This is a genomic window from Bacillus sp. FSL K6-1000 (assembly GCF_038630785.1).
Taxonomy (GTDB): domain Bacteria; phylum Bacillota; class Bacilli; order Bacillales; family Bacillaceae; genus Bacillus; species Bacillus safensis.
The window spans coordinates 2,821,822-2,937,164 of record NZ_CP152042.1; the positions used below are offsets into that span (position 1 = coordinate 2,821,822).

Consider the following 115,343-nt stretch of genomic DNA (forward strand, 5'->3'; position numbering starts at 1 on the left):
GCAAATGCGGATATGGAGCGCATCTAAATACTCGATTCCTGCCGGCTTTCCCTGGCCATCTCGGAGAACTTCTAAAAAACCATTCCCTGTTTTCTCCCGGTCTTCGATGACATAGCCAAGCACCACATCAGCAGACTCATCATAGTTCATGTATTTCGTAAACTCTTCAAGTCTTGTCCATTCCTTCTCTGCTGCCTTCTTTTTTGCCGGTTTCACGCCTTCTGCATTAAAGTCAAAGGCATATTCTACACCAAAACCAAAGCCTAAAATATTGGTCTTATACGCATCAATACATTGCTGAAGAATGGTTGAATATTCTGCCATGCTTTTTAATTCATTGATATTGTAAGGCGGGGGAACAATGTCATCCTTTTCGTAGGAAAATTCATCTGCATACATTTGTTTTGTATGATCAGACATGTTTGCCTTCATAATGGTTGCTTTCAATTGTTTCATTGTATGGACCTCCTCTCTCTGTTTGGACGGACACGCTCCGAGGCAGTCTGTTTCAAATCTGTCACTTCATAATCATCCAGCGCATACCAGATGGCTGATAATGTGTGTGGATCGATTTGAAATTCATCTTCCTCTAAACGTCCATCCTTATCTGCCTTATAGGTTAGTGATTGAAGTTCATAGATGGTATATGGACATGCATCAGAACAAATAATTTTCTTAAACCGTTTGATCTTTTTTGTATACTGTAAACGTGAGCCTTGGAACTTATGTGCCGCCACCATTTGAAAGCCGCGCTGCCGAAAATAGTGAATGGTTTTAGGTTCGGCTGCATCGGCTTTAATCAGTTCTTTTGATTCAATGAACTCTTTCAAGTCAAGGGCTGTTTCATCATCTGTTTTCCCGCGGTCGTAATATTCCCAATAAATATATAAGTACTTTTTTTCATGATCGACAGCTAGCCGAATAAGCGCATTGTATGATTCAACAAATCCAAAATCCATGCCTGCTCGTTTCAGCGGTCTGTCAATCTGCTGAATGGCTTCTAATACATCAGAATGGCTTCTCACCTCAAATTGAGGAAAAACCTTTGTGCCATTAATGCCGAAATATCCCTTCCTCGCAATGCGATAGAGGTCTGGGTCATACTCTTTCAGCTCATCCAGCTGCTTCACGTAGCTTTTAGGAAGGAATAGATTATCTTCTGCCGTGGAGTGATGGTAATACGTATCCTTAATAACAACGGTTCGCTTTTTGTATAAGGTTTCATCATCTAAAACAAAACGCTTCAGCTGTTCATCTCGAAAAAAATGTCTGTACGTCCAATTATCCTGACCAACAGGATTGGTCGATAACATCATATAAAGCGGTAAGGATGGATGCCTTAGCCTTCCAAGCAGCTCTTTAAAGCCTTCATAAGAAACCTCTGAACATTCCTCAATCCAAATGATCGAGATGTTGTTGATTGATTTCAATTTTTCAGGTTTGTCCAGCCCTTTAAATAAGATGCTGCTGCCGTTTCGAAACGTCAGTGCAAGCGGCGAACTTCGGCACTTCACCACATGGTCGATGCCGAGGTCGCTGACGATCTCTTGTAATAAAGAAAAGGTTGATTCGCGGTGCGTATCATACACGTCTCGAATGACAAGTGCTGTCCGTTTTTCTTCCAGTAGCTTTAAGACGAGCTTTAAAGCAATGTGATAGCTTTTAGAGGAGCCATAGCCTCCAACTAAAAATTGAAACTTTTGATTCCAATCGAATAGAAAGTGTTCAAAGTGAGGATTGACTTCTTTTTCAATCAATGGCGTCATGAGTCGTCCTCTTTTCGCTTGATCATGATTTGAAGATCTTCCTCTTTTTCTTCACGCACTGCTTTTTTTGTTTTTTCGATCGTCAGTTCAATTTGTTTCAGCCTTAATCTTCGTTCATCCTTAGCATGTGCGAGCTCTTCAAACTGTTTTATTAAACGCCTGAGTTCACCCATTGCACGGGATTGTGCATTTAGAAACGTCGCATGCCGATCCCATGAAAATTGAAACGAATATTCTTCTGAGGTGATGTCTAGTTCTGGCTGAATGCCTTCTCCTGTTTCTTCTAATGAAGAAGGCATGTATGCCGCCTTTTTCAACTCTTTGATCATGTCCTCTTGATCTGCTACATACATGATTCGCTGCGCCCGAATAATGGCTGCATATTGAATTTGAATTTGATCCCAGATTAAATCAAGCGATGTGCGTCCATCCATTTTCTCCATGATTTCAATCGTTTCATCTGAAAGAAATTGATTGAAGATTGAGTGTGCTTGCTTTGACGAAGTTTTTTGTCTTTGCCATCCGTATCGCCTTTTCCACGATTTGACGGTATGGATCGAGACATTGTAATGATCAGCAATTTGCTGGTACGTCATCCCCTTCATATAATCCTGCTTGGCCTCTATCCGTTTATCTTTCATTTACATTCACCTGCCGCCTCCTTTTAATTCGAATGATTCCCTTTGAAGGAATCATTTGTGTAGGGCTAGCAAACATTCGTTTGGTCTTTCTAACTATAGGTGGCAACTGTAAGACAAGCCTTAGCTGATTTATTTTTGGATAGAAAAAACGCCTATTCAGCTGCTCTGAATAGGCGTTCTTGTACTTTTTTGGACATCTTCGTCCGCGCTCTTTCCATATGTTTTTGCACAGTTCCTTTTTTGACATCCAGCATGACCGCAATCTCGCTAAACGATAATCCTTGTGTTGTGTGCATAAAGAATACGTCCTTTTCTCGATCTGTTAAAACAGACAAAGCTTCATCAATTCGTTTTTTGTCTCTCTCACTGACTTCTCTTTCTTTCTCTTGAATAAGGGTATATTCATGTGATAAAGCCTCTAACACTTCTGGATTTGCAAGAATGGTGCGCTGATAGACTGAACGTCTGTCTAACCCTCTGCGCGCACCTGGCTCTCTTCCGATTTGTAGCCATTCTACTACGTATTCTAGATCGCTCACCATACTGGCGATCATTTTTTTATCATGCTTGTCTTGAACGGACAGCTGATGTTCTTCTTTTTCTTTAAATGGTTCATATTGTTTTCTAGCATTCTTTAAGGCTCTTTTATATTCAATGAGTAAATCTTGCATATTGGCTCTCTCCCTTTTTTAAGAAAATAAAAAACGGACACCAATCAGGTCCCCTTTTAACAGGGTCTTGATCAGTGTCCGCAGGCTTTCCGTCTTGGACGTATTATGATTTGATGTGTTTAGTCAGTTAGCTGATTTTAAAACCAATCTCGTGATCTACTCTTGCAAAATGACCTTTTGCCGTTTGAATAATGGTTTTTCCATGTTCAGGTACATCCATTTGATAAGCCGTTCCTACATTTCCATCTAACACGATGACTTGAATTTTTCCTTTTTCCATCTCACCGACAAATGTTTGGTTATCTTGAATGAATAGTTGTTTTGGCTCGTTCATATGCTTGTCTCCTTTTTTGGTGATGGCCTCGTGCCACCACCTACCGTATTGATAATGATTTCAACTCTTTCACACATACTATAAAACTGGGAAACTCTTAAATCGACAATCTGCTGAGGGACTTGATCGGCTATAGAATGAAGTGCTTCTTGAATATGCTGTAGACTTGGCTGTAAGATGCTGACGTGTATCGGGCGTATCAACCCTTTTTCTGCGTATGTACGCTTTTTTTGGCAGTCAGCTATGTCAAGCGGCATGTGATCAAATAAACGAATTTCAAGTGATAGTGCGCCTTCTAATTTTTGCGGGCATTGTACTTTTGCAGCTGATCGTATTCTTTTCATCAAAGTCTCTTTTGTTAACAAATGTTCATGTTCAATGATTAAATGGATGACCATGTTATGATCTCCCGTCATCCTCTGCCCACTGGCGGATATCTTGTTCGTTTTTACTCGCTTTGAGCAAGCATTTCAAAAATGTCATGATTTGCTTCCATCGTTTCACGTCGCCCTAATTCCTCCTTTTTTGTCATCGACTTAGCTTTCAGGAGGGTCATATATGTCTCTTTCTCTTCTGCTGTGGCAAAAACAAACATCGGTTTCTGTTGATAAAAGGCGATCCAGCCGCCAGCTTGGTCTAAACAAAGCTGCGCTTCTTTTCTAGCATCAAACATCAGCTGATGTCTCATCTTCTTCAGATCCCTCCAAACTGTCATCAATTTCTGTTTGGTATCCATATCGTTTCATGTCATATGACCAGTAGCTTTTTGGATAACCAAAGTCACTCATCTGTGTCACCATTGGATGTTCAATATTCATTCTGCTCGTCTCTCCTTTTCTAAGAACTGATCTTCTTCTAGAGAATTACTCTTTTTGTGTAACTTCTGACCAAAAAAAAGCTCTTGAACACCGGTATTTAGCAGATCTGCAATATGCTTTGCTATTTCTAAGCTTGGCTTCGTTCTGCCCATTTCTATATTCGCATAGCCGCTTGTGTACTTATAACCTAATTTTTTCGCCATATAGGTTTGTGTTTTTCCTTGCAATATGCGCTCTTCTCGTAAATTTTCAAGTTTCATCTTTCCACCTCTTACTCAATATGTGTAAGTTATATTCATTATGATAATATACACAAAACGAGTAAGTCAACCATATTTTTATTCTTTTTGTGTATTTATTTATCTTTTCCGTGTAATTCATGATAAAATTTACTCATAACATGAAAAAAGGTGTTTCTGATGGATAACTTGACTGGGAAGATTTTAACTGAATTAAGAGAGAAGCATGGATGGAGCAAGTCAACAGTTGCTAAAAAACTCGGATTAAAGGCGATGTCCACTTATGCAAACTGGGAATATGGCTTGAGAAAGCCCGACGGTGAAATGATTGTGAAAATTGCTGAGTTATATGGGGTCTCAACCGATTATCTTCTCACAGGTAAGGACAAAGGCAGACACGATGACGATCTTGCAGACGATCCTGATTTGCAAATTGCGTTTAAAGCCGCCTCAGATTTTTCCGAAGAAGCACGAAGACAAACCATCGATTTTATTAACTACATTAGAGAGAAAGAGAAGCAAAAAGGCCGTCAGCCAAAACAGCGAGACGACCATTGATCACTCTTTCATCTGCTTTACATTGCTGGGGTGAACCCAGCTTTTTTTATACCTCTTTTTTCCCTTAAAAAGAAAGAGCATATGAATAAAAAATCATGTGTTTTTTTAATATTCCCGATATAATATGTGACAATTTTCACCACAATTACTCTTTTTTCACATATTATAATTGACATATAATTCTATTAATATTAATATATGTATATACCAAAAAAAAGGAGTGTTACCGATGAAAAAATTCATGAAAGTCTGTACATTGTCTTTAGCTGCTTTAGGTGCTCTTACGTTCTCTCAAACTGAAGGTGCTCATGCAGCTGCACAGCCAAAAGAACCAGTCATAGCAAAAGCTCCTATTATGAATAAAGTAATTACAGTGAACCGTACACTTTCCGTAGGTTCTTCAATCGCCGTCTCTCTTCCAGCAAGCCAAATTTCTGTGTCGGGTGCAACGTATGCGATTCAATTAGATCAAACGGCTCCAAACTTCACTTGGATTCGTGCCGTACAACGCGGTTCAGTAACCGTTTCTTACTATAATTCACAAGGTGAGCTTGTCATTAACTATATTACGGTTCGATAAGCAATCTAGCTTTACATATCTGAAGGCGATGACATGGAGTCATCGCCTTTTGGTGTTTAAAGTTGGTTTCATTTGATTCGTGATTGCCAACACCTCCCCATTATGTTAACTTTTAATAAAAATAAGTTAACATAATAAAGGAGGCATTAATGATGAAAGAGCAACTGTCTTTATCTTGGGAAGCGATAGCGGAGAAGGCCATGAAAAATGAACCGATTACGGTGCAAGAGGCTTTAGACATTCTTGAAGCTGACGATAGTGAATTGTTACCTATTATGCATGCAGCCTATCAAGTACGATTTCATTTTTTTCAAAAAAAGGTGAAATTAAATATGATTTTCAACGCAAAAAGTGGATATTGCCCTGAGAACTGTGGATATTGTTCACAGTCGATGATTTCAAAAGCACCGGTTGAAAGATATTCAATGCTTGATCAAAAAACCATTGTGGCAGGGGCGCGTGAGGCTCTCAAAAGAAAAGCCGGGACTTATTGTATTGTGGCAAGCGGGAGAGCGCCTTCTCATAGGGAATTAGATGAAGTTACAGCAGCAGTAAAGGAAATCACTGAAACGATGCCTTTGAAGGTGTGTGCCTGTCTTGGGTTATTAAATGAAGACAAAGCGAAGCGGCTGAAGGAAGCGGGTGTTCATCGGTATAATCACAATATCAATACACATCATGAACATCATGCTCAAATTACGACAACTCATACATACGATGACCGCGTGTCGACCATTGAGCAGGTCAAACAGTCTGGCATGTCACCTTGCTCAGGGGTCATTATTGGAATGGGTGAAACCAATCAGCAAATCGTTGAAATGGCTTTTGCGCTTAGAGCACTTGATGCGGATTCAATTCCAGTCAACTTTCTTCATGCCATTGAAGGAACACCGCTTGAGCATCAAGAACGGACACATCCGATCAAAGCATTGAAAGTGCTGGCAATGATGAGATTTGTCAATCCAACAAAGGAAATTCGGGTATCCGGAGGTAGAGAGTTTAATTTACGGACACTCCAGCCGCTCGCACTTTATGCGGCAAATTCGATTTTCGTTGGTGATTATTTAACCACAAAAGGCCAGCAAGTCCAAACGGATCATCACATCATTGAAGATTTAGGGTTTGAAATAGAAGAATGTGCGTTATAAAAAAGTCTGCCGATTCACCGGCAGACTTCTAAGATTAGAATCTTTTATGAAAATCGACAGTTCCGCTTCCATCTTCTCTGTCAAAGCTGCCAACAAACGTCCAGTTAATATATCCACCGTCACCATTGTTGACAAACGTACCATCTTCAAATACCCAAATCCCAAACGTAATACCGTCATATTCAACACTATCATAGTAGACAACATTGTTCAGACCGCTAAAGTCGTGATCTTGGCTTAAGTTTTGGACAACTACGTTGTAGTTTTGACCTGCTTCATAGAACGCACTGTATGCCGCGTTTTTTACGAATCCATCACGATTTTGAGATGATTTTACTGCTTGTTCAATTTTATCGGCAATGGCTACTGGATCAATTGAGACACTTCCATCAACACCTGTTGTTGTAGCAGCTTCAGCCGTTTGACCAAAAGTCGTAAGAGATAGAGGGGCAGCAATCATTGACGTGGCGATGACAGAACCAACAAACATTTTACTTGTTTTTCTCATATTTTCTAACTCCTCCTTTAATTGGTATGTTTATGTACTACCCCTTTCTCTGTCTCTTAAACACTAATTTATGAAAAAAATTCTTATTCTACCAATTAAGAGGGTGTTTTTACTGTTTAATTAGGCGAAATAACAAAAAAACTACTCTTTTATAAAGAGTAGTTTACATATTACATGAACAGGATAAATAAAATCACACCTAGGATAATTCGGTATATCGCAAAAGGCACCAGTTTGATTTTATTGATCAGTTTTAGGAAGAATCGAACAACAAAGAGAGCCACAACAAACGCACTCACAAAGCCGACGATAAAGAATGGCAGCATGTCTGTTGTTAAATATTCAGCATTTTTCACAAGGGTTAACAAGCTTGCTCCCGCCATAATTGGCATCGCCATGATAAATGTAAAGTCTGCCGCAGCACGGTGATTCAAACCAAGAATAACCCCGCCTGCGATCGTCGAACCTGAGCGCGAGAAGCCTGGCCATAATGCCAAACATTGAAACAGTCCAATATAAAGCGCCTGTCTGTACGTCATGTTATCGACAGAGCTTGTTTCTGTTTTCCGTTTATTGATCCAGTCAGCGACAAGCATCAGCACTGCCCCTAAAATCAAACCGACAGCGACCGTTCTGACGTCAAATAAGTATTTATCAATATAATCTTCAAATAAGAATCCTAAAATGACGGCTGGAACAAGTCCAACAGCAATTTGGGCGATGGTCAGCTTATGCCCGCTGCGCTTTTGTTCTTCGGTGATATTTTTCTTTAAGCCCAATAAGTTTAAAATACGATCTTTAAACACGATCATGACAGCTAAAATAGAGCCTAACTGAATCACGACTTTAAATGTATTAGCCGCTTCTGGCGTAATAATTTCCTTTGATTTTAGCCAAAGATCATCGACAATGATCATGTGACCTGTAGATGAAACAGGTGCGTACTCTGTTAATCCTTCGACAATTCCTAAAACCAGTGCCACGAATAAATCCCATAGATTCATGATTTTCTTTCCTTTCAATTCTGATCTTTTAAACACGCCAAACATCTATGTCCACATAAAGACAAGCTTCCTTTATCGAAAGCTCGTCTTTATGATACTATATTTTTTTCAAAAAAAGATTATGACATCAAACCTTTTCTTCTTTATACAAATTGGACCGCATTTTAAACCAATCAAACAGGTGGGTTGTGATAACCTTCAGAACGGCATACGTCGGAATAGCGACAATGATGCCGATGACGCTGAACAATTTACCAGCTGTTAATAGAACAAAAATAATCGTAATTGGGTGAATATGAAGGTTTTTCCCCATCACCTGAGGCGAAATAAATTTACCTTCAATGAGCTGAACCACTGTCCAGACAATAATGAGTTTTAAAAGCATCACTGGTGACGTCACAAGTGCAATCACAATCGCTGGTGTAATCGCAATTGTTGGACCAAGGTAAGGTACTACGCTTGTACATGCCGCAATGATAGCAAGCAGCAACGCATAGTCAAGTCCAATGATCATATAACCGATTAACAGAAGAACACCGATACAGAAGCTGACAATAATCTGTCCGCGAATATACGAGCTCAGCCGGTGGTTCATTTCGTGAAGCACGATATGTGTATGTTCTCTCATTTTATTTGGAATGAATTTCAAGAAATAGTCAGGCAGCTTTTTGCCGTCTTTTAATAGATAAAACAGAATGAACGGCACCGTCACGATCGAGATGATAACTTCTGTGAGCGCCCCTAAGAATGTTCCTACACCGGTAAAGGTACTTTCCAAAATCTTCGTCGCTTGACTAGATGCTTTACTTACCAATTCAGACACGTTAAAGTTCATCGTTTTTTGCACTTGATTAATAAAGTTACTTCCTGTTAATTGTCTAATTTGTTCTTCTACTGTATCGACGTATTTCGGAAGATTATGAAATAGACTCATGGTTTGAGCTTGTAAAAAAGGAATAATAGACACGATGGTCACTGTAATAATCCCAATAATGACAATATATAAAAGCAAAATGGAATAGATCCGCTTGATTCTTGCTTTCTCTAACAAGTTGACAATTGGATTTAATAAATAATACACAACCCCCGTTAAAATAATCGGTAAGGCAATGGTTTTGACGAGTACAATGAGCGGTGTGAAAATAAATGATGTTTTCATGAAAACAAGGATATTCAATCCGATTAATAGCAGGACGAGTAAAAAGAGAACAAACTTGTTATCAAGAAAAAATTTTCTAAATCGACTGCTCCACATTTGCATAGAATTCATATCGTTCCTCCAAACACGGGCTATTTTATGAGTAAATTGTACACTACTTGATCATGATATGGTGATCATTGTTTCAGCTTTTTTTCCCATTTTGCAATAGACATCGCCCATATAATGAGAATCGGCTGTCCAATAAGTCTTATCCATAGCAAAGCTTGTTCTGTATTTTCTTGACCTGGAAATGGTATTCCCTCACGTGCAGCAAATAAGTTTGCCGGGAAAATGAGTACAAGATAGACAGCAATGAATTTTGCCGCTGCAATCCTGGAATCCGGCAAAAGCAGCAGCACGGCCAGCAGCCATTCAAGACATGCAGTCACATAGACCATTACATATGGAAATGGCCAGCCTGGCATCATGCGAGCAAAGCCGCCCGGCTCTATTAAATGAAAAATACCAGCCACTATGAATAAAAGCGCAAAGGTGTATGTACTTCCTATATGCAGGACGCGCTTCATGTTTCCTCCTCTCCCTTCTATCCTGAGTATTACCCGAAGAAGGAAGAAACTACCCACTTTTCGTACATTTATATCCTTTATGTAAGACGCATCAGCCTATATAAAGGTTTCATCCGCTTTTCAATAAAAAGAATATTCTTTCATACAAACGCTTTCAAAGCATGTATAATCAGAGGAAAGCAGAAGGAGGGAATCACATGATTCGATTTGCTGTCATCGGAACGAACTGGATTACAGATCGGTTCTTACAAGCTGGTGAAGGAATCGCTGACTTTACATGTACAGCCGTCTATTCAAGGTCCGCTGAAAAAGGACAGACCTTTGCCGAAAAATACGGGATTGAGACGGTTTTTACGAACTTACAACAAATGGCGGAAAGTGATACGTTCGATGCCGTGTATATTGCGAGTCCAAATGCCCTTCATAAAGAGCAAGCCATGTTGATGATGGAGCATCAAAAGCATGTTTTATGCGAAAAACCATTCGCCTCTCATCGAAAAGAAGTGGAAGAAATGATTGCCGCAGCAAAAAAACATCAAGTGTGTTTGATGGAAGCGATGAAAACGACATTTCTGCCAAACTTTCTGCAAATCAAACAGCACCTTGATCAGCTTGGATCTATCAGGCAAGTGGTCGCGCATTACTGTAAATATTCCTCAAGATACGATGCCTATCGAAACGGCGAGCTTCCAAATGCCTTTAAGCCGGAGTTATCCAATGGTTCGTTAATGGATATCGGGGTGTACCTCGTTTACCCAGTCATATCCTTATTTGGTCTGCCGAATCAAATCACCGCGAGAGGCTATAAGCTTTCTTCTGGTGTGGATGGGAATGGTTCAGTCCTTTTACAGTATGACGGGCATCAAGCACTTCTTTTTCATTCTAAAATTTCAACGTCTCATTTATCGGCTGAAATTCAAGGCGAGGATGCCACGATGGAGATTGATCAATTCCACCGGCCTTCACGAATCACGATACATCATCGTGACGGACATCAAACTGACATCTCGCTCAAAGATGATCAGCCAGCTATGTCTTATGAAATCAATCATTTTATTGAGTGCATTCAGCAGGGAATGGGGCAGTCTCCGGTCAATACATTTGCGTTATCTGTTCAAACCATGTCCGTCATGGACGAAGCAAGAAGACAAATGGGCGTGATGTATCCTGCCGACAGACAAAATGTATAGGGCATGAAATTGATGAAAAAAGGGCGGATTATTTTTTGGTTCGCCCTTTTTTTACGTTTCGTGTCAGTCGCTTATTTTGCCGCTAACACATCCGCAAATGCTTTCACATACGGCGGAAGGTCCGGCGGACGTCTGCTGGAGATGAGGTGGCCATCTGTGACGACCGCCTCATCAAACCAGTCCGCACCGGCATTTGTCATATCATCTTTAATACCAGGTGTACTTGTCACTTGTCTGCCTTTCAGGATTCCTGCTGAAATCAGCACCCAGCCGGCATGGCAAATCTGCCCGATTGGTTTTGCCTTCGCATCAAATGTACGGACGATGTCTAATACTTCTGGATAGCGGCGCAGTTTATCAGGCGCCCATCCGCCAGGGACAAGCACAGCATCATAATCATCAGCTTGAATGGAATAAAAATCTGCATCAGATACTGCCGGCACACCATACTTCCCGATGTACTCATGATTTGCTTTTTCACCTACAAGATGGACAGTCGCCCCTTCTTCTCTTAAACGCAGAACTGGATACCACAGCTCTAAATCTTCAAAATCATCACTGACAAACGCAATAACCTTCTTATCTGATAAACGCATTCTATCTCTCCTCTTCTTTCGATTTCCTCTATTGTACGAGATGTCCTCTTAAAAAGAAAAGCGGTTCCCCTCGAGGAGAACCACTTGACCTTATTCGCTGATCTTGAATTTTTTAATTAAATCGCGTAATTCTTCCGCCATTTGGGAAAGAGTCGTGGATGAAGAACTAATCTCCTCCATCGAAGCAAGCTGTTCTTCTGCTGAAGCTGCGATATCTTGGATGCTTGCTGAACTCTCTCTTGATACATCTGCAATTTCATTCACTGCTTTAGAAATTTGTTCAGATCCTTTCGACAGCTCGCGCACTGTTGTATTCATTTCATTCATTCTTGCTGCTATTTCCGCTGTTTGCTCATTTATTTGTGAGAAGCTTTCTTTCGTTTGATCTGTAATAGTAAGACCGTTCTTTACTTCTTCATTCACTGCTTTGAACATATTTTGAGATGTTTCAATTTCAGAGACGATTTCATTCACAAGCTTTTCAATCTCTTTTGCTGAATCTGATGATTGAACCGCTAGTTTACGCACTTCTTCCGCAACAACAGAGAAGCCTCTGCCTGACTCGCCTGCGCGTGCTGCTTCAATAGCGGCATTTAGTGCAAGTAAATTCGTTTGATCCGCTATGCCGTTAATCACGCCTAGGATGTTTGTGATATCTTTTGATTTATGCTCGAGTCCGTTGATCACGCCTTCAGCTTCTTTCACTGAATGGTCAATCGTCTTCATTTGGCCGACAGTTTGCTCCACAAGCTGGCCGCCTGTTTCTGCGACTGTTTTTGATTGAACAGATGACGCTGTGATGACATCAGACGTTTCGGCAACTTCGTTCAGTCCTTCATTCATTTGTTTTAAATGAACTGCGCTTTGCTCCACCATTTCGCTTTGATTTTCATTGCCGTTTGAGAATGTTTCAATAGACGATGTAATATGTTCGGTTGCTTTTGTTGTTTGACCTGCACTTGCCGTCAGTTCTTCAGATGATGAAGCGACATTCTCAACAGATGTTTGTACAGCTTGAATGACATCTCTTAGAGACTCACTCATTTCATTAAAGCTTGTGCCAAGCTGTCCAATTTCATCTTTTGAGTGGACATCAATTTTTTCTGTCAAATCTCCCTGACTGATCTTCTTCGAAGAAGAGACAAGAGTGGAAAGTGGTTTTGTAATGGAACGGATGATAAAGAAGATCAGAATCCCGCCAATGATAAGCGCGCCGGCTAAAATGATGGCGGCCATATTAAAAACTGGCTGTGCAGCTTCTTCTACTTCACTGACAAACATCGTCCCGACAATCTTCCAGCCAGTCGCCTTGTTTGTGGTGAACTCCATTTGCTTTTCTTTCCCTTCAAACATATAACTCATAGATCCTTTATCTTGTGAATACAGCTTTTCTAACCATTCATCACCAGATAATTTGGTTCCAGCTTTTTTCTTTGGATGTGCCACATATGTGCGATCTGGACTTGAAATAAAGGCATAGCCTTGTTTCCCAATATTAATGCTATTGGACTCTTTTACTAGATTCTCAATGTCTAGGTTCATCGCAATAACGCCTGATCCATCCTCTAGTTTTTTAGAAATTGTGACCACAAGCGTACCGGTCGAAGCCGTTGCATATGGTGCTGAAACAGACAGCTCACCGTTTTTCGCCCAGCCGTCTTTATACCAATCCCGCTCAGTTGCGACATAATCGGCAGGCATTTTTTGATTAGGATATCTTGAAAACACTTTGCCGTCACTTGAAGCGACAAAAATACCTTCTGTGTCATCATTCATACTCATGAACTGCTCAAAGCGTCCTTGAATATCGGTCGTGCCTTTTTGCTTGAGCTTTTTCTCCGTGATCCATTTGCTAAAGAAATCGGCTGCGTCTGTTTTCACTTTTACAACCTTCGTAATATTTTTATCTAGCTGCTCTACATTTTCCTTTGCGCTTTGCATAATTTGATCATTTAAGGAGGTGCTTGCCGTATGATATGAAGAGAATGCCAATACGATGATTGGGCATAAAAGAATAAATAAGAAAGAGAATACGAGCTTTTTTGATATAGATGGCTTTCTGAAATACTGTATGAATTTCATAAAAAAGAAAACTCCTTTTCGTAAGATAGTATATATATCGGAAGTACTACTAGGTTCTTTACTTTTTTAACTTATTAAAGTCTAAATAAGTCCAAATTACCCAATTTATATGCATTGAATGGAAAAACACCTGACGTTTTGGCGTCAGGTGTTTCGCTACTCTCTTACATTTTAAATTGTTTAATGAGCTCTCTTAGTTCTTCTGCCATCTGAGATAAAGTGGCAGAGGAAGAACTGATCTCTTCCATAGATGCAAGCTGCTCTTCTGCTGAAGCTGCGATATCTTGGAAGCCTGCTGAGCTTTCTCTTGAGAGCTCTTTGATTTGATTCACCGCATGAGAAATATCATTTGAGCCATGTGATAACTCTTTGGCTGATCCGTTCATTTGTTTCATTTGTTCTGTCATTTCTGATGTTTTATCAGTGATTTTCTCAAAGCTCACTTTTGTTTCATCTGTAATGTTTAATCCAGACTGTACTTCCCCTGCTACTTGTTTAAACATTTTCTGCGATTTTTCTATTTCCTCCACAATTTCGTTCGTCAGGCTTTCAATTTCTTTTGAAGAGCTTCCTGACTGCTCTGCCAGCTTGCGGACTTCTTCTGCGACAACAGAGAAGCCTCTGCCAGCTTCACCTGCTCGTGCAGCTTCGATCGCAGCATTTAAAGCAAGGAGATTCGTTTGATCCGCAATACCGTTGATGACCCCCAGAATATTTGTAATATCCTTTGATTTCTGCTCTAAACCTGCAATGACAAGCTCTGCTTCTTTTACTGCCTGCTCAATGGTTTGCATTTGACCTGCTGTTTTTTGAACGAGTTCTCCTCCAGCCTGAGCGGTTTTGCTCGATTCGATCGACGATTCCATCATATGAGAGGTCGTGTCGACCATATGCGATAGGCTGCGATCCATTTCGTTTAACTGAACTGAGCTTTTTTCGATCATATCATTTTGATGTTCAGTGCTGTTTGAGAACTGTTCAATAGAGGATGTGATATGCTCGGTCGCTTGAGCTGTCTGTCCTGCACTTGCCGTTAATTCTTCAGACGAAGCAGCCACATTTTCAATCGAATTTTGAACAGCTTGAATGACTTGTTTCAGCTTTGCTGACATGTCGTTAAAGCTTTGCGCAAGTTTACCTATTTCATCGTGCGTACGAACTTCAATATGCTGGGTCAAATCACCTTGACTGATTTTCTCAGCCGATTCAGAGAGCTCTATCAGTGGCTTTCGAATCGATTTAATAATAAAATAAACCGCGATTCCGCCAATGACAATCGCAGCCGCAAGGATGATCATTGTTAAGTCGAGCACTGGCTGAGCGGCTTTTTTTACTTCATTCACATACATCGTTCCAGCAAGCTTCCAGCCTGTTGCTTCATTTGTGTCAAAAAACATTTGCTTCGGCTGGCCATTGTATTCATATTCAAAGCTGCCTTGTTTTTTATCATACAATTTCGAGATAAAGTCACCAGTCAGCTTTGTCCCAGCCTTATCGGTTTTATGGGCAACATAACGCTGATCTGAGGTGGCGATAAACGCATAGCCTTCTTGGCCAATTTTGATGCTGTTTGTATCTTTTATAACCGTATTTAATCGTACATTTACCCCGATCACACCAGATCCATCTGCTAATTGTTCTGATATTGTGATGAGCAGGTCATCAGATGACTTACTTGTAAAAGGATCTGAAATAATGAGTTTCTTATCTCCCATCGATTGCTGAAACCATGGTTCATTTTTTGCGCTCTTTGCATTATCTTTGTGTATCTCGGAATATTCAGTTAGTTTACCATTTTGATCTGCAACAAATACTTCTACTACATCGTCATCTGTTTCCGATAATTGCTCTAATTTCACTTTGAGTAAATCTTTGTTTTTAGCAGCCAATTCACTCTTTTTGACCGATTTGGATAAGTATGAAACAATGTCAATTTTAGGCTGTATATCTTTATTAATGAGTTCATTTAATTGTTGAACACCATTTGCAGCGCTAGACATAATCTCATCATTGAGAGACTTTGATGCCACTTCATAAGAAAATGCGGCCAATACGAGAATTGGCACTAGGAGAATCGCTAAAAATGCAGTAATTAATTTCTTCGACATCGTAAAGTGCTTAAAAAAGTTGATTTTTTTCATAACTCTACTCCTTTTGATTTATGATTTGTGGTCTTTCTCTTCTATTCTTAGGTAATATGAATTATTTTTCAAGGAATAATGTTCAAAAAAACCAAAAAATAAGTACAATTACCTATTTCTTTTTATTCAATAAATAAAAAGAGCCTCTAGTTGGAGGCTCTTTTCTTCATGTCTATTCAACTTTAAACTTGCTAATTAAATCGCGTAATTCTTCTGCCATCGAAGAGAGTGTGGCAGAGGATGAGCTGATTTCTTCCATTGATGCCAGTTGTTCTTCTGCTGAAGCAGCAATGTCTTGAATATTTGCTGAGCTTTCACGTGATACGTCTGCGATCTCACGAACAGCCTCTGACACATGTGCAGAGCCTTTTGAAAGCTGGACAACGGTTTGATTCATTGTTTGAAGCTGGTTAGAAATTTCTTTTGTCATGTCGAAAATATTGTGGAAGCTTACTTTCGTTTGTTCAGTGAAGCTTAGGCCTGATTGAACTTCTCGATTCACCGCAGTGAATACTTCCTGGGATACGTCGATGTCTTGCACGATTTCATTGATCAAATTCTCAATTTCTTTTGCCGAGTTAGCAGATTGAACCGCAAGTTTTCTTACTTCTTCTGCTACAACGGAGAATCCTCTGCCAGATTCACCAGCTCTTGCTGCCTCAATTGCTGCATTTAGTGCAAGTAAATTCGTTTGATCGGCAATTCCATTGATGACACCGAGAATTTGGGTAATGTTTTTAGATTTATTTTCAAGCGCCCTGATGACGTTCTCTGCTTTTTTCACGGACTGATCAATGACATTCATTTGAGAAGCCGTTTTTTCAACAAGCTGTCCGCCTTCTCCTGCGATATCTGTTGATTTGATCGATGAAGCCGTAATAGACTCAGCCGATTCATTCATATTTTGAAGACCACGGTTCATTTCCTCTAACTCGACTGAGCTCAATTCGACTTTATCATTTTGGCTTTCATTTCCGCTGGAGAATTGTTCAATGGCTAGTGTAATATGCTCAGTTGCTTTACTTGTCTGTCCTGCACTGGCAGTCAGTTCTTCTGATGAAGATGCGACATTTTCGACTGAAGTTTGAACGGCTCCAATGAGGGATCTCAATGAATCAATCATCGTATTAAAGCCTTTCCCAACTTGTCCAATTTCGTCATCTGACTGGATCTGAAGCTTATCGCGCAAATCACCATCGCTGACTTTTTTCGAGAAACGGGCAAGATTGGATAATCTTTTTGAAATAGAGCGGACGATAAAGAAAATAAGGGTTCCTGCTACAATGAGTGTGACACTGAATACGATAATGGCAGTATTGAAAACGGGCTTTGCCGCTTCTTCTACTTCAGATACGAGCATCGTTCCACCAATTTTCCAGCCGGTTAATTCATTGGTGACATATGCAACCTTTTTATCTGTTCCTTTGAGGGTATAGCTGCCGCTTCCTTCTTTGTTTTTATAAATAATACTGGCCAGATTTTCATTGACCTGACTTCCTGACTTTTGGGTTGGATCTGCTAAAACCGTTTGATCTTTCTCCATCATGAAAGCATAGCCTTTTTGCCCAATTTTGATTTCTTTTAGTTTTTGGAGCAGGCTGTCAATTTCCATATCAAGACCAATGACACCTGAACCATCTTTCGTTTTTTGGGCAATTGTGATCACCATTTTGCCTGTGGATGCTGCTACATATGGTTTTGTGATGACTTGTTTGCCGTTTTCTGCTTTCAATGCCTCTTGATACCAAGGACGTTCTCTTGGATCGTAGCCATCCGGCATCTTTTGGACTGGGTATTGCATAAACAATCCCTTTTCAGAGCCTGCATAGATCGCAGAAACATCTTTTTCATTAATTTTTCCAAATTGCTGTAATTCTTTAATGGTTGCATTTCTATTTTTTTCTTGAAGATTAGACGCTTTGAGTGAATCTGAGAACAGTGTCACAGCATCTGATTTGTTTCCAATATTCTCATTGATTAAGGTATCAAATGCATTGACCTGACTCATCGCACTGCCCATAATCTGTTTGTCTAGCTCTGTCTTTGATGTAAAAAACGCACTAATTGTCAGTGCCACGGTTGGCAGGATAAGAACTACCAAGAAGGCAATGATTAATTTTTTTGAAATGGATGGTTTTTTGAACCATTGGATCATTTTTCCCATTTTAACTTTCCCCCTTTACTTCTCTAAAGTTAATATCGGATGAAAGGTGTATTTTTAGAGACTGGAAATGACGTTTAAAAATAAAAAAAATACCCAGACAATTCTGGATATTTTTTCATCATTATTTAATTAATTTTAAATTGACTTGTGAGCTCTTTTAGCTCCTCTGCCATGTTGGCAAGTGTTACAGAAGAAGACGTGATTTCTTCCATAGATGCTAGCTGCTCTTCTGCTGAAGCCGCAATGTCCTGAATGTTTGCTGCGCTTTCTCTTGAGACTTGGCGCATCTCCTGCATCGCTTGTGAAACAAGCTTTGAACCGCTCGATAGGTCAATGGCTGTATCGTTTAATTGTGACAGTTTTTTCGACATTCCTTCTGCCGCCTCATAAATGTGCTGGAAGCTTTCTTTAGCTTCTTCTGTCATACCGAGCCCTGCGTTTACTTCTCGATTGACTGCTTTGAACATATCTTGAGATTTAGCAATTTCTAACACAATTTCTTGGATAAGCTTCTCAATTTCTTTCGCTGAATCTGCGGATTGGACAGCTAGTTTTCGCACTTCTTCGGCAACGACGGAGAAGCCGCGTCCTGATTCACCTGCTCTTGCTGCTTCGATTGCTGCATTAAGCGCAAGTAAGTTTGTTTGATCCGCAATGCCGTTAATGACATTTAAAATACTCGTAATATCTTTAGACTTGTATTCTAATTCTTTCATGACCTGTTCTGCTTCTTGTACGGATGTATCAATATGTTTCATTTGGCTCGCTGTGCTTTCAACAATTCGCCCGCCTTGACCAGCCGCCTCTGTTGATTGAAGTGAGACAGCAGCTACTTCAGATGAGGTTTGTGACATATCTTGTAATCCTTCGTTCATTGCCACAAGCTGATTCGTACTAGATTCTACTTTCTCGTTTTGTGCTTCATTTCCATTTGAAAATTGTTCAATCGACATCGTGATATGCTCTGTTGCTTGACTCGTTTGACTGGCACTTGCCGTCAGCTCCTCTGAAGCCGAAGCCACATTGTCGACAGATTGCTGTACAGCACGAATGACGTCACGAAGAGATTCACTCATCTTGCTGAAACTTCTTGTGAGATCTCCTATTTCATCCTTCGATTTCGTTTCGAGGGTTTCTGTTAAATCCCCTTCACTCACTTTTTCTGAGAAATCAACAAGCCTTCTCAGTCCAATTGTGATCGAGCGAACGATGAAGAAGATAGCGACACCACCAAGGATAAATGAAGAAATTAAAAGAATAATGGCAGAATTCCAAACTGGCTGTGCTGCTTCTTCTGTTTCTGAGACAAACATCGTTCCAGCAATTTTCCAACCTGTTAAATCATTTGTTACAAAAACGAGGCGTTTTTGTTCTCCTTTATTCTCATAAGTTGATGTTCCTTCTTTGCCGCTGTAAAGGATAGATGAAATATTTTCTGTGACCTTAGATCCTGATTTTTCTTCTGGATGGGCTACAATTTGTTTGTTTTTATTTGCAATAATTGGATATCCTTCTCGTCCAATTTTAATATCTTTTATTTTATTTACAATGTCTTGCACATCAATATCGATTCCGATGACTCCCGACCCATCCTTCAGTCGCTGAGCAATCGTGACAACCATGCCGTTTGTTTTGGAAGAGCCCTTTCCGTTTGTTGTGGCAGAAATGTATGGATTGGAGACAACAGGCTCACCTTTTTCATCCTGCATCGCTAGTTGATACCAATCACGTGTTGTTGGATCATAGCCTTTTGGTATGTCTACTTTAGGAAACTGAATGAAATCACGATTTTTACTTGCTGCATAAAAACCTACTACATCATCTTCATTGATTTTGCTGTATATCTCAAAATGCTCATACAGTTCGTCCTGGTTTTTCTTTTTAAAGTCTGCAGCAGTAGATGTTTCAGCAAAGAGTTTCACCGCTTTTTCCTTATTCGAAAGCTTTTGCTCGATCATGTCATTCAGTTCATTGACTCTTGCATTTGCTCCGTACATGATTTCATGATCTAGTTCTTCTTTGGCAATCTGATATGAAATCGTACTGAGTGTAATAATGGGCAAGACGAGAACAAGTGTGAATGAAATAATCAATCTTTTAGAAATCGATGGTTTTTTCAACCATTTTATGACACTTTTCATGTTTTTCCTCCTTTTAAACGTTATTTTATATATCGGACGGCTTGATATTATTTTCATGTTTTTCAAATAAAAAGGATGACTTTTTGTTTATTTTCACAAATTGATTCCTTGCCCAAGCACCCTGCATACGCTAATACTAAAGGGGGCGCTTTTCATATGATTATCCTTTCAGGACAGCCAGTGACTAATGAGCAGCTGGCATCGTTTCAGCTAGAAGGACAAAAGCGGATCATTTTGATGCAGTTACAGGCCTCGAATGGTACGTTCCGCTATAGGCAAGCATCTGATTTGTTATTTGAGGTCACTTTAAGATCGAACATTATGAATGCTGCAAGAGATTTGAATAAAAGCGGTGCCTCATTTGCCATCTTTCAAAGATCGCGTGCAAATGATGCGTTTTGGCGTGTATCGGAAGCAGGAGCACTAGAGCTGCGCTATCAAGTGGAGCCATCTAGAGGCATTAAAGACATTTTTGAAAATGGTTCAAAATATGCATTTGAGTGTGCAACGGCGATTGTCATTGTGTTTTATATGGGGGTCTTGCAAACAGTAGGCGAGGAGAAGTTTAACCGAAGACTTCGCAGTTTAACACTGTATGACTGGCACTATGATACTTTGTCAATTTATACAGAGCGCGGAAATGATTTTATCTATGGAGATTGTTTATATTTCGAAAATCCAGAGTTTAGCTATCAGCAGTCGCAGTGGCGCGGGGAAAATGTGATTTACTTAGGAGAAGATCAATATTACGGTCATGGGCTTGGAATTTTAACAGCGGCAGAAATTATCGACAAACTGAATAAGAGAAGACGGCCAGGTGCAGTTCAATCCGCTTATTTATTACCGCAGACTACCCGGATGGATGTGATTTATCTCAGGCAAATGTTTGGCAGCTAAAAAAAGCCTCTTGTCTATTGGTTATGACAAGGGGCTTTTGTATGCCTTGCGTTTACGATAATTTTGGAGTGTGCCAAGCATCGTGTTCGCAAGGATCTCCATTTCTTCTAAATCTTTTCTTGTGACCGGTGGATCGTGCCTGCTCCACTTCACATATCGAACAAAATAGTAATGACGAATGGGCGTAAGGACGGCAGGAGAATGAGGAAAATCATCAAACCAAAATTCAATCTGACCTTTTTTTCGGTAGGAATGTTTTAAGATGTCCATCCTGTCACACCACCCGTCATGATTTTATCTCTTCGTCAGTTCGTGCATGATGTCTTCAACGGTTAAAATCGAGTGAATACGTCCAACGCCCTGTCCTGCCCACAGAGCCATTTGTTCAGGTTTACCGCCGGCAGCGGCTGCTTTTCGCATCGGTGTTGTCCATACATGCTGAACTGGATAAGGAAGAACCCTATCTTCATGCAGGCTTTCATCCTCCATCCACTGATTCACAATACCTCTCGCTCTTTTCCCAGAAAAAAGCCTTGTCACCCTTGTTTCACTGCCTTCTGCCTGTAAAATGGCCTTCTTGTATACCTCTGCCGCAGCACTTTCCTGGCTGGCTAAAAACCTTGTGCCGATTTGAACCGCATCTGCTCCAAGCGCCAGCACTGCTTTCACACCTGCTCGGTCCGTGATGCCTCCGGCGGCAATCAATGGCACGCGACAGAGCGGTTTGACATCAGAGATCAAACTGATCAGTCCCATCAGTGCGTCTCCTTTTGCACGTAAAAATGTGCCGCGATGCCCCCCTGCTTCACTTCCTTGCAGAACAATGGCATCCATTCCTTTTTCCTCTAAAAGAAGTGCTTCCTCTTTTGTTGTGGCCGTTCCGATTAAAAAGGTTCCCTTTTGTTTTAAGCGGTGAATCGTTTGTTCTTTTGGACAGGCGAATGTAAAGGAAACAATCGGAACGTCTTCTTCCAGAAGAATGTTGATTTTTTGTTCAAAATCATCCCACAATTCTTCTTCGTTTGGCATCCTATCTGCTGACGGGCGTGCAGGCAGTCTCTTTTCCCAAAATGCCACATCCTCTTTTTTCACTTCTGGAATTGGCTCTGGTACAAACACATTGACCTGAAACAGACGGGATGTCAGTTGTTTGACTTCTCTAATCTGCTGTCTTAAATGGTCAGGCTGCACATATCCACTTGCCAGGCTTCCAAGCCCTCCGTATTCCGAAACAGCGGCTGCCAGCTGCGGTGTCACAGCTCCTCCTGCCATTGGCGCTTGGATGATTCCATGTTTAATCTGCAGTAACTTTTTGATATCCCCCATTTACTTCCCCCATCTCTTACTCGTTTGACGACACTTGTACATAAAAATGACGATGTCTCGGCCCGTCAAACTCACAGAAATAGATTCCCTGCCACGTGCCAAGTACAAGATCTCCATCATGAATGAGAACATGCTGAGACGCCCCCATATAACTCGCTTTCATATGCGCTGCCGTATTCCCTTCCATATGGCGGTCCTTTGGATGTTCCCACGGGAAGACTTCATCAAGCCGGCGAAGCATATCCCGTTTCACATCTGGATCCGCATTTTCATTAATGGTAATCCCTGCTGTCGTATGTGGACAATAGACGATGACAGTTCCGTTTTGTATGCCTGTTTCCCTGACATATTGGAGAACCTCGTGTGTGACGTCGATCATGCCATCGCGTCTGTCTGTTTGTACATTGATTTTTTTCATATGAGCTGCCCCTTTTTGACGTTTCTATAAATTCATACCCTTTTTATGTGAAACAAATCTTCTTACCTAAAGTTTACCAAGCAAAAAAACCTCGTCAAGCAGTACGAGGTTTTTAAGAAAAATGAACCTTTTTGACTTCAATGGTTCGAATATGGTGGTCTTCAGCATCAATGATCGTAAATTCACAGCCTTCTGCTTCAATCGTATCTCCAATGTCAAAATCAAATTTATGCGTCATCATCCAGCCTGCAATTGTATCAACATCATCATTCTCAATGGCTAAATCCAATAAATCATTTACTTCGTCAATTAACGCTTTCCCATCCATCACATAATGGAAATCACCTTTTTTCACGATGTGAGGTGTTTCATCCTGATCATATTCATCTCGAATCTCTCCGACAATTTCCTCTAATATGTCCTCCACTGTGACAAGTCCCGCTGTACCTCCGTATTCGTCTACGAGCACTGACATATGGATTCGTTCCTTTTGCATCAAAATGAGCAATTCTTGAACAGGGGTGCTTTCAATGACTCGGATCACCGGACGCATTAAGTCTTCAATAGATACATCTTGATTTAGGAAGCTCGCTTTAAATACATCTTTGCTATTGATAACTCCAATCACATGATCTTTGTCCTCTTTAATAACAGGGTAGCGTGTGTACCTTTCGTTCAGCATATAATGAGTCACATCTTCTAAGGTCTGTTCAATCTCTATAGCTGAAATTTCTGTACGCGGGATCATGATCTCTCTCGCCACTCGGTTATCAAATTCAAAGATTTTATTCACATATTTGTACTCAGATTGGTTAATCTCACCCTTCTCATAGCTTTCAGATAAAATGAGTCGCAATTCTTCCTCACTGATCGCCACTTCATGTTCTTTGACAGAATGATAACCAAATAATTTCACGATGCTTCGTGCAGCCCCATTTAATGCTTTAATAAACGGGTACATGACTTTATAGAAAAAGATGAGTGGTTTTGCTGTCACAAGGCTGACGGCCTCTGCCTTTTGAATGGCAATTGTTTTAGGCGCGAGTTCTCCAACAACAACATGTAAAAACGTAATGATCACAAATGCGATGATAAACGAAAGGATGTCAGTTAATGCGGAATGAAGCCCGATTTTTTCAAAAAGCGGATGCAGAAAATGCTCCACCGTCGGCTCACCCAGCCACCCTAAGCCTAAAGCTGTGATGGTAATTCCAAGTTGGCAGGCGGACAAATATTCGTCCAGATTTGATATCAGCTTTTGAACATGGATGGCCCTTTTATCACCGCTTTCAATCAGCTGGTTAATTTTAGAGCCTCTAATTTTCACAATCGCAAATTCAGTGACAACAAAAAATGCTGTCGCAGCAATGAGTAATATGACTAAAAATACGTTTAAAATGTACAAAAAAACCCTTACCTAACACTGGTAAGGGCTCACCTCCTCTGGCATCAATTAATCATTACGGCCATTTAGGAAGATCATTACAAAACGGAGCAATTCAAACAGGGAGACAAGGGCTGCTGCTACATACGTAAGAGCTGCAGCATTTAACACCTTGTTCACACCTCTTTCTTCACTGCTTCTAATGATTCCTTCTGAAACAATGATATCCTTTGCACGAGAACTTGCATTAAACTCGACAGGCAATGTCACAAGCTGAAAGAATACAGCTGCTGAGAACAAAATGATCCCAAGCCCGATTAAGTTAAGGCTGCTGAGCAAAATTCCACCAAGGAAAAGAAGCGGAGCAACACCAGATGCAAAGTTCACGACAGGAAAGATCTTATGTCTCAAAACAAGCGCACCATAGGATTCCTGATGCTGCAAGGCATGTCCAACCTCGTGTGATGCGACTGAAATGGCCGAAATGGAGTGGCCGTAGTACACAGGTTCAGATAAACGAACCACACGCTGCGTCGGGTCGTAATGATCAGTCAAAGTTCCTCTTACCGGTTCAACGGGCACATCGTATAACCCGTTGCGATCTAAAATATATCGAGCGGTTTCAGCACCTGTTTTCATGCTGGATGCTTCCACCTTTGAATACTTTTCAAAATTATTCTTCACTTTAAATTGTGCCCAAAATGATAATCCCAATGCGGCAAATGTTAAAAAATAAAAAAACAGCATGCTCATCAGCTTCCTTTTTATTTTATATATTTATTTACAATTTTAATGACTTTTATGTACCATGTACAGCAAAAAGCACTAGGTCTTTTTCAGGGGAATGACCGCACCAATGAAAAAGAAGAACACACCTAAGCAAGCTGTATAAAAGGTCACTGTACCATAAAGGTCTTGAAAAAAGTGCAGCCATGAAAAATCACTCATAAAATGATTCACAGCATTTAAATCAAACACGAGTAAGATGACAGCTGATGATAAAAAGTGCACACCAATAAAAAGAAGTACGGTCTTTTGAACGAACGACATTCGAATTCCCTCCTTCTTCTCCCTTATTTTAAGATATGGGTTCTATTTCAATACATGACGAAGATGAAAAAATCTTTCCTCAATCGGGCATACTGACATTAGCATTCTCCTGAAAGGAAGAGTCCGATGAAATCAAACCGTATCTTTATCGCTTGGCTAAGGTGGCCGCTTTATCTTCGAATTGCTATTATCATTTGTTTCTTGCTTCTTTTTTTTGGACAATTAATCGTTTTACTAGAACCGAAGCAGTATCATACGATCTTTGATGGGATCTGGTGGGCGCTCATTACAGTCTCTACGGTTGGCTACGGTGATTTTGTGCCGCAAACCATGCCAGGGCAGGTGGCGGGTATGGCACTCATTTTTATCGGAGCCAGCTTTGTCACCGCTTATTTCGCCACACTTGCCGCCGCTGTGTTCAGCAAGCAGCACCATTATGTTGAGGGCAAGGTAGCCTTTAAGGGGGAAGGACACCTGATTATCGTCGGCTGGAATGAGAAGACGAACAAACTGCTTCAGTCGTTTCAAACGATTGATCCAGCCATGCCGATTGTGCTGATTGATGACTCCTTGAAAGAGGGGCCTCTTTTGGAAAATGTTCATTTTATTAAAGGACATGGGACCGAAGACGGCACACTCCGGAAAGCCAATATTACCGGTGCAGATGCACTGATGATTACCGCAGATCAGCATGAAAATGAAGTGACAGCCGATATGCAGAGTGTCTTAACCTTACTTGCTGCAAAAGGCTTAAACTCTTCGCTATATTGTTTAATCGAAATCTTAACAGATCGTTACGTGAAAAATGCCGAACGTGCTGGTGCCAACCAAGTCATTCATACCTCTGATGCTGTCAATCATTTAATGGTTGAACATTTTCTAATAAAGGAACAGCTTACAGCGTTAACAAAAAAACGACAAATGACCTTGCATAAAAACGTCACGATCATACCTGTACCAGCTTCATTGGCTGGAGAAACCTTCTTAACAGCGCTCCATCACTTTTTAGAGCATCATGTGATCATCGTTGGCGTACAAAAAAAAGAAGGACCCATGATGAATCCTCCCTTTGGCTATGAGCTTCATCCAGAGGATGAACTGATCAGCCTTTAAAGCAGTGCGTCTTCTAATTCCTTGACGAGCGAAAAGCCAATCTCAGCATAAGCCTTTGATACATCTCCATCTTTCTCTTTTGGTTCTTGGAATTGGTTAAAGGATGCGCCCACATTTCCAACCATCGCATGATCATCTAACTTGTCTTGATATACATGCTTTAAGAGAAATGGATGTCCCATTTTCACCACAACCCCTGGCTGATCCAGCTGGCCTTTCTCGGCTGTAAATGGAACTCTGAGAAAGGTATAGCCATCACGGTTATCAATTTTATAATCAAAATATCCGTGATCATAATCCCAGTTGCCATTAATGACATAACCGAGCGGCTTCATTGTTTCTTCTAAATGGTAAAGTGAAAAGCTTTCACCAGGCAGTCTGGATGGTACATGAATCATACGAAACCCTCCTTTTTTATTAGGGTTCGTTAAAGAGAGGAATTCATACATTTCCTCTCGCGATTTGTACATTGTTTGTAAACGCGGCATCAAATAAGCTTTGATTGGTTGATTGATTCGTCTCGTTATCGCTGCCGGAACCTGCTGTTTCCTTCGTAGCACTCTTAGAACAAATGCGTCCGACATTGCCAAAGTTCACGATTGCCTGGCCAGAAATATCATGAATATAGACATGATTCGTCCTCATTTTTCACCCTCCTCCATTTATTATTCTATGTACAGTACACAGGAAAGCTTGCACAGGAACCTGAAGAAAACAAAAAAGGCACACCTTTATGTAAAGGTGTGCTTTTTCGCCTTATGATTGTTTTAAACGGCTTTCAAGCTCTGCTTTTTTCTCTTCGAAGCCCGGTTTGCCTAGTAAAGCAAACATATTCACTTTATAAGCTTCTACTCCAGGCTGATCGAATGGGTTGACGCCTAGTAAATATCCAGACATCGCACATGCTTTCTCAAAGAAGTACACAAGGTATCCGAATGTATAAGCATCCATCTCAGGAATTGTCACGATAAGGTTCGGTACTTTTCCATCTGTATGGGCAAGCATCGTTCCTTCAAATGCTTTTTTATTGACGAAATCAACCGTTTTTCCTGCTAGATAGTTCAAGCCATCAAGGTCTTGTTCTTCTGCTTCAATTATAAGCTCATGTCGAGGCTTGTCTACATTGACGATTGTTTCAAACAAGTCTCTTCTTCCTTCTTGAACATATTGGCCAAGTGAATGAAGATCTGTTGAGAAGTTAGCAGATGAAGGATAGATTCCTTTTTCATCTTTCCCTTCACTTTCACCGAATAATTGCTTCCACCATTCTGCGAAATATTGGAGGCCTGGCTCATAGTTAATCAGCATTTCAATCGTTCTGCCTTTATTGTAAAGGACATTGCGGACGACAGCATATTGGTAAGCCGCATTTTCAGAAAGCTCAGATGAAGCGAAGTCTTCGCTTGCTTTTGCCGCACCTTCCATCATCTGATCAATGTCCGCTCCGCTCACAGCGATTGGCAAAAGACCGACTGCTGTTAATACAGAATAGCGTCCACCTACATCATCAGGGATGATAAATGATTCATAGCCCTCTTCAGTTGCTAATGTTTTCAGTGCACCGCGTGCCTTGTCAGTTGTCGCATAAATACGTTTTTTCGCTTCTTCAGCACCGTATTTTTCAATGAGGAGCTTTTTAAAGATGCGGAACGCAATGGCTGGCTCTGTTGTTGTACCAGATTTTGAAATCACATTAATGGAGAAATCTGCATCTTCCAATAGATCCATCACATCTGTTAAATAAGAAGAACTGATGTTGTTTCCAATAAAAATGATTTGTGGTGTCTTGCGCTTGCCTTTTGGCAAAGTGTTATAGAAAGAATGGTTCAAAAACTCAATCGCCGCACGTGCACCAAGATATGACCCGCCGATTCCGACAACAAGCAGGACGTCAGAGTCAGACTTAATTTTATCTGCACTTTTTTTAATGCGGGCAAATTCTTCGCGGTCATATTGCTTCGGCAAGTCCACCCAGCCTAAATAGTCACTGCCTGCACCCGTTTGTTCATGAATATTATGATGGGCCACCTTCACAAAATCTTTTAAATATGTAAGCTCATGTTCTTGAAAGAAAGGTAACGCTTTCGAGTAGTCAAATTGAATATGTGTCATCGCTTGTAAGCCCTCCATTACGTTAGTTCTGTCACTTTCACTTTAGCGGAACTAGCTTTTGAAATCAAGTGATCGTCACTGGCATAACAAAAAGCCGCTTCTCATTCGGAGAAGCGGCAATCTGAATTATAAAGAAGCTTTCAAAATCGATAGAATGTCATCACGGTTAAGTTTCATAAAGTTTCCAAAACCACCATATTCCATTTCTTTTGCTGCAATGTCAGCAATTTTGTCCAGCTGATCCTCACCAATGTCATAATCAGCTAAACGGCTTGGTGCACCAAGGCTTGTCCAGAACGCTGACAATTTGTCGATTCCTTCTAATGCGATGTCACGATCTGACTTTCCTTCTGTTTCGATGTCAAACATGTTCAGCATAAGGTTTTTAAAGCGTTCGACATTATGATCGAGCGTGTGGCGCATCCAGTTTGGGAAGAGGATAGCAAGCCCGCCTGCATGGGGAATGTCATAGACAGCCGATACAGCATGCTCAATCGTATGGGACGCCCAATCGCCAAAGTAACCCATTTGCAGCGTGCCATTTAAAGCAATCGTTCCTGCATAGAGAATCGTTTCACGATGCTCATAGTTTTGTAAGTCCTCCAGCAGTTTTGGTGCTGTCTCGATGACCGTTTGAAGAACAGCAAAACACATCCGATCCTGTAAAGGCGTGTTTTTTACATTATGGAAGTATTGCTCAAAAACGTGGCTCATCATATCGACCATACCATACACTGTCTGGTTTTCTGGCACAGAATACGTATGCTCAGGGTCTAGAATCGAAAAAGCAGGGTGAGTGACTGAGCTGCCCCACACATATTTTTCATTCGTTTCCCAGTTTGTGATGACAGAGTCCGGGTTCATTTCTGAACCAGTTGCCGCAAGTGTCAGCACTGTGCCAAACGGCAAAGCTTTTTGAGCGGTTGTTTTCTTTGAAATAATATCCCACACATCACCGTCATACTCTGCTCCGGCTGCAATTGCTTTTGTACAGTCGATCACACTCCCGCCGCCAACGGCTAATAAGAAATCAATGTTCTCTTTTTGGCAGATATCGATTCCCTTTTTCACTGTTGTGAGTCGCGGGTTTGGTTCAACGCCAGACAGCTCAAACACTTCAGCATCTGCTTCATTTAACGCACGGATGACATTGTCATAAAGACCATTTTTCTTAATGCTGCCGCCGCCATATACAAGTAACACTCGTTTTCCATAACGAGCGAGTTCGCTTTTGAGTCCTTCTAGTTGTCCTTTTCCAAACATCAATTTTGTTGGATTGTAGTAAATAAAATTCTCCATCTGTTGAAACATCTCCTTACAACGAATATATCCAAAAACATGAAAGACTACTGTAACATATGTACACGATGAACTCAAAAAAAGATAACTGCCCGCAAGCAGCTATCTTTTGTTGTTCAATTATAAAGAAGCGTTCAGAATGGCTAAAACATCTTCTTTGTTTAGCTTTTTAAATTGACCAAATTCACCGCGTGCCATTGCACGGTCTGCAATTAAATCAATTTTCTCATCGTTGATATCATAATCCGCTAAACGGCTTGGCGCACCAAGACTTGTCCAGAAAGCTGACAGCTTGTCGATTCCTTCTAAGCCGACTTCTTCATCTGTTTTGCCCGCAGGATCTACATCAAATACACGCACCGCTAATTGTTTAAAACGGCCTGGGTTTTCTTGAATGACATGTTTCATCCAGTTCGGGAACAAGATTGCAAGTCCGCCTGCATGAGGAATATCATAGACAGCAGATACTGCATGCTCAATGTTATGAGATGCCCAGTCACCACGTGCCCCCATTGAAAGCATTCCATTAAGCGCAATTGTACCAGTGAATAAAATGGTTTCACGCAGCTCGTAGTTCTCTAGATCGTCGATCAACTTCGGTGCCGTTTCAATGACAGTGCGAAGAAGTCCTTCACACATACGATCTTGATAAGGTGTATTTTCTGTGTGATGGAAATATTGTTCGAACACATGTGACATCATGTCAACCATGCCATAAATCGTATGGTTTTTAGGCACAGTGAATGTGTTGACTGGATCCAGAATAGAGAATTTCGGGAAAACTGCTGGACTTCCCCAGCCATACTTCTCATTTGTTTCCCAGTTTGTGATAACTGATCCAGAGTTCATTTCAGAGCCTGTTGCGGCAAGTGTCAACACAGTACCGAACGGAATAGCTTCCATAGGAACGTGCTTACGTGTCACGATATCCCAAGCATCTCCATCGTACTTCGCACCAGCAGCGATGGCTTTTGTCGCATCAATGACACTGCCGCCGCCAACTGCCAAAATAAAATCAATATCGTTCTCTTTGCAAAGCTCGACCCCTTTTCTTACTGTTGTTAAGCGCGGGTTTGGCTCTACGCCAGCAAGTTCAGTGATGGCAGCTCCTGATTCTTTTAGGATGCTGACAACTTGGTCATAAAGGCCGTTTCGTTTAATACTGCCTCCACCATATACAAGTAATACGTTTTTTCCGTAGTGTTTGAGTTCATCTGAAAGGGCTGATACTTCTCCCTTTCCAAAAATTAATTTCGTTGGGTTCCAATAAGTAAATCGATCCATGTGATCTCCTCCTCGCGCTACATTATGCGCCTCATTCATTCCAAAAGTAAAGTAATTTGCTTTCATCCATTTTCTTACGCATAGTTTGGCTAAAAATCTGCAAAATATAAATGTATTGATGCTGTAGCGAAAGGAGGAATCACGATGAGTGCTATTCAGCGTATTGCCCTCGTGCTCACGATTATCGGTGCTATTAACTGGGGACTAATCGGCTTTTTTCAATTTGACTTAGTAGCAGCGATCTTTGGCGGACAAGGTTCTGCATTATCACGTATTATTTATGGTCTTGTTGGAATTGCAGGTCTTGTCAACCTTGGTCTGTTGTTCAAGCCAAGCGAAGAAGCTGTTCGCCGTGACGAGCCGAATCCAGAGGTTCGTTAAATAAAAAGGCTGCCTACATGAGGCAGCCTAAGGCACCGTTTGAAGCGGTGCTTTTTTATTATTTCTTGATAAGGTCTTTACGGTTTGATTGCTCAATCCACTCTTCAAGTTTATCTTTAAGCGTATTGAAACCTTGTGGTGCAGCAGCTTCTTCTTTCACTTGCTGTGGTCTTTGTTTCTTTGGTTTGCTTTCTTTTCTTTCAGGTGCTTCTTGTGTCGCACGGATAGAAAGGCTGATTTTACCTGCATTTTCATCAACAGAAAGAACTTTTACTTGTACTTCGTCACCAATTGAAAGGTGCTCATTGATGTCTTTTACAAAGCCATGTGTTACTTCAGAAATATGCACAAGTCCTTGAGTTTCTTCATCTAATGCAACAAACGCACCATACGCTTGTAATCCTGTTACTTTACCAGTGTAAACACTGCCTACTTCAAACTTTGTCGCCATGATAACAACTCCTAAATAAATGTTTTAATATTCGTTTATACGCAATTAAAAACTATATCACAGAACGGGCAGTTACGCAAAATATTTTTTAAATGGGTTTAGATTAGATCAAAAGGGGGAATACCTGAAAACAAGAATGCTTTCTAGTATTCCCCCCTAATTTGTGAGGCATGAGTCCATTTGGATTGATGCCTTTTTTTATTTTAAAATGGCTGATGCTTCTTCCTTCACTTGTCGAGCCTGCAAAAAGCGCTGAATTCTTGAAAGTGATTCCTGAAGATGATCAAGTGATGAAGCGTATGAACAGCGAATATGACCCTCACCGCTCGGTCCGAATACATTCCCAGGAACAACAGCGACTTTTTCACTTAGGAGCAGCTCCTCAGCAAATTGTTCTGATGTCATGCCTGTGCTTTTAATCGATGGGAACGCGTAAAACGCTCCGTTTGGCTGATGGCATGTGAGTCCTAGTTCATTCAGGGAGCCGACAAACAAATTACGGCGTCTTCTATAGCTTTTCTTCATTTTCTCTACATCTTCAAGCCCATTTTTTAATGCTTCTTCTGCCGCATATTGTGCCATCGCCGGCGCGCACATCATAGAATATTGATGTATTTTCAGCATGGCATCGCGCAGTACAGGTGGTGCTGCCACATATCCTAAGCGCCAGCCCGTCATGGCAAACCCTTTAGAAAAGCCTGAAATCAAGATCGTTCTTTCTTTCATATCCTGAATAGCCGCCACGCTTGTAAAAGCTTCATCGTATGTCAGCTCTGCATAAATCTCATCCGTAATAATGAGCAGGTCATGCTCTTTCGCAAATTGAGCAATATCTTCAAGCTCTTCCTTTGAATAAACAGACCCCGTTGGATTTGATGGCGAGCAAAGCAAAATGGCTTTTGTCTTCGGCGTCAGCTTTGTGCGAAGATCAGCAGAATCCGCTTTGAAATCTTTTTCAGCGGATGTACTTAAATAGACAGGCACTCCGCCTGCTAGTGTCGTAAGCGCCCCGTATGCTACGAAACAAGGCTCTGGAATGATCACTTCATCTCCGCTGTTTAAAATCGCACGAAAGGCCAAATCAAGTGCCTGGCTTCCGCCAACTGTGATAATGAGTTCTTCTTCTGGACTGTAGTCAATGTGAAACCGCTTATATAAATAGTGGCTCAGTTCTTTTCGCAAAGAGATTAAACCTGCATTCGCCGTATAGGAGGTCAGTCCTTGTTCTAATGACATAATACTTGCTTCTCTTACATTCCAAGCTGTCACGAAATCTGGCTCTCCGACTCCAAGGGAGATAACTCCCTCCATTGTGGCAGCCAAATCAAAGAATTTCCGAATACCTGACGGCTGAATGCTTTGTACCGTTTCAGATAAATAAGACTTTTTCATTTAAGGAGACACCACGATTCTTTTGTCATCGTCTCCTGTTTCAAACACTTTCCCATCATGTTTATATCTTTTCAAAATAAAGTGGGTAGTTGTTGAAACAACGGAATCAAGTGTCGATAATTTTTCAGATACGAAGCGGGCAATATCAGACATTGATCTTCCGCGGATCACAACGGAAAGATCATAAACACCTGACATGAGATAGACAGACTCCACTTCCTGAAACCGATAAATCCGTTCAGCAATTTCATCAAATCCGACGCCTCTTTTTGGTGTCACTTTTACATCAATCATTGCTGTAACGCCTTCATGGCCATCCACTTTTCGCCAGTCAATCATAGTTGAATAATCAATAATAACTTTTTGATCTTCAAGTTTTTGAATGATGGCTTCGGCTTCTTCTGTTGTCACGCCTGCCATTTTTGCTATTGTATTTAAATCGGCGCGGCTGTTTTCATCTAAAATCTCTAATATTTCAGTTTCTTTTTCTGTTAGTTTCATTTGATTTCACACCTCAGATTATAAAAGCTAGTTTTAAAAAATCTTCTGAACATTATAGCACGTTTTTCCCATTATGCTAAGCAGGGAAAAGATTCTAATGATAGCTTAAAATCCACTTTTTAGGGTACAATACAGTCACCTAACAGAGAGAGTATCAAGTATCGGAGTGAAGAATGTGGACATTGTTCAGCCAGCTTATATGAAAAGTACATTCGGTTTAGACATCTATTACGAGCACTATCCAAATGAGGGCAAGAAGACATTGATCTTAATTCACGGTCTCTTCTCTTCTACCTTCAGCTATCGAAAACTCATTCCGCTTCTAAAGCAGGACTTCAATTTAATTGCGATAGATCTGCCGCCATTTGGACAGTCCGAGAAGTCGAATACGTTTATTTACAGCTATCGCAACATGGGAAAAATTATTATTGAGCTAGCTGGTTATTTACAGATTCAGCATGCGATTCTAGTAGGCCATTCAATGGGAGGACAGATTGCCTTATACGCTGCCACTGAGCGGCCGGACCTATTTGAAAAGGCGGTTCTTTTATGCAGCTCTGGATATTTGAATAAGTCAAAAAGATCACTTGTTTACAGCACATATATTCCTTATTTTTATCTGTATCTAAAAAGAAAGCTTTTAAAGCAGGGCATTATGAAAAATTTAACTGCCGTTGTGCATGATCACTCCATCATTGATCAAGAGATGGTCGACGGATATTTAAAACCGTTTTCAGATGATCAAATCTTTCGGGGAATATTTCGTTTGATTCGGCACCGGGAAGGAGATTTAACCTCGGACGTTTTAAAGAAAATGGAAACACCCGTGCTGCTTATTTGGGGCGAGGAAGATCGAATCGTTCCCATTCAAATAGGCGAAAGACTGCACAAAGATCTGCCGAATTCGACCTTACATGCATTAAAAAAAACCGGGCACCTCATTCCTGAGGAAAATCCGGTCTTTGTGTCTGATCAAATCGGACATTTCAGCCTGTCTTAGCGTGAACAGGAGCTGCTGTCTCGCAAGACAAAAAGCTGATTTGCTATATGCTGACAGCTCTCTATCGGAAGAAGCTGTTCAAATGAGTGATGGTAGATGGCTTGAATCTCTTTTGCTAAAGATAACGGGTCTTCTGCGTCGTATAATGCACTGATGACGTCAGCAGGCTCCGTTTCATAAAAATCCTCTCCATAATGAAAAGGGTCCCATGCCTTAATGAATTGAATCATCTCTTCTACAGCTTGACTATCTTTCATCGGTATCACCGCTTATAATAAATTTTGTGATGTTTATTTTAGCACAACCAAGAATGGTTGAAAAACAGCTAGAGGTGGGTTTCATGAATTTCGACGAACAGATCATACGTAAAGGTTCAAAATCAGTGAAATGGGATCAAGCAGAGTCTTTGTTCCTGACAACAGATGCCCTCCCGATGTGGGTGGCCGATATGGATTTTAAAGCGCCGCAGGTCGTCCTTGATGCATTGAAAGAGCGATTAGACCATGGTGTATTTGGCTATGCATTTCAAGATCAGGATACGCAGCAGGCAGTAGCTGGATGGCTCAAAAGAAGACACGGATGGACCATTCAGACAGAAGCGGTCACTTTTACACCAGGCATCGTAACGGCACTTAGTTTTGCTGTTCAAGCCTTTACAGCACCGCATGACGAAGTAGTTATACAGTCACCAGTGTATACACCTTTTTATCAAATGATTGAGCGAAATGGACGTACAGTCTCAACCAATCCTTTAAAAATAGAAAACAACCGTTATATGATGGATTTTGATGATTTAGAGAAAAAACTGAGCAGACCACAAGCAAAGCTCATGTTCCTATGTCACCCGCATAATCCGTCTGGAAGAGCGTGGTCAAAAGAGGAATTAAAGCGAGTTGGAGACCTCTGTGTGAAGCATGGAGTCACAGTCGTTTCAGATGAGATTCATTCTGATTTGATGCTTTACGGGAAGCAGCATGTGCCCTTTGCCAGCCTTTCTGACGACATTGCACATATTACAGTAACGTGTATTGCGCCGAGTAAAACCTTTAATCTAGCGGGGCTCCAGGCATCTGCTATTATCATTTCAGATGAACAAAAAAGAACCCTTTTCACCAATGAATTGCAAAGAAACGGACTGTCCAAACTGAATGCATTTGCGATTCCAGCGATGGAAGCAGCATACCGCCACGGGGATGAGTGGCTTGATGCCCTTGTTCTTTATCTCGAAGGCAATATGAAGATGGCGATGGACTATATTGACGAAAATCTTCCAAATATGCGTTATATGAAACCAGATGCTTCTTATTTATTGTGGCTGGACATTCGGGATTATCAATTCAGTCAAGCGGAATTAAAGCGGAATCTGCTAAAGAAAGGGAAAGTGATCCTAGAGCTTGGCCACGTGTACGGACACGAAGGAGACGGCTTTATTCGGATGAATCTCGGCTGTCCTGCTTCAACAGTCAAAGAAGGACTGAAACGTCTTCATCAAGCGTTCACGCTATCAGCTGAATAAGATCTATACGGTAGAAAGAACATCCTAACGGGTGTTCTTTTTAAAGAAAAAAACCCTCCTTTTATCATATCTACTTTGTACATGAAATGATATAATGAGAGGAATTACTATTATTTACGAGGAGAGCATTTAAATGGAAATGTTCAAGGATTTTCTGCTCCATGTATCTTTTATTCTATTTCCAATCTTTTTATATCATGCGCTATGGCTAAGCCGGACCCCTGCTCATTTCCCAAAAACGAATAAACTGCTCATCACAGTATTCGCATCCATCTCTTCAGCACTATGTATTATGTATCCAGTTGGTTCGATTTTAGATTTGCAGACTGGGCTTCAATCCATTCCCCTTGTACTTGCTATTTTATACGGAGGATACATGGCGGGGAGCGTTGCCATCTTGATAAGCATCATTGTCAAATTCGTGATGTATGGCTCTTTCTTATGGATTGGACTCATTGTTGTCCCAATTTACTTTTTCATCCCGTTCCTGTTCTACCGAAAATGGCATCAATATTCGAAGCCAAATAAGCTTTTTTACGGAGTGCTTATCGGTTTATCCAAAGGATTCTTTATTTACATTGGACTGCTTGCGGTCAGCTTACTGGAATACAGCCCAGCTTTTATTATGCAGCAAAAGCTCCTTGAGTTATTTTTCTCAACTCTTTACTACATATTCTTTCTTGTGCTCAGTATCTATTCCATTGAATTCGTTAAAGAAAATGCGGAAATGAGAACACAGCTTGTCCAGTCAGAAAAACTGACCATTGTAAGTGAACTTGCTGCAAGTGTCGCCCATGAAGTACGCAATCCGCTGACAGTTGTGAGAGGATTTATTCAATTGCTCTTTTCGAGTGATCATACAAAAGAGCCGCCTGCCAATAAAGATTATAAAAATCTTGTTCTATCCGAATTAGACCGGGCGCAGGACATTATCACGAGTTATCTTGACATCGCAAAACAAAACTATTATCAAATTGAATCACTCAATCTATCTAAATTACTTGAGGAATGTGCATCACTGATGACATCCTATGCGAATTTTAAATCGGTCACGATTCATCAATCCATTGAACCTGACTTATACATTCAAGGTGACGTAACGAAGATCAAGCAAGTCATGATTAATTTAATCAAAAATGCGATAGAAGCAGCTCCCGAACATGAAGGAAAGGTTGAACTTTTTGCTTCGAAAGAAAATCATAAAATCTGCCTTTATTTCGTTGATAATGGTGTAGGTATGACAGAAAGCCAAATGAAAAAGCTTGGCGAACCGTATTACACCTTGAAAAACAAAGGGACAGGGCTTGGGCTGACAGTGACTTTTTCAATTATTGAAAATCACCATGGAACCATACGTTTCAAAAGCTCGCTGCAGTCTGGAACAACCGTCACCGTAAAATTTCCTGAAGATACAAGAAGAAAATGATTAATCCATTTTTTTTGTTCTTTTTTCATCTATCCGCTCCTGCTTCTTAGACGCACGCACGATGAGACGAAAACAAATAAACGCAGCAATAAAGAACATCACCGTGGTGATCGCCGCCGGGATGTACTCCCTTTTATCTTCAGGAAAATATAGTAGAAAAAGTACGATGAATGACATCTCGCCATTCCCCCTTTTGCTCGTTTACTTCACTATATTGGCTAAAAGAAATGAAATACCTTCCTATGAGAAGGAAATGGAGGAATTTCACATGACAGACATTCAAATTGGACAAGTTGTGAAAGGTTTTTATAAAACAGGTGTATACGTTGGGGAAGTGACAGCAGTGAAACCATCGACCTATCTCGTTCAAGTAAAAGCCATTCTGACACATCCCACTCAAGGCGACCTGCATCATCCGAAAGAAGCAGACGTGCCTTTTTTCCAGGAGAGGCGGGCTTTGGCCTATAGAGAACAGACCAATATCCCTCATCATATGGTGAAACCTTTTGATGGCGATATACCTGATTATGAAGAGTCACTGAAAGAAGCTGTAGATAAATTGAAACAAGCACTCCATGCGGATGATTCCAAATGGGCTGAAAAATCAAGAGCGTGCCTATCTTCTCTTGAGAAAGATTATTTTCCAGAAGACGTCCGCTAATCAGCCGAATCAAAAAAATGTGAGAAATCGATCAGCTCACCAATTTTGGTCGTTTGCGGATTTTCCACATAGGCTCTGTCTTTTTCAAAAAGGGTTAACAGCTGATAAGTCGTCATGGCATCATCGAGTGCTTTATGATGCTTACCAGCTCCTTCACTGCCATATTCCTTTGCCGCTTTTCGAAGCCCTGTCAGTGTGCGGTCACCAAAAAAGGTTTTATATTCAAAGGCAAGATCCCTCAGTTTCCCCTTAAAAGGAAAGCTAATATGATTAAGCATACAATTTTGCTTCAATACCTTCATGTCCATGTTGCCCCACGTAATAATCTCACAATTCTCTCCCCCATCAAGTGACACGAGCTTCTCGATAAACACCTCAAATGAAATCCCGCTCTCTACATCCTCCTGCGTAATTCCGAGGAATGATTTACAGCGCTTCGTCAGCTTTGGGAACTTTTTCGGTTTGACGTAGCTGGAGAATGTGTCTATGATCGTTTCATCTGTTGCTTTCACTACCCCAGCTTCAATAATTTCAGGAAAAAAGTTTTGTGGATGATATTTTCCATCAGGCATCGTAAATTCAAAATCGACCACAAGCACCGTCTTCTGTTCCACCAGTCTCACCTCACTTTTTCGTCAGTTTTCATTCTCATACCATTATATTAAGGTGGACCTTGAAATCACTTCATTTTCGTGAAAATAATGCAGATTCACTACGCCCAACCTATTCATCTGATGAAAGATCGTTTATTTTCCTTTATAATTATTAAGGAACACGAAATAAATAAAGAAGGTGGTCTCTATCACAAACAGGAAGAAAAACTTGTACATCATGTGGTTTGTGAACTTTTTTGTATCTGCGAGCATTACAATGATCGTCCCTTTTTTATCACTTTACATAGAATCTCTTGATAGCAGCTATTCAAATGAATTTGTTCAAAGATGGAGCGGCTATGTCTTTGGGGTCACGTTTTTAACGGCCTTCCTGATCTCTCCAATTTGGGGGCGGATTGGCGACCGGCATGGCTATAAAAAGATATTATTAATTAACGGTATTGGCATCGCCACAAGCATTCTATTAATGGGGCTTGTGCACACCGTGTATCAGCTATTCGCATTAAGGCTCTTCATGGGGCTTGTCACAGGCTTTATCTCGACTTCAATGGCACTGATTTCTGCACAGACCGAAAAGGCAACTGCCGGTAAAACCCTTGGAACGATGCAGATGAGTAATGTCGCCGGAGGATTGTTTGGCCCATTAATGGGTGGATTCATGGCAGACAGCGTCGGATTTATTTATACGTTTTTCCTCACAGCGGCTGTCATTTATGTGTCAGCTATTGTGATTATCTTCGGAGTGAAGGAACAGCCGATCCGGTCAAAAGAAGCAAAGCGTGTTTCTTACTCACGGAAGGATGTACTCTTTCACATTTTCAAACAGCCTTTACTTATAGTCACGATGCTTTTAACGTTTATTACACAAGTAGGGAACTTTAGCATTCAGCCGCTTTTGGCTTTATACATTCATGATTTACATGGTCCTGTCAATCTCGCTTTTTATGCGGGGCTTGCATTTTCTGCAACTGGACTTGGCAATTTGCTGTTTACGCGAAAATGGGGAGATCTCGGAGATCGAATTGGTCATGATAAGGTGCTGCTTGCCCTTCTCATCCTCTCCTCTATTTTATTCATCCCGCAAGCGATGGCGGATTCGTACGTGATGTTAGTCATTTTCCGTTTCCTATACGGCATGGCACTTGGCGGCATTATTCCGTGTACGACGGCGTATATTCGGATCAAAGCACCTACTTCTATGCAAGGGGAAGTGCTCGGATACAATGTCAGCTTCCGCTTTCTTGGGAATGTCGTCGGTCCGGTAATCGGCGGCATTGTGGCGAGTCATTACGGGATTCCAGCTGTCTTTTATGTCACTGCCGGCATTTTTCTGTTTGGCGCTTTATTTTTATGGGTGGTCCGCTCGCATGCGAAGACAAAGGAAAGGAGTGTCTGATCATCTTCAGACACTCTTTTTTTCTTTCAGAAAAGCCTTATTCACTAGACTTCACGCCCATTCTTTTCTAAAAATAACCTTCTCGTATTCGCAAAAGAATGGTACGATATGGCTAGAAAATTGAAGAAAGTGAGTGACCTCATGTTTCGTGCAATCATTGGTTGGTTATTACTTGCTGCCCTCATCCCATTATTTGCTCTGACTTTTTATCTATCAAAGGAAGAAGCTGCAAGTGTAAAGCCTGTTAACGAAGTGCTTGATCAAAAAATCAAGCTGGAAAAGATAGATTTTTCCCAAAACAGTTATATGTATGACCGGGATGGTTCTCTTATCTCCGAGATCGTCTCAAACGATGAGAACCGAGTGTTTGTGAAATACGATAAAATTCCTGAACCTGTGAAGGAGCTGTTCCTTCGTTCTGAGGACCGCAACTTTTATGACCATAAAGGAATTGACTTTATGGGTGTGGTTCGTGCCCTTGCTGCAAACGTCAAAAACCATGGCATCAGCCAAGGAGCGAGTACGATCACACAGCAGCTGTCCCGCAACTTATATTTAAGCCATGAACGTTCGTTCAGCCGAAAGTTTACAGAGCTGCTCTATTCCTATGAACTTGAGCGGAAATTCTCGAAAGATGAAATTCTCGAAAGCTATTTAAATACGATTTATTTCAGTAATGGTGTTTACGGTGTCGGTTCTGCGGCTAATTACTATTTTGATAAGCCGCTTAGTTCTTTAACACTCGCACAAATGGCATTTATCTCTGCTATTCCAAACAACCCAACACTGTATGACCCATTAAAACAGTTCAAGCACACAAAGAAACGCCAAGAACGGCTGCTTGGTATTTTGAAGAAAGATGGCGTCATCACCAAAAAGCAATACAAAAAAGCCGTTAAAGAAAAAATCAGCCTATCCTTAAGTGAAAAGAAAAACCTTTATCCTGACTATGTGACATATGCCAATGAAGAGTTTACCGATCTTGTGTCTGATCAGGAGGGCTTTACAAAACGATTGAAGAAGGCCAAAACGGCTGAAGCAAAAAAGGCGATTCAAAAAGAATTATCTGAAAAGGTCAGTGCTCTGCTCCAGGATGGCGTGAAGATTTATACGGCGCTTGACCCTTCCTTACAGCAAAGAGCTGTCTATCAGCTCAATGCTCAATTGCCTTACCAAGGGGTCGAAGGCGGATCAGCCGTCATTAATCATGAAACGCATCAAATTGTTGCACTTGCTGGCGGAAAAAATTATAAGAAATTTGATTTTAACTATGCTTATCAAGCGCAAAGACAGCCTGGTTCTGCGATTAAGCCGCTTTTAGACTATGCGCCTTATATTGATCAAACCGGTGCAACGGCTTCAAGCACTATCAGTGCCGGCAAGTTTTGCAGCAGCGGATACTGCCCGCAGAACTATAATCATAAAACGTATGGAACAGTCACACTTGAAACAGCCTTTAAAAATTCTTACAATACCCCTGCGATCCGAATGCTGGATACAGTAGGTGTCAAAAAAGGCTTCAGCTATTTAGAGAAGTTCTCATTCGAGCATATCGTAGCAGATGATTACCGCCTTCCTTCTGCACTTGGCGGATTTACGAAAGGCTTCTCACCGCTAGAAATAACAGATGCGTACACCGTTTTTGGCAACCAAGGAGCCTACACACAAAGTCATTCGATCACAAAAGTGACAGACTTAAACGGCAAGACCCTTTACAAGTGGAAAGAGTCGCCAAAGCAAGTATATTCTCAGCGGACAAATGAAACGATGCGTAAGCTGCTTTCCTCCGTTGTAAAAAGTGGAACAGGGAAAAAAGCGAATTTCAATGCCCCTTACATCGGTGGTAAAACAGGAACATCCAATGACTACAAAGATATTTGGTTTGTGGGACTGACAGATCAGTACACAATGGGTGTTTGGGTCGGAAGAGATAGAGGAACGGTTGAATCGATATATAATTCAAGCCCACACTTACGTATTTGGAAAAATACGATGCAATACGCCAGATAAACAGGAGGTTTGATTGCGATGCATTCAACACATCCACCCCATTTAATTTTATTTGATGGTGTCTGCAACGTGTGCAGCGGAGCTGTTCAATTTGTGATTAAGCGCGATCCGAAAGAACGGATGATGTTCGCTTCATTACAATCAGATACAGGACAACGTATCTTAAAGGAAAACGGTTTGCCTTTAGAAGAGTTCAATTCATTCATTTATATTGAAAAAGGAACCCTTTATACGAAGTCAACAGGCATCTTAAAAGCCGCGCGGCATTTAAAAGGGATCTACAGATGGAGCTTTTTACTCCTTGCCATACCTCGCCCAATCCGTGATTGGTTTTATGAGCTGATTGCAAAAAATCGCTACAAATGGTTTGGTCAAAAAACATCTTGTATGATGCCTACACCCGATATTCAAAAACGGTTTCTTTCATAAAAAAGCATCCTCCAATGATAGGAGGATGCTTTCTTTGTCTGCTTACGAAGGCAGACTTGCCATCACACTGTTATAAAGCTTAATAAATAAGTACAAAATACCGATCAAAAACGTCGCCCAAAACAGCAGAATAAACATCATAAATCCAATCAAATTCAGCATATTAAGCGATTGATAAATGCGAACCACAACCCAGATAAAATAGACAAGACTTGCTAATGCAAAAAGTCCGACTAGCAGAATGAGCTGCTGCGTCAACAGAAATGCAAGCAAGCTGGCAAATAAATAAACAACAGATGCAATCCGAATTTTCTTTAAGTTCTCCCCTTCAGGGTCCTTAGCGAAAAAGAGTAACGCCAGCTCTAATACCGTATCTGCAATCAGTTTTAAGGCAGATAAGATCATAAAATAAACAAGTGCAAAAGCGGCAAAAAGAGCAAGACGGATGCCCTGTTCTGAGAAAAATTCCAGCATTCCTTTTAAAATACCTGCTTGAGTCAAGAAATCAGTTGTGATACCTACTGTAAAAATCGAAAAAGCAGAGCTGAATAGTAAGATTGAAATCAGCGGAAAATATCCAGTCAAATATGTATTTTTCATAAATAGTTCCTTTCTCATAAGCTCACATTTATTATGGCTCACTTAAAACGGATTGACAAGATGCTTTCAAAGTAAACTGACAGCAAAATCAAATTTATGATTTTGCACGTACATTCCTTCACAAACTTACATTTTCCCGTTAAAGTATTACTGTTACGAAAAAAATCGCGCGTTAGGGGTATACTCGTGAAAAAAACTTTAAGACTGCAAACACGGCTGACGATCTTTGTGTGTATCGTTGTCCTGATCTCCCTTTGTATCACATTCTTTACGATATGGTCGGAAACAGCCAAGAACATTCATCAGCAGGAGCGTGACATTGCTCTGTCTACTGCCAAAATGGTCGCAGAGGCACCGATCACAGCACAATCATTAGAAGATCATTCATATTCAGCATTACGAAAATATACAACAAATGTTCAGCAAATCACCAAAACCGAATTCGTTGTCGTCATGGATATGAAAGGTATCCGCAAAACACACCCGAATCCGCAGAAGATTGGGAAACGGTTTGCCGGCGGTGATGAAAAAGCAGCATTACAGGGAAAAGAACATATTAGTACGGCTTCTGGAACACTCGGCAGATCCATGCGTGCTTTTGTTCCTGTTTATGATCAAAATGGTAAGCAGCTCGGGGCTGTAGCAGTAGGAATTACGTTAAAGGAAATTGACTTGATTATTCATCAAAGCTTACTTCCACTCTACTTCGTCACATCACTCAGCCTCCTATCTGGCATCATCGGGGCACTCATTGTGGCAAGAAAAGTGAAGAAGATTATGTTTGGACTTGAACCGGATGAGATTGCCACATTGCTAAAAGAACGAAGTGCCATGCTAGAATCAACAAAAGAAGGGATTCTTGCCGTCGATCAGCACGGTAAAATCAAGCTGGCCAATGCAGAGGCAAAACGACTCTTTCATAATATGGGCATTATGGTTGATCCTAGAGAACAAGATGTTCAAACTCTCCTCCCTTCAAGCGGCTTAAAACAGGTCATTGAAACACGCAAGCCACTGCTTGATCGTGACGTGAGAATGAATGGACTGGAGCTCGTTTTTAATGAAGTACCAATTACAGTAAATGATGAGATTGTCGGGGCCATCGCCACCTTCCGTGACAAAACAGAAGTCAAACACCTGGCTGAGCAGCTTAGCGGGGTCAAAATGTATGCGAATGCCCTCCGTGCCCAGTCACATGAATTTATGAACAAGCTTCATGTCATTTTAGGTTTGGTCCAGCTCAAAAACTACGATGACCTTGGCACCTACATCAAAGATATTGCCATTTATCAGCAAACGGAAACAAATGAAATCATCAACCATGTGAAAAACTCTGTTTTAGCAGGATTTTTACTAGGAAAACAAAGCTATATCAGGGAACAAGGCGCTTCCTTGGAGGTTATTTGCAGCACACAAGTGCCAAATACAGAGGACCCGGCAGTGACGCATGACCTCATTACCGTGATTGGCAACCTGTTAAATAATGCACTCGATGCGGTTTCACATACTGAGACGAAAAACATCTCGATCTCCTTCAGATACGTTCAGGAGCAGCTTCACATTGAAATCACGGACACAGGTGTTGGTCTCACAAAAGAAGAACAAGACATCATGTTTGATCAAGGCTTTTCAACTAAAGGAGAAGACCGAGGTTTCGGACTCTACTTCGTTGACCAAAGCATCAAGAAATTGAATGGACATATGATTGTCACGAGTGAAAAAGGAGAAGGAACGACCTTTAGTCTTCGCATTCCGTATAAACAAAAGGAGGATTCACATGATTAATGTGTTAATAGTAGAAGATGATCCAATGGTTGGGGAGCTGAACAAACGCTACCTGACCCAAATCGATGGCTTTGAGTTAAAGGGGATTGCCACCTCTTTTCAGCAGGCGCTTGAAGTGTTAAAAACAGAAGTCATTCACCTCGTACTGCTCGATATTTATATGCCAGGTCAAAATGGGCTGGCTTTACTAACAGAAATTCGCCAGCAAAATCATGCCGTTGATGTCATTGTCATTTCGGCTGCAAATGAAGTGGACGTTGTTCAGCAAACGATGCGAAACGGAGCGGTTGATTATTTAATCAAACCTTTTGAGTTCGAACGATTCCAATCAGCACTGGCAGAGTATAAACGGAAACACGCCCTGTATCAATCCATGAACAGCATTTCGCAAAATGATTTAGATGCGAAGCTTTTTCATAAAAAAGCAGAGGCGGAAAAAGTCCTCCTGCCAAAAGGCCTGACCAAAAGCACACTCAAACTCATATGGACAAGCATTCAATCATTTGGTCAGCAGGCTTTCACGACCGAAGACCTAGCCAATCATACAGAAATCTCTCAAGTCTCCATTAGAAAATATTTGAAATTCCTTGAGGACATCGAAGTGGTGGATGTTGAAATGGCTTATGGGACAATTGGACGTCCTGTTTTCCAATATAAACTGAACACGAGCAATATGAATTTGATTCAGCAATATCTTTAAACTGTTACATCTGACCTTCACGAAAGGCCAGATGTTTTTTTATGGCATACGATGTAACAAACCCCTTGATATCAGTGGTTCTACTGTAATAGAGCACATCACAAAAGCGGCATTATATCATATTTCGGCAGATAAAAAGACATCAAATAAAGCCATTTAACATTTTTTTAAAAATAAAACAAATTTCTATTTATTTATTCGATGGGAAATGATAAATTATGATTGATTAGTTCAACGAGATATAAGTCTGATGTCTTACATCTTCTCTCCTGCCCTCCATAAGTTTCATGAGAAAGCAGGATAAAATACCCTCTTTAGGGTGAGAAGAAGATAGATCGGTCTTTTTTCGCGAGACTTTTCTGAAACTTTTAAATTTTATAGGGGGTTATGTTTTGAAGAAGCGCAAAATTGGACTAGCATTGTCCTTAGTCGTAGCAGCAGGAACCATCCTTGGAGCATGCGGCAACTCTGGCTCAAACAGCGGTGAAAGCAAAAAAGATAAAGATCAATTCACTGTTGCAATGGTAACTGATGTCGGTGGTGTCGATGACAAATCGTTTAACCAATCAGCTTGGGAAGGTTTACAAGCATTTGGGAAAGACAACAATCTAAAAAAAGGTAAAAACGGCTTTGATTACTTACAATCTAAATCAGATGCTGACTATACAACAAACTTAAACACACTTGCTCGTGAGAAATTCGATCTGATTTACGGAATTGGTTTCTTAATGGAAGATGCTATATCTGAAATTGCGGATCAACGTAAGAAAAACCACTTTGCTATCGTTGATGCAGTCGTGAAAAAAGACAACGTGGCCAGCATCGTTTTTAACGAAAACGAAGGATCATTCCTTGTGGGTGTTGCGGCTGCTCTTACAACAAAATCAAACAAAATTGGTTTTGTCGGCGGCGTTGATTCTGAATTAGTCAGAAAATTCGAAGTCGGTTTCCGCGCAGGTGTTGAAGCTGCTAACCCGAAAGCAAAAGTTGAAGTGAAATATGCTGGTGCATTCGATAAGGCTGACATCGGTAAAGCAACAGCTGAAAGCATGTACAAATCTGGCGTCGACATCATCTATCATGCTGCTGGCGGCACTGGAACTGGTGTCTTCACAGAAGCGAAAAACCTGAAAAAAGCAGATCCTAACCGTAAAGTTTGGGTCATCGGTGTAGATAAAGACCAGTATGACGAAGGAAAAGTACCTGGAACAAAACAAAGTGTCACTCTTACTTCTATGGTTAAGAAAGTAGACACAGCGGTACAAGACTTAACAACAAAAGCAAAAGATGGTAAGTTCCCTGGCGGCGAAGTGATCACATACGGTCTGAAAGAAGGCGCTCTTGACATCTCTCCATCTAAGGAAAACCTTGATAAAGATGTATTAAAGAAAGTGGAAGAATGGAAACAAAAAATCATCAAGGGCGAAATCAAAATCCCTGCAACACGCGATGAATTAAAAGATTTTAAAGCTTAATTTGAGCATCGGGATAAGCGCGCCTTATCCCCTTGCCTCTCCTTTACCTCCTCTTTATTCGTAAAAGGTGGTAAAAGAAAAGCTGCAGCCTCGTTTTGCAGCTTTTCTTTTGCTAGTTTTTATCTTCATCAGCACCCTAAAAAAGGAGCGGTTAAACCTGTGGATTATGTCATTGAAATGTTGAATATACGCAAAGAATTCCCTGGCATTGTAGCAAACGACAACATTACGCTGCAGCTAAAAAAGGGCGAAATTCATGCGCTGCTTGGTGAAAACGGCGCTGGAAAATCAACGCTCATGAACGTGCTTTTCGGACTGTACCAGCCTGAAAAAGGTGAAATCAAGGTACACGGAAAACCCGTGACCATCTCTAGTCCAAATGATGCTAGTGATTTAGGCATCGGAATGGTGCATCAGCACTTTATGCTTGTCGATACCTTTACTGTCGCTGAAAACATCATTTTAGGTAAAGAGCCAAAGAAGTTTGGAAAGATTGACAAAGAGCAAGCCATACAGCAAGTACAAGAGCTTTCTGACCGCTATGGTTTAAAAATAGATCCTGCCGCAAAAGTATCTGACATCTCTGTCGGTATGCAGCAGCGTGCAGAAATCTTAAAAACACTTTACCGCGGCGCTGACATTTTGATCTTCGACGAACCAACGGCCGTTTTAACACCTCAAGAAATCAAAGAACTCATACAAATCATGAAAAACTTAATCAATGAAGGCAAATCCATTATTTTAATCACCCATAAGCTGAAAGAAATTATGGATGCCTGTCATCGCGTGACCATTATCCGAAAAGGTCAAGGTATTCGTACACTTGATGTGGAAAGCACAAATAAAGACGAACTTGCAAGCCTCATGGTTGGTCGTGAAGTGTCATTTAAAACAGACAAAAAAGCTGCTTCTCCTGCTGAGGAAGTTCTTCAAATTCAAGACCTCACAGTAAAAGACGCCAGAGGAATTGAAGCGGTCAAACAGTTAAACCTCTCAGTAAAGGCTGGCGAAATTGTTGGAATTGCTGGGGTAGACGGCAATGGCCAGTCTGAATTAATTGAAGCCATTACCGGTCTAAAAAAATCAGAATCTGGCACGATCATGCTAAACGGGAAAGCCATTCAAAATCTCCCGCCTCGTAAAGTGACCGAATCTGGGATTGGACATATTCCTCAGGACCGTCATAAACATGGACTTGTACTCGATTTTTCAATTGGAGAAAACATTTCCTTACAAACGTATTATCAGCGTCCTTATTCAAAATTCGGCTTATTGAATATGAAGAATATTTATCAAAAGGCAAAACGAATCATTGCGGAGTATGACGTCAGAACACCGAGTGAATATACAGAAGCGCGCGCCCTGTCAGGCGGTAACCAGCAAAAAGCCATTATCGGCCGTGAAGTGGACCGCAATCCTGATTTATTAATTGCCGCTCAGCCGACACGAGGACTTGATGTTGGTGCGATTGAATTTGTTCATAAACGTCTCATTGAGCAAAGAGACTCTGGCAAAGCCGTTTTGCTCATCTCCTTTGAGCTTGATGAAATTATCAATGTTAGTGATAAGATCGCTGTCATTTTCGAAGGCAGCATTGTGGCCATTGTTGATCCAAAAGAAACAACAGAGCAAGAGCTTGGCCTATTAATGGCTGGAAGTACGCAACAGGAAGTGGGGAAAGAAGCAAATGTCTAATCGCTTAACAAATCTGCTGATTCCGCTTATAGCCATTGTACTTGGTCTTTTGGTTGGGGCCATTATTATGCTGGCAAGCGGTTATAGTGTCATCGAAGGCTATGGCGCCCTTTGGAATGGCGTTTTCGGTGAAACCTATTATATGGGAGAAACCATCAGGCAAGTGACACCTTATATTTTATCAGGTCTTGCTGTTGCCTTTGCATTTCGGACAGGCCTGTTTAATATCGGTGTCGAAGGTCAAATGCTTGTTGGCTGGGTAGCTGCTGTATGGATTGGAACAACTGTCCATGCACCTATGTATATTCATCTGCCGCTTGCACTCATCACCGCAGCTGCTGCAGGTGCTTTATGGGGCTTTATTCCCGGATTTTTAAAAGCTCGTTTTTATGTGCATGAGGTCATTGTCACCATCATGATGAACTACATTGCCCTTCATGTCACAAACTATTTAATCTCAAATGTCTTAACAGATAATAAAGATAAAACAGATAAAATCGATGCCACTGCCTCTCTTCGCTCTGGATTTTTTGAGCAGATCACTGATTTCTCCCGGATGCATAACGGTATTTTTGTTGCCATTATTGCGGCGGTCGTGATGTGGGTCATTATTCAAAAAACTTCTAAAGGGTTTGAATTACGGGCTGTTGGAATGAATCAGCAGGCATCACAGTATGCTGGCATGAATGTTCGCCGCAATATCATTTATGCGATGCTCATTTCAGGTGCTTTTGCAGGTCTTGCAGGCGCTATGGAAGGCCTTGGTACATTTGAATATGCCTCTATTAAAGGCTCGTTTACAGGCGTAGGTTTTGATGGAATTGCTGTCGCTTTATTAGGTGGAAATACGGCTGTTGGTGTTGTCCTTGCTGCATTATTGCTTGGTGGACTGAAGGTCGGTGCATTAAATATGCCGCTTGAATCAGGCGTACCGACTGAGGTTGTTGATATTGTCATTGCGATCATCATTCTTTTCGTCGCCTCAAGCTATATTATTCGTCTTGTGATTCAACAAATGAAGAAAAAGGGGGGAAAATAAGTGGGATTTCTGCAAATACTTGAAATCATCGTCCCAGCTACACTTGTTTATGCTGCACCACTTATTTTAACCGCTCTTGGAGGCGTCTTTTCAGAAAGATCAGGTGTTGTCAATATCGGTCTTGAAGGTTTGATGGTCGTCGGAGCATTTTCCAGTATTATCTTTAACTTATTTTTTGCTGATACGTTTGGAGCCTTGACCCCGTGGCTTGGGCTTCTCGTTGGAATGGCCGTTGGCGGATTGTTCTCACTGATTCATGCAGTGGCGACCATTACCTTCCGAGCTGATCAAACGGTCAGTGGTGTGGCCATTAACATGCTGGCACTTGGCGCTACATTGTTTGTCGTAAAACTGATTTACGGAAAAGCACAAACTGATAAAATTACAGAACCTTTCTATAAAGGAGATATTCCCCTTTTAAGTGACATTCCGATCATTGGTGATATTTTCTTTAAAGATGTTTATTATACGTCCATACTTGCTTTAGCCCTTGCGGTGGTTGCATGGTTTGTTTTATTTAAAATGCCATTTGGTCTTCGTCTTCGTGCAGTTGGAGAGCATCCAATGGCAGCTGATACAATGGGAATCAAAGTGTACCGGATGCGTTATATCGCTGTCTTCATTAGTGGACTGTTTGGCGGTCTTGGCGGGGCTGTTTATGCCTCAACGATCGCGCTTGATTTCTCCCATGCCACCATTACTGGACAAGGCTTTATCGCACTAGCTGCGCTTGTATTCGGTAAATGGCATCCATTCGGCGCAATGGGAGCTGCTTTATTCTTTGGATTTGCTCAAAGCTTAAGCATCATTGGTTCTCTCCTGCCGCTGTTCCAAGATATACCGAATGTGTATATGCTCATAGCACCATATGTGCTCACCATTTTAGCACTTACTGGCTTCATTGGACGTGCCGATGCACCTAAAGCACTTGGTACACCTTATTTAAAAGGAAAACGATAAATACGATGTATGATCAATCCCCTGAAGGACAAACTACCTTCAGGGGATTTTTGTATGATAAAAAACTCAAAAACTCCTGTTTATTTTACTTTTATTACACTTATTTTAGTTTAATAAATAGATGAGTGTCACAGAATCTTCTACAATTGAGACAAATAGCATTTGGGGGTGTTTATGTGGCTAATGCACAACAATTGAAATCGATTACAGACGATTCTGACAATAATAAAAGCGTTTTCCGTAAGATCATGTCTTGGAAAATTGGTGTTATTGATCTACCTGTGTATTTAGTACTTGCAGCGATTATTTTAACTGCCGCTTATTTTAATAAAATTCCAGCAAATATGCTTGGTGGTTTCGCTGTTATTATGATTTTGGGGATTTTCCTTGGAGATGTAGGACAACGTATTCCAATCTTAAAAGATATTGGTGGACCGGCGATTCTTTCTTTATTCGTACCATCGTTCCTGGTCTTTTTTAATGTTCTAAATCCGAACTCATTGGAAGCGGTTACGTCTCTGATGAAAACGTCGAACTTCCTTTACTTCTATATTTCTGCTCTTGTAGTAGGAAGTATTCTTGGCATGCAGCGAACTGTTTTAGTACAAGGCCTTATTCGTATGTTTGTCCCTCTAGTTGCAGGTACAATTGCAGCTGTGAGTGCTGGTATCCTTGTTGGCCTTTTAGTTGGTTACACACCGCATCATTCATTCTTCTTTATTATTGTACCGATTATTGCCGGTGGTGTTGGAGAAGGGATTTTGCCATTATCTATCGCTTATTCACAAATTCTTGGTGTATCAGCAGAGTCATTAATTTCTCAATTAATTCCTGCGGCTGTCATTGGGAACGTCATTGCCATTATCTGTGCTGGCGCAATGAAGAAGCTTGGTGAGAAACGTCCTGAACTGAATGGGAATGGCCGTCTTGTGAAATCTAAAGAAGCAAACGAAATTTTCGAACAGCCAGATATGGATGCAAAAGTTGATTTCGGGTTAATGGGTGCTGGTGTACTCGTTGCTTGTACAACCTTCATCTTTGGTGGTTTGTTAGAAAGCTTTGTTCATATTCCAGGTCCAATCTTAATGATTGTTCTTGCTGCTTTAATCAAATACTTAAACGTGATGCCTCAGCATCTTCAAAATGGCTCACAGCAGTTCTACAAGTTTGTATCAAGAAGTTTTACATGGCCGCTAATGGTTGGTCTTGGTATTCTATACATTCCACTTGATGATGTAGCAACTGTCATCTCAATTCCATTCGTATGCGTATGTATCGCTGTTGTACTCGCAATGGTTGGTTCTGGTTACTTCGTTGGAAAACTAATGAACATGTATCCAGTAGAATCTGCTATTGTCACTGGCTGTCACAGCGGACTTGGCGGTACTGGTGATGTTGCCATTCTTTCAGCTTCTGGAAGAATGGGTCTTATGCCTTTCGCACAAGTATCTACACGACTTGGCGGAGCAGCAACTGTTATCTGTGCAACGATCTTACTCAGAATGTTTAGTTAAACTACCACACATAAAAAGCATGAGCTCTCACATGGGCCCATGCTTTTTTTATATTTCTTTTCTCCTATAGGATCTCTTATTCATCAGCTAATACAATTCGTAAATATTCCCTGGGCTGAAAAGGATACAGCTTGGTTTCTTGATAGCTCATGTGAAGAAGATGCTCAGAAAATAGCGGCCATTCACTCCCGGCCTGCCACCTTTTTTGATCATTTCGGTCAATCAAGAATGCTCCTCCTAAAATCGTGCAGAATAGGCTTAAGCTGATGGCGATCTTTCGTTTCATTTGATCAGCTCCTTTAAGAAAAGCATGTACGAAAAACAAAACAATATACAATGAGTGTCATTTTTGATAAAATTATTTTTGTGGTCAAAAGAACCTAAAACAAATACAGTTTGCTTGAAATCGTTTCAAACCAATGCACTATGGCTGTATTTACGCTATAATTTTAATTACCAGTTCTTTAGAACGTGAATTTATATTGATCAAAGGAGGTTCATTTTCTTGCAGCTTATTCACTTCGCCATCCTATCACCTTTTTTACTCGCTTTTGTTGTACCTTTCCTTTACAAATATGTGAAGCGTATACATACAGGATGGTTTGTTCTCATCTTGCCGATTCTTTTATTTACCTATTTCATCCAAATGTTACATATCACTTCGAATGGACGAACGCTTTTCTCACAGGCTGAATGGATTCCATCTTTAGGGATGAATTTCACTGTGTATGTCGATGGTCTCAGCCTGTTATTTGCTTTATTAATTACAGGTATCGGCGCACTTGTGGTACTGTACAGTATTTTCTACTTATCAAAGGAAAAAGAACAGCTTGGCTCTTTCTACACGTATTTGCTCATGTTTATGACCGCGATGCTGGGTGTCGTTCTTTCTGACAACATGGTGGTTCTATACTTGTTTTGGGAGTTAACGAGTATCTCTTCCTTCCTCTTAATTGGGTATTGGTATAAGCGTGAGCGCTCTAGGTATGGAGCAACGAAATCACTGCTTATTACTGTTTTTGGCGGATTAGCTATGCTTGGTGGCTTCATCCTCATTTACCTGATTACTGATTCATTCAGTATTCGTGAAGCAGTCAATCAGCTTCAGCTCATTATGGCATCACCTTACTTTATCCCTGCCATGATCCTAATCTTATTAGGTGCCTTTACGAAATCAGCGCAGTTCCCATTCTATATCTGGCTGCCTGATGCAATGGAAGCACCGACCCCTGTGAGCAGTTATCTGCATTCTGCTACGATGGTGAAAGCCGGTATTTATCTTGTTGCCCGCTTCAGTCCAATCTTTGCTATATCAGAGGTATGGTTCTGGACCATTTCCATTGTTGGACTTGTCACATTATTCTGGGGATCATTCCACGCCGTCCGGCAAAACGATTTGAAAGCCATTCTGGCCTATTCGACAGTGAGTCAGCTCGGTATGATTATGCTCATGCTTGGCGTCGGCGCAGCTGCGATTCATGAAAACAATCCTGCCTTTTTTGGCGCAGCCATTCTTGCAGCTATTTTTCACCTCATTAACCATGCTACGTTTAAAGGAAGTCTCTTTATGGCAGCTGGTATTATCGATCATGAAACAGGAACTCGTGACATTCGAAAATTAGGCGGATTAATGACGATCATGCCGATTACCTTCACAATTACGTTAATCGGTACATTTTCAATGGCCGGATTACCGCCATTTAACGGTTTCTTAAGTAAAGAGCTATTTTTCACAAGTATGATACGAATTTCTGACATCAGCTTTACGGACGTTTCAACATGGGGTGCTATCATCCCAGCACTTGCTTGGCTCGCTAGTGTCTTTACGTTCATTTATAGTATGATGCTCCTCTTTAAAACTTTTAGAGGCCGTCTGAATATAGACCAATTGGAGAAAAAACCGCATGAAGCACCGATCGGCATGCTCATTCCGCCAATCATTCTCGCTGCACTTGTGGTCACCTTCTTCTTTTTCCCTAATATTCTTGCCTATTCTGTCATCGAACCCGCAATTGCGGCGATCATTCCTGAAGCGATTGAAACAGGAAGCCGTTTTTCTGTGAAGATTGAAGCATGGCATGGCTTCCAGCCAGAGCTCTATATGACAATAGGTGTTGTTGTACTCGGCACAATCGGCTACTTGACGCTTTCAAAATGGCGTCCAATGTACAACATCTTTAAGGAAAAATGGTCATTTAACGCTTTATACGACCGCTCTCTTATCGGTTTGGAAAAAGGGTCATACCGCCTGACCAACAGTTATATGACTGGTTTTCTTCGTGACTATCTTGTCTATGTGTTTGGGTTCATGATTATCGTCATTGGCGGCGTCATGTTTTATCAGCAGGCCTTTTCATTTCAAACAGATCAGGCTGCCTCAATTGGCACGTATGAGGTGATTCTTTCACTTGTGATGGTGGCGGCGACGATTGCAACAGTATTCGCAAGCTCACGATTAACAGCTATTATTGCTCTAGGTGTCATGGGCTACACGCTGTCATTATTCTTCGTGATTTTCAGAGCACCTGACCTTGCGCTGACGCAGCTGATTATTGAAACGATTTCTGTCGCACTGTTTTTGCTTTGCTTCTATCATTTGCCGAAGCTGAGCTTAAAGCAAAAAACGAGAAGATTCAAAATGACCAATTTCATCATTTCATTAGGTGTTGGGGTTGTTGTCACTTGTCTAGCTTTCGCTTCCACAAGTCAGCAGTCACTTGACACTATCTCAACTTACTTTATTGAAAACAGCTACAAACTTGCTGGCGGTGACAATATTGTCAATGTCATTCTTGTCGATTTCAGGGGCTTTGATACCCTTTTTGAAATCACTGTGCTCGCCATTGCGGCACTTGGTATTTATGGGTTATTAAAAACACAAGCAAAACGGAAGAGAGGTGTGCGGCGATGAGAAAGATTGATACGAATGATATGCTTTTGCAAGTCACAACAAAAATCACAGCATTCATCATCTTGCTCTTCTCCCTTCACCTATTTCTTGCGGGGCATAACAATCCTGGCGGCGGATTCATCGGCGGCCTGATGAGTTCTGCGGCTGTCGTTCTTCTGCTTTTAGCCTATGATCTGAAAACAGTAAGACGCATTTTACCCTTTGACTTTATTTATGTAGCTGGAGCCGGTTTGCTCGTTGCGATCCTGACAGGTATGGGATCCTTTCTATTCGGTGCACCTTTTCTATCACATGCATTTGATTATTTCCAATTACCGTTTTTAGGAAAAACAGAACTGGCAACAGCCGTCCTGTTTGATATCGGTGTGTATTTGGTCGTTGTTGGTGTCACCATGACCATTATTCAAATGATTGGAGAGAAGGAATAATGGAATTTCTAATGTCTATTATCGTCGGAATTATTTTTATGGCGGCGACCTATTTGATGCTGTCAAAAAGCCTTCTGCGGGTCATCGTCGGTACTGCTGTTTTGAGTCACGGCGTCCACTTGCTTCTTTTAACAATGGGCGGCTTAAAAAAGGGAGCGCCTCCCGTTCTAAAAGAGGGGCTCACATCCTATGTAGATCCATTGCCGCAAGCATTAATTTTAACAGCCATTGTCATTGCTTTTGGTGTGACATCCTTATTACTTGTCATGGCCTTCCGAGCCTTCCAAGAGCTGCGAACAGATGACATGGATCAAATGAGAGGAAATGATCAGCATGAATAATCTCGTGATCCTGCCTATTTTAATTCCATTACTAGCTGCTACACTATTGATCTTTATGAATAAAAACATCATGCTGTCAAGAGTTTTTAGTGTCTTGGCATCTCTCTCAGCCATTATATGTAATGCATATTTGGTTCAAACGATTTTCACAAATGGGATACAAACCCTTTATTTAGGCGGCTGGAAAGCGCCATTTGGGATTGCCCTTGTGGCCGATCAATTTGCTGCACTCCTTGTGCTGACCGCTTCCGTTGTCGGGCTTGTGACAGTCCTCTTCTCCTTTCAAACGATTGGGAAAGAAAGAGAGCGGCTCTTCTATTATTCTGGTGTGCAGTTTTTGTTAGCTGGCGTGAGCGGAGCCTTTTTAACGGGAGATATATTCAACCTGTTTGTCTTCTTTGAATTACTGCTGATGGCATCTTATATGCTCATTGTATTAGGCGGGTCAAAGCCTCAGCTTCGTGAATCACTCAAATATATTGTGTTTAATATCATCTCGTCGGCATTATTTATTGTCGGAGTTGCCTGTTTATATGCAGTGACGGGTACGCTCAATATGGCTGATTTAAGTGTGAAAATAGCTGAATCAGGGCAAACAGGGTTAATCACTGTTATTTCCATCCTGTTCCTCATTGTATTCGGCTTAAAAGCTGGGATCTTCCCGCTTTATTTCTGGCTGCCAGGATCGTATCATGCGCCGCCAGCAGCGATTTCAGCTCTTTTTGGGGCTTTGCTCACAAAGGTTGGCTTATATGCGATTGCCAGAGTCTTTACATTAATTTTTATACATGATACAGGCTTCACCCATACACTCATGGCGTGGCTTGCCGCACTGACGGTGATATTCGGTGTGATTGGCTCAATCGCCTATTCTGATGTGCAGAAGATCGTGATTTATAACATTGTCACAGCAGTTGGGGTCATTTTGTTTGGATTTGCAGCCAACACACCTGCATCACTCCAAGGAGCCATTTATTATCTCATTCACGACATGGTGATCAAAGGGGCTTTATTTATGCTGGCAGGTGCCCTCTTTGTGTACGCTGGCACAAACCAACTGAAAAAAATGGGCGGACTGATTCAATCCCAGCCTCTATTAGGATGGATGTTTTTCATATCGGCTTTATCGCTTGCAGGAATTCCGCCGCTGAGTGGCTTTGTTGGAAAACTAAAAATTGTGGAAGGTGGATTTTCTGCTGGACACATGACGTTTTCTATCCTGGTCTTACTGTCCAGTCTCCTTGTCCTCTACTCTATTATGAAGATTTTCATGTCCGCATTTTGGGGCGAGGAACAGGATATGCGAAGAAGAAAGCCGTCAATTAAAGGAATGGTGTATCCTGGCGTACTGCTTGTCGTCTTATCGCTTGCCATTGGGTTAGGGACAGAGTTCATTGCCCCTTATATCAATCAAGCAGCGGAAATGCTCTCTACACCAGAAAAATATATTCAAGCTGTGCTGAAGGAGTAGATGAACATGGCCTTTCAAATATTATTAAACGCTCTCCTCGCCTTTACATGGATGTTTATGAATGATACATACAGAGCTGCAGACTTTGTATCAGGGTTTGCATTAGGGATGATCGCCATTTTTATGCTGCGGCGATTTTTCCCGCAGCGTTTTTACGGCTATGCCCTTTATGCGATTTTCAAGCTTATCATCATTTTTATTCGCGAGCTGCTTCTTGCCAATTTAAGTGTATTAAAGACCGTATTATCTCCAAAGCTCACGATTAAACCCGGAATTTTCGCCTTTCGTACGGATTTGAAAACAGATTGGGAAATCACCATACTGGCCAATATGATTACATTGACACCAGGTACACTAGTGATTGATATTTCCGACGATCGTTCCATTTTATACATTCATGCGATGGATATTGAAGATGCTGAAAAAGCCATTCACGATATCCGGGTTTCATTTGAGAAAGCGATTCAGGAGGTGAGCGGTAAGTAATGGAACTCATTTTGCAAATTTCACTTGGCATTCTTGCGCTGTCTACCTTGCTTTTTGTGATACGAGTGATCAAAGGTCCCTCTATTCCTGATCGTGTGAGTGCGCTTGATGCGATAGGAATCAATTTAATTGGGATGACAGCCATCGTTTCAATTTTACTGAAAACCACTGCATTCTTTGAGATTATTTTACTGCTCGGTATCCTTGCCTTTATCGGTACTGTCGCTTTTTCCAAATTCCTTGAGAAAGGGGAAGTGATTGAAAATGATCGTCATCGCTAAAGCCATCGTCATTTTCTTTATCCTGCTAGGCGCTACCCTCTGTTTGATTTCAGCCATTGGTGTCCTTCGCCTGCCGGATGTTTACACACGTATGCATGCTGCATCAAAAGCATCGACACTTGGCGTTGTTCTGATTTTAGTAGGTGTGTTTTTTCATGAATGGTTTCTTGCAGGCGTTATTTCTGCAAAAATCCTTCTCGGCATCGTATTCATCTTCCTGACAGCACCAGTCGGCGCACACTTAATCGGAAGAGCCGCCTACAATACTGGTGTTAAGCTCGACAAACGCAGTGTCCAAGATGATTATGGCGGTTTCCGTAACTTTGTGATTAAGCGGAAAGAAGATTCTTATTTATAAACAGCGAAAAAAAATGGCCTGACATGTTAGGCCATTCTTTTTTTATCGCTCAACGTGCATATAAAAAAAGCTTCCGCTGCACCGGGAGCTTTTTTATATGCGATCAATGACAGCAAGTGTGCATCTTGACGTACAGATGTGCCGGTCTCGATCATCTTTTATATCGATTTGAAATACCATTGTACGCCGTCCTACATGCACAGGAACAGCTGTCGCTGTCACAACTCCATCGCGTACAGATTTTAAATGATTGGCATTGATTTCAATACCTGAGCAAACTTGCTGCGTTAAGTCTAAATGAGCCGCAGCCCCCATGCTCGCCACTGTTTCTGCTAGAGCAGCAGATGCTCCTCCATGCAGTAGTCCAAATGGCTGTTTTGTTCTGTGATCGACTGGCATTGTTGCAACGCATCGTGATTCATTGCACTCTACTATCTCAATGCCTAGTGCCTCAAGCAGTGTATTTGATCCGCTCACATTCATTAAGGCCCTCTCCCTTCACACGTTTACAGCACACTTTCTGACTTGGCAATTAACACCGCTTCTGTACGAGATCCAACATTCAGCTTATTAAAGATGGATGTCAAACTGTACTCAATTGACCGTTTGCTCAAATGAAGCACATCGGCAATCTCCTGGTTCGTGTATCCTTTTTCCACTTCTCTAAGGATCAAACACTCCCGTTCGGTTAAGAGATCGTGATCAGTCTGCTGCGCCTGTTCTGGTTTTTCTTGCTGCTGTGAAATTAATTTCTTTAAATAGGACAGCTGAATGACAACTTCCCCTTGCAATGTCCGGTGTATGTATTCAATAATTTTGTCTTTCGTCTCTGTTTTGCTGATTGCACCGTGTAATCCAGCCCGAATAGCCTCTTCAAAATAATCATCTACTTCATACCCTGTATAAATGATAATTTTCACTTGATGGTTGGTTTCTAAAATTTGTTTCGCAATGTCCATTCCATTGATATCCCCGAGATTTAAATCCATTAAAATCACATCATAGATGGAAAAGTCATGCGTCTTTAAAAAGGCGGCTTCTGCATCAGGACTTAAACAATCGACTGATAGCTGCTGGTCTGATTCTAATATGCTTTTTGTCCCTTCCATGACAGCCGGATGATCATCAATGACCAATATCTTCTTCATGTCTTCCTCCCTTTAAATCACTCACTTCCATTTTATATAAAAGACTTGGCTGATGCCAAGTCTTAATCCTTAATAAATCGTTACAATTCCATTTCAATTTTCACCTTGAGCCCTTTTTCCGGGGCTGTGTGAATTTGAAGCTTTCCATTTAACGCTTTGACTCGTTCTCTAATACCCGATAGCCCCATGCTCATTGTATGCTGATCAAGATGACTGGCATCAAAACCGACTCCATCATCCTCATAGTGAAGAACAACCTGATCTTTAATACAAATTAGCATCACTAACACTTGAGTGGCCTTAGAGTGCTTCAGGGCATTAGATAACAGTTCCTGAACAATGCGGTAAATATTCAGCTGTGAATCAATATCAATGTCCAATTCTTTATCAAAGCGTGTCGTATTCAGCCTAATATGAAACGGTGCTTCCTCCTGAATTTGAGAAGTTAGCTTCGATATCGCCTTTACTAAACCTAAATCATACAGCAGCTGAGGCCGAAGCTCATGACATGTTTCTCTCGTCGTTTGAATCACTTTAGACATTTGATCGTTCCATGAGATAAGCGAATTTTCAATAGATGTCGGGCATTGATTGCTTTGGAAATTCGTTAAAAACATCTCTGACTGTCTTTTTAGTGATATCAAGTCCTGCAGCACGGAATCATGAAGATCCCTTGCTAAATCTGAGCGCTGCTTTTCTTCCATGGCAAACATGATTTTCTTTAGCCAGGCAGGATTGGCCTCGCGCTGTTTCAAATCGTCAAGATGCTCCATCAATTCTTCAATCTTGACGACATTTTCTAAACTGACACTTGTATAAAAGGCCAATGTTTTCAGCCAAGAAATTTCATCACGCGTTAATTTCGGTGTCTGTATATTGGATAAGCAGCAAATGATAAACGAGTGACCGCCCCGCTCGCCAATTTTCATCATAAACCCTTTATCAAGCTCGATGATTTTCCCAACTTCACCTAAAATATCTTGAAATTGATCCACGTATTCTTTCCATAGCTTACTATCATTTGTTGATTCATCAATTTCAATAATTTGTCCGTCAGCCTTTACCTCAAGCACAAAGGCTTTATTCACAACAAGCACTTCTAAAATGGTGTATTTCAAATGATACAGCACTTGATGAAGTGAGGACGCCTCACGAATAAGCTGCGTAAATTTAAACACGCTGTCCTGGTAATTATGCTTTTCTGAAAAACGCTTCAGACGGAAGCGGAAATCTAGAATTTCTTTGAAATAGAAAACAGCCAGCATGAGTGTATAGGTAATTATTGCGAGCTTCAGTGTGTACTTCAAATCTTCTGGTTTTTGCAGAATATAAAACGTGACAACAACAAAAATGGTCGGTGTAATGGCAAGAAATCCATAGTATTTCAGTCTACTAATCAAAAAATCCATATTGTAAAGTTTGTTCGTCATGAATTGATACACGAGTGAAAAAGGAATGAGCAAGACAAAAGAAGTTAAGAAAAAGGGATCTACGACATAAATACGAAACAAAACATATGGAATTGCAAATAAAAAGATAAATGGACAAAATGCTATGATATTTATCATGACAAAAAACTTTAAAACAGACCCCTGCTCTGTCTCTTTATATTTCCGCATTCCATTGATAATCACTTTGAATGACATGATAATAGAAGCGAAAAAGAATAAAAGATTTAAACTTGGCATGTATCTGGCTATCGCCGAATCAATTGGAACAATTAACTCTATTACTAGATTAATTATAGGAAGGCTATATAAAAAGCGAATCGTTTTTTGAGTCGTTATATGCAGGTCAAACTCTTTGAAATATTGATAAATGAAATGAATATAAAAGATAAATACACTTGATAAACAAAATACGATCACGTAATGGCTAAATCTCTCACCAATACCTGAAGTACCTGCACTAAGATATCCGATACAAATCGTTAATAAAAATAAAACTAATAGAAATGCTGATTTTCGTTGGGCCTCTTTGTTAATTCGAATGATAAAGAAGATACAAAATAAACAAATTGAATACAGGATAAGAGGAATTAAATAGACAAATAAACTTTCTTGACCAATCAATGTCTTATTTTTTAGGGTGATCATTTGGTTGCCTCTTTGAATATCAATTCTTTGCACATTCCTAAGCTCACCATTGATCAAATGATCTTTGTTGTTAGCAGGTTCCCCATTGATTTTAAGTATAATATCTCCTTCTTCTAATCCTGATGTGTAGGCTAAAGAAAGATATTCAACTTTGACAACTTCTGCTTGACCGTTCTTGTTCTCCGCTACACGTGCTCCATTAAAAATATCAAATACATAAATATATGAAACATAGATCACAAATAAAAAAGACAGAAAAACCAAAAAAGCAGATAGTTTCGTATAAGTTATCTTCATGTATAAAACATCCTTAACTGGAGAACTTTTAAATCATTTTTTAAATGAATAGTATCATTTATAGTACCATATATAATCTGCAGACATTTGCCCTTTTTTAATGCCTTGAATAATTACTTTCATGGTTTGCTCATCTGTGTGAATTAAACTTGCATTCCCTAAGTCCAATTCATTCACAACACCAGGATTTTTCACTAAATATGCAATAACATTTTGAATGTTCAACCATTGCCCTCCTTTGTCATAAATGCACATAATTGTTCCTTCTTCTTCCCAGGTAAATCAAGTTGTTCCATTCCTCGCTTCATTTTTAACAGCATAATCTCTCTCATCGATACCATGTACTGAGTCAAACCAGCTTCAAGTAACTTCTGCTTCAGTTGAAACGGCTTTTGCTCAGACTCATCCAGCCGATTAGAAAAGAAGGAAAGAAGCTCTTGACTGGCATCGTTAAAACGTCTTTTTAAATAACTGAATGCCAGCGTTTGTTTTTTTTGAAAATCTCCGTTTGATTTTGAAAATAACGCAAAAAAATCGTTACTGATCTGTTCAGCAACACCATAATATATCGAATAAGATTCCACAGTGGCGTTTATTTTTCCTGTCGCTAAATAAACACCCAGTACGCTAGAAAGAGCTGTTAAAGATCCTGATTTTTTCCTTAAAACCTCTACACACTCTTCTTCTGTTCCATGCAAATGACGCAAATCCTCGTGCTGCCCTTCCATTGACATTTTGATGAAATGGAACAATTTCTCTATTAGTTGAGAATTATTTTCACATATAGATGTGATGAATTGGATACTCACCGTATACAAATACGTAGATGCATTGATGGCCACTCCTTGGTCGACGTTCATCCAAGGATACGAGTCATTGTCCTGATCTTCAATATCATCTAATATATCGGCAGATAAAATGAGAAGTTCAATCCCCGCTGCCAGTTTTGTAATCGCTTGCTTGTCTTGTCCGCCAAATGCCTCATAATGCTGGTAAGCCAGTTGACCAAGAGGAAATTCTTTTTTTCTATCTGTAAATTTCAGAAGCAGCTTTTGTAAATCATTCTGCCTGACTGCATGTTGAATAAAATCAGACATATTCTGCTTGATTTTTGTATTCTCTAGATAGTTTAGCATACTCGATCTTGTACCTCACCCTTTCGTCTTTTATTTTACTAAAAAGACATGAGCAAATGTCCACTGACATCGCTATTTAACAATTATATAATAATATATCCTTTTTTTGTATGTATTTGGATAAAAAAAAGACTTGATGATTATCAAGTCTTTAAGAAATTTTCACATATTCATATTTGTCGTATTGATCAATGCTTTTGTTAATGTTATGAAGAGAAGCCGTTGTTTCTCTGATTTCGTTTTCAAGTTTCCATAATAATTGTTTAAGTTCTTCGATTTCATACTTTTCCATCGATTCCACTCTCCTTTTTTGGAAGATCAATGTATTTGTGTATGGTGATTGGGTCATAAGTATTTGATCTGTTACTAACAGTGTAAATGTAATTGAGTATTTTTTCACCGAAAAGTATGCACAAAACGTGTGCGCGATACCGCAAAATTCAATAGGTCTTTTTTCATCATTTTCTGACTTTTTAAATCATACTTTTATCTCAATTTCAAGGGAATTGCGTCATTTTTGCGACAGGAATAGGCATCATTCGTCACACTTTCCTCCCAACAGAACGTACGATCCCCTCTATATCTTCGGTTTTGCGTGTCATAGGTCAGACGACAGACGCTATTGTGGACACCGCAATTTTTTGGCGACATTCACCGAAATTGACCGCAAAAGTACCTATTTTTATGCTGGAATTACAAAGATAGAAAGATCATTTTGATTCTTTATTCTGATTTTCTACATACATTTAGAACAGATATCCGTCCAATTTCACGCCAATGAGAGAAGAGGTGACCATGTGTTTTACTATGTACCTTATCCTGCTTTGCAGGTTCCCGCAATGAGCAACGCATACCCGCCGCGCACGCCAATGACTTTTCCTCCAGTTGATGCCCACTCATTTCAACGAGCCGCAAAGGAATCAGCCCGTCTCGTTGCTGATGCTTCACTCATCACGCAGCAAATTTCCAGCTCTCTTCCGTTTGCGCAGCGCATCATGGAGGCTGCTGAGCGATCTGATTCGACAAGTGTCATCCGAATGCTGAAGCAAATCGGGGTGAAAAGCGGTATTGATATCCGCTTTAGTCCAGAAGGCATTCGAATCTACTTGTCTCTTGCCTCCAGCAGACTTTTCCTTCTTTTACAGTGGGCATGACAAAGAAAAAGCCGCTCTCACACGAGCGGCTTTTCTTAAGATTCAAACATTTTATGGCACCATTCAATGGCTTCTATATAACAGCCATAGGCTTCCTGTTTCGGGAGATTTCCATCAAACATTTCATCATCCCATTCATTTCGTTCAATACGTTTGGCCACACCTAGCACAAAAGAATAATCATTTTCATAGCCAAGCAGTGCCTCGCCAACTTCATCAGAAAGCGGCAGCTCCTTCACAAGTTCTGTGATATCTGCCCTGACAAGTGTATCAATGAGAGAAAACATGCCTGTCAGCATATAAGAGGCAGGGTGCTCTCGTTCAGTCCGATAAGCAATCAGTTCACACGTTTTGGCACGAATGAATGACATTTTGATAATTTCTTTTTGGCTTGAGTTAGCTTGGACATTCAGTTCTTTAAATGAAAGGATAAAGATCCAGCGCCGAATTTCATTAAATCCAAGCAGGATAATCGCCTGCCGGATACTCTTAATTTGATATAGACGTCTCATGCCGCCTGAATTCAGCATTTTTAATAATTGATATGATAGCGAAAGGTCACTTTCAATAAAATGGGTCACGGTCTGGATATTCGGCTGGTCCTTGCTTAACTCATTTAAAAGCTGATGGTACGCATGGAAGCTGGTCGATAATGCTCGTCCTGATATCACATGCGGCTCACTAAAGAAATACCCTTGAAACAGGTGGAAGCCCGCTTCTAGCGCTTCTTCATATTCTCTTCTCGTTTCTACTTTTTCTGCTAGAAATCGAAGGCGATACTTTTTATACGTATTCAGAATAGCTCTTCGTTCTTGCGTTGTTGTTTTCAGAAAGTCAATTTTTAAAATATCAATGCAATAGAGGAGTTCCTCAAGCAGCTTGTCACTATAATGTGTTCCGTTTAGGAAGAAATCATCGAGTGCAATCGTATATCCCCATTTTTTTAACTGCTTACATCTCATAATAAGTGCCGGGGTAATCGGTACATTTTCTAATATCTCGATCACAAGCTGATGCGGATCAAAATAGGTGAGCAGATCAGATGAAAGCAAGCTTTCGGTGAAATTAATGTAACATCGTTTTCCTTCTGTCAGTGTTTCGATGCCGATATTTAGAAAACTGTTGATAATGAGGTCCGTTGTCGCTTGATCACCGTCTTCAGCGCTATATGTATTGGTTTCACTATCTCTATAAAGCAGCTCATATGATACGACTTGTTCTTTTCTGTTAAAAATAGGCTGTCTCGCAACAAACACCCTCAACTGCTCCAATCCTCCTTTATGCCATGACAAACAAGATGTGCTTTCAGTATACCAAATGATTGCGCTTTTAGTTCATTTTCAATCGGTCAAAATTAAAAAAAGAGACCATCTGGCTTGATGATCTCCCTTTCTTCTAATCATTCGCTTTCATAAAGCTCTTTTTTGATTTTATTTTTCACATCATGGATAAACTGCATTTTATTATCCCAGCATTTTTGACTCAAATCGACTGGATATTCTTCTGGTTTGCTGATTCGTTTGTATTCCTCCCAGAAGAGTCCAAGACTGTCCTGCACGTAGGCTTGAATCGTTTGAATATCTGGATTGTCATAGACAAGTTTACCTTGTTCAAAAATCGGTACGTGAAGATCTTTCGCCACAAAGTTTGTCACGAATTTACTAATAAATGTATGCACGGGATGGAACATTTTTAGTTTATCCTCACTATGAACATCTTCCTCTTCAAGCGCAATGTAGTCACCTTCAGAATGATGGTTCAATTGATTGATAATGCGGTACACCCGTTTACGGCCAGGTGTTGTCACTTTCTCTGGGTTGGATGAAATTTTGATGGTATCATTCATTTTACCGTTTTCTTCAATGGACACCAGCTTATACACTGCACCGAGAGCTGGCTGATCGAATGCTGTGATCAGTTTTGTCCCAACACCCCACACATCAATTTTGGCGCCCTGTGCCTTTAAATTCATAATGGTGTGTTCATCAAGATCGCTTGATGCAATGACTTTTGCATCATGGAATCCTGCTTCATCCAGCATTGTTCTAGCTTTTTTAGACAAGTATGCAAGGTCCCCGCTATCAAGTCTGACACCGATGAAGTTGATTTTGTCTCCAAATTCTTTCGCTACCTTAATCGCATTCGGAATACCTGATCTGACAGTATCATACGTATCGACTAAAAAGACACAGTCTGTATGTGTTTCAGCATATTTTTTAAATGCTGTATATTCATCGCGGTATGCTTGTACAAGTGCGTGAGCATGTGTTCCTGATACAGGGATGTTAAAGCGTTTCCCAGCACGAACATTACTTGTTGCCTGGAAGCCACCGATGAGTGCCGCTCTTGCTCCCCACATCGCCGCATCCATTTCATGTGCCCGTCTTGTTCCGAATTCTAATGCTGTCTCATCTTCAATGATTCCTTTAATCCGAGCCGCTTTTGTTGCAATCAGCGTCTGGAAATTCACGATATTAAGCAATGCTGTTTCGATTAACTGGGCTTCAACAAGCGTTGCCTCGATGCGCATAATCGGTTCATTCGCAAAGACAATTTCCCCTTCTCGCATTGAATGAAGTGTACCTGTAAAGGACAATCCGCTTAAATAGTCAATGAAATCGCTTTTATAACCAAGTTCATCTTTTAAATACGCGAGATCGCTTTCAGTGAAGGAAAAGTCCGATAAATATTCAATCGCTTTCTCTAAGCCAGCAAATACAGCGAAGCCATTGTCAAATGGAAGCTTTCTAAAGAAGAGTTCAAAGACTGCCTTCTTCTCATGTATGCCGTCTCTCCAATACGTTTCTGCCATGTTAATTTGATAAAGATCTGTATGTAGTGATAAACTGTCGTCATTAAACCGATGCTCCAACTTCCATTCTCCTTCCCTTACTTAACCACTTTCGCACCAAGCGACTGCTCAAAGTGAGAAAGTGCCCACTCGTGCCCCGCTTCATTAAAACTCGCCACAGCATTTTGGTGAATCACAAGTTCAAAGCCTTTATTGTACGCATCAACAGCTGTATGAAGTACACAAATATCGGTACATACGCCGGCTAAGTGAAGTTCCGTGATGCCGCGCTCGCGCAGTTTCATTTCTAATTGAGTGCCTGCAAAAGCAGAGTATCTTGTTTTTTCCATATAGTAGACATGTTTTAAATGTTTTGACGTGTGAAATAGTGAACTTAGTTGTCCATAAAGTTCAATACCCTCTGTTCCGCGAATATTATGGGGCGGAAATAACTTTGTCTCTGGATGATAAGGGTCCTCTTCTTCATGATGATCGACAGCAAAGACGACAAAGTGGCCTTCATCAATAAATGAAGAAGTGATCTCTGTGATCTTAGACTCAATCGCCTGTCCAGGCTTTCCGCATGTCAGTTTTCCATCGTCTGCAACAAAATCAACTGTATAATCAATACAAATCAACGCTTTGCCCATCCGCATCTCTCCCATATGCTCTTTTGAATCATTATAGCTTATTCATTTCACTAGGGAAACCTATTCAACAAATTCATGAGAAAAAGCTTTTTGAAACAGCTCATCTTTTAGATAGATGTGCTCTTGATTGACCGCACTTGGCATCTCTATGACAAGACCAAATGGAGAGTGCGCTTCATGATGATTCACCACTTTAAACGAACATCCAGCGGCATTTGCCATTTTGACATATTGAGAATAGGAGGCATAGGACAATTCACCATTTAAAAGAACTGTGGCCTGGCGATTGGTCTTCAATATTTGTTCGACCTCATGATACGGTTTATTTCTTGATACCTGTCCCTTTGTCAGGGCGAGAAGCGCTCGTTCCCTTAATGAACCAAGAAACATCCTTCGTTCATCGGGTTTTGTTTCAGCATGTCCAAATATCCCCTGCTGCAAATAAAAGTCTACGGATTCTTCTTTCATCGCTGTTTTCACTCCTGGTTTCTAAATTTACATTTCTGTGACCCAGTGCACAATCTTGAGTGCGAGGTCACGGGCTTCGTCTGTTTCTACTCTTTCCATTAAAGATTGTTCAAGCGTATGGATGAGCTGCTCTTTTTCGTCCTCATACGCAATGGAAATACTCCATTCAATGTCAGGTACGGCTACAAGCGTTTTATATTCTTTTTTATTTTCATGTAAATATACATTGTAGGTCTTTGGTTGTCCGCTTGTGATGTGTGCTTTTCTAATTTTCATTTGACTCTGTTCACACCTCTTTTTTTTCTTACATCCATATCCATTGTACCATAAAAAAAGACAGCTTCTGAAAAGGAATTCCCTTTCAAAGCTGGCTACGCATTAAAGCTTTTTTGCTGGCTGATCAGGTCTATATCCCACACAAACGTAACGTTTGGACTGTTAAAAAATTGGACAAAGTCCCCTGCATTATAGGTACCTGAACCACCGGCGGAGTGATCGACACTTTTTGGCGAAATGGCAAAAACATCACCGAAATGTGCAGAACCATTTCCAATCACACGGTCAATATGAATAGGTCCAACAATCGCTGGCATCTTTCCACCACCTTTTCTCCCGACATCATATGCCCAGCTCAAAAATACGTGTATGAAAAATAAAAAAGACAGCTGATCTGTGATCATCAGCTGTCTTTCTATGCGTTAAATGATTGAGGCTGGCCAAACAATGTAAAGTCCCAAAGCATCGTCGCATTCGGATCACTTGTAAGTGACATATAATCGCCTGAATTAAAGGCTCCCGCACCGCCAGTAGAGTGGTCTACAGCCAAAGGGGCAATGGCCAGGACATCACCGAAAGTAGCTGCACCGTTTCCTCCTAACGACTCGATATGAATAGGTCCAACGATTGCAGGCATCAGAATCTCCCCCTATCTGCTTATCTCAATCATCTTATGCAAAAAGGGAAAAGTTGTGCATCTGCCCTAGACGTTTAAATGCTGTTCTTTGCGAGATCGCTGACGCAGTTGAACCAATCTGACAATATTCAAGGTGATGGCTTTAAGCAGTGCATAGACAGGGACCGCAAAGATCATACCAAGAATTCCGCCAAAGCTTCCTGCCCCAATTAATAGCAGGATAATGGTCAAAGGATGTGTGTTGAGGCGTTTCCCAATAATCAATGGAGAAATGACATTTCCATCAACTTGCTGAACGACAAGAATCACAATCACTGTCACCACAGCTTTTCCAGGCGAATCAAGAAACGCAATAAGCACAGCTGGTGCCGCGCCAAGATATGGCCCAAGGTAAGGAATCACATTCGTGACCGCAATGATAATACCGAGAATGAGCGCATATTTCACACCAATTAATAAGTACCCGATAAAACAAGCCACTCCAACAAATAAACAGACAACAATCTGCCCTTGTATGTAAGCCGCAAGCGTATCGTTTAATTCTTTAAAGATTTTCAATCCTTCTTTACGGTAAGGCATTGGCAAAAATTGAACGAGCTTGTCCGGAAACTTATGTCCGTCTTTCAACATATAAAACAAAATGAACGGAACTGTGATCACAGCTAAAGCAATATTGGCAATCACGCCAAATACAGCAGACATACTTGAAGCAATATTTTCCGGCAAATCTTTTAATGTCGAAACAATTGTCTGTTCAAACTTCGAGACGGAGACATAATCTTGGTTCATCATCCAAGTAAACGTTTTAGAATGCGAGAAGTCGTTCATAAATTTCTGCATATCCGTCACATAACCAGGGAAGCTTTTGACAAGTCCACCTACCTGCGTGACAATAATCGGTCCCGCAGCATTCACAATGAACGTGATGAGTCCGATGAACAAAAGATAAATGATCAGGATAGCCAGTGTCCTAGGAATTTTCTTGGACAAAAATCGAACAATTGGATTAAAGATGAAAAAGAGAATTCCAGCCAGCAAGATGGGAACAAACAAGGTTGAAGCAAATAAAATAATCGGCTGAAATAAAAACGAAACCTTTGTTGATACATAAACGATGAGTAAAACAAGTAATATTTGGAATGTCCAGAAATGAACTTTAGATTTTAACAAAGATGCTCCTCCTGTTACGTATTGATCTTATTAAAAAACTACTATTCAACCCACCTTCTGTCAACTGCTTCTTGTTTTAGAACCTTATTTTTTGTAAAAAAAAGAACAATTGGTATATCATGCACTTTTTCCAGATATACATTCTGTAAGCATGAAAAAAGCAGACACCTTTGCGTCTGCTTGTTACACTCTTTCACTGTGATCAGGCATCACCGATACAATTTGCTGGATCCGCACATAAAAAACTGATTTTGTCCCCGCCTCAATGACAATATGATCCGGCATGACTTCTTTCAATTTTCCACGCACCGTATCTTTCACTGTTTGAACAATTAATCTCATACCGATTACTTTCTGCAATGTTTGATAAACATATGGATCAACTAATGAAACAAGCTGTGGACTTCCTTGTTGTGCCATCCTACCTGCCCCTTTACTTGTGTATTTACCCACAGCGTATGCAATGACCCATGTGAATGTCACTCAGGGCAAACCCACAACATAAATACCATATTTTAACATTTTATGTTATTTTACATTTTTCGGAAGTATAATAGATTGGTGCTGCCAACAACTTAAATCATTTGAAGAGGTGAATGATCTTGAAAAAACTCATCTGTCTCGCTGCTGTCATGCTCTTTTTTTCCTTTGCAAGTTATGCGTATGCAGGATCAATTGGAGATGAACCTGGGACACCGGGGAAGTGGTTTAAAGGAGAAGCGCCAGTTCAAAAAGACGAGTCAAAACCGCCACTTGTTTTTGTTCACGGCATTAACAGCTCCTCCTCCACATGGTTCGACCGAAACGACATGGCAAAGCAAGCTGTTCTGAACGGATACGAAAGCGCATTCATAGATTTGTATCCAGATCAGGATACGAAAAAGAATGGCAAACTATTAGCAGAAAAGCTAAAAGAAATCTATGATGTGTTCGGTCGAAAACTCATTGTGATTGGTCATAGTAAAGGCGGGGTGGATACACAGTCCGCACTCGTGTATCACAATGCCCATCCATATGTAGAGAAGGTCATCACACTTGGCTCCCCTCATTACGGGACGCCGCTTGCAGATTTAGCGTATAGCAAGGGCGGAAGCTGGCTCGCGGAAATTCTTGGACAAAAAAGCGATGCGCTCTATTCTTTGCAAACGGGGCTCATGGCGGCTTTTCGAAGTGAAACCGACAAGCTGGAGAAGTTTCCTCAAAAATACATCACTTATTCGGGATCGGAATGGGGCACATTTGGCGGGGTGCTGTACTTAGGCGGCATGTATTTAAAGAGCTTTGGTGCAAACGATGGCGCCGTCACGGTAAGCAGCACAAGACTATCATATGCAAACAATATTTTAACAGGGAAATGGGATCACAACTCCATTAAAAACGGCACAAGCATGTTCCCTGTGTTCCAGCATCAGCTGCTGGCAAATGCCGCAAGCACTGGAAGTGAAAATATAGAGAGCCCGAACTCTACTGAGCTGAATACAGATGTTTATGTGAAAGGCGGAGAAAGTGAAAAGGATAAAACAGAAGCGTTCTATGTAGAGGAAGGAACGAATGGCTTATCGATTCAGTGGTTAAATGAAAGGCAGGAGGCGCGGCCGGAAATCATCGCCCCAAATGGAGACGTCTTAACAAATCTGAAGACATCGGAAGCATCTTTCCCATATGAAGGCGCATTTTCGCACCATGTGCAAATCAATAAACCCGTTCCTGGAAAATGGACAATTCGATCAAATTCAGAAAAAATGACTCCTTATTTGCTGCTCGTATCCTTTGATTCACCATTAAATGAAGAAATCAAAGCAGAAGCAGCGAAATCAGGGGATGATGCATCAACCCATTCAAGCGGTCTGATTAAACGATTAAGCAAGAAAGTAGAAACCTTTTACTTTAAGGATGCCCAAAAAGATCATCCTCTCAAAACAACTGCTTCATCAGCTGTTCAATTGAAAAAAGAAGGTGCTTATTCTGTCACGGTTCATTACACTGGACTCACTGCATCAGGTACATCAGCATTTAACCGTACCGTTATTCGCACATTGTATGTCGATCAGCATGGAAATATTCATGGTGACATTCCATACTAAACAGAGCGTTTCATGGGCTGAAGTGCCTGTTGCACTTTCTGATCCAATTCCGTGATTTTTTTCATTGCAAGTGATTCGTCTATTTGTCTGTAATGGTGATGCCCGCCAGGCTCTTCATCCATTTCATCTGCTTTCTTAACGATTTGCTGGAGTGTGTCCTTATGAAGGTCGCCCTCTGGCAAATATGAATCCGTATGAAGCAGAATTGCAAGCGCAATATCTTTGGCTGCCTTTGGTTCCTCACCGAGGCGTATGAGCAGTTTGTGAGCACGCTCTGCACCTTTAATGGCATGAATATCATTCCGTCTATATGTCTCGTAATCCCATTCTCCGCCAGCTGTATACCATTCATAGTGGCCGATGTCATGCAAGAGGGCTGCTTTCACAGCGAGATCTGGATTAATCCCAGCCTGCACCGCCAGTTTGAATGCGTGATAAGCACAAGCAATCGCATGGGCTTTACCTGAACGATTTAAATATTTTTGAGCGACTGGATGGGTGTAAACATCCATTAATGTAACCTTTCTCATGGAAACCCCTCCTTATCTATATTTTTAGCATCCTAACATATTCTGAAAAGAAACTCAAATGTTCTGTTATATTTTCTATGAGTCTCAAAAATAGCTTATGTCAAATGAGCTGTTTTTGCTTGTACAATACGAAAAAAGCAGTCGTTATGACTGCTTTTTTCTTCTTTTCAGCGTGATATGAAAACCCTTGAAGTCTAGGAAGGCCGAGTACTGGCGCGGAGCGAATTTGACATTCGTGAGCACCAGCACGCAGGCCTGACACCGAATGCGAGGGTTTGTCTTTACGCTGCAGCAGTCGTTATGACTGTTTTTTCACATACTCACGTGCATCGTAGACACATCCGCCAGCTGGATCATCTCCTAAAAGATCGAGCAAAATCCCTGCGACTTCATCTGGACTCTTCAGTGTGCCTGTTTCATATAATTGCTGAAAACGGTCTATTTGTTCAAAGTCTTGTTTTGATGACTTCCGAATTTCCCCCTGCATATCTGTATCGATCGTGCCGGGTGAAAAGGAAAACGTGTTGATCGGATGCGCCTCGTCCTGCTGTTCCTCATGAAAAGTCCTCATAAACATATCGAGTCCTGCTTTTGAACTGCAATACGCACTCCAGCCTTTGTATGGGTTTTTCGCCGCTCCAGAAGAGAGATGAACGATCGTTTTCTTCCCGATAAAAGATTGAGTCTGTTTGGCAAACACATGGCTCAGCAAAACAGGAATGACAAGATTCAACTTGTAATGCTGATGAAGCGTATCCTGTCCGCCTTGTCCAACGCGTTTGATAGGTGTAACCATTCCTGCGTTATTGACGAATAAGATGTCATCAGCATCTGCCAGAGTTTGCGGCATGAGACTATGTTGAAGCCATTTGGCCGCTGCTTCTTCATCCGTCAGATCGACCTGAGTATGTGTGAGCTTTGGATGGGATATCGGCGATGCACTTCTTGCTGCTGTGTACACATGATCCCCGCGTGAAAGCAGCCTGTTCACAAGTGCTAGGCCAAAACCTTTTGATCCGCCTGTAACGATTGAAATTCGAATGACAATCTCCTCCCTTGATATCACTATTTTACGTAGTGAAACGGTGGGACATCAAGCAATCTGCATAAAGAAAAGCCTGCCTCTTTTAAAAGAGACAGACTATTTCTTTTCAGCCTTCGCATTCACCTTTGGAATCAGGATAATCATCACGACGAGACCAAGGGCTATCAAGAAACCAAAGATAATCGGGAGCAGTGCTGATGTCTGCTTCTCATGTTCATCCTCAGAAGGTGCTGATACAGCCGAATCACTAAAAGAGATATTCATCTCTTTCATCATGTGAGCTGGTGTTTTGGGTGGGTTCTCTTTTAGATCACTGAAAAGCTGCGGAGAAAGAGATCCACCCGGGGCTTTAGGCGGTTCAGCAAAATGAATGTCTGTTTTGACCTTTGACGTTGTTTTACTTTGTTCATATTTCGTTTGATCCCTCAATATACTCGAGTTAATATTGAGCTCCTTTTCCTGATATTCATTCGGCTTGACATTCGTATCCGTATCTTCACCAGCAGCAAAAGCGGCAGGGATGAGGAGAAAAAGGGAAACGGCAGCGAGTGCCGCCCCTTTCACGAATAGATTAAGCTTCATGAGTCACATCACGTTCCTCTGTTTTATCTTTCCATAGCTTTTTCACAAGCGGTACGACCATGAAAAGGACAGTTAAAATCACTAACCCTGTGACGCCCATTCCAAAGGTGTCTCCATTTCCATATTGGATCGACAGGTACACGTCTGTCACTGGATTGGTAAAGTGGAAATTCGGCATCACCAAATCAATTAATGGTGCGACAAAGAAGAAAATAAGCGCCGTTGCTGCCATCCATCCGGCAATGGAACCGAAAAGGAAGGCCGTGCGAATAAAGGCAGAGCACGCCACTAATAACAAAATGGTGAAGATCGACCATTGAATGGCTTGATCATCTGCAAGCTTGTAAATGTTCAGTCCAAACAAGCTGATCATGAGTCCGACTAATAGATTTAAGATGCCAAACAGTGCACCTTTGACCAGCATCGGAGCTGACGCATAATACGAGCTGAAAAAGCCAATTAACAAACTGCTGATCATCACAATGACCAAAATGACGACCGGCGGTACAGTCTGCGTTTTTTCTTCCGGCACATCGCCGCTGATTTTCAGCGGATTGGCTAAATGGTTATACACATAGTTGCTGTTGCCTTGATCACTTAATGTATTTCCTAAAATACCTTTTAAATCTTGCTGAACAAGTTTTGTAGAGTCGACATTCTTGCTCCAGTTTTCATTCAGCGTATCTGCTTTTTCTTGTACTGTTGTGACACTCTCTTCAATGTTATTCGTATAATCCGCCACCCCTTTTTGGCGGTCGGTTAACGAACTCATATTTTCAGAAAGACGAAGCACTTCCTGACCAATTGAATCCTGTGCACTGACAACAATTGAACTGCCTGCAAGGTCTGCTGTATATACCGCATCTCCTTGATCAGCCATTTGCTCAGCTACATTGTCCGCACTTTCAGAAATTGTCTGTAATTCCTGTTCCATGTTTGCCTGCTGAGTCGTGATGTACTCAGCATAACCATCTGAAAACTTCTGCATCTCATCAATAAAAGTAGACACATCATCGTTTGATGTCAACATCTGGTTTTTGAGCTTATCCCAGTTTTCTGTTTCTTCTTTTTTGATGGAGAGGATGGATTGGATTTTCTCTTCTTTTCCGTCTAGTAGAGAAGAGTTATTAGATAGTTGATATACATTATCAATCATCAGCTCTATCTGGGATAGTTGATTGGAATACTCCATTAATTTTTTAGTGTCTGTTGATTTTGTATCAAACTTTTTCTCAAAAAGGTTATCATCATCAAAGGCAGCACCAATTGGTGAGTTTTTGAGCTTCAGTTCTTTCACTTTGCTTAAAATAGAGGATTCCTGATTTTTGATTTCATTCGGAATGACATTATATCGATCTTGTAACAATAGGAACTTCTTTTCAAGTTTATCTATTTTATCAGAAAGGTCTTTAAGCTCTTCATTTATTTGACTCACTTTATCTTTCAATTCGTCATTATGAGCGTTCGCTTTTTCTTGAATCTTCTTTTTCACTTCATCTAGACGAGTTGAGAGTGCTTTTAGGTCATCCTGCGATGAATTCTTGCTGCTAGTATCTGGCTGAGCAGGATTTTCACCGATTTCCCCACCTTTATCACCTTCAATAGCAGGCGGCGTCTCCTGATCTGCTAATTGATCTGCAAGATCGTTCATTTCTGTTGAAATTTGCGAGAGCTCATTTGTTTCTTCATCTAAGTTAATCCCAATCTCTTCTGGGTTTTCGTTATCTCGATCTGATGGCCCGTCATCATCAGAGTCAACTGGCGATTCAGGCTCATCCATTAACTCTTGCCTTTTTGCCTTTAGCTTTGTCTGCAAGACTGATATCTTATTTCGATAATCTTCCAAATAGAGCTTTTCATATTTTTTAATCAGTTCCTTTTGAGACTCCTGAACAAGTTCCGTTAATCCCGTTGATTGCTTAGGAATAGCCTCTTCTCTCGACTTTTGAACAGATTGGATAGCGCTGTCAGTTGTTTTCAGCTGACTTTGTACCCCGTTGATGTCTGTTTTGAGTCCGCCCATTTGATCACTAAAGCTGCGGGCATTTTGGTTTTGAATGTCAGCGAGCTGCTTAAGCCCTTGCTGGATTTGCTTTTGGTTTGTTGATTGCGCTTTGATCAAGAGATCCTTTTGTTTGTCTTGATACTGCTGGTATTGATCGACTACTTTCACAAAGTCCTTTAACTGGTTCTTTGCTTCTTCTGTTGTACTCAAGCCGTCTTTATATTGTTTCTGTGAATCGGCCATTGCATTCTTTAATTCTTCTATTTGTTTCTTCTGCTGCTGTACGGCATCTGATAGTTTGTTCGAGTTCGGTTTATAGAAGTTGTACATCGTGTTTTGGAATTCGACTTCTTTGCCGACAATATGCTCAAACTCTTCTCTCACATTGCCAATTTCCTGAGATACAAAACTCCAGTATAACGTCGACATCTGTTCATTCATTTTCTTTTGTGCATTTTCCAGCTCTCTTTGCACTTTCTCTTTATTGACAGCATTGAGCTGATCTTGAATCGAAAATTGAATGGACGCCTTTTCCGGATGGTCTTTATCATAGCTCAGCACATTTTTAGAGAAGTCCGACGGAATATAGAGGACAGCGTCATACTTTCTGTTTTTCAGTCCATTTTCCGCCGCACTGCGATTCACTACAGTCCATGTATAATCAGGACGCTCTGACAATGCTGCCACAACATCCTGTCCGAAACGAGCCGTGTTTTCACTTTCACTCGCCCCCATATCCTCATTGACCACCGCAATATTTCGTGTGGCATTCTTCTTCTGCTTTGCCGGATCATCTCCAATCAGGTGGAAAAATAAAACCGGCAGCACAAGAATTAATATCATGGTGGATATGATTTTGATGGAGCTTTTTTGCTGCTCTGTCATTGAACACTCTTCCTTTCTACCGCACATAAAGGAACCTGGATTTTCTTCTCTTTCCCGTTTTCAACCAAATAGCCGAAGCCTGGCTGAATGTCTGGTTCTTGTCTTGCATACGGAAGCGGTATGATGTTTTGCTCTGATTTTTTCATGAGTAACATGGCATGACGAACTTGTTTGATTTCGTTTGTGAGTGCATCATAACCCTTACTGAACTCGGTATGATTCCCTGATGCAATCAGGCTGAAGCCTAAGTGCGCATATGACTTCATGAAATCAGCCAATTGATCTTGAAGACGCGGATCGATCGTCTGCTGAAAACGCGTAATGCCATCAATCACAAGCACAATTTGAGGAAATGACAGCTGATCGGTCTCCCCTCGGCGTACAGCTTCGACATACATCTCTTCCCGCACCTTGAATAAGCGGTCCATTTCTTCTGCCCATTCCGTGATATCATCCTTTGTTTCAAGGTAATCAATGTTCTCTTCTTTTGCATAATGGGATAGACCTCGATCAATCGAATCAAAGACTGCTAGTTTTTCAGGCTTTGCCACTAAAAGCTGATCAAGCATTAGTTTTGTCACATTTGTTTTCCCTCGCTGCGTTTGACCGATGATGAGGCAATGTTTATTCTTTTTCAAGTCAAAATAAACAGGTGCCACAGATTCCTCATCTAATCCGACTGGAATATCATAAGGCGGTTTTTGTTCATCTAAACGACTCTCAAGCTCCCAAACTGTCAGCTTATCAGGAAGCATTGGCACAGGCTTTGGTTTTTCGGCTGCTTCAAAGCGGTCATGAAGAAGCTGTATCTCTTGTTTCAGATGCTCAAACAATTCGAGATCGTTCTCTCCTTCCACTGGCAGAAACATTTGCGCAAAATAAAGCTCTTCTTTGTTGATAATCACTCGTCCTGGGATCGGCTCTAAACTGAATTTCGGTCTGCCAATAATTGAGTACGCCTCTCCTTGATCCATTAAGTAATGGACAATCTTAGTTTTCAAATTGTTCATCAACGATTGACGCACTGCATTTACCCGAGTAGCTGTAATCAAGAAATAAATACCTAGTGATTGTCCGTCACGGCTCAGTTGAATAAATTCAGATTCGAGATCATGCATTTCGTCTTTGACAATGTCAAAGTTATCAATCACGATAAAAATGAACGGAAGCTTTTTCTCATTTAAGGCATTGTACATTTTGATATGACTCATTTCTTGCTGTCTGAATAACCGCTTGCGATATTCAACCTCTTCCCGCAGACGCTTCATTGATTTTTGAATCTTTCTCATCTGATCCATTAAGAAATAATCCGCCGTATGCGGCAGTTTGGCTAACGGAAGCAATGTTCCGTTTCCGAAATCATAAATATATGCGTGCCATTCTTCAGGTGAATACCTCTCCGCAAAGCTCATCAATAGTGTTGTAGCAGCAAGTGATTTGCCGTAGCCGGAGGAACCAAAGATGCCAATGTTCCCATCTTCCATCATTTGATAAGAAAGTGGATGCTGGCTTTGCTGATCTGGTTCATCGACAAGCGCAAAATGGAAGACATGCTCTTCACTCGACGCATAACGTGTTTTTGGAATCCGCTCTTCAAGCGGTGGAAGCCATGGACTTGGCAGCTTCTCAATTCCAAGCTCTTGCTGCATACGTTCAATTTCATCCACAACAGCAGAAATCTCCGTCACTGTCTCTTTTTTCACTGCTGGCTCTGTGCTTACTCCTGATAACGGAATAAGACCAGTATCAGTCACAATGGCAATGTCATCTTCTGAGCCGTAGCCATCTTCCATATATGGTGCACCGCTCCAAGCCGATTGGAACAATTCATAAATTTCATTGTTGCCCACTTGTAAATAACCGCGGCCTGTAACGGTAATAGACGCTGCATCACTATTTTTCAAAATTTCCTTACTGTCTGACGCATCTTGCACTTTGAGTGCGACCTTAAAGCGAGAGTTACTCCAAATCTGGTCATCAATGACCCCGCCTGGCTTTTGGGTAGCTAAGATCAGATGGACCCCGAGGCTTCGGCCGATACGTGCAGCACTGACAAGCTCCCTAATAAAGTCTGGCTCTTCACTTTTTAATTCAGCAAACTCATCAGAGATTAAGAACAAGTGAGGCATTGCCTGCTCAGCCTTTTTCTCCTTGTAGAGCTTCGTATAATCATTGATGTGATTCACATGATACTGATCAAACAGCCGCTGTCTTTTCTTCAATTCACTTTTAATTGAGGCAAGCGCTCTTTCACTAAAGTTCTTGCTGCCTTCAATATTGGTGATCGTTCCAAGTAAATGAGGAATATTTCGGAACGGCTGCGCCATTCCGCCTCCTTTGTAGTCAATCAACAGGAAAGCAACTTCGTGCGGATGAAAATGTACAGCGAGCGATAAAATATACGTCTGTAAAAATTCACTTTTCCCTGACCCCGTAGTTCCCGCCAACAGTCCGTGCGGGCCATGTGCTTTTTCATGCAAGTTCAGATCGACAATGTCGTTTTTCCCTTTATAACCGATCGGCACTGATAATGATTTGGCCGTTTCTGAAGTCAGCCATTTTTCACGAATGCCAATGTCATCTACCTGTTTGGCATGGAAAAGATCAAGGAATGAGACCGTCTCAGGAATCGAATTAGTCATACCGACTTGATGATCTAATGTTCTCAGGGTTCTGGCAAACAGTTCATTGTCCCCGCGCTGATGTGTATCAAGCTGAAACGGAATTCGTACTGCCTTCTTGTGCTGAATGAGAATATCTCCTTCTTCTTCGTTAATATAACGGACAAGCGTCGAAATATTTTCAGCTAAGCTTTCCTTTGTTTCTGCTGCAAAGATGATGGAAATACCAAGATCTGTTCGGCTGCCTTCTAAGTATTCTAAAATCACATGCTCGGCAATGAGCTCATGATTTGTCACGATGAACACAAAATGAGGCGTAAAGATTTTCTTCTCTTTTTCTTCTTCTAAATCACGCTCACGTAAAATTTCATAAATCGAGGACAACAGCTGATCACGTGTTTGTTCGTTGTAAATAAACCCTTTGCCATATGTATGAGGCAGCTGGAAGTGCGGAAGCCATTTCATCCATTCCCAGTTCTCATACTCCTGCTCATGAAAGATAAAGACAAATCTCAAATCGTGATAGCTGTGCGAGAAAGCAAGCTGTCCGACAAGCTGATGAAGCTCATTTTTCACAATCGCAGGCTTCCCAATTAATCCTGTTGGACCATCCGCAAGGCCGAATGTAATCGGGACATTCTTCACTTCACGATATACTTTTTGCATGTGCTGCGTTTGTTCCATTAAGTCATCAACATCCCGGTTGGCCATATCGCCGCCGCTCATCGATAATTCATAGCTTGATGGGACTGCGCCCGTTCCAAGACGCAGATGCAAGAAGTCGTCACTTACAAGCGTCTTTTCCCAAATGCGGCCGCTGATTTCTGATGTTAAATACTTCATTTGTTCAAATGACGGATAATGATACGTCAAAATATATTGCTGGCGGTCATATAGCTCCTGCAACTCTTTCCGCTTATTTTCTAAATAAAGAGAATAGACTCGCTGCCGCTTCTCTTCTCGTCTTTTGCGCTGTGATTTTTCTTTAAAGTATTGAACTGACGATGTAATTAACGTCATGATAAACATCGCCATCGACACGACAATAAAGATTCCGCGCGGCTGGATAAGGGCGACAATCCCCATCACAAGGAGCATGACAAGCGGCGGAAGGACAACAAGCCAAAGCCCTCTGCTGTTATTTTCACTCTCCTGCGAAGGAAAGCTAAAGGATACCCGGTCATCTGGTAAATCATAAATCAAACGCGGTGTACGTCTGTATGAAGGGTATTTTTGTTTTGTTTCTGTGCTTGGAGGTCTTGTTTTTTCCAAGCGCGTTTGAAAAGGTTCGTAAGCTGTCACCTGTAATAAATCATCATCTATAAATGTCACCGTCAGAAAGTTCCAGAACAGCTCATCTCCGGCATAAACCTTCTCTGGACCGTGGATTTTTTTTCCGTTCACGTAAATCGTCTCGTCCTGAGGCATGACATACCATGTTCCTTCGATTTTCTCTAAAGTGAACTGGCTGGCATCTTGAAACATGGAATGAGCTTGTTCTTTCCACACATCAATCTCATCTTTCTCTTCACGTGAAAAAGACAGCTCAACTCTATTTCCTAGGTAATAAATATGCTGATCATGATGTGCATCCATTAAAATAAATGTGAGTGAACCAAGCTGATATGGTTCATGTGGAAGTAATTTACCTTTCTTTTCATTCCCCTGATAAATAGTAAAACCATCATTCGGTTCATCAGGGGATAAACGAATTGTCCCTTCATCAAATGAAAGTGAAGGGATTGTCACCGTATGCTCTATTTCAGGTCCAATCAGAGCTTCTCGATTGAACTGCTCATCTAAACGGACGGTTTGATAATCCTCCTCATAAAAAACCCAAAGAAGACTCAAACGCTCCACCTCCTCATCGGACAGCACCAACTGTCAGTTGTATCGAAAGAATTATTTTTTCTCATCTTTTTTTGTCTGAGAGGTTTTCTTTTTCGCTTCAGATTCTTTCTCTTTTTTCTCTTGATCGGCTTTTGACTGCTCTTTTTGTTCAGCTGTTTCATCTGTTTGGCTTGCGCTCGAGGAGTCACTTGTGCTTGTCTCGGTTGTTTCTTTTTCTTCATATTTCGCCATTTCTTTAATGATTGGATCCAGTTGTTTTTGTTTTTCTTCAGCAGAAAGGCTGTCATCGTTTTGAATTTCATTGCGGTAGGCGACAAGTGCCGTGAATATGTACCTGTCGTCTCCAAGCACCCGTGCAATATCAAGTGCTTCCTTGCTATTGCCTTGTCCAATATGAATCCAGAATAGGAAGTATTGCGGATCTGTCTGTAATGTGTACGTTTCTGTGATTTCTTTTTTATGCTGATCAAGTAAGAGGCTGCCTTGATTCGTTTGTACATACGAAATGGCCAGTTCATATTGAAGAGAGACTGGCATTTTATTGGCTGGATATTTCTCTAACGTATCCACCACTTGACTGTACTGCTTGTTGAGATAATATTTGTTTGCCTCGACGTATGCCTCTTGTTTTGGCATGGCAAAAAAGTAGGTATAAATGGTGTACACCAATGCAGGGATTAACAGGACAAGCAGACCTAGTCCAATGTATCGCTCGATCTTCCATTTCTTTTTAGGGATGGTTAAGAGCGTTTTTTCTTTCGTATCGATTGCTTTGATCTTTTGCTCAATCAAAGCTGACAATTCTTCCAGCGACTTCGTTTCACTAATTTCTTTTGCCAGCTCAGATAATTTCAACGTTTCATTGTAAGCCACATATTCTTGAAATTGATATTCATGGTCAACCACTCGAAGAACGACGGCCTTGACCTCTTTTAACAGGCGATGCTCATCAGTTTCATATGGCGGGATGCTTTCTTTGACTCCATAATGCAAAAATGCAGGAGCTAAGCCTTGATGAAAAACAATGTTTTCAGGAGAAACAATAGGATGCAGCCGCTTCACGTCGTGTTTAAGAACTGCATCGACAAGCTGGTATGAAAAAATCCATTTGCTTTTTTCATCCTTTGCATGGATGAAACGAAATTCCTGATAGGCAGGAGGCGGTTGAATAGAAATGATGACCTCATCTTCAGTTAATTGAATCTCTTTCTGAAATGAAGGGTTGATGTCTTTGATCGGTGCCGCTTCTAAACCGTCTAAGAGTTTAATTGTCTCTTTTTGAAAAATAAAGGTATAGGTGCCTCCCTCTTTTTTCATGACTGCTTCTAATTGTTCTTCTAAATAGGAACTCTTTTTATCTGCCATTTACAAAAGTCCTTTCATAGTATTTCCAGCCTGTCTCCTGTGGTAATTCCACAGTCTGACAGCTTATATTCGCCTGAAAACACAGCTTTCTTATTGACTACTCGCACCCATCCGCCTTCCCGCTTTGGAAGCGAGATTTGTTTTGCCTGCCAGGCGATATGGATGACTTGTTTAATATGTAAATAATTTGATAGTCTCAAATCAAACACACTGCCATCATAATTTTTTAAGTCGATGGTAATATCGATATACACAAATTTCCACCTCACAAAATAGAAAGAGCGCCGGCATCCATTGACAGACTCGGCGCTGTTTCTGCTTTTCACACTTAGAAAGGAAATCCCCTTGATTAGCCGCGGATTTGGCTTGCGATGTCTTGGTCAGTGCTTTCAAGTGTATTTGCCGTTTGATCAAGCTGATTGCTGACATCTGTTAATAGATCAGACATTTTGATAAATGAAGGCTTAAGCTGTTCGTATTGATCAGCAAATGCTTCACTAGAAGCACCTTCCCACATTCCTTTTAAATCAGAGATCATTCTATTTAGACGATCAACTTGGTTTAACACTTCTTGACTTTCAACACCATATTGCTTAGCGGTCGCTCTTAGTTCTTCTGGGGTTACGCGAATAATTCCTGACATATTCCTCATTACCTCCCGTGCATAGCCGCCATATAATGGGCTAATCCACTTATTTTTTGACGTTATTATTATAAAAACAGAAATGATACACAGTCAAACAAATCTGTTTTTATTTTACAAAATGAGTCTATAGAATTACTGGTTTTTCGCTTTTTATCTAGTATTTAACAGTTTTTTGGTCATATATTCTTAATAAGTATCCACCGACTTCGGTGGACCTTTCCGCCTATTGATTTTTTACTACGTTATTATTGTACTATTTCTTTTTCATCGTGCTTCAACATCCACTTGCTTGCTTCTCACAACTTTTTGTTTTTTTAAGTTTATGGCAGTTTTTTGTTGATTTACGTACCTCATTCTCTTCATAATGTAAGTACGTGAAATATTCGAAAAAGCAGGGGTTTTTTATGACAAAAAAGACAGATCCGTTTAAGTATAGTCTTGATCGTTTAGAGGATGTGGCAGACCAAATAAGTGATGTGCTCAATTGCCCTATTACTATAGAAGATACTCATCATCGATTATTGGCATATAGTACACACAATGATTTTACTGATCCCGCCAGAACTTCAACCATTATCTCCCGCCGGGTACCGGAAAAAGTCATCAATCGGCTTTGGAAGGACGGCATCATTCCTACACTCCTTAAAACAGACGAACCGCTTCGTGTCCCTCAAATTGCAGAGGTGGGTTTATCTAGCAGGGTCGCCATATCCATCTGGAAGGATAAAGAAGTGCTCGGATTTATTTGGGCGATTGAATCTACGCAGCCATTTTCAGAAGAAGAAATGGACCTTCTCAAAATGGCAGCACATGCCGTGAAAAACAAATTACTCAATTTACAAATTCGAAAAACGAAAACAGAGGAACGCAATCAGGAGCTTTTCTGGAAAATGCTCACGGGTCATATTCATGAAAAGGATGAGATGCTTGACCTTTTTTTAAGACTTGGCATCAGATGTCCAGACACATATGCCATCATCATCTTCCGTCTTCGTGACGAACTCACAGAGGAGACAGAAAAAAAGCTGTCCTATCTGCTTGAAACAACACAGCAAGTACAGGTATTGTTAACGACTGTTGATTTTCACGAATTCATTATTCTTGTCTCACCAAAAACAGAACATCCACTTCAAGATATTAAACAATTCACAAGCGGCATGCTGCAGCAGCTTGCGGACCGGTATCATATTCAGCATGTTCAGGCAGCAATTGGAGGAATTTACGATAACATCTCTCAAATTCAGCCTTCCTATAAAGAAGCACTGGCTGTATTAAAAACGAAAGAACGCTTTCCAGTTGAAACAGAACGTTTAAACAGCTTTTCTGAACTAGGCATTTATCAATACCTTGATGTGCTTGCTGAGAAGCGAAAGGGCTCTTCTTACTCCAGTTACTCTTTATCGAAGCTGGAGGATTACGACCTGAGGCATCATTCCAACCTCGTCGAAACACTTGAACGGTTTATTGACTGTGACAGCAATGCCAATATTGCCGCAAAGCAATTAAATATCCACATCAATACATTAAATTATCGATTAAAACGGATTACAGACATCGCAGAAATTGATTTAAAAAACATGAATGAGAAAATGACCATATACCTTGATATGAAGCTAAAAAACGTCCATTTGTGAAATTTCACAAAGAGGCGTTTTTTTATTTTTTATTTCAACCGAAGAATTTTCTAAACTTTCAGGATACACTAGACATACAATATCAATAGATAAGCATAGGAGGAATAAACATGATCATCGGCATTCCGAAAGAAATTAAGAACAATGAAAACCGAGTGGCATTAACACCAGGAGCAGCTTCTCAATTGCTTTCAGCTGGACATCAGATTTTAATTGAAACAAACGCTGGTTTTGGAAGCGGATTCACTGATGACGATTATGTATCTGTTGGTGCAGAGATTCTTGATCAGGCGAAAGATGTATGGGCATCTTCTGATATGATCATGAAAGTAAAAGAACCATTACCTGAGGAATATCCTTATTTCAGAGAAGGACTCATCTTATTTACGTACCTGCATCTAGCCGCAGAGCCCTCCTTGGCTGAAGCATTAAAACAAAAAGGCGTTACAGCCATTGCTTATGAAACCGTAACGGACGGAAAATCACTCCCTCTTCTCACACCTATGTCTGAAGTAGCAGGCAGAATGGCCGCTCAAATTGGTGCACAATTTTTAGAAAAGCCAAAAGGCGGAAAGGGTATTTTACTTGCAGGTGTACCAGGGGTATCAAGAGGAAAGGTCACCATTATTGGCGGCGGAGTTGTTGGAACAAACGCAGCGAAAATGGCAATCGGACTTGGCGCAGATGTCACCCTGATTGATGTAAATGCAGAACGCCTGCGTCAGCTGGACGACCAATTTGGCCATCAAATGAAAACGTTAATGTCCAACCCTGTCAACATTGCAGATTCAGTCAGTGAAGCAGATCTTCTCATTTGTGCTGTGCTGATTCCTGGTGCCAAAGCACCGACACTTGTGACAGAAGAAATGGTGAAACAAATGAAACCTGGTTCTGTCATTGTAGATGTAGCGATTGATCAAGGCGGCATTGTCGAAACCATTGATCATATCACAACCCATGACCAACCTACTTATGAAAAACACGGCATATTGCATTATGCTGTCGCCAACATGCCAGGTGCGGTTCCGCGGACATCAACTGTTGCGTTAACGAATGTCACTGTTCCATATGCACTGCAAATTGCGAATAAAGGCGCTGCTAAAGCCATTAGAGAAAACAACGCCATCGCAGAAGGCGTCAATGTCATGAACGGACATATCACGTACGAAGCGGTTGCTCGTGATCTCGGCTATGATTACGTACCTGTCAGCAAAGCCATCGATGCCACTTTTATGACCGAAGCTTAATCTACTCCCCGCCCTCTTGATGGGCGGGTTTTATTGTTAACCTTAAATAAAAACAAGTTGACAAAATTTCTTCTTCCCCTTAATCTATTTGTACAGATAAGACAGGGGGAAACATCATGCAAAAGAAGACACGAACTGCTGACTTTGTGCTAGTCGGAATGTTTGCTGCACTCATGGCTATCGGGGCCAATATCACATCCATTGTGCCGTTTTTACAAGTCGGCGGAATTCCACTTACGATGCAGCCGTTTTTTTGTGTGCTTGCCGGTCTCTTACTAGGCAGACGGCTCGGGGCATTAGCTATGATTGTCTATGCCTTGGTTGGAATTGCTGGTGCACCAGTATTTGCTCAGTTCTCTGCGGGCTTTGGGGTCATTTTAGGCAAAAGCGGCGGCTTTGTATTATCATACATCCCTGCTGCCTGGCTTGCCGGATTCATTCTGGAAAAAAGAAAAAGCCCTGGCTTTGGCCGATTTTTGCTTGCAGCCATTGCTGGTACGACCGTGATGTATGTGATTGGAACGACCTATACATACCTCGCATTAAATGTATGGCTCAATGCACCGATTTCCTATCAAACCACATGGTTCTTTATGATCTGGTTTATGGTAAAAGACTACGCATTGACTATATTACTTGCCATGCTGGCACCTAAAATTTATCGCTCTGTATCCAAAGCCACATCCTTTCGAAAACAAGAAGCTGTATCATAGAAAAAAGAGCCTGTCATCATTCAGGCTCTTTTTTCATCGTTACTCAGCGTATTGATCTATGATTTGTTCTAGCATTCCTTCAAGCACTTCTACATTTTCAAGATCTGATGGACTGAAGCGGTAGCGCGCAAGCTGTTCTCCTTCATTATACATCTCTTCGAGCCATCCTCTTAGGCCTCTTGCTCTGCGGTCGACTTCAAAAACAATGTCCAAGCCGCCTTCATCTATCAGAAAAATCAGCTCTAGCTCATCAAGCATATAGCGATAGTAGTCTGATGTCGGAATGAACTCGAATTCTTGGACGAATGGCAGGCGCCGCTGAAAGTAAGGTGCTTGCTCACAGTCTGCTTCGTTCAGGTGGAAGCCAAGATTTCTAGTGGCCTCCAGTACATTTCTCACCCAAGGATGTGCTTCAACGAAAATGCGGTCATAGTCAGATTTATCGATTCCGCCTTGGATATCAAGGTCTGTCTCCACTGCAATTTCTACTTTTCCGATCGTCATCGGGGTATCAATAGGAAGAATAAATGAAAACGGAAATTCATGCTTTTCTCCAGGCTGGATGGTAAAAGAATCCGCCACCCGGACAGAATGGATGTTGGCATATTTTCTACGCTCTTCATCATCTTTTACAATCACATACTGTGTTTCAATTTTAACATTGATATGACGGATTTCCTGAGAGATTTTCCCGCCCTTTACATGGACAGTTCCCTTTACTTCTTGTCCTGGATAATAAGCGTTTTTCTCCAAAATGGTATCTACTTTCGCTGCACCAATCCCAGCACTTGCCGCTAGCTTTTTAAAAAATGACATATCCCATCTTCCCCTTTTCATTTTTATCAGCATATATACGTAAGATAGAGGAAGAAAGATTCATTTAATTCATACTTTTGTCCTAATTATTTTTTCATCTACGAACAACAAAAAAGCTTATAGAAAAAACATCATCGTTTTCTCTACAAGCTTTTCATTTTACAGAATAATCGCCGCCAGCCAGCCGAACAGAACAAGCGGAATATTATAATAGATAAAAGTCGGGACACAAGTTCCCCAAATGTGGTGATGCTGTCCATCCATATTCAATCCAGATGTTGGTCCAAGCGTACTGTCACTTGCAGGTGAACCTGCATCTCCAACAGCCGCAGCAGAGCCAATAATGGCAATGGTGGCCATTGGACTAAATCCTAAGTGTAAGCAAAGTGGAACAAAGATGGTTGTAATAATCGGAATCGTTGCAAATGATGATCCGATCCCCATTGTCACAAGCAGGCCGACAAGCAGCATTAAAATCGCTGCAAGGCTCTGGCTGTTGCCGATAAATTGGGAAGATGCCTTGACAAGAGATTCAATGTCTCCTGTTTTTGTTAAAACGTTGGCAAACCCAGCGGCAACAAGCATAACAAAACCGATAAATGCCATCATATTCATTCCAGATGTAATGAGTTCATCTGCTTCATCGCGTTTCATCATTCCAGTCACAAACAAGACAAGCAGTCCTGCGAGTGCACCGAAGATCATTCCTTCCACACCAAGGCTTTGCGATAGATAAAGCTGGACAATCAACGAAACGAGAATAGCAAGACCGGCAAAGAATAAGCTTTTTTTCGTATAAGCCGATTTCTCTACATCTGTAATTTCACGATTCTCATATACCTTCGGCTTTCGATAGACAAAAATGGAAACGATCAAGCCAAGAACCATTCCTGCTACAGGAATCAGCATCGCATACGGAATATCTGCAAGGTTTACGGTCAGACCCGCTTCCTTCATATTGTCACGAAGCATTCCGTGGAAAATCTGTCCAAAACCGACTGGAAGTAATATATATGGTGCAGTGAGTCCGAAGGTAATGACACACGCTAGCAGTCTGCGGTCAATCTGAAGCTCGTTAAACACCTTTAATAACGGCGGAATTAAGACTGGGATAAAGGCAATGTGAACAGGAACGACGTTCTGTGAAAAACAGGACACGATCAAAATGACAAGAACGATGAGCACTTTTGATAGTGTTTTCCGTCTTGAATCCCCTTCTTTTCCTAGAAGCTTCACTGCTCCTTCAACCATAGCATCTGGTAGACCTGTTTTCGTCAGTGCCGCAGCAAATGCCCCTAATAACGCATAACTAATCGCCACGGTTGCATTTCCTCCGAGTCCGTCCGTAAAGGCGTTCACTGTTCCTCCCAAGCCTAATCCACCTGCAAGTCCGCCAGCTAAAGCGCCTATTGCCAGCGCAATCACGACATTGACCCGCAGCAAGCTTAATATCAACATTAAAACAACCGCTAAAACAACTGCATTCATGGTGAAACCCCCGAAATCCTTTAGTTTACTAATGTAGTAGATAATTAAAGTACCAACGTATGTTACCATAGAAAAAAAACTTCGTCAAATGGCGTATGTCCTACATAAAAAAAGCTCTGCCATCCGGCAGAGCCCTATCCTTTATTTTGTTCCTTCAAATCGTTCCACAAATGTAGCAAGTGATCTTACCATCACACCTGTTGCCCCTGTTGGCCCAAAGCATGAAGGTTTTTCTGTTGTTGCAGTTCCTGCAATATCTAAGTGAACCCAAGGCGTATCCTCTGCGAATTCACCAATGAAAGCACCTGCCATGATCGCATGACCATCACGGCCTGGTGAGTTATTGAGATCAGCCATTTTGCTGTTTCGTACTCGTTTCTTATCTTTTTCCGTGATTGGCAGCTGCCAGATCATTTCACCGCATTCTTCTGATGCTTCTTTAAACTGAGCGTACAGCTCATCGTTATTGGTCATTACGCCTGTTGTCTCATTTCCAAGCGCCACAATGACACCACCTGTTAATGTGGCCACATCTACAAGGACAGAGGCACCGTGCTGCTTCGCATATGTCACCCCATCTGCTAAAACAAGACGGCCTTCTGCATCTGTATTGAGCACTTCGATTGTTTTCCCGCTTAGTGACACAATGACGTCATCCGGCTTCATAGCGTCTGCGGAAATCATATTATCCGTTGAGGCGATGACCGCAATGACATTTTGCTCTGGGCGAAGTTCTCCGATGATTTCCATTGCGCCTAAAACAGAGGCTGAGCCGCCCATATCTGTTTTCATGCCAACCATACTCGCTCTTGGCTTTAAAGAGTAGCCGCCGGTATCATACGTGATGCCTTTACCAACAAGGCCGATGACGTCTGTCCATTCTTCCTTGCCTTGGTATTTCAGCACGATGAGTTTTGGCGGTTCGGTTGAGCCTCTATTGACGGCTAAAATACCGCCCATTCCGAGCTCTTCCATTTGTTCTTTATCTAAAATTTCAATCTCAAATTCATATTTATATGCAAGCTCTGCCGCATACGAAGCGAGATCAGAGGATGTGAGCATGTTCGGCGGCATATTCACAAGGGTACGGGCCGAATTGACTGACTGTCCGTACACTTCGCCGACTTTCAGACTCGCCTGAATTTCAGCTTGATCATGCTCCGTCGTTGCATAAACAAACTCGATAAAGCGATCTGGTTCATTTGTTTTATGTTTAAAATCCTGTAATTCATATGTAGCTAAAAGGCAGCTTTCAGACAGGGCATGGGCTGCATCTTGAGCAGGCAGATCCTTTCCAATAAACGTATCCAGCAAGACAGAAACCGCTTGCTTTTTATCTTGATGAAGCTTTTTAAATAAATGGGCAAACACTTCTTTTGCCTCTTCAAACGTGTAATCTGATTCCTTCCCAAGCCCGACAAAATAAATGCGTTTGATGCCTGTTTCAGGGGATGGGAAAAACTTCGAAAGCTGATTTCGTTTGGATGAAATGTCGCCTTCTTTTAATAATTCAGTGATTCTTCCTTCAAGTAATTCATCCATTTCTTTTGCTTTTCCTGATAATTGGCTCTTTTGAAAAAGTCCGATCGCCAGTGTATCTTTATGCTGCAATTCATTTGTCGAGAAAAACATATTTATCACACGCTCCTTAATGAACTCCATTTTTCACATTGGAACTTCTATTATATCAAAATTTGCGTGCCTATACGATCATTGCCAGTCTGTCTTTACTTGATGAACATTTATATTTTCACACGTGGAAGGGCATCATGAAAAAGCGCCGAAAACCTAAGCAGCCTGTCCGTGTTCTCCTCGTTCCACATCTAGTTTCTTTAATGTTATAATGAACATGGACTTGGCAGCATTTTTTACTGCTATCATTTTTTCATCATACTAGGATTTTTAGTTCATCATTTTGCACGATATTTTTTCTTAAAGAGAGGATGTTTCTTGTTCATGAGCGTACTGACGAATTTTCCGCTGCTTGCCAGCCTAGCAGCCATCTTTTTTGCACAATTTGTAAAAGTACCGATTCAATTTATTATTTCTAGACGACTAGATTGGTCGCTCATTACAAGCACAGGCGGAATGCCAAGTTCACACTCCGCAGCAGTAACAGCACTCTCCACAGCAGTGGCTTTAGAGCACGGGCTAGATACATCTATCTTTGCCATTTCCGCCATCTTTGCCATTATTACTATGTTTGATGCGACAGGCGTTCGCAGACAGGCAGGAGAACAGGCGACTGTTCTCAACAAGCTCGTAACAGATTTTAACCGATTTGTTTCCGAAGCAAAGAATTTCCCAAATGCGGAAGAAAAAGAAAAGCAAAAGAAATTAAAAGAGCTTCTTGGTCATAAGCCGATTGAAGTCTTCTTCGGCGGTTTAACAGGGATCTTGCTGACACTCATCTTAGATTATTACTTCATGTAGAAGCGAAAAAGCTTTGGACCTTAAATGGCCCAAAGCTTTTTTATTCTTTATTGGCTTGAAACTGCTGACGGAATACTTGCATCGATTCTGCTTCATTGAGCTGATTTAAGTCTTTTTCCGTTAACGTCCCTTCACCCTTTTTGATGATATACACATCGAGCACTTTTTTACCCCATTCTCTATACACATCATCAACGGTTTCATAGTATAAATCAAGCTTATGACCTTTAATCGCTTTCCCGGTATCTGCAACGACACCGTAGCCATAGTTTGGGATAAACAGCACCGTTCCAATCGGAAAAACGGATGGGTCGGCTGCCACTGTTGAATATAAATCACGTTTCACTTTGACGCCTGAATATGTAATGCCATATGCATGATGTTCCTTCGTTTTGCCTGTTGATTCCACACCTGCTGTATAGCCGGTTGCCACAACCTTCTGCTTCGGGTAATCGTTCCAATTAAACGCCTCTTCGAGAGAAACAGATCGCATGTCTTCACTTTTGAGTGCCATCGTTTCCCTTTTTGGCTGCTGAAAAAAAGAAGATACTTGCTTGCCCGCATCGGTCTCCTTCACCCACGCAGCTAAATCACTTGGTTCGACTCCAGATATGCCCGTAAAGCTTGTCAAAAGTGCAATCATGAATAGCGCTGTCATGAACAATCGTTTCATCCATGTTTTCATCTCTATTTGTCACTCCTCTACCCATCTATTTGTTTCCAAACAAAATGGAAACTATGCAAAGGAGAAACAAAAAAACCCACTTGCGTGTCCACAAGTGAGTTAAAACATTTGATACCCTCTTTTTCGAAGTGCATTAATGACAAAACCTGATGCGATCGCACCGATCAGGCCGCTTAATAAGATGATGATATCTGCCGCAGCGAGTGAGACGATTCGGTCTCCTATTCCTGAAAAAGCAGTACCAGGCTCTCTTACATAGGCGATCATCTTTTGATTGTTAATAATGAAAAGGCATACAATTGGATATAAAATAGCCATAATCCATGACATTCTCAGCAGCATATTGAGCAAAAAACCAATGCCAAAGAATAACACGAAAAATAAAATAACTGAAATGATAACGACTGGTAAACTGATCACTTCATCTCCACCCCCAAATATCCCATCATTAGTTTAACTTGGAAATAGAGATGAAGTCAATCAATGGAAAAAGCAGATCGATTAACGCTTCTTTCCTGTCCCTTTACATTCCTCACACGTTTCAGATCCGCCGAGCAATAGCTGAAAATACCCTTTTCCTGAACAATATTGACAGGCTGATGTTTTTTCCTTTGTTTGTGCATTCATTTTGCTCACTCCTTAATCTAAATTTTCTGATAATTCATCATAACATATTTTTCTGTCCAGTACCAAGTGAGAAAATATTCCGTCAAACATGAAAAAACGTGTACCACAGGGATACACGTTTTTGTCTATATCGGTTTAGAAGAACTTGAATTTTCCTTTTTTCAGAACAAGTCCTGGTCCGCCAACCATGAATAATGAACGGTTGTCGATGATTTTTTTCATTGCAGAAGCTTTTGTTCCTTGAAGTTTTTTACCAAACGCAACACCTACAGCGTCGTGTTCACCAAGAGAAGCAACTGTTCCTTTGATGTCTGGCTTAAAGCTTTCAAGAGAACCGCCTTTTACTAGTGCTGCAAGGTTTTTCGCTACTGTTTCACCTTGCTGCATAGCGATTTGTGCAGTTGGTGGGTATGGACGGTTGATTTCTTCATTGATAATCAATGAACAGTCACCAATGATGAAGACATCATCATTTTCTGGTACACGAAGATCTGGAGAAACTTTTACGCGGCCGCGCATGTTTTCAAAACCAGCTTCTTCAACGATTGGGTTACCGCGTACACCTGCAGCCCAAACAACAGTTGCAGCTTTGATTTCTTCTGTATCATCGTCTTTTCCAACAATGATACCTTCAGGCGTACATTCTTTGATCGCTGTACCGATTTTGAACTCAACACCTTTACCTTGAAGGTAGTTCATCGCATAGTCGATCAATTCTGGATCGAATCCAGGAAGAGCTGTTGGCGCAGCTTCTACACAAATGATACGCACGTCTTTTTGATCAATGTCATACTCTTTGCAAAGCTCAGGCACACGGTTTCCAAGCTCACCAAGGAACTCAATACCTGTGAATCCAGCGCCTCCGACAACGATCGTCAAACGCTCTGGACGTTTTTCAGCATCCGTATTATACGTAGCAAATTGAAGCTCGATGTGCTCACGAAGCTGACGAGCAGAGTTGATGTTAGAGATTGAGAATGCGTATTCTTTCAGTCCTGCAATACCAAATGTTTCAGGAACAGCACCAAGTGCAACAACAAGGTAATCATAAGAAAGTTCGCCATCTGATGTCACAACTTTCTTCGCTTCCTTATCAATGCTTTCAACTGTTGCTTGTACAAAGTTGACACGGGAACTGTTAATCACATCTTTGATTTGATAACGACAGCGGTCATGATGAAGTGTACCTGCACTTGCTTCATGTAACCATGTTGTTTCGTAATGATAATTATGCTTGTTCACAAGAGTAATATCCGCATCATTTGTGCCAAGCTGTTTTGTTAATCTTGTTACAGTCATTAATCCGCCATAACCTGCACCTAATACAACGATTTTCGGTTTATTCACTGGAATCACATCCACCTTTTTTAAATTTGCTGTAAAACGGATAAAGAATTACATATCGTTATTCTCAACCGCTTTGCGGCATTTTATGAAATTTAAACAAAAAAATAAGTATGTGAAAATCTGAACTTTCACCTACATAAAACGAAAGCATTTGACCGTATCCGACAAAAATTCATAAAAAATTAATATTTAGTTCCCTTAACAATAATAGCGAGTTCTGCTCCAATTTTCAAGGCTTTAAACTGAAAATCCTTATGATAAACGGTCTTTCTCACTTTTTCCTCCTTTTCAAAGCTTCAGCATCAAAAAACGACAAGTTTTTCAAAACAAGTCAAACGACGATATGTGGTATGATATGATATAGTGATAACAATTTTCATTTGGGAGGATTAAAGGAATGCAAGAAGATTCTAAGGTATATGACATTACCGTTATCGGGGGCGGCCCAGTTGGATTGTTTACTGCGTTTTACGGAGGCATGAGACAGGCAAGTGTGAAAATCATTGAAAGCCTTCCTCAGCTCGGCGGTCAACTATCCGCTCTTTACCCTGAAAAATATATTTATGATGTGGCTGGTTTCCCAAAAATCCGCGCACAAGAATTAGTTGATAACTTAAAGGAACAAATGGATAAATTTGATCAAACCATTTGCTTAGAGCAGGCAGTTGAAACAGTTGAAAAGCAAGCAGATGGGATCTTTAAACTTGTCACAAATCAAGAGGTTCATTACTCTAAAACGATCATCATCACAGCTGGTAACGGTGCATTTCAACCGAGAAAGCTTGAATTGGATACAGCAGAATCATTTGAAGGAAGCAATCTGCACTACTTCATTAATGACCTGAACCAATTTGCCGGCAGACGCGTGGCCGTTCTTGGCGGCGGAGACTCTGCGGTGGATTGGGCACTTATGCTTGAACCAATCGCAAAAGAAGTATCCATCATTCACCGCCGCGATAAATTCCGCGCACATGAGCACAGTGTAGAAAACCTGCACAACTCGAAAGTCAATGTGCTGACTCCATTTGTGCCAACTGAGCTCATTGGTGAAGACCGCATTGAACAGATCGTGCTAGAAGAAGTCAAAGGCGACAAAAAACAAGTGCTTGATGTGGACGATGTGATCGTCAACTTCGGTTTCGTTTCCTCCCTTGGACCAATCAAACAATGGGGCCTTGAAATCGAAAAGAACTCCATCGTAGTGAAATCTACAATGGAAACAAACATCGAAGGCTTCTATGCGGCAGGAGATATCTGCACGTATGAAGGAAAAGTCAAATTGATTGCAAGCGGATTTGGTGAAGCACCAACTGCTGTCAACAATGCGAAAGCCTACATGGACCCGAAAGCCCGTGTACAGCCTCTCCATTCCACAAGCTTATTTGAAAACAAATAAGAACGGATCAAAAAAGGAGTTCCCACTCGCGGAACTCCTTTTTCGTTTATTTAAAAACCCCAATATAGGCATTTGCCATTCCAAGTACCATTGCAGCAAGCAGCACCACAACAATCCCTGCCACAACCAAAATCACCCGATCCTTCACACGTTCCTTTTTCGGAAGCGGCTTCTCAATCCCGCAAGCTGGACACGTTTTGGAACGATACGGAATCAGTTCATGACAGTTCCTGCAATTGATTTGTTCACTCAAACCTCAGCAACCTCTTTTCTCACTACAGTTTATGTTTGGTTTTCATGATACTCTTTTCGAGTGGAAATAGCCAGTTGTTCGGGCCAGCTGTAACAAAATTGAGCGATTTGCGAAAAAAACACAAACAAGATCAACAATGATGTAAATTTTTAAAAAGATGATTGACCCTAACGCAACGTCATATTTTATAGTGGATATCAAGAGAGGTGAATTGAAATGAAAGTGAAAGAAGTAGCTGAATTATTTGGTATTAGCATTCGTACACTTCATCATTACGACAAGATTGGTTTATTGACTCCAAGTGAAGTCACAGATAATCGTTATCGGCTCTATTCAGAAGAAAACCTTGAAACATTACAGCAAATACTATTTTTCAGGGAACTTGGATTTCCATTGAAGGAAATCCAAAAGATGATGCACAATTCTTCATTTAATAAGAAAGAAGCATTTATGCTACAAAGAAAAATGTTAATAGAGAAACGAGATAATCTCAATAAAATGATCGGAAATATTGATAAGACGCTACAACATTTAACGGGAGAAACTCAATACACATATAAAGAGAGGTTTGAGAATATGAATATGAAATTTAGTCAATATGAAGAAGAAGCTCGTCACCGTTGGGGAAATCAAGCTGTTGATGAAGTCAGCTCAAAACTAAATCATTTGTCTAAAGATGAACAAATTGAATTATCTGATAGCTGGGATAGCATATTGAATAAACTAGCCTCTCTTCGCAGCCATTCCCCTAAATCCAAAGAGGTGCAAATCGTCATCAAACAATGGTACGACTTTTTAAACGAAAACTTTCGTTATTACTCTCTTGATGCTTTTTACGGTTTAGGTCAACTCTATATTCAAGATGAACGTTTCAAAAAGAATATAGATCGTTATGGTGAGGGCTTGGCATCATTTATGAGCGAAGCGATGAAAGTCTTTACTACTCTTCATAAAAGAGGGAACAGCTTTGAAAATGATGATTGAGAATACAATCGATTAATACGAAACGTTATTCTCAACGAAACACAACAAAGAACATTTTTTCCGACACACCATGATGAAACCTTTTGAAAAGATGTGGAAGATGAAGAGAGGAAATACTAAGAAACTGCGAGCTTTTTTCTAATTAAATATCTTTATAAAGAGGACGTGCTGAGTGATTGAAGTCATGTCCTTTTTTTGCATCTTTAAAAACAACACAAAAAACCTCCTCAAGAAAATGATTAATATGAGGAGGTCTTCATTATACAAATGGTTTTACAGAATGAATCGCTTTAACTCTTAACACTCTTCAGGCGTACCGGTATTCGTTGCTGTTCTGAAAGAAGAACCGCACCCGCATGATGCGATGGCGTTTGGATTGTCAATCGTGAAACCGCCGCCCATTAGTGATTGTTTGAAATCAATGATGGTTCCGTTCATGATATCAAGGCTTTCGGAGTCGACAAGGACATTGATGCCGTGCTGCTCGAACTGCGTGTCTTTCTCTGAGACTTCATGGTCAAAGCCCATGCCGTACGAAAGACCGCTGCAGCCGCCGCCTTTTACGCCCACTCGCAGGAACGCATTTTCTTCTTCATGTTCTTTCATCATATCTTTAATCTGCAGTGCAGCAGCTTCTGTAATGGTTACTGGTGTACTCATGATCATCCCTCCTTTTGACTGGATGTTTCTTTTTCAATTATAAACGTGATGATGCCTTTTCTCAAATAAATGGTTTAGAGATAAAATGTCCCGTCACAAATGGTCTCCGCAGGTCCTGTCATAAGCACGTGGTCATTGTCTTTCCAGCGAATGATGAGGTCTCCGCCTGCTAAATGAACTGTCATGTCTGTTTCTTTTTTCGCCTTCCCATTCACAATCGTGGATACAGCCGCAGCACAAGCCCCTGTTCCGCAGGCCTGTGTAATGCCTGAGCCTCTTTCCCACACACGAAAATGCAGTTCGGTTTCACTGACAACTTCAACAAATTCTACATTAACGCCTTCTGGAAACATATCGTGTTTTTCAATGATCGGCCCAAGTGTATGAAGAGGTGCTTTTTCAATGTCTTCTAAATAAAAAACGATGTGCGGATTTCCCATTGAAACGGCTGTTCCATTTAAATTTGCAGTGCCAAAATCAAGCGGCTCATTTATTGTTGTGCTGGCCGGTTCACCAAGCATCGGCATCGCTTCTTTTTCAAAACGTGGTTTTCCCATATCTACTGTGACTAGCTGAACATGACCATCCTGAGCGTGAACGGTAGCTTCAACGAGTCCTGACAATGTCTCAATCTGGAACGTTGTGTCCGTCACAATTTGATGCTCATACACATACTTTGCAACGCAGCGCAGCCCATTACCGCAGTTTTTGCCCTCTGATCCATCATTGTTGAAAATGCGCATCTTCACAGGTGCAACATCTGATGGGCAAATCAGGATCATCCCGTCAGAACCGATTCCTGTATAAACAGAAGAAACGCGAATCGCTATTTCTGATAGCTGCTCTTCTGGAAGCTGTTCCTTCATCTGATTAACGTAAATATAATTATTTCCTAATCCGTGCATTTTCGTGAATTGAAATGATGTCATGAGCTTCCTCCAAAAATGTTGTTTCTTTATAGTATAAAAGGAGTCGATTCAGGAGACAATCTTATCATCCCCCGTTTTTCATACATAGAAGCTCTTTGCTGCCATGGCAAAGGGCTTTTATTATGCATATGCCTCTTTTTCTCTCGTGTGATGTTTCATATTGATGATATTTTATTAGCATAACATATTGAATACGCTTTCCATTCATTCTCCTTAAAAATGGAAGGTGGAAGAGTGAAAAAAATGCACCTCATGACCCATGTGGTGCATTTAAAACATGTCGTTTTCCTCTATAAAAGCATAAATACGCTCGACTAGCTGCTCTGCATTTTCTCCTGAAACAAATTCTCCATTCACAAGTGCAAATGGGGAGTCCATACATTTGCCGCAATAGCTTAAACAGCCGTATTCCATTACGTCTAGGTTTGGGTCTTTTTCAAGCTTCTCTTTTGCTTCTTGAGACCCTTGTGCAAGATTACTTACACAAAATTCGATCAGTGGAAACACTGTGCTTCACCTCACATTGCCTTACCATCCTACCGAAATTCCTTGTATTAGTCAAAATATGAGCTTCATCTGTATCGTTACGCCTATTCCTCGTAAAATGTTTTACTATTTAGGACTAACTGATGAATATGTAGGTTATTTTGAAACAATTATTGTGGTTTCACAGTAAATTCGATATAATTTTATTTGGTATTTTAACTTAAAGTTTTTTAGTATAAGTGTTTTTCAATGTCTACGGGGAAAAGGAGAATCGTCATGAAAAATTTAGTCTTGATCGGCGGAGGTTACGGGAATATGCGGGTTCTCCACCGCTTATTGCCAAATCAATTACCTGATGATGTCACTATCACATTAATTGATCGAAATCCTTACCACTGTTTAAAAACAGAATATTATGCACTTGCTGCTGGAACGATCTCTGATCATCACATTCGAGTATCTTTTCCAGAGCATCCGAAGCTGGATATTCAATACGGGGAAGTAGAAAAAATTGATATTGAAAACAAACAGATCTTATTCAGCGACCGTGAACCGATTCCGTATGATGATACGGTGATTGGACTCGGCTGTGAGGACAAGTATCATAATGTCCCTGGTGCAAAAGAACATACATACAGCATTCAAACCATTGATCAGTCAAGACATGCGTATAACAAATTAAACAATTTGAGCGCAGGTGCAACGGTTGGCATCGTCGGTGCTGGACTTAGCGGGGTAGAGCTGGCCAGTGAACTAAGAGAAAGCCGTGCTGATTTAAACATTATTCTTTTTGACCGCGGAGAGTTGATACTATCAAGCTTCCCAAAAAGATTAAGTTTGTATGTGCAAAAGTGGTTTGAAGAAAATGACGTAAAGATCATTAACTGTGCCAATATTACAAAGGTTGAAGAAGGTGTCGTTTACAACCATGATGACGCAATTGAAGCAGATGTCATCGTGTGGACAGCAGGAATACAGCCAAGCAAAGTGGTACGAGAGATGGATGTTGAAAAAGACGCACAAGGCCGCGTCGTATTAACTCCTCATCATAATCTTCCAGGGGATGAGCATGTATATGTCGTAGGTGACTGCGCAAGTCTGCCTCATGCCCCAAGTGCACAGCTTGCTGAGGCGCAGGCAGAACAAATTGTCCAATCTCTGCAAAAACGCTGGAAAAATGAGCCGCTTCCTGAGGCTTATCCACAGTTTAAGCTAAAAGGTGTTTTAGGTTCTTTAGGGAAAAAAGCCGGCTTTGGCTTAGTGGCTGATCGTCCACTTGTTGGTCGGGTGCCAAGACTCCTGAAATCTGGACTCCTTTGGATGTACAAGCATCACAACGGCTAAAATCATGTGAATTTTTTCTCAAAGCTCCTTCGTGACGAGGGAGCTTTTTTCTATGAAACGGCATGTGCCGATGAGTTGGTCCATTTGATCGGAGCAAGGGCAAGAATGCAGTCTTTACGAAAAGTTCTCATCGTCTTCTTCGATAAACAATACGCTTGGATAAGCTGATCCGTTTGACGGTGTACAATGATTTTTCTCTTTGTGCACTCTCCGTTTTTCTTCATATAAATCATCTCAATCGGTACTTGCTGATGAAGAGATTGTTTCAGTAAATAATTCATGATGCTCACGCTCCTTTCATTTCATTATAAACGAACAAACGTTCTTTTTCAATACAAAAAGGAACGTTTGTTCGTTTTATTCTTCAAAAAAAGAACAGCTTATTCACTGCTCTCCTTGTACCCGTATTTCTCCATTTCTTGATAAATGTCTTTTAATTTCGGATTGCCCTCTCCAACGATTTGATCCTCTACTAAGACAAGTGGATAAAAGAATTCATCATCAAGAATTCGTTCAGACAATTCCTTTTGTTGTTCGTTTTCTGGCGGGTGCTCAATATCAATATATGTGATGCGAAATGGCTGATTCGGATATTTTCGTTTTAATGCTGCATCTAACCATTCAAATGTATCTTTTGAAGAAGGCAGATTCACGCAGCTAGCGCACAGTACATCTCTTCCATATACATAAAGATCGACAGTTTTGTTCATTTGACAAGCCCCCTATTCTTTCTTCATTTTAGCTGAATTTTCTGGATGAAAAAAGTCAAAATCACTTTTTGTTTCAAGATGAGATTGTGCTATAATGAAAAGGAAACTTTGAAACCAATCAATAGATTTTTATCGTCCAGATGAATATAATGGTGATATGTTGTGAAAGGAGCGATTATATCTAATGACTGAAGTCGAAATGAAAGACCAAGTACAGGAAGTACTGGACAAACTTCGTCCATTTCTATTACGTGATGGTGGAGACTGTGAGCTTGTAGACATTGAAGATGGCATTGTGAAATTACGTCTTCTTGGTGCATGCGGCAGCTGCCCAAGTTCAACCATTACATTGAAAGCCGGTATTGAGCGCGCATTATTAGAAGAAGTGCCTGGCGTTGTAGAAGTTGAACAGGTTTTCTAATTCATATATGACATGAAAACGACCCAATTAGGGTCGTTTTTTTCATGATTGACAAAGGCTTTAGCCCTTTGTCTTCTTTTCAGCGTGATATGAAAACCCTTGAAGTCTAGGAAGGACGAGTACTGGCGCGGAGCGAATTTTCTATTCGTGAGCACCAGCACGCAGGACTGACACCGAATGCGAGGGTTTGTCAGCACGCTGAAGCGGCCCGATTAGGATCGTTTTTTTACGCTAGCTTTTCTCTAAACCATTCCTTTATAAAGGTCAGTCTTTGAATACGCTGCCCCGGGTGGCCGCTTCTGGATAAATCATGAGATGCCTTCGGGAATTTGACCAATCTTGTGTCTTTCCCAAGCTCCTTCAATGCCACAAAAAGCTGTTCTGCTTGATCAACTGGGCAGCGATAATCTTCATCGCTGTGCAGGATGAGAAGCGGCGTGTTCATCTGCTTCACATATTTTAGCGGTGAACGATCCCATAGCTTATCGACAGAATCATAAATATCCCCATCAATCTGCCACCTTGTAAAGAAATAACCGATATCACTGATGCCATAAAAGCTAATCCAGTTTGAAATGGAGCGCTGTGTGACAGCTGCACGGAAGCGGTCGGTCTGACCGACAATCCAGTTGGTCATAAAACCGCCATAGCTCCCGCCAGTCACGCCGAGTCTTGTTTCATCAAGGAAATCATAGGCTTTGAGCACATGATCAACAGCTTGCATAACATCGTCATAATCAACGTCACCATAACTTCCTCTTACACGGTCGGTAAACATCTGTCCGTATCCATGACTTCCGTGCGGATTGATATACACGATGGCATAGCCCTCAGAAGCAAGCATTTGAAATTCATGAAAATACGTATAACCATACATCGCATGCGGTCCGCCATGAACCTCTAGAATGAGCGGATATTTCTCCCCCTCCTCCATCTTGGAAGGCTTCATAAACCAGCCATGCACCTCGTCGCCATCTTTTGACTGAAAAGAAAATGGTTCAGGTTCGGATACGACATACTCCTTTAGAAAATCATGATGCTCAAACGTGATTTGTTTTAGTTCTGTCTCCCCTAATGTCAGCTCATACAGCTCACTTGGTGAAACAGGTGAAAGCTGGCTGAGCAGCAGTTTGGTTTCATCTGGATGAAGGCTGAAATTGGTGATATGTTCCGCCTCTAGTCGAACTGGATAGGCTAAACCTTCTATAGAGAAATAATAAATCCCTGTACTACCTTGATCAGAAACAAGCGTATAAAATCCTTGGCTGTCTTTTGTCCACTGTGGAACCTGATAGGCCTCTCCCATCACGCTATCTCCTGCCATACAGTTTCCAACATACATATCGAGCATTTCTGACAGCTGAACCGCCTTGTCTTCTTTCAGATCATACAGCCATAATGATGGGAAGGTGGCATTTTGAAATTCACGCTCATGTCCAATATACAAAAGACTCTCTCCATTTGGAGAAAAAGATACGGTGGAATAAGCGCCGTTTGCTTGTGTGATCTTTTTTGTCTGACCATCTTCTAATGACAGAAGACACACGTCACTTATGTAAGGTATCTGTGGATTTAATTGAATAAAGGCAAGCCATTTTCCACACGGGGAAACGGTATGATTCATATGATGAACCTGCTCGCTCGTGACAGGCTCTACCTCTCCTGAACGGATATCCACTTTCACGATCTGTGTGACACGCCCATCTAGAAAGCCTCTTCCATCTGCTTTATAGGTCAAATCATCATATACCGCTGGAGCAAATTCATCTTGCTCTTCCTTTTTTTCATCATGAACAGATTCTGATTGTTTCAATGACACAGCCGCATAAATGAATGCTCCGTCGGGAGAAAAGACAGGGTGAGATACTCCGTATGGAATCTTCGTTAAAGTACGTACGCCGCCTCCTTCGCTCTTTATGAGTGCGAGCTGAGGGACTTCCTTTGGCTTTTGCAAAATAAAAGCAAGCTGCCTGCCGTCCTTTGACCAAACTGGCTGATGATGCTTTCCATCCTCAAATGTCCATTGTGCCAGCTCCTCTGTCTCTTCATCTCGAACCCATAAGTGGATGTTGTAATCGTCCTTTTTCTCATTCACAGTGACTTTTGTAAAGACTGCCTTTTTTCCATCTGGTGAATAAACCGGATGAGAAACGGAAACAATCTTCGTTAAATCTTCTGCCGTCATCAATTTCTTCATGAATGTATCTCCCCCTTATATGCATAAAAAATAGTTCGATCCTCTAAATAATAATCCCTGCTTCTTCCCATAAAAACAAGCATAAAAAAGAACGTGCAGATTCACAGCACGTTCTCAGATTGCTGAAAAAGGGCTAAAATGATCTTTATTTTAGCTCTTTTTCTTCTTTTCAGCGTGATTGAAAACCCTTGAAGTCTAGGAAGAACGAGCACTGGCGCGGAGCGAATTGAACATTCGTGAGCACCAGCGCGCAGGACTGACAAAGAATGCGAGGGTTTGTCTACACGCTGGGAACGTGCAGATTCACAGCACGTTCTTTACTTGATTAACAGGATGATGCTGCACGACAACACCTTCTACAGGTACCGTCAGCAAATCGACTTCGCAATGCGGGAAGTTTTGGGCAAGCTGTTCTTTCAGTGCTTCTCCCTTCCCTTTTTCCACTAAGGTGAGGATCGTCGGCCCAGCACCGCTCAAAGCTGTTCCATACGCTCCTTTGAGCGAAGCGACATGCTCTACCTTCGACAGCTCTGGAACGAGCATTGTTCGGTAAGGCTGATGAAATAAATCCTTATTCATCATTTCTCCAACAAGCGGCCAGTTTTGCGTCATTAAAGCGGCAACAAGGACGTTGCTTACAGCACTCGCACTAACAGCATGCTTATAGGAAAAATCCTCTGGCAGGACATCACGGGCATCCTTTGTGAGCACTTCATAAAAAGGAATCACCACGACGACATCTACATCCACATGCTGCACTTTAACGGCATGGGTTTTGTCTTCTTCATGAAGACCAATCAGTAAACCACCGAATAAAGAGGCACCCGCATTATCTGGATGACCTTCTACCTCACTTGCATAAAAGAGCTTCTGATCATCTGTCATATTTAATTCAAGAAGCTGATTGGCGAGTTCAATGGCGGCAACGATGGCAGCAGCACTGCTGCCAAGCCCCCGTGCCAATGGAATATCACTCCACACTTTGACATGAACAGGCGGGAGTGTTTTTCCAAAGTCATCTGCGACCTTTTTGGCTGTTTGATAAATCAGGTTGTCGGTGCCTGATGGAATTCCAGCTACGACATCTGTTTCTGCTTCAAACAGCCAGCTATCATGGTCATAGACCGATAGCTTTAAATAGCGGCTGAGTGCCATTCCAACTGAATCAAAGCCTGGTCCTAAATTGGCAGTGCTTCCCGGTACTGTGATTGAAAAAAGCATGGAGGCTTCACTCATACGCGTGCGGCCTTTTCTAGGTGTTCAAGAATTTGATCTTCATCTGCATCGAGTGTGACCGGCTTAATTTGCGAAATATCGATCGCCGTATTTGGATCTTTCAGTCCGTTGCCTGTTAGTACCGCAACAACTTTACTGCCTGGCTTGATTTCACCAGATTTCACCTGCTTTAACACGCCCGCAATCGATGCACATGAGCCCGGTTCTGCAAACACACCTTCTTCACGTGCGATCAATTGATACGCATGAAGAATTTCCTCATCAGTCACTTCATCAATCTTTCCGTTTGATTCATCTGCGGCTGCCACAGCTTGTTTCCAGCTCGCTGGATTTCCGATACGGATAGCCGTTGCCACTGTTTCTGGCTGCTCAATCACTTCATTTCGAACGATTGCCGCTGCACCTTCTGCTTCAAAACCACGCATGACAGGCAGTCCAGTTCCTTTTTTCTCGTGATATTCCTTGAAGCCTTTCCAGTAGGCTGTGATGTTTCCGGCATTTCCAACAGGAATCGCCAGTACGTCCGGGGCAGAGCCTAGCTGCTCACAGATTTCAAATGCTGCTGTCTTTTGTCCTTCAATTCGATAAGGATTGACCGAGTTAACAAGAGCGATCGGCGCTTTTTCACAGATACTGCGGACGATTTTCAGTGCATCATCAAAGTTGCCGTCAATGGCAATGATCTCTGCACCGTACATGACAGCCTGTGCAAGCTTACCGAAGGCAATTTTCCCGTCTGGAATGATGACAATACATTTCATATCAGCACGGGCTGCATATGCCGCTGCTGCTGCAGAGGTATTCCCTGTTGAAGCGCACATGATTGTATCATTGCCTTCTTCTTTTGCCTTTGCAACGGCCATGACCATTCCTCGATCCTTGAAAGAACCTGTTGGATTCACTCCTTCTGTTTTCACATGAAGCTCGATCCCCAGCTTTTCTGAAAGCTTGGCGAGATGAATCAGCGGTGTATTCCCTTCATTTAATGTTAGTTTAGGTGTAGATTCGTTTACTGGTAAGAATTCTTGAAATTCTTCAATGAGTCCATTCCATTTCATCAGCTTAAACCGTTCCCTTCTACTCGGTACGTGCTCTTCACTTGAACCACCACGTCGAGGTCGTTTAATTTTTGCAGGATATTTGAGAAATCTTCTTCTGAGGTCTGATGTGTAATAATCACAATTTCAGCCAGCTCATCGTGTCCTTTCACAGGAAGCTGAAGGATCTTTTCAAAGCTGATGCCTCTTTCAGAAAAAATAGATGTAATGCGGGAGAATGCCCCGACTTGATCTCTGACATGAATTCTTAAGAATTGCTGAGCAAATACTTCTGATGACGATTTGATCTTCTTCTCAAACTGCGGTGCGATAAATCCGCTTCCGTTCACGCCAAGGCGCATGTTTTTCATTACTGCGACTAAGTCTGATACAACAGCTGTTGCCGTTGGCAGACTTCCTGCTCCAGGTCCGTAAAACATCGTTTCTCCTACAGCACTTCCGTAGACATACACCGCATTAAATTCATTGTTAACGGATGATAATGGATGATGATCAGGAAGTAAGGTTGGCTGAACGCTGACCTCTACTTTCTCTCCGTCCCGCTGAGCAATTCCAATCAGCTTCATTGTATAGCCAAACCGCTTACTGAAATTAATATCCTCATCAGAGATATCAGAAATACCTTTCACCTTGACGTCCTCTAAATCTACATTCATAGAAAAGCCGAGTCTTGCAAGAATCGCCATTTTCCTTGCTGCATCCAGTCCTTCTACATCAGCTGTTGGATCTGCTTCTGCAAAGCCAAGATCCTGTGCTTCTTTCAAGACATCCTCATATGCACTTTTATCGACATTCATTTTCGTTAAAATAAAATTCGTTGTACCGTTCACAATCCCCATCATCTTGGTGATTCGGTCAGAGGCGAGCCCTTCCTCAAGCGTACGCAGAATCGGAATTCCTCCGGCAACACTTGCTTCATAATAAAGATCACAGCCATTTTCTTTCGCTACATGTAAAAGCTCCGTACCGTAAAGCGCCATTAAATCTTTATTAGCTGTAATGACATGCTTCTTCTCATTCAACGCATCTATTAAATATTGTTTTGTCTCTTCAATGCCGCCCATCACTTCAATAATGACGTCAACCTCTGGATCTCTAATCACATCGTATACTTCAGTTGTGAAGACCTCTCTTGCGACATCCACATCTCTTTTTTTATCGGGATTGCTCACAAGCACTTTTTGTATTAATACCGGACAGCCGATTTGGTGCATTAATTTATCCTGATGGTCTTGGATAATTTTTACGACACCGCTCCCCACTGTTCCTAATCCTAATAGCCCAACTCGAATTGCCTTCACCTGAAATTCCACCTTTCTCCGTAAATGTCCTCTCTAAAAAGACATTTGTTAACCTTACACAGACATTCAATGTACACACATTATAAAGGGGTATCCTCATTTTGACAAGGTAATAAAATAAGAGATTGTCAGAATGAAACCGCTTAACAGCTATTTATATCAAGATTCTATATTTTCAAAATATTTTTGTCAGAAAAGCTCCCGAACACCGGGAAGCTTTATATTATGAACGAACCGGCGTTTTGGCTGGCTTGTCTTGTAAGACAAGTGCAATATTCTCAGCACATAAACGCATCATTGTTTTTCTCGTTTCGACACTAGCACTTCCAATATGAGGGAGGACTGTGACGTTAGGTAATGTCGTTAATGGATGAGATGGACTGACAGGCTCTTGTCTAAATACATCTAGACCTGCGCCGGCAATTTTTCCTGTCGTGACAGCCTCGTATAAAGCATCCTCATCCACAGTCTGTCCTCTTGATACGTTAATGAAATAAGCAGAGTTCTTCATCAGATCAAATGCTTGTTCATTAAACATGCCTTTTGTTTCTAGGGTTAATGGCGTCAGACAGACGATGAAATCAGACTGTTTGAGCAGCTCCTCAAAAGCCGCATAGGTCACGCCGAGCTGCGCTTCTGCCTCGGGCTTTCTGGAACGATTATGATAAAGGACATTCATATTAAAGCCTTTGGCCCGATTGGCAAGTGCTGTTCCAATGCTGCCCATTCCGACAATCCCGAGCGTTTTGTGATGAACATCCGCACCGGCAAGAAGAAGCGGCCCCCAGCCTGTCCAATTTCCATCCTTAATCCAATCACTCGCCTCAACAATGCGTCTAGCTGACGCCATCAGTAGGGCAAAGGCTAAATCAGCCGTCGATTCTGTTAAGACATCTGGTGTATGACATACGGTGATTTCGCGCTTTTTGGCTGCTTCAACATCAATATTGTCATAGCCAACAGCAAGGTTTGCGACCACCTTGACATTAGGGGCCTTTGATAAAAGGGGCTCATCTATTTGATCTGACAGCATGGTGAGAAGCGCATCCGCTTTAGCAGCCTGTGTTTCTAACTCTTCTCTTGGACACGGCTCATCCTCGCTCGGCCACATCTCAACATGAGCGACTTCTTTTAATGGTGTAAGTGATGCTTCATCAAGCTTTCTTGTGATATAGACATAAGGTTTCGTCAAGAAGAACACTCCTTTAATCGATTTCTTTAAGCATAACGAAAAACGTCTCAAGAGAAAAGAGACGTTTCGTCTGTTCACTGAAACTTCAAATCAGCTGCAGGCTGAATCCAGCCAATAGCCGGAATGGGGCTACCACCGCTTCGCATGGCGCTCATTTCTTGAAAAACCTTTAGAAAGTATTCATAACGATTGGCATCATTTAAAACGTAATCTAACCTCTCTTCATAATATGCTTTTTCATTTTCTCCAGACATGTAGTAGCCCTCTACAATTTCAAAATAATGAAGCGGGAACAGCAGACGGCTGTATAATAAACGCTTTGAAAAGGAGGAAAGAGGTGTCACCTGTTCATATTGCTGAAGAAAGGAAAAGCCCTCTTCAATTAAATCTTCCTTATGCTGCACAAAAGTCTCTCTTAAGTATTCGGCAATATCGCGGGTTGGATGATCAAAGACCCAATCCACAGGTATACGAAGCGGCTGCTCATGCGGCCATGTCATACGTGAAAAGCGCTGATGACAGACAGTGCCTGAGTCACCTTCTTTCGGTTCATCATCGAGCTCAGTATCGACTAAATATTGAATGGCATTCTCCGTTAATCCAAGATAATACGGAAACGATTCAATGAATTTTTGTTCAAACCGTTCCAGCGGTTTTTGATGCATTTGCTGCATCCAAAAGCCTTCGAGCTGATCTAATCGTTTTGCCCACAATTCCTTCCAGGCACCGACACGTTTTGTTTCGGATACTTCATATGGAAAGCCTCTTCCCCTAACATGAAAGGCCGCCAGCTCTGATGCTTGCTGAAACGAGCGGCTTGAGATCGGAGGCGCTGCTTTTAATAAAGCGTACTGCTCCTTCCCATGAGTAAAGGTGGGCTTTTCTTCATTTGTTAATTCAAACACAGCGACGTATGGGTCTCCAGCATTCAGTAAATACTGACTGATATGATACATCTCTGCGAGTTCTTCTTCTCGCAAATGAGACACAGGAACAATAAGAAAGAGAGCCTCCGCCGTTTGAAAGCTCTGATAACTGCCATATGGCATAAACTGACGAACATCAATACCAAATGTGTGATAAATGGTTTCTTTCATGTTTTCACCTGCGTTCCTATGATCAATCTCTTATCATATCGTAGTCGCAGGTTGAGGGATTTATGAATACTATTTACTATCCGAAGCTTTTTACACGTTGTGGACAAATTAAGAGGATTGGGTGAGGAATACATGCGGCATCATCATGAGATGAACGAAGTAGAAAAAACAGCAAGACGCCGTTTACAAGAACGAGGCGTAACCATTCAAGATATAGCAGACCTTGTCTACTTTTTACAGGAAAAATATCATCCTGGCTTAGACATGACAGAGTGCATCCACAATGTGGAGCGTGTCATCGCAAAACGTGAAGTCCAAAATGCGATTTTAACGGGCGTCGAACTAGACGTACTCGCCGAGCAAAAGAAGCTGACTGAGCCGCTTCAATCAATACTTGAAACGGACGAAAGCCTGTATGGCGTTGATGAAATTTTATCCTTTGCTATCGTCAATATTTATGGTTCGATCGGCTTTACGAATTACGGATATATCGATAAAGAAAAACCGGGAATTCTCGGAAAACTCAACGATAAATCCACAGGCGAATGCCACACCTTTTTAGATGACATCGTCGGCGCTATTGCTGCTGCCGCATCAAGCAGGCTGGCACATAGTGCGAGAAATGCAGAATAAAGAAAAAGAGGACGCGCGCGTAACGCTTGTCCTCTTTTTTTATGATAATCGCTCAATCCACTCGGATAATGAATCAATGACATAGGTTGGCTGCTTTTCATACTGCTGAAGCAGCTCTTTTGTTGTCACACCTGTATGGACGAGTAATGTGTCCATCCCTGCATTCATTCCTGCCATAATATCCGTATCATAGTTATCACCCACCATGAGCGTCTCAGACACATCTGTTCCAAGCACACGCATCGCTTGTTCCATAATAATGGATTCTGGCTTTCCGATAAATGTCGGCTGAACTGTTGTTGTCACGGTCAGTACAGATGTTAATGAACCGTTCCCTGGCAAAAGCCCTCTTTCTGTTGGGATAGCAATATCTCCATTTGTTGAGACAAATTGTGCGCCTTGACGGATGGCAATCGCACCTACTGCTAATTTTTCATATGTAATGCCCCGATCAATTCCAACAACAACAAAATCTGCGTCTTCCTGACCAAACGTCAGCCCTTTTTCTTCAATCGCCTGCTTGATTCCTTCTTCACCGATCACGTAAACTGACGCATCTTTCTTTTGCTCAGCAATATAATTGGCCGTCGCCATACTTGTTGTGAAAACTTGTTCTTCTGTGGCTGGAATATCGAAGGAAACGAGTTTTTCCGCTACCTGCTTTGGCGTGCGTGATGAGTTATTCGTGACAAACAAGTAAGGGATGTTCAACTCATTTAACTTCTGAACAAATTGACCTGCTTCTTCGATCTTTTCTGTTCCTTTATACATTGTCCCGTCTAAATCAATTAAATAGCCTTTGTATTTCATGATGCCCACAACTCCAATGGTTTATTTAAACGCTGATACTGGGCCAAGCTCCTGCTCCAAGTAGGTACGGATGCGGCTTGGAAAGACCTCTAGCGCCTGCTCTACTTCGCTGATGACCTGCAATAAGTCATGATGATCCACTTCCTGATATTGCTGCACAAGTGTTTTGCGGGATGAGACAAGCTTTTTCAGCTGACTGCCTTCACCTTCTGGTACGACCTTTTCATCAACAAGGATATCCATGATGTCATCATAGCTTCCTGGGTCACGCATAATAAAGCCATCAATCATGTCATTTCCAGTATCAAGAATACATTCGACGAGCAAATGAACAATTCGTTCCAGTGCTTTTTTTTCTAAAGGGCTTGTCCATGTTTGATGACTTTGCATCAACTCATATTGCTCCTCGAAAAAACGTAATGTCTCTTCAATCTTTTTTCTGTCTACGAAATACATTATGACGCTCCCCTTTGCGTTATTTTCTGATTCGTTTTAAGACAAAATAGGCACAGCCAAAATTACAGTATTCATAAATGTATTCATCGAGTGTGCTGATTTTAGTATCAAATGTGGCCTTTTGGTTTTGGTCATCAAAGAACCCTTTCAGCCTGAGCTGATTATAGCCCCAGTCCCCCACAATATAATCATACTTATTTAAAATATCTGAGTACCTTGCTTTAAACGCTTCTTCATTAAAGCCGTCTTTGATATCTCTTACAAGATCAAAGGTAGCATTCTGAATGACGATCATCTTCTCACCTCTTTTTAAACGATCCATCTTTAATGATAATTCATTGGAAGAACTCCATCAATTGCTAAAGCATGTTTTTTCCGATTTAGCCGAAGCTAAAGGAAAAAGGAGGTCACATTTATGAAGAAACAACTGACAGCCGCGATTCTCCTCAGCATACTTTTAGGCGGGTGCGGCTTTCAATCAGGTATGAACCGGCAAGTGGATGAAGATTCTTCAAGTAAAACCATCCGTCTGTCGGATCGTCATGAAGGAAATAATTCCAACATGCCAGAAGCAGACACAAACAAAGCAGGATATGTTCGTTATCAGCGCCAGCAAGTAACGGATCAGAAAGAAAGAACCCCTGCTTTAAATCGTGAGCATCTTGCCCACGTGATTACAAGTTTAACGGTGCAGCTGCCAAACATCAAAGATGCAGCGACACTTGTGACAGATGAGGATGCACTCATCGTGTATCGAACAGGAAACAAAAACCGTGATGAATCTGCCGATCAAGTAAAGAAAACGGCGGTTTCTGTTCTCCCTCGTTATTATCATGTATACGTCTCTGATAATCCAGAGCACTTTCAATCCATTGCCAATTTTTCACGTCTTCAAACCAATTCACGTGATTTTGACCAGATTTTAACCAAAACGATTCAGCAAATGAAGTATTCCCCTCAAGGTGGAGATATTTCAACGAAAGAAGATGCAAATGGGATGACGAATTCCGACCGTACGATGAGAAGAAACACCCCTTATGGCCAAAATTAATATGAGAAAAAACGCCAGAGAGCTCTGGCGTTTTCTTTGTTATGCTTGCGCCTGACGCTTTTTAGACGCTTCGTTTACTTGTTCATCTGCATGGTAGGAAGAGCGCACAAGCGGCCCAGCTTCACAGTGGCTAAAGCCTTTTGACATCGCAATTTCCTTCAGCTCTGCAAACTCATCCGGATGATAGTATTTTTGAACTTTCAAATGCTTTTTCGAAGGCTGTAAGTACTGCCCAATCGCCATAATGTCCACGTTATTGGCAAGAAGATCATCCATGACTTCAATGATTTCTTCCTTCGTTTCACCGAGTCCAATCATAATGCTTGATTTTGTTGGAATGTCAGGCTGCATTTCTTTTGCACGACGCAAGAATTCTAATGAACGATCGTATGTAGCACGCGCACGAACTCTTGGCGTTAATCTGCGCACTGTTTCAATGTTGTGATTTAAAATGTCAGGACGAGTGTCCATTAACGTCTTCAAGTTATCATAATTACCGCCCATGTCTGAAGGGAGAACTTCAATTGTCGTGAATGGGCTTTTTCTTCTAATCGCACGAACGGTTTCAGCGAACACACCTGCTCCGCCATCCTTTTGATCATCCCTTGCAACCGCTGTGATGACAGCATGCTTTAAGTTCATTAATGCTACTGAATCTGCCACGCGTTCTGGCTCTTGTAGGTCAAGCTCAGTTGGAAGTCCAGTTTTCACCGCACAGAAACGGCATGCGCGCGTACAAACAGATCCAAGGATCATAAATGTAGCGGTTCTTCTCACTGCCCAGCATTCATGAATATTCGGACATTTTGCTTCCTCACAAACGGTATGCAGGTTGTTTTCCCGCATCATTTTCTTCAAACCGGTATAGTTTTCATTCGTATTCAGCTTAATTTTAAGCCAGTCCGGTTTTCTTACGTGCTCTTCCTTCTTTGCCAATTCCATCATCTCCATATGAATTCGTTAAAGGTGCATCTACAAAAATCTTCCTGCTATATACGATGGATGCAGCCAAGAAGCTGCAAAAAATTGAATCTTCGGCCTAAAGCCTTTTCTTTAGACACTTTAACATAGTACAGATTGAACAACAAGGGAATGAGCTGCAAAAATACCCAAAAGCCTCCTAAAAAACCGAAGAAAATTACTAACATTTTCTTCTTATGAAATAGAGTGATCTAACCACACTAAACGGTAGAAGACGATGCTCGATGAAAGGAGATGGACGTTTGTGAAAGTGGTTTTAGCCATCATGATTGCTCTTTCAATGCTCCCTTTACCTGTTCATGCAGAAGGGACCGGCAAACAGCCAGATGAATTGAAGCAGAGAATGGCCCTATATGAAAAAGTCTCCATCACAACACAGGTTCCATGGTATGTACTTGCTGCAGTTGATCAGTATGAACACAATATTCGAAAAAGCAGAAGAGATTTACCGAAACAAAAAGGCGTCATTGGCATCTACATTCCCCGGGAAATGTGGATTGGACCAGAAAACCCGAATAAACAGGATACCTCTCCTTTAAGCATTAAAGTGTTTGACGGAATTGGGCTTGATGGGAATGGGGATGGCAAAGCAAGCAGCGATGACGATGAGGATGTATTATTCACGTTTGCTCAATACTTGCTTCACTACGGCAGCAGCATTGATCAATTAAAAATTGGCTTATGGGACTATTATGGACGTGATCAAAC

Annotated in this window: 123 protein-coding genes and 1 pseudogene (2 of these 124 only partly in view); 41 read left to right on the forward strand and 83 right to left on the reverse strand. The window is 41.3% G+C overall.

Annotated elements, in window-relative coordinates; translation table 11 throughout:
- The 9 genes from MHI46_RS14755 to MHI46_RS14795 all read right to left on the reverse strand — a co-directional run.
- A protein-coding gene (locus MHI46_RS14755) for a phage portal protein (RefSeq protein ID WP_260774671.1) crosses the window boundary here: on the reverse strand, positions 1-456 show its start. It extends 1,002 nt beyond the left edge of the window; the window shows 456 of its 1,458 coding nt (coding positions 1-456); its start codon is at positions 454-456; its stop codon lies beyond the left edge, outside the window.
- Positions 453-1,754 carry a PBSX family phage terminase large subunit gene (locus MHI46_RS14760; protein ID WP_180272438.1) on the reverse strand — a complete coding sequence of 434 codons (1,302 nt, stop codon included), beginning with the start codon at positions 1,752-1,754 and terminating at the stop codon, positions 453-455. The genes MHI46_RS14755 and MHI46_RS14760 overlap by 4 nt, the downstream gene beginning before the upstream one ends.
- 8 nt (positions 1,755-1,762) lie before the next feature.
- Positions 1,763-2,407 (reverse strand): phage terminase small subunit, encoded by a 645-nt coding sequence (terS, locus tag MHI46_RS14765; protein ID WP_024423266.1) that lies wholly within the window; start codon positions 2,405-2,407, stop codon positions 1,763-1,765.
- Between the two features lie 152 nt (positions 2,408-2,559).
- A complete protein-coding gene (locus tag MHI46_RS14770) occupies positions 2,560-3,078 on the reverse strand; it encodes a sigma-70 family RNA polymerase sigma factor (RefSeq protein ID WP_039181011.1) in 519 nt (172 codons plus the stop codon).
- Positions 3,079-3,205: 127 nt separating this feature from the next.
- Positions 3,206-3,412 (reverse strand): XtrA/YqaO family protein, encoded by a 207-nt coding sequence (locus MHI46_RS14775; RefSeq protein WP_047203978.1) that lies wholly within the window; start codon positions 3,410-3,412, stop codon positions 3,206-3,208.
- Complete coding sequence (locus MHI46_RS14780; protein WP_251181207.1) at positions 3,409-3,810, reverse strand: holliday junction resolvase; 402 nt, start codon at positions 3,808-3,810, stop codon at positions 3,409-3,411. The genes MHI46_RS14775 and MHI46_RS14780 overlap by 4 nt, the downstream gene beginning before the upstream one ends.
- A 50-nt stretch (positions 3,811-3,860) precedes the next feature.
- Entirely contained in the window at positions 3,861-4,100 is a 240-nt protein-coding gene (locus tag MHI46_RS14785) for a hypothetical protein (RefSeq protein WP_144246071.1), read from the reverse strand.
- Entirely contained in the window at positions 4,078-4,230 is a 153-nt protein-coding gene (locus MHI46_RS14790; protein ID WP_175297167.1) for a hypothetical protein, read from the reverse strand. The genes MHI46_RS14785 and MHI46_RS14790 overlap by 23 nt, the downstream gene beginning before the upstream one ends.
- Positions 4,227-4,490: a helix-turn-helix transcriptional regulator gene (locus MHI46_RS14795; protein ID WP_058838052.1), complete on the reverse strand. Its 264-nt coding sequence runs from the start codon at positions 4,488-4,490 to the stop codon at positions 4,227-4,229. The genes MHI46_RS14790 and MHI46_RS14795 overlap by 4 nt, the downstream gene beginning before the upstream one ends.
- 159 nt (positions 4,491-4,649) lie before the next feature.
- Here MHI46_RS14795 and MHI46_RS14800 point away from each other — a divergent pair, with 159 nt between their 5' ends.
- The 3 genes from MHI46_RS14800 to bioB all read left to right on the forward strand — a co-directional run bounded on the left by MHI46_RS14800 (position 4,650) and on the right by bioB (position 6,755).
- Positions 4,650-5,027, forward strand: coding sequence for a helix-turn-helix transcriptional regulator (locus MHI46_RS14800; RefSeq protein WP_251181209.1), 378 nt, complete (start codon positions 4,650-4,652; stop codon positions 5,025-5,027).
- Between the two features lie 229 nt (positions 5,028-5,256).
- Positions 5,257-5,607: a hypothetical protein gene (locus MHI46_RS14805; RefSeq protein WP_039181025.1), complete on the forward strand. Its 351-nt coding sequence runs from the start codon at positions 5,257-5,259 to the stop codon at positions 5,605-5,607.
- 152 nt (positions 5,608-5,759) lie between these two features.
- Positions 5,760-6,755, forward strand: coding sequence for a biotin synthase BioB (bioB, locus tag MHI46_RS14810; protein WP_342503260.1), 996 nt, complete (start codon positions 5,760-5,762; stop codon positions 6,753-6,755).
- 34 nt (positions 6,756-6,789) lie between these two features.
- On the opposite strand, the gene MHI46_RS14815 is transcribed toward bioB, so the two are convergent.
- The 4 genes from MHI46_RS14815 to MHI46_RS14830 all read right to left on the reverse strand — a co-directional run bounded on the left by MHI46_RS14815 (position 6,790) and on the right by MHI46_RS14830 (position 9,995).
- Positions 6,790-7,263: a hypothetical protein gene (locus MHI46_RS14815; protein WP_024423274.1), complete on the reverse strand. Its 474-nt coding sequence runs from the start codon at positions 7,261-7,263 to the stop codon at positions 6,790-6,792.
- A gap of 170 nt (positions 7,264-7,433) precedes the next feature.
- The gene (locus tag MHI46_RS14820; RefSeq protein WP_039183288.1) at positions 7,434-8,267 is read right to left on the reverse strand and encodes an undecaprenyl-diphosphate phosphatase; all 834 of its coding nucleotides are present in this window, start codon (positions 8,265-8,267) and stop codon (positions 7,434-7,436) included.
- Positions 8,268-8,394: 127 nt separating this feature from the next.
- Positions 8,395-9,537: an AI-2E family transporter gene (locus tag MHI46_RS14825; RefSeq protein ID WP_058838056.1), complete on the reverse strand. Its 1,143-nt coding sequence runs from the start codon at positions 9,535-9,537 to the stop codon at positions 8,395-8,397.
- Positions 9,538-9,602: 65 nt separating this feature from the next.
- Positions 9,603-9,995: a DoxX family protein gene (locus MHI46_RS14830; protein WP_260774672.1), complete on the reverse strand. Its 393-nt coding sequence runs from the start codon at positions 9,993-9,995 to the stop codon at positions 9,603-9,605.
- A 197-nt stretch (positions 9,996-10,192) separates the two neighbouring features.
- Here MHI46_RS14830 and MHI46_RS14835 point away from each other — a divergent pair, with 197 nt between their 5' ends.
- The gene (locus MHI46_RS14835) at positions 10,193-11,185 is read left to right on the forward strand and encodes a Gfo/Idh/MocA family oxidoreductase (protein ID WP_260774673.1); all 993 of its coding nucleotides are present in this window, start codon (positions 10,193-10,195) and stop codon (positions 11,183-11,185) included.
- Positions 11,186-11,256: 71 nt separating this feature from the next.
- Here the strand turns inward: MHI46_RS14835 and MHI46_RS14840 are convergent, their stop codons facing one another.
- The 5 genes from MHI46_RS14840 to MHI46_RS14860 form a co-directional block, all read right to left on the reverse strand.
- Positions 11,257-11,781 (reverse strand): type 1 glutamine amidotransferase domain-containing protein, encoded by a 525-nt coding sequence (locus tag MHI46_RS14840; RefSeq protein ID WP_024423278.1) that lies wholly within the window; start codon positions 11,779-11,781, stop codon positions 11,257-11,259.
- A 90-nt stretch (positions 11,782-11,871) separates the two neighbouring features.
- Positions 11,872-13,863: a methyl-accepting chemotaxis protein gene (locus MHI46_RS14845; protein ID WP_260774674.1), complete on the reverse strand. Its 1,992-nt coding sequence runs from the start codon at positions 13,861-13,863 to the stop codon at positions 11,872-11,874.
- Positions 13,864-14,027: 164 nt separating this feature from the next.
- On the reverse strand, positions 14,028-16,004 hold the full coding sequence (locus MHI46_RS14850) for a methyl-accepting chemotaxis protein (RefSeq protein ID WP_039181043.1): 1,977 nt from the start codon (positions 16,002-16,004) through the stop codon (positions 14,028-14,030).
- A gap of 172 nt (positions 16,005-16,176) precedes the next feature.
- Complete coding sequence (locus MHI46_RS14855) at positions 16,177-18,168, reverse strand: methyl-accepting chemotaxis protein (protein WP_039181045.1); 1,992 nt, start codon at positions 18,166-18,168, stop codon at positions 16,177-16,179.
- A gap of 125 nt (positions 18,169-18,293) precedes the next feature.
- A complete protein-coding gene (locus MHI46_RS14860) occupies positions 18,294-20,309 on the reverse strand; it encodes a methyl-accepting chemotaxis protein (RefSeq protein ID WP_039181049.1) in 2,016 nt (671 codons plus the stop codon).
- Between the two features lie 156 nt (positions 20,310-20,465).
- On the opposite strand from MHI46_RS14860, the gene MHI46_RS14865 reads away from it, so the two are divergent.
- Positions 20,466-21,206 carry a protein-glutamine gamma-glutamyltransferase gene (locus MHI46_RS14865; protein WP_039181052.1) on the forward strand — a complete coding sequence of 247 codons (741 nt, stop codon included), beginning with the start codon at positions 20,466-20,468 and terminating at the stop codon, positions 21,204-21,206.
- Positions 21,207-21,227: 21 nt separating this feature from the next.
- On the opposite strand, the gene MHI46_RS14870 is transcribed toward MHI46_RS14865, so the two are convergent.
- The 6 genes from MHI46_RS14870 to MHI46_RS14895 all read right to left on the reverse strand — a co-directional run bounded on the left by MHI46_RS14870 (position 21,228) and on the right by MHI46_RS14895 (position 25,384).
- On the reverse strand, positions 21,228-21,476 hold the full coding sequence (locus tag MHI46_RS14870) for a hypothetical protein (RefSeq protein WP_058838062.1): 249 nt from the start codon (positions 21,474-21,476) through the stop codon (positions 21,228-21,230).
- Positions 21,477-21,500: 24 nt separating this feature from the next.
- Complete coding sequence (locus MHI46_RS14875) at positions 21,501-22,532, reverse strand: nitronate monooxygenase (RefSeq protein WP_260774675.1); 1,032 nt, start codon at positions 22,530-22,532, stop codon at positions 21,501-21,503.
- A 16-nt stretch (positions 22,533-22,548) separates the two neighbouring features.
- Positions 22,549-22,950: a secondary thiamine-phosphate synthase enzyme YjbQ gene (locus MHI46_RS14880; RefSeq protein WP_058838064.1), complete on the reverse strand. Its 402-nt coding sequence runs from the start codon at positions 22,948-22,950 to the stop codon at positions 22,549-22,551.
- A 112-nt stretch (positions 22,951-23,062) separates the two neighbouring features.
- Entirely contained in the window at positions 23,063-24,355 is a 1,293-nt protein-coding gene (locus tag MHI46_RS14885; RefSeq protein WP_024423287.1) for a hemolysin family protein, read from the reverse strand.
- Positions 24,356-24,403: 48 nt separating this feature from the next.
- A complete protein-coding gene (locus tag MHI46_RS14890) occupies positions 24,404-25,078 on the reverse strand; it encodes a zinc metallopeptidase (RefSeq protein ID WP_024423288.1) in 675 nt (224 codons plus the stop codon).
- An 81-nt stretch (positions 25,079-25,159) separates the two neighbouring features.
- Positions 25,160-25,384, reverse strand: a complete 225-nt coding sequence (locus MHI46_RS14895; RefSeq protein WP_059375867.1) for a hypothetical protein — start codon at positions 25,382-25,384, stop codon at positions 25,160-25,162.
- A gap of 126 nt (positions 25,385-25,510) precedes the next feature.
- Here MHI46_RS14895 and MHI46_RS14900 point away from each other — a divergent pair, with 126 nt between their 5' ends.
- On the forward strand, positions 25,511-26,497 hold the full coding sequence (locus tag MHI46_RS14900; protein ID WP_260774678.1) for a potassium channel family protein: 987 nt from the start codon (positions 25,511-25,513) through the stop codon (positions 26,495-26,497).
- Here MHI46_RS14900 and MHI46_RS14905 read toward each other — a convergent pair.
- From MHI46_RS14905 to MHI46_RS14925, 5 genes are all read right to left on the reverse strand, one after another.
- Positions 26,494-26,895, reverse strand: coding sequence for a YugN-like family protein (locus MHI46_RS14905; protein WP_024423291.1), 402 nt, complete (start codon positions 26,893-26,895; stop codon positions 26,494-26,496). The genes MHI46_RS14900 and MHI46_RS14905 overlap by 4 nt on opposite strands.
- A 43-nt stretch (positions 26,896-26,938) precedes the next feature.
- Positions 26,939-27,142, reverse strand: coding sequence for a spore germination protein (locus MHI46_RS14910; RefSeq protein ID WP_231730856.1), 204 nt, complete (start codon positions 27,140-27,142; stop codon positions 26,939-26,941).
- Between the two features lie 111 nt (positions 27,143-27,253).
- Complete coding sequence (locus tag MHI46_RS14915; protein ID WP_099663609.1) at positions 27,254-28,609, reverse strand: glucose-6-phosphate isomerase; 1,356 nt, start codon at positions 28,607-28,609, stop codon at positions 27,254-27,256.
- A 126-nt stretch (positions 28,610-28,735) separates the two neighbouring features.
- On the reverse strand, positions 28,736-29,908 hold the full coding sequence (locus MHI46_RS14920) for an iron-containing alcohol dehydrogenase (protein ID WP_047203925.1): 1,173 nt from the start codon (positions 29,906-29,908) through the stop codon (positions 28,736-28,738).
- A gap of 120 nt (positions 29,909-30,028) precedes the next feature.
- A complete protein-coding gene (locus MHI46_RS14925; protein ID WP_251181220.1) occupies positions 30,029-31,192 on the reverse strand; it encodes an iron-containing alcohol dehydrogenase in 1,164 nt (387 codons plus the stop codon).
- Between the two features lie 144 nt (positions 31,193-31,336).
- Between MHI46_RS14925 and MHI46_RS14930 the strand changes: the two genes are divergently transcribed.
- The gene (locus MHI46_RS14930) at positions 31,337-31,573 is read left to right on the forward strand and encodes a DUF378 domain-containing protein (RefSeq protein ID WP_003212952.1); all 237 of its coding nucleotides are present in this window, start codon (positions 31,337-31,339) and stop codon (positions 31,571-31,573) included.
- Positions 31,574-31,631: 58 nt separating this feature from the next.
- Here the strand turns inward: MHI46_RS14930 and yugI are convergent, their stop codons facing one another.
- The 3 genes from yugI to MHI46_RS14945 all read right to left on the reverse strand — a co-directional run bounded on the left by yugI (position 31,632) and on the right by MHI46_RS14945 (position 33,917).
- Positions 31,632-32,024, reverse strand: a complete 393-nt coding sequence (gene yugI / locus MHI46_RS14935; protein ID WP_008345795.1) for a S1 domain-containing post-transcriptional regulator GSP13 — start codon at positions 32,022-32,024, stop codon at positions 31,632-31,634.
- A 198-nt stretch (positions 32,025-32,222) separates the two neighbouring features.
- Complete coding sequence (locus tag MHI46_RS14940; protein ID WP_039181074.1) at positions 32,223-33,416, reverse strand: aminotransferase; 1,194 nt, start codon at positions 33,414-33,416, stop codon at positions 32,223-32,225.
- On the reverse strand, positions 33,417-33,917 hold the full coding sequence (locus MHI46_RS14945; RefSeq protein ID WP_003213765.1) for an Lrp/AsnC family transcriptional regulator: 501 nt from the start codon (positions 33,915-33,917) through the stop codon (positions 33,417-33,419).
- A 175-nt stretch (positions 33,918-34,092) separates the two neighbouring features.
- Between MHI46_RS14945 and MHI46_RS14950 the strand changes: the two genes are divergently transcribed.
- Positions 34,093-34,917: an alpha/beta hydrolase gene (locus MHI46_RS14950; protein ID WP_024425926.1), complete on the forward strand. Its 825-nt coding sequence runs from the start codon at positions 34,093-34,095 to the stop codon at positions 34,915-34,917.
- On the opposite strand, the gene MHI46_RS14955 is transcribed toward MHI46_RS14950, so the two are convergent.
- Positions 34,914-35,174: a YugE family protein gene (locus tag MHI46_RS14955; RefSeq protein ID WP_039181076.1), complete on the reverse strand. Its 261-nt coding sequence runs from the start codon at positions 35,172-35,174 to the stop codon at positions 34,914-34,916. The two genes, MHI46_RS14950 and MHI46_RS14955, sit on opposite strands and share 4 nt — an antisense overlap.
- Positions 35,175-35,257: 83 nt before the next feature.
- On the opposite strand from MHI46_RS14955, the gene MHI46_RS14960 reads away from it, so the two are divergent.
- Positions 35,258-36,433 (forward strand): MalY/PatB family protein, encoded by a 1,176-nt coding sequence (locus MHI46_RS14960; protein ID WP_144494240.1) that lies wholly within the window; start codon positions 35,258-35,260, stop codon positions 36,431-36,433.
- A gap of 133 nt (positions 36,434-36,566) precedes the next feature.
- Positions 36,567-37,859, forward strand: coding sequence for a HAMP domain-containing sensor histidine kinase (locus MHI46_RS14965; RefSeq protein WP_047203298.1), 1,293 nt, complete (start codon positions 36,567-36,569; stop codon positions 37,857-37,859).
- Here MHI46_RS14965 and MHI46_RS14970 read toward each other — a convergent pair whose 3' ends face one another.
- Entirely contained in the window at positions 37,860-38,036 is a 177-nt protein-coding gene (locus MHI46_RS14970) for a hypothetical protein (RefSeq protein ID WP_180272437.1), read from the reverse strand.
- 91 nt (positions 38,037-38,127) lie between these two features.
- On the opposite strand from MHI46_RS14970, the gene MHI46_RS14975 reads away from it, so the two are divergent.
- A complete protein-coding gene (locus tag MHI46_RS14975) occupies positions 38,128-38,520 on the forward strand; it encodes a kinase-associated lipoprotein B (RefSeq protein ID WP_058838072.1) in 393 nt (130 codons plus the stop codon).
- Here MHI46_RS14975 and kapD read toward each other — a convergent pair.
- Entirely contained in the window at positions 38,517-39,134 is a 618-nt protein-coding gene (kapD, locus tag MHI46_RS14980; RefSeq protein WP_058838073.1) for a 3'-5' exonuclease KapD, read from the reverse strand. The two genes, MHI46_RS14975 and kapD, sit on opposite strands and share 4 nt — an antisense overlap.
- Positions 39,135-39,351: 217 nt before the next feature.
- Between kapD and MHI46_RS14985 the strand changes: the two genes are divergently transcribed.
- From MHI46_RS14985 to MHI46_RS14995, 3 genes are all read left to right on the forward strand, one after another.
- A complete protein-coding gene (locus MHI46_RS14985) occupies positions 39,352-40,530 on the forward strand; it encodes an MFS transporter (RefSeq protein WP_313902631.1) in 1,179 nt (392 codons plus the stop codon).
- A gap of 108 nt (positions 40,531-40,638) precedes the next feature.
- On the forward strand, positions 40,639-42,540 hold the full coding sequence (locus tag MHI46_RS14990; protein WP_059375881.1) for a transglycosylase domain-containing protein: 1,902 nt from the start codon (positions 40,639-40,641) through the stop codon (positions 42,538-42,540).
- 18 nt (positions 42,541-42,558) lie between these two features.
- A complete protein-coding gene (locus MHI46_RS14995; RefSeq protein ID WP_099663615.1) occupies positions 42,559-42,969 on the forward strand; it encodes a thiol-disulfide oxidoreductase DCC family protein in 411 nt (136 codons plus the stop codon).
- A gap of 42 nt (positions 42,970-43,011) precedes the next feature.
- Here MHI46_RS14995 and MHI46_RS15000 read toward each other — a convergent pair whose 3' ends face one another.
- Positions 43,012-43,569, reverse strand: coding sequence for a YufK family protein (locus tag MHI46_RS15000; protein ID WP_039181089.1), 558 nt, complete (start codon positions 43,567-43,569; stop codon positions 43,012-43,014).
- A 186-nt stretch (positions 43,570-43,755) separates the two neighbouring features.
- Here MHI46_RS15000 and malK point away from each other — a divergent pair, with 186 nt between their 5' ends.
- From malK to MHI46_RS15035, 7 genes are all read left to right on the forward strand, one after another.
- Positions 43,756-45,354: a malate sensor histidine kinase MalK gene (gene malK / locus MHI46_RS15005; protein ID WP_064498103.1), complete on the forward strand. Its 1,599-nt coding sequence runs from the start codon at positions 43,756-43,758 to the stop codon at positions 45,352-45,354.
- Entirely contained in the window at positions 45,347-46,054 is a 708-nt protein-coding gene (locus MHI46_RS15010; protein ID WP_024423307.1) for a response regulator, read from the forward strand. Before malK ends, MHI46_RS15010 begins: the two co-directional genes overlap by 8 nt.
- A gap of 392 nt (positions 46,055-46,446) precedes the next feature.
- The gene (locus MHI46_RS15015) at positions 46,447-47,529 is read left to right on the forward strand and encodes a BMP family protein (protein ID WP_039181096.1); all 1,083 of its coding nucleotides are present in this window, start codon (positions 46,447-46,449) and stop codon (positions 47,527-47,529) included.
- A gap of 159 nt (positions 47,530-47,688) precedes the next feature.
- Complete coding sequence (locus MHI46_RS15020; RefSeq protein ID WP_039181099.1) at positions 47,689-49,224, forward strand: ABC transporter ATP-binding protein; 1,536 nt, start codon at positions 47,689-47,691, stop codon at positions 49,222-49,224.
- Complete coding sequence (locus MHI46_RS15025) at positions 49,217-50,263, forward strand: ABC transporter permease (protein WP_039181102.1); 1,047 nt, start codon at positions 49,217-49,219, stop codon at positions 50,261-50,263. Before MHI46_RS15020 ends, MHI46_RS15025 begins: the two co-directional genes overlap by 8 nt.
- Complete coding sequence (locus tag MHI46_RS15030; RefSeq protein ID WP_024423311.1) at positions 50,264-51,223, forward strand: ABC transporter permease; 960 nt, start codon at positions 50,264-50,266, stop codon at positions 51,221-51,223.
- Between the two features lie 176 nt (positions 51,224-51,399).
- Positions 51,400-52,737, forward strand: coding sequence for a 2-hydroxycarboxylate transporter family protein (locus tag MHI46_RS15035; protein ID WP_047203307.1), 1,338 nt, complete (start codon positions 51,400-51,402; stop codon positions 52,735-52,737).
- 76 nt (positions 52,738-52,813) lie between these two features.
- Here MHI46_RS15035 and MHI46_RS15040 read toward each other — a convergent pair whose 3' ends face one another.
- A complete protein-coding gene (locus tag MHI46_RS15040; RefSeq protein WP_024423313.1) occupies positions 52,814-53,023 on the reverse strand; it encodes a hypothetical protein in 210 nt (69 codons plus the stop codon).
- A gap of 219 nt (positions 53,024-53,242) precedes the next feature.
- Here MHI46_RS15040 and MHI46_RS15045 point away from each other — a divergent pair, with 219 nt between their 5' ends.
- Genes MHI46_RS15045 through mnhG form a run of 7 tightly spaced genes read left to right on the forward strand, consistent with a single transcriptional unit; the run spans position 53,243 to position 59,013 of the window.
- Complete coding sequence (locus MHI46_RS15045; protein ID WP_144490170.1) at positions 53,243-55,648, forward strand: Na+/H+ antiporter subunit A; 2,406 nt, start codon at positions 53,243-53,245, stop codon at positions 55,646-55,648.
- Positions 55,645-56,076, forward strand: coding sequence for a Na(+)/H(+) antiporter subunit B (locus MHI46_RS15050; RefSeq protein ID WP_039181111.1), 432 nt, complete (start codon positions 55,645-55,647; stop codon positions 56,074-56,076). Before MHI46_RS15045 ends, MHI46_RS15050 begins: the two co-directional genes overlap by 4 nt.
- Complete coding sequence (locus MHI46_RS15055; RefSeq protein ID WP_024423316.1) at positions 56,076-56,417, forward strand: Na(+)/H(+) antiporter subunit C; 342 nt, start codon at positions 56,076-56,078, stop codon at positions 56,415-56,417. Before MHI46_RS15050 ends, MHI46_RS15055 begins: the two co-directional genes overlap by 1 nt.
- Positions 56,410-57,888 carry a Na+/H+ antiporter subunit D gene (locus MHI46_RS15060; RefSeq protein ID WP_024425940.1) on the forward strand — a complete coding sequence of 493 codons (1,479 nt, stop codon included), beginning with the start codon at positions 56,410-56,412 and terminating at the stop codon, positions 57,886-57,888. Before MHI46_RS15055 ends, MHI46_RS15060 begins: the two co-directional genes overlap by 8 nt.
- 6 nt (positions 57,889-57,894) lie before the next feature.
- Entirely contained in the window at positions 57,895-58,374 is a 480-nt protein-coding gene (locus MHI46_RS15065; protein WP_024425941.1) for a Na+/H+ antiporter subunit E, read from the forward strand.
- Positions 58,374-58,655 (forward strand): Na(+)/H(+) antiporter subunit F1, encoded by a 282-nt coding sequence (locus MHI46_RS15070; protein WP_039181117.1) that lies wholly within the window; start codon positions 58,374-58,376, stop codon positions 58,653-58,655. The genes MHI46_RS15065 and MHI46_RS15070 overlap by 1 nt, the downstream gene beginning before the upstream one ends.
- Entirely contained in the window at positions 58,639-59,013 is a 375-nt protein-coding gene (mnhG, locus tag MHI46_RS15075; RefSeq protein WP_260776105.1) for a monovalent cation/H(+) antiporter subunit G, read from the forward strand. Before MHI46_RS15070 ends, mnhG begins: the two co-directional genes overlap by 17 nt.
- Before the next feature lie 93 nt (positions 59,014-59,106).
- Here mnhG and MHI46_RS15080 read toward each other — a convergent pair whose 3' ends face one another.
- The 6 genes from MHI46_RS15080 to degQ form a co-directional block, all read right to left on the reverse strand.
- Positions 59,107-59,496 carry a hotdog fold thioesterase gene (locus MHI46_RS15080; protein ID WP_039181120.1) on the reverse strand — a complete coding sequence of 130 codons (390 nt, stop codon included), beginning with the start codon at positions 59,494-59,496 and terminating at the stop codon, positions 59,107-59,109.
- Between the two features lie 23 nt (positions 59,497-59,519).
- Positions 59,520-60,161, reverse strand: a complete 642-nt coding sequence (locus MHI46_RS15085; RefSeq protein WP_024423322.1) for a response regulator transcription factor — start codon at positions 60,159-60,161, stop codon at positions 59,520-59,522.
- Between the two features lie 80 nt (positions 60,162-60,241).
- Entirely contained in the window at positions 60,242-62,554 is a 2,313-nt protein-coding gene (locus tag MHI46_RS15090; RefSeq protein ID WP_260774696.1) for an ATP-binding protein, read from the reverse strand.
- 54 nt (positions 62,555-62,608) lie between these two features.
- Positions 62,609-62,779, reverse strand: coding sequence for a competence pheromone ComX (comX, locus tag MHI46_RS15095; protein ID WP_181286101.1), 171 nt, complete (start codon positions 62,777-62,779; stop codon positions 62,609-62,611).
- Positions 62,776-63,690: a polyprenyl synthetase family protein gene (locus MHI46_RS15100; RefSeq protein WP_260774697.1), complete on the reverse strand. Its 915-nt coding sequence runs from the start codon at positions 63,688-63,690 to the stop codon at positions 62,776-62,778. The genes comX and MHI46_RS15100 overlap by 4 nt, the downstream gene beginning before the upstream one ends.
- A gap of 151 nt (positions 63,691-63,841) precedes the next feature.
- Positions 63,842-63,982: a degradation enzyme regulation protein DegQ gene (gene degQ / locus MHI46_RS15105; RefSeq protein WP_003213123.1), complete on the reverse strand. Its 141-nt coding sequence runs from the start codon at positions 63,980-63,982 to the stop codon at positions 63,842-63,844.
- A 505-nt stretch (positions 63,983-64,487) separates the two neighbouring features.
- Between degQ and MHI46_RS15110 the strand changes: the two genes are divergently transcribed.
- A complete protein-coding gene (locus MHI46_RS15110; protein WP_052773115.1) occupies positions 64,488-64,844 on the forward strand; it encodes a hypothetical protein in 357 nt (118 codons plus the stop codon).
- A gap of 35 nt (positions 64,845-64,879) precedes the next feature.
- Here the strand turns inward: MHI46_RS15110 and MHI46_RS15115 are convergent, their stop codons facing one another.
- The 9 genes from MHI46_RS15115 to MHI46_RS15155 all read right to left on the reverse strand — a co-directional run bounded on the left by MHI46_RS15115 (position 64,880) and on the right by MHI46_RS15155 (position 71,256).
- Positions 64,880-66,106 carry an HDOD domain-containing protein gene (locus tag MHI46_RS15115; protein WP_047203313.1) on the reverse strand — a complete coding sequence of 409 codons (1,227 nt, stop codon included), beginning with the start codon at positions 66,104-66,106 and terminating at the stop codon, positions 64,880-64,882.
- A 137-nt stretch (positions 66,107-66,243) separates the two neighbouring features.
- The gene (locus MHI46_RS15120) at positions 66,244-67,716 is read right to left on the reverse strand and encodes a nicotinate phosphoribosyltransferase (protein WP_024423327.1); all 1,473 of its coding nucleotides are present in this window, start codon (positions 67,714-67,716) and stop codon (positions 66,244-66,246) included.
- 17 nt (positions 67,717-67,733) lie between these two features.
- Positions 67,734-68,285 carry an isochorismatase family cysteine hydrolase gene (locus MHI46_RS15125; RefSeq protein WP_024425949.1) on the reverse strand — a complete coding sequence of 184 codons (552 nt, stop codon included), beginning with the start codon at positions 68,283-68,285 and terminating at the stop codon, positions 67,734-67,736.
- A 60-nt stretch (positions 68,286-68,345) separates the two neighbouring features.
- The gene (locus MHI46_RS15130) at positions 68,346-68,753 is read right to left on the reverse strand and encodes a YueI family protein (RefSeq protein ID WP_251181229.1); all 408 of its coding nucleotides are present in this window, start codon (positions 68,751-68,753) and stop codon (positions 68,346-68,348) included.
- 27 nt (positions 68,754-68,780) lie between these two features.
- Positions 68,781-69,029, reverse strand: coding sequence for a YueH family protein (locus MHI46_RS15135; RefSeq protein WP_024423330.1), 249 nt, complete (start codon positions 69,027-69,029; stop codon positions 68,781-68,783).
- 95 nt (positions 69,030-69,124) lie between these two features.
- The gene (locus tag MHI46_RS15140) at positions 69,125-69,346 is read right to left on the reverse strand and encodes a spore germination protein (RefSeq protein ID WP_047203373.1); all 222 of its coding nucleotides are present in this window, start codon (positions 69,344-69,346) and stop codon (positions 69,125-69,127) included.
- Positions 69,347-69,444: 98 nt separating this feature from the next.
- Positions 69,445-69,666 (reverse strand): spore germination protein, encoded by a 222-nt coding sequence (locus MHI46_RS15145; protein ID WP_003213446.1) that lies wholly within the window; start codon positions 69,664-69,666, stop codon positions 69,445-69,447.
- 66 nt (positions 69,667-69,732) lie between these two features.
- Positions 69,733-70,836 (reverse strand): AI-2E family transporter, encoded by a 1,104-nt coding sequence (locus tag MHI46_RS15150; RefSeq protein ID WP_039181146.1) that lies wholly within the window; start codon positions 70,834-70,836, stop codon positions 69,733-69,735.
- Positions 70,837-71,019: 183 nt separating this feature from the next.
- Positions 71,020-71,256: a YuzF family protein gene (locus MHI46_RS15155; protein WP_034282580.1), complete on the reverse strand. Its 237-nt coding sequence runs from the start codon at positions 71,254-71,256 to the stop codon at positions 71,020-71,022.
- A 176-nt stretch (positions 71,257-71,432) separates the two neighbouring features.
- Between MHI46_RS15155 and MHI46_RS15160 the strand changes: the two genes are divergently transcribed.
- Positions 71,433-72,920, forward strand: coding sequence for an alpha/beta hydrolase (locus MHI46_RS15160; RefSeq protein ID WP_235354773.1), 1,488 nt, complete (start codon positions 71,433-71,435; stop codon positions 72,918-72,920).
- On the opposite strand, the gene MHI46_RS15165 is transcribed toward MHI46_RS15160, so the two are convergent.
- The 8 genes from MHI46_RS15165 to MHI46_RS15200 all read right to left on the reverse strand — a co-directional run bounded on the left by MHI46_RS15165 (position 72,917) and on the right by MHI46_RS15200 (position 84,447).
- A complete protein-coding gene (locus tag MHI46_RS15165; protein ID WP_024423336.1) occupies positions 72,917-73,450 on the reverse strand; it encodes an HD domain-containing protein in 534 nt (177 codons plus the stop codon). The two genes, MHI46_RS15160 and MHI46_RS15165, sit on opposite strands and share 4 nt — an antisense overlap.
- A 298-nt stretch (positions 73,451-73,748) precedes the next feature.
- The gene (locus MHI46_RS15170; protein WP_342503261.1) at positions 73,749-74,492 is read right to left on the reverse strand and encodes a (S)-benzoin forming benzil reductase; all 744 of its coding nucleotides are present in this window, start codon (positions 74,490-74,492) and stop codon (positions 73,749-73,751) included.
- A gap of 99 nt (positions 74,493-74,591) precedes the next feature.
- Complete coding sequence (gene essA, locus MHI46_RS15175; RefSeq protein WP_039181152.1) at positions 74,592-75,077, reverse strand: type VII secretion protein EssA; 486 nt, start codon at positions 75,075-75,077, stop codon at positions 74,592-74,594.
- Positions 75,067-77,967, reverse strand: coding sequence for a type VII secretion protein EsaA (esaA, locus tag MHI46_RS15180; protein WP_342502909.1), 2,901 nt, complete (start codon positions 77,965-77,967; stop codon positions 75,067-75,069). Before esaA ends, essA begins: the two co-directional genes overlap by 11 nt.
- Positions 77,964-82,439, reverse strand: a complete 4,476-nt coding sequence (essC, locus tag MHI46_RS15185; RefSeq protein WP_342502910.1) for a type VII secretion protein EssC — start codon at positions 82,437-82,439, stop codon at positions 77,964-77,966. The genes esaA and essC overlap by 4 nt, the downstream gene beginning before the upstream one ends.
- A gap of 51 nt (positions 82,440-82,490) precedes the next feature.
- Complete coding sequence (essB, locus tag MHI46_RS15190; RefSeq protein WP_342502911.1) at positions 82,491-83,804, reverse strand: type VII secretion protein EssB; 1,314 nt, start codon at positions 83,802-83,804, stop codon at positions 82,491-82,493.
- A 14-nt stretch (positions 83,805-83,818) separates the two neighbouring features.
- Positions 83,819-84,058 (reverse strand): EsaB/YukD family protein, encoded by a 240-nt coding sequence (locus MHI46_RS15195; protein WP_003213579.1) that lies wholly within the window; start codon positions 84,056-84,058, stop codon positions 83,819-83,821.
- A 95-nt stretch (positions 84,059-84,153) separates the two neighbouring features.
- Complete coding sequence (locus MHI46_RS15200) at positions 84,154-84,447, reverse strand: WXG100 family type VII secretion target (RefSeq protein WP_003213769.1); 294 nt, start codon at positions 84,445-84,447, stop codon at positions 84,154-84,156.
- Between the two features lie 407 nt (positions 84,448-84,854).
- Between MHI46_RS15200 and MHI46_RS15205 the strand changes: the two genes are divergently transcribed.
- The 3 genes from MHI46_RS15205 to MHI46_RS15215 all read left to right on the forward strand — a co-directional run bounded on the left by MHI46_RS15205 (position 84,855) and on the right by MHI46_RS15215 (position 88,044).
- Positions 84,855-86,084: a PucR family transcriptional regulator gene (locus MHI46_RS15205; RefSeq protein ID WP_039181162.1), complete on the forward strand. Its 1,230-nt coding sequence runs from the start codon at positions 84,855-84,857 to the stop codon at positions 86,082-86,084.
- 110 nt (positions 86,085-86,194) lie between these two features.
- Positions 86,195-87,331, forward strand: coding sequence for an alanine dehydrogenase (gene ald / locus MHI46_RS15210; protein ID WP_034282594.1), 1,137 nt, complete (start codon positions 86,195-86,197; stop codon positions 87,329-87,331).
- A 116-nt stretch (positions 87,332-87,447) separates the two neighbouring features.
- Positions 87,448-88,044 (forward strand): biotin transporter BioY, encoded by a 597-nt coding sequence (locus MHI46_RS15215; RefSeq protein WP_058838089.1) that lies wholly within the window; start codon positions 87,448-87,450, stop codon positions 88,042-88,044.
- Positions 88,045-88,083: 39 nt separating this feature from the next.
- On the opposite strand, the gene MHI46_RS15220 is transcribed toward MHI46_RS15215, so the two are convergent.
- The 3 genes from MHI46_RS15220 to MHI46_RS15230 form a co-directional block, all read right to left on the reverse strand.
- Positions 88,084-88,860 (reverse strand): sporulation protein, encoded by a 777-nt coding sequence (locus MHI46_RS15220; protein WP_059375939.1) that lies wholly within the window; start codon positions 88,858-88,860, stop codon positions 88,084-88,086.
- Between the two features lie 159 nt (positions 88,861-89,019).
- Entirely contained in the window at positions 89,020-90,348 is a 1,329-nt protein-coding gene (locus MHI46_RS15225) for a Na+/H+ antiporter family protein (protein WP_059375941.1), read from the reverse strand.
- 141 nt (positions 90,349-90,489) lie between these two features.
- Positions 90,490-91,980 carry a leucyl aminopeptidase gene (locus MHI46_RS15230; protein WP_047203324.1) on the reverse strand — a complete coding sequence of 497 codons (1,491 nt, stop codon included), beginning with the start codon at positions 91,978-91,980 and terminating at the stop codon, positions 90,490-90,492.
- Positions 91,981-92,304: 324 nt separating this feature from the next.
- Here MHI46_RS15230 and MHI46_RS15235 point away from each other — a divergent pair, with 324 nt between their 5' ends.
- Positions 92,305-92,781 carry a divergent PAP2 family protein gene (locus MHI46_RS15235; protein WP_024423347.1) on the forward strand — a complete coding sequence of 159 codons (477 nt, stop codon included), beginning with the start codon at positions 92,305-92,307 and terminating at the stop codon, positions 92,779-92,781.
- 40 nt (positions 92,782-92,821) lie between these two features.
- On the opposite strand, the gene MHI46_RS15240 is transcribed toward MHI46_RS15235, so the two are convergent.
- The 4 genes from MHI46_RS15240 to MHI46_RS15255 form a co-directional block, all read right to left on the reverse strand.
- Entirely contained in the window at positions 92,822-93,466 is a 645-nt protein-coding gene (locus MHI46_RS15240) for a 3D domain-containing protein (protein WP_039181168.1), read from the reverse strand.
- Positions 93,467-93,565: 99 nt separating this feature from the next.
- Positions 93,566-93,886, reverse strand: coding sequence for a YuiB family protein (locus MHI46_RS15245; RefSeq protein ID WP_039181171.1), 321 nt, complete (start codon positions 93,884-93,886; stop codon positions 93,566-93,568).
- 81 nt (positions 93,887-93,967) lie between these two features.
- Positions 93,968-94,093, reverse strand: a complete 126-nt coding sequence (locus MHI46_RS15250) for a YuiA family protein (RefSeq protein ID WP_158333015.1) — start codon at positions 94,091-94,093, stop codon at positions 93,968-93,970.
- 135 nt (positions 94,094-94,228) lie between these two features.
- Positions 94,229-95,446 (reverse strand): NAD(P)/FAD-dependent oxidoreductase, encoded by a 1,218-nt coding sequence (locus MHI46_RS15255; protein WP_024423350.1) that lies wholly within the window; start codon positions 95,444-95,446, stop codon positions 94,229-94,231.
- A 391-nt stretch (positions 95,447-95,837) separates the two neighbouring features.
- Between MHI46_RS15255 and yumC the strand changes: the two genes are divergently transcribed.
- A complete protein-coding gene (gene yumC / locus MHI46_RS15260; RefSeq protein ID WP_039181175.1) occupies positions 95,838-96,836 on the forward strand; it encodes a ferredoxin--NADP reductase 2 in 999 nt (332 codons plus the stop codon).
- Positions 96,837-96,882: 46 nt separating this feature from the next.
- Here the strand turns inward: yumC and MHI46_RS15265 are convergent, their stop codons facing one another.
- A complete protein-coding gene (locus MHI46_RS15265) occupies positions 96,883-97,089 on the reverse strand; it encodes a hypothetical protein (RefSeq protein WP_012011136.1) in 207 nt (68 codons plus the stop codon).
- Between the two features lie 216 nt (positions 97,090-97,305).
- On the opposite strand from MHI46_RS15265, the gene MHI46_RS15270 reads away from it, so the two are divergent.
- A complete protein-coding gene (locus MHI46_RS15270; protein WP_212042215.1) occupies positions 97,306-98,073 on the forward strand; it encodes a MerR family transcriptional regulator in 768 nt (255 codons plus the stop codon).
- 297 nt (positions 98,074-98,370) lie between these two features.
- Here the strand turns inward: MHI46_RS15270 and MHI46_RS15275 are convergent, their stop codons facing one another.
- The 3 genes from MHI46_RS15275 to MHI46_RS15285 all read right to left on the reverse strand — a co-directional run bounded on the left by MHI46_RS15275 (position 98,371) and on the right by MHI46_RS15285 (position 100,169).
- Complete coding sequence (locus MHI46_RS15275) at positions 98,371-98,733, reverse strand: iron-sulfur cluster assembly accessory protein (protein WP_024423354.1); 363 nt, start codon at positions 98,731-98,733, stop codon at positions 98,371-98,373.
- Positions 98,734-98,807: 74 nt separating this feature from the next.
- Positions 98,808-99,662, reverse strand: a complete 855-nt coding sequence (dapF, locus tag MHI46_RS15280) for a diaminopimelate epimerase (RefSeq protein ID WP_039181179.1) — start codon at positions 99,660-99,662, stop codon at positions 98,808-98,810.
- Positions 99,663-99,932: 270 nt separating this feature from the next.
- Complete coding sequence (locus tag MHI46_RS15285) at positions 99,933-100,169, reverse strand: YuzB family protein (RefSeq protein ID WP_008346813.1); 237 nt, start codon at positions 100,167-100,169, stop codon at positions 99,933-99,935.
- A gap of 255 nt (positions 100,170-100,424) precedes the next feature.
- Here MHI46_RS15285 and MHI46_RS15290 point away from each other — a divergent pair, with 255 nt between their 5' ends.
- Positions 100,425-101,492, forward strand: coding sequence for an NAD(P)/FAD-dependent oxidoreductase (locus MHI46_RS15290; protein ID WP_034282611.1), 1,068 nt, complete (start codon positions 100,425-100,427; stop codon positions 101,490-101,492).
- 50 nt (positions 101,493-101,542) lie between these two features.
- On the opposite strand, the gene MHI46_RS15295 is transcribed toward MHI46_RS15290, so the two are convergent.
- The gene (locus MHI46_RS15295; protein WP_039181181.1) at positions 101,543-101,773 is read right to left on the reverse strand and encodes a hypothetical protein; all 231 of its coding nucleotides are present in this window, start codon (positions 101,771-101,773) and stop codon (positions 101,543-101,545) included.
- Between the two features lie 99 nt (positions 101,774-101,872).
- A complete protein-coding gene (locus MHI46_RS15300) occupies positions 101,873-102,202 on the reverse strand; it encodes a YuzD family protein (protein ID WP_034282615.1) in 330 nt (109 codons plus the stop codon).
- A 121-nt stretch (positions 102,203-102,323) separates the two neighbouring features.
- On the opposite strand from MHI46_RS15300, the pseudogene MHI46_RS15305 reads away from it, so the two are divergent.
- A pseudogene (locus tag MHI46_RS15305) lies at positions 102,324-102,623 on the forward strand (NifU family protein).
- 226 nt (positions 102,624-102,849) lie between these two features.
- Here the strand turns inward: MHI46_RS15305 and MHI46_RS15310 are convergent.
- The 6 genes from MHI46_RS15310 to yutH all read right to left on the reverse strand — a co-directional run bounded on the left by MHI46_RS15310 (position 102,850) and on the right by yutH (position 110,704).
- Entirely contained in the window at positions 102,850-104,820 is a 1,971-nt protein-coding gene (locus MHI46_RS15310) for a S9 family peptidase (RefSeq protein ID WP_342502912.1), read from the reverse strand.
- A 303-nt stretch (positions 104,821-105,123) separates the two neighbouring features.
- Positions 105,124-106,056, reverse strand: a complete 933-nt coding sequence (gene thrB, locus MHI46_RS15315; RefSeq protein ID WP_058838100.1) for a homoserine kinase — start codon at positions 106,054-106,056, stop codon at positions 105,124-105,126.
- Positions 106,053-107,114, reverse strand: a complete 1,062-nt coding sequence (thrC, locus tag MHI46_RS15320; protein WP_024423361.1) for a threonine synthase — start codon at positions 107,112-107,114, stop codon at positions 106,053-106,055. Before thrC ends, thrB begins: the two co-directional genes overlap by 4 nt.
- A complete protein-coding gene (locus MHI46_RS15325; RefSeq protein WP_047202460.1) occupies positions 107,114-108,415 on the reverse strand; it encodes a homoserine dehydrogenase in 1,302 nt (433 codons plus the stop codon). The genes thrC and MHI46_RS15325 overlap by 1 nt, the downstream gene beginning before the upstream one ends.
- Before the next feature lie 223 nt (positions 108,416-108,638).
- Positions 108,639-109,607, reverse strand: a complete 969-nt coding sequence (locus tag MHI46_RS15330; RefSeq protein ID WP_342502913.1) for a D-glycerate dehydrogenase — start codon at positions 109,605-109,607, stop codon at positions 108,639-108,641.
- A 74-nt stretch (positions 109,608-109,681) separates the two neighbouring features.
- Entirely contained in the window at positions 109,682-110,704 is a 1,023-nt protein-coding gene (gene yutH / locus MHI46_RS15335; RefSeq protein WP_059375953.1) for a spore coat putative kinase YutH, read from the reverse strand.
- A 132-nt stretch (positions 110,705-110,836) separates the two neighbouring features.
- Between yutH and MHI46_RS15340 the strand changes: the two genes are divergently transcribed.
- A complete protein-coding gene (locus tag MHI46_RS15340) occupies positions 110,837-111,337 on the forward strand; it encodes a phosphatidylglycerophosphatase A (protein WP_341084394.1) in 501 nt (166 codons plus the stop codon).
- A gap of 39 nt (positions 111,338-111,376) precedes the next feature.
- On the opposite strand, the gene MHI46_RS15345 is transcribed toward MHI46_RS15340, so the two are convergent.
- From MHI46_RS15345 to MHI46_RS15355, 3 genes are read right to left on the reverse strand one after another with little or no spacing between them, the layout of a single operon-like run.
- On the reverse strand, positions 111,377-112,150 hold the full coding sequence (locus tag MHI46_RS15345; protein ID WP_099663641.1) for a TIGR01457 family HAD-type hydrolase: 774 nt from the start codon (positions 112,148-112,150) through the stop codon (positions 111,377-111,379).
- An 18-nt stretch (positions 112,151-112,168) separates the two neighbouring features.
- The gene (locus MHI46_RS15350) at positions 112,169-112,603 is read right to left on the reverse strand and encodes a DUF86 domain-containing protein (protein ID WP_039181197.1); all 435 of its coding nucleotides are present in this window, start codon (positions 112,601-112,603) and stop codon (positions 112,169-112,171) included.
- Positions 112,604-112,622: 19 nt separating this feature from the next.
- The gene (locus MHI46_RS15355) at positions 112,623-112,898 is read right to left on the reverse strand and encodes a YutD family protein (RefSeq protein WP_039181199.1); all 276 of its coding nucleotides are present in this window, start codon (positions 112,896-112,898) and stop codon (positions 112,623-112,625) included.
- 120 nt (positions 112,899-113,018) lie between these two features.
- Between MHI46_RS15355 and MHI46_RS15360 the strand changes: the two genes are divergently transcribed.
- Complete coding sequence (locus tag MHI46_RS15360; RefSeq protein ID WP_268465225.1) at positions 113,019-113,654, forward strand: YhcN/YlaJ family sporulation lipoprotein; 636 nt, start codon at positions 113,019-113,021, stop codon at positions 113,652-113,654.
- Between the two features lie 39 nt (positions 113,655-113,693).
- On the opposite strand, the gene lipA is transcribed toward MHI46_RS15360, so the two are convergent.
- A complete protein-coding gene (gene lipA / locus MHI46_RS15365; RefSeq protein ID WP_008360456.1) occupies positions 113,694-114,590 on the reverse strand; it encodes a lipoyl synthase in 897 nt (298 codons plus the stop codon).
- Between the two features lie 325 nt (positions 114,591-114,915).
- On the opposite strand from lipA, the gene MHI46_RS15370 reads away from it, so the two are divergent.
- Positions 114,916-115,343, forward strand: partial view of a M23 family metallopeptidase gene (locus tag MHI46_RS15370; RefSeq protein ID WP_228280212.1) — the 5' portion only. It continues 520 nt past the right edge of the window; 428 of the gene's 948 nt are visible here — the first part of the coding sequence; it begins with the start codon at positions 114,916-114,918; its stop codon lies off the right edge, out of view.

Coding starts and splice junctions, on each gene's coding strand:
- MHI46_RS15310 (WP_342502912.1), bottom strand. CDS start 104,820: ATGAAGAAATTGATGACGGCAGAAGATTTAACGAAGATTGTTTCCGTT.
- MHI46_RS14930 (WP_003212952.1), top strand. CDS start 31,337: ATGAGTGCTATTCAGCGTATTGCCCTCGTGCTCACGATTATCGGTGCT.
- MHI46_RS15200 (WP_003213769.1), bottom strand. CDS start 84,447: ATGTCAGGAATTATTCGCGTAACCCCAGAAGAACTAAGAGCGACCGCT.
- MHI46_RS14955 (WP_039181076.1), bottom strand. CDS start 35,174: ATGAAAGATAGTCAAGCTGTAGAAGAGATGATTCAATTCATTAAGGCA.
- MHI46_RS15130 (WP_251181229.1), bottom strand. CDS start 68,753: ATGAAAGAAGAATCCGTAGACTTTTATTTGCAGCAGGGGATATTTGGA.
- MHI46_RS15340 (WP_341084394.1), top strand. CDS start 110,837: ATGCGGCATCATCATGAGATGAACGAAGTAGAAAAAACAGCAAGACGC.
- essB (WP_342502911.1), bottom strand. CDS start 83,804: ATGGCAGATAAAAAGAGTTCCTATTTAGAAGAACAATTAGAAGCAGTC.
- MHI46_RS14775 (WP_047203978.1), bottom strand. CDS start 3,412: ATGAACGAGCCAAAACAACTATTCATTCAAGATAACCAAACATTTGTC.
- MHI46_RS14790 (WP_175297167.1), bottom strand. CDS start 4,230: ATGAATATTGAACATCCAATGGTGACACAGATGAGTGACTTTGGTTAT.
- MHI46_RS14880 (WP_058838064.1), bottom strand. CDS start 22,950: ATGAAAAAAATCAATGTACAAACAGACAGACGCGATGGCATGATCGAC.
- MHI46_RS14815 (WP_024423274.1), bottom strand. CDS start 7,263: ATGAGAAAAACAAGTAAAATGTTTGTTGGTTCTGTCATCGCCACGTCA.
- MHI46_RS14990 (WP_059375881.1), top strand. CDS start 40,639: ATGGCTAGAAAATTGAAGAAAGTGAGTGACCTCATGTTTCGTGCAATC.
- MHI46_RS14965 (WP_047203298.1), top strand. CDS start 36,567: ATGGAAATGTTCAAGGATTTTCTGCTCCATGTATCTTTTATTCTATTT.
- MHI46_RS14805 (WP_039181025.1), top strand. CDS start 5,257: ATGAAAAAATTCATGAAAGTCTGTACATTGTCTTTAGCTGCTTTAGGT.
- MHI46_RS14910 (WP_231730856.1), bottom strand. CDS start 27,142: ATGAGGACGAATCATGTCTATATTCATGATATTTCTGGCCAGGCAATC.
- MHI46_RS14770 (WP_039181011.1), bottom strand. CDS start 3,078: ATGCAAGATTTACTCATTGAATATAAAAGAGCCTTAAAGAATGCTAGA.
- MHI46_RS14785 (WP_144246071.1), bottom strand. CDS start 4,100: ATGAGACATCAGCTGATGTTTGATGCTAGAAAAGAAGCGCAGCTTTGT.
- terS (WP_024423266.1), bottom strand. CDS start 2,407: ATGAAAGATAAACGGATAGAGGCCAAGCAGGATTATATGAAGGGGATG.
- yutH (WP_059375953.1), bottom strand. CDS start 110,704: ATGAAAGAAACCATTTATCACACATTTGGTATTGATGTTCGTCAGTTT.
- MHI46_RS15040 (WP_024423313.1), bottom strand. CDS start 53,023: ATGAAACGAAAGATCGCCATCAGCTTAAGCCTATTCTGCACGATTTTA.
- yugI (WP_008345795.1), bottom strand. CDS start 32,024: ATGGCGACAAAGTTTGAAGTAGGCAGTGTTTACACTGGTAAAGTAACA.
- MHI46_RS14830 (WP_260774672.1), bottom strand. CDS start 9,995: ATGAAGCGCGTCCTGCATATAGGAAGTACATACACCTTTGCGCTTTTA.
- MHI46_RS15220 (WP_059375939.1), bottom strand. CDS start 88,860: ATGTCATTTTTTAAAAAGCTAGCGGCAAGTGCTGGGATTGGTGCAGCG.
- MHI46_RS15215 (WP_058838089.1), top strand. CDS start 87,448: ATGCAAAAGAAGACACGAACTGCTGACTTTGTGCTAGTCGGAATGTTT.
- MHI46_RS15090 (WP_260774696.1), bottom strand. CDS start 62,554: ATGAAGATAACTTATACGAAACTATCTGCTTTTTTGGTTTTTCTGTCT.
- MHI46_RS14900 (WP_260774678.1), top strand. CDS start 25,511: ATGAAATCAAACCGTATCTTTATCGCTTGGCTAAGGTGGCCGCTTTAT.
- MHI46_RS15080 (WP_039181120.1), bottom strand. CDS start 59,496: ATGAATGTGAGCGGATCAAATACACTGCTTGAGGCACTAGGCATTGAG.
- MHI46_RS14825 (WP_058838056.1), bottom strand. CDS start 9,537: ATGAATTCTATGCAAATGTGGAGCAGTCGATTTAGAAAATTTTTTCTT.
- thrB (WP_058838100.1), bottom strand. CDS start 106,056: ATGAGTGAAGCCTCCATGCTTTTTTCAATCACAGTACCGGGAAGCACT.
- MHI46_RS14985 (WP_313902631.1), top strand. CDS start 39,352: ATGTGGTTTGTGAACTTTTTTGTATCTGCGAGCATTACAATGATCGTC.
- MHI46_RS15000 (WP_039181089.1), bottom strand. CDS start 43,569: ATGAAAAATACATATTTGACTGGATATTTTCCGCTGATTTCAATCTTA.
- MHI46_RS15135 (WP_024423330.1), bottom strand. CDS start 69,029: ATGAAAATTAGAAAAGCACACATCACAAGCGGACAACCAAAGACCTAC.
- MHI46_RS15100 (WP_260774697.1), bottom strand. CDS start 63,690: ATGCTAAACTATCTAGAGAATACAAAAATCAAGCAGAATATGTCTGAT.
- MHI46_RS15165 (WP_024423336.1), bottom strand. CDS start 73,450: ATGAGAAAGGTTACATTAATGGATGTTTACACCCATCCAGTCGCTCAA.
- MHI46_RS15235 (WP_024423347.1), top strand. CDS start 92,305: ATGAGCGTACTGACGAATTTTCCGCTGCTTGCCAGCCTAGCAGCCATC.
- MHI46_RS14915 (WP_099663609.1), bottom strand. CDS start 28,609: ATGACACATATTCAATTTGACTACTCGAAAGCGTTACCTTTCTTTCAA.
- MHI46_RS15295 (WP_039181181.1), bottom strand. CDS start 101,773: ATGAATTATTTACTGAAACAATCTCTTCATCAGCAAGTACCGATTGAG.
- MHI46_RS15350 (WP_039181197.1), bottom strand. CDS start 112,603: ATGTATTTCGTAGACAGAAAAAAGATTGAAGAGACATTACGTTTTTTC.
- MHI46_RS14875 (WP_260774675.1), bottom strand. CDS start 22,532: ATGGGGGATATCAAAAAGTTACTGCAGATTAAACATGGAATCATCCAA.
- MHI46_RS15270 (WP_212042215.1), top strand. CDS start 97,306: ATGAAAGTGAAAGAAGTAGCTGAATTATTTGGTATTAGCATTCGTACA.
- MHI46_RS14800 (WP_251181209.1), top strand. CDS start 4,650: ATGGATAACTTGACTGGGAAGATTTTAACTGAATTAAGAGAGAAGCAT.
- MHI46_RS15145 (WP_003213446.1), bottom strand. CDS start 69,666: ATGCCTGCAATCGTTGGACCTATTCATATCGAGTCGTTAGGAGGAAAC.
- yumC (WP_039181175.1), top strand. CDS start 95,838: ATGCAAGAAGATTCTAAGGTATATGACATTACCGTTATCGGGGGCGGC.
- MHI46_RS14840 (WP_024423278.1), bottom strand. CDS start 11,781: ATGCGTTTATCAGATAAGAAGGTTATTGCGTTTGTCAGTGATGATTTT.
- MHI46_RS14820 (WP_039183288.1), bottom strand. CDS start 8,267: ATGAATCTATGGGATTTATTCGTGGCACTGGTTTTAGGAATTGTCGAA.
- MHI46_RS15225 (WP_059375941.1), bottom strand. CDS start 90,348: ATGAATGCAGTTGTTTTAGCGGTTGTTTTAATGTTGATATTAAGCTTG.
- mnhG (WP_260776105.1), top strand. CDS start 58,639: ATGATCGTCATCGCTAAAGCCATCGTCATTTTCTTTATCCTGCTAGGC.
- dapF (WP_039181179.1), bottom strand. CDS start 99,662: ATGACATCATTTCAATTCACGAAAATGCACGGATTAGGAAATAATTAT.
- MHI46_RS15355 (WP_039181199.1), bottom strand. CDS start 112,898: ATGATCGTCATTCAGAATGCTACCTTTGATCTTGTAAGAGATATCAAA.
- MHI46_RS15240 (WP_039181168.1), bottom strand. CDS start 93,466: ATGAAAACATGGATGAAACGATTGTTCATGACAGCGCTATTCATGATT.
- MHI46_RS14870 (WP_058838062.1), bottom strand. CDS start 21,476: ATGGACATCTTAAAACATTCCTACCGAAAAAAAGGTCAGATTGAATTT.
- MHI46_RS14905 (WP_024423291.1), bottom strand. CDS start 26,895: ATGATTCATGTACCATCCAGACTGCCTGGTGAAAGCTTTTCACTTTAC.
- MHI46_RS15300 (WP_034282615.1), bottom strand. CDS start 102,202: ATGAACAAAACTGTCGATCTTTATGTATATGGAAGAGATGTACTGTGC.
- ald (WP_034282594.1), top strand. CDS start 86,195: ATGATCATCGGCATTCCGAAAGAAATTAAGAACAATGAAAACCGAGTG.
- degQ (WP_003213123.1), bottom strand. CDS start 63,982: ATGGAAAAGTATGAAATCGAAGAACTTAAACAATTATTATGGAAACTT.
- MHI46_RS14780 (WP_251181207.1), bottom strand. CDS start 3,810: ATGGTCATCCATTTAATCATTGAACATGAACATTTGTTAACAAAAGAG.
- MHI46_RS14845 (WP_260774674.1), bottom strand. CDS start 13,863: ATGAAATTCATACAGTATTTCAGAAAGCCATCTATATCAAAAAAGCTC.
- MHI46_RS15290 (WP_034282611.1), top strand. CDS start 100,425: ATGAAAAATTTAGTCTTGATCGGCGGAGGTTACGGGAATATGCGGGTT.
- MHI46_RS14975 (WP_058838072.1), top strand. CDS start 38,128: ATGACAGACATTCAAATTGGACAAGTTGTGAAAGGTTTTTATAAAACA.
- MHI46_RS14865 (WP_039181052.1), top strand. CDS start 20,466: ATGATTATCCTTTCAGGACAGCCAGTGACTAATGAGCAGCTGGCATCG.
- MHI46_RS15025 (WP_039181102.1), top strand. CDS start 49,217: ATGTCTAATCGCTTAACAAATCTGCTGATTCCGCTTATAGCCATTGTA.
- MHI46_RS15140 (WP_047203373.1), bottom strand. CDS start 69,346: ATGCCAGCGATTGTTGGACCTATTCATATTGACCGTGTGATTGGAAAT.
- MHI46_RS14960 (WP_144494240.1), top strand. CDS start 35,258: ATGAATTTCGACGAACAGATCATACGTAAAGGTTCAAAATCAGTGAAA.
- MHI46_RS15065 (WP_024425941.1), top strand. CDS start 57,895: ATGGCCTTTCAAATATTATTAAACGCTCTCCTCGCCTTTACATGGATG.
- MHI46_RS14920 (WP_047203925.1), bottom strand. CDS start 29,908: ATGGAGAATTTTATTTACTACAATCCAACAAAATTGATGTTTGGAAAA.
- MHI46_RS15250 (WP_158333015.1), bottom strand. CDS start 94,093: ATGAATGCACAAACAAAGGAAAAAACATCAGCCTGTCAATATTGTTCA.
- essA (WP_039181152.1), bottom strand. CDS start 75,077: ATGAAGCTTAATCTATTCGTGAAAGGGGCGGCACTCGCTGCCGTTTCC.
- MHI46_RS14970 (WP_180272437.1), bottom strand. CDS start 38,036: ATGTCATTCATCGTACTTTTTCTACTATATTTTCCTGAAGATAAAAGG.
- thrC (WP_024423361.1), bottom strand. CDS start 107,114: ATGAAATGGAATGGACTCATTGAAGAATTTCAAGAATTCTTACCAGTA.
- MHI46_RS14995 (WP_099663615.1), top strand. CDS start 42,559: ATGCATTCAACACATCCACCCCATTTAATTTTATTTGATGGTGTCTGC.
- MHI46_RS15070 (WP_039181117.1), top strand. CDS start 58,374: ATGGAACTCATTTTGCAAATTTCACTTGGCATTCTTGCGCTGTCTACC.
- MHI46_RS14895 (WP_059375867.1), bottom strand. CDS start 25,384: ATGTCGTTCGTTCAAAAGACCGTACTTCTTTTTATTGGTGTGCACTTT.
- MHI46_RS14860 (WP_039181049.1), bottom strand. CDS start 20,309: ATGAAAAGTGTCATAAAATGGTTGAAAAAACCATCGATTTCTAAAAGA.
- MHI46_RS15230 (WP_047203324.1), bottom strand. CDS start 91,980: ATGTTTTTCTCGACAAATGAATTGCAGCATAAAGATACACTGGCGATC.
- MHI46_RS15360 (WP_268465225.1), top strand. CDS start 113,019: ATGAAGAAACAACTGACAGCCGCGATTCTCCTCAGCATACTTTTAGGC.
- esaA (WP_342502909.1), bottom strand. CDS start 77,967: ATGACAGAGCAGCAAAAAAGCTCCATCAAAATCATATCCACCATGATA.
- MHI46_RS14850 (WP_039181043.1), bottom strand. CDS start 16,004: ATGAAAAAAATCAACTTTTTTAAGCACTTTACGATGTCGAAGAAATTA.
- MHI46_RS14940 (WP_039181074.1), bottom strand. CDS start 33,416: ATGAAAAAGTCTTATTTATCTGAAACGGTACAAAGCATTCAGCCGTCA.
- MHI46_RS15055 (WP_024423316.1), top strand. CDS start 56,076: ATGGAATTTCTAATGTCTATTATCGTCGGAATTATTTTTATGGCGGCG.
- bioB (WP_342503260.1), top strand. CDS start 5,760: ATGAAAGAGCAACTGTCTTTATCTTGGGAAGCGATAGCGGAGAAGGCC.
- MHI46_RS15060 (WP_024425940.1), top strand. CDS start 56,410: ATGAATAATCTCGTGATCCTGCCTATTTTAATTCCATTACTAGCTGCT.
- MHI46_RS15010 (WP_024423307.1), top strand. CDS start 45,347: ATGATTAATGTGTTAATAGTAGAAGATGATCCAATGGTTGGGGAGCTG.
- MHI46_RS15125 (WP_024425949.1), bottom strand. CDS start 68,285: ATGGGCAAAGCGTTGATTTGTATTGATTATACAGTTGATTTTGTTGCA.
- MHI46_RS15155 (WP_034282580.1), bottom strand. CDS start 71,256: ATGGCACAACAAGGAAGTCCACAGCTTGTTTCATTAGTTGATCCATAT.
- MHI46_RS14795 (WP_058838052.1), bottom strand. CDS start 4,490: ATGAAACTTGAAAATTTACGAGAAGAGCGCATATTGCAAGGAAAAACA.
- MHI46_RS15275 (WP_024423354.1), bottom strand. CDS start 98,733: ATGAGTACACCAGTAACCATTACAGAAGCTGCTGCACTGCAGATTAAA.
- MHI46_RS15085 (WP_024423322.1), bottom strand. CDS start 60,161: ATGAAGAAGATATTGGTCATTGATGATCATCCGGCTGTCATGGAAGGG.
- MHI46_RS14855 (WP_039181045.1), bottom strand. CDS start 18,168: ATGGGAAAAATGATCCAATGGTTCAAAAAACCATCCATTTCAAAAAAA.
- MHI46_RS15205 (WP_039181162.1), top strand. CDS start 84,855: ATGACAAAAAAGACAGATCCGTTTAAGTATAGTCTTGATCGTTTAGAG.
- MHI46_RS15050 (WP_039181111.1), top strand. CDS start 55,645: ATGAGAAAGATTGATACGAATGATATGCTTTTGCAAGTCACAACAAAA.
- MHI46_RS14925 (WP_251181220.1), bottom strand. CDS start 31,192: ATGGATCGATTTACTTATTGGAACCCAACGAAATTAATTTTTGGAAAG.
- MHI46_RS15160 (WP_235354773.1), top strand. CDS start 71,433: ATGATCTTGAAAAAACTCATCTGTCTCGCTGCTGTCATGCTCTTTTTT.
- MHI46_RS14945 (WP_003213765.1), bottom strand. CDS start 33,917: ATGAAACTAACAGAAAAAGAAACTGAAATATTAGAGATTTTAGATGAA.
- MHI46_RS14835 (WP_260774673.1), top strand. CDS start 10,193: ATGATTCGATTTGCTGTCATCGGAACGAACTGGATTACAGATCGGTTC.